The following is a 115,343-nucleotide window of genomic DNA, read 5'->3' on the forward strand; positions in this document are numbered from 1 at the left end:
CGAGCCCACCGCCGAATCAAAAAGACCAGCCTCAAATGAGGCTGGTCTCATGACTGTCAAACTGTGGGACAGCAGTGGCATTTCTGCCGGCTTTTTCTTTGGTGTTACCCGGAAATTATTCCTTCGACGCTGCAACCCCCATCTCTTCCAGCAGATTGTCGGCGTGGTCGACTTTCTCCATCACCCACAGCATGTATTCCACATCCACGTGAATTGCGCGGGTGTTGTCATTGAAGTCCCAGTCGGCATTGATGCTGTCGTAGGTGCCATCGAATACCAGGCCGATCAATTCGCCCTTGCCGTTCATGGTGGCAGAACCGGAGTTGCCGCCGGTGATGTCCACGGTGCTGAGGAAGTTCACCGGTACTGAGTCCAGCTCTTCGTCGTAGAAACGGCCGTAGTCTTTGTTCTTGATCGCATCCAGTTCCGCTTGCGGTGCGTCGAACGGATCTTCTCCGGTGTACTTGGCTTCGATACCACGCAGGGTGGTGAAGGGTACAAAGCCGTCTTTACCGTCGTTGCCATCGGCTGGGCCTTTGATGGTACCGGAGGGCGGGGTGTAGCCTTTAACCAGACCGTAAGTCAGGCGCAGGGAGCTGTTCGCATCCGGGTACACCGGCTTGCCCTGTTCGTTGTAGTAGGCGATCAGGAGATCCATGTATTGCGGGCGCAGCTGCGCAAAGCGTCCGGCCATGGCTTTGTCACGCTGTTCGATCGCGTCGCGATCTTCATAGGTAGCTACCGCCAGCTGGATGAACGGATCGTCGCTGTTGCGGAATTCTTCCGGTGATTTTTCCATCCACTGCAGCCGGGTCTCGGTATCGGTGAGACCGGTCTTTGTGTACATCCCGGCCAGCTTTTCCTGCAGGGCATTGCCACTCAGCTTGCCGTCAAAGAAAGCGTCGAAGCTTTCAATATGCTGGTTCTGTGGCAGGGCGTTGTAACGCTCCAGGAAGTAAGTCCATACCGCCTGATCCACCGAAGGGTAGAAGCTGCGCTCAATGCGCTTCATGCTCTCGGTAAAGCGGGTCATATCGCGTTCCTGATAGCCGGGCTCGCGATCCATATTGGGCTTCTGCTTCTCCAGGCTGAGGCGATACAGGCGCTGCGCCGCACTCAGCATGGCAGAGCGGTTCATAAAGCCGAGCAGCAGGTCGCGCTCCTGGGTGGACTGCTGATCTGCGATCAGGTTTTGCAGGTCTTTGATTACGGAAGCAAACTGCTTTTTGGAATCCGGGTTGGCCTCGATCCACTCCTGCAGGTCTTTCTCCAGCTTTTGCTTGCGCTTGAGCAGGTCGCTGCGGTTGTAGCCCTCCATCATGCCGGTGAAGTTCTTGGAGTAGTTGTTCAGGCCGGCAACCTGGCTGGCGTATTTCAGCGCGGCGTCCTTGTTGTCTTTGGTCGCGGTACCGATCACGTCAGACCACTCGGCCAGCACTTTCTGCATGGTGGGGTAGTACCAGCTGAAATTGTTGTTCACTTCAACGGCTGTGCGGTAGCGATTGGTACGGCCGGGGTAGCCGGCAACCATTACGAAGTCACCCTCTTTGGGCCCTTCGGTGGCGACTGTCAGGTGGTGCTTCGGCTTGTAGGGCTTGTTGTCCTTGGAAAAGTCCGCAGGTTTGCCATCAGGCCCCACATAGGCGCGCAGGAAGGAGTAGTCGCCGGTGTGGCGCGGCCACATCCAGTTGTCAATGTCGCCACCAAATTTGCCGATGGACGAAGCGGGTGCGTGTACCAGGCGCACGTCGCGGATGGCCAGCTGCTTGATCAGGTAATAGCTGGCGCCGCCGTAATAGCTGTAGACCTCACAGCGGTGGCCGGAATCGGCTTCACACTCGGCGACCAGGGCTTTCTCGGCATCTTCGATGGCCTTGAAGCGAGCGGCACCGTCCATGTCGTCGCTGAGCTGGCCCTTGATCTTGTCGGTGACTTCCTGCATGTCCACGGTAACGTAGATGCGCGAGCCCGGCGCCGCGGGCAACTCTTCTTCCATGGTTTTGGCAAGGAAGCCGTTGGCCAGGAGATCGTTGTCTTCCGTGGAGTTGTAAGAGATGGAGCCGTAGGCGCAGTGATGGTTGGTGGCGACCAGGCCCTGCGGGGAGACGAAGGAGGCGGAACAGCCGCCGAGGCTGACGACCGCATTCATCGGGAACTGGGTCAGATCAGTCATGGTCTCCGGATCCAGTTCCAGCCCCAGGCTTTTCAGCTTGTCACCCAGTTCCGGCAACTGGCGGGGCATCCACATGCCTTCGGTGGACACGGTTTGTTCACTGGCCTGTACTGGCTCGGAAGGCGCTGCTTTCGCCTCTGCAGCAGTGCTATCGTTGGCGGGCTTGCCACATGCCGCGAGGGCCGCCACAGCCAGCGACAACCCCAGGGCTCGAAATCTGATTTTGCTATTCACAGCAATTCCTTAGGTCATTTCATTCGGTCACCACAGTGACCTGTTATTGTTTAATTAACGCACAGTGCGGGTGCGTAGGTGGGGCCATATTCTCACAGATCGCGCCAGGCGAAAAATGCGGCCCGGTAGAGGGGAGTGATCCACGGATTCGGGTTAAGGCAGTGTAGAATGCGCGTTTTTAGTTAGCTGTCGGTTTCGGGGGATTGATTTGGAAAAGCAGGATTTACTGGATATCGCCCGCACACCGATGCCATTCGGAAAATATGCCGGCAGGGCACTGATAGATCTGCCAGAAGAATACTTGCTCTGGTTTGCGAAAAAGGGGTTCCCCCAGGGGCGGCTGGGCCACCTGATGGCGATGACGCTGGAAATCAAGATTGAGGGTCTGGAAGGACTGATCAAGCCGTTAAAGCGGGACTGACCATCGTTCGAATAATTTTATCGACGAAGTGAACGGGGGGACTCCGTGGGGAGTCCACCCCCGTTTTGGTTCGCTCGGAGTCATCCGCAAGCGACAGTGCTAGCGGTAGACGCGGCGACCGTAGCGATCGTAGTAGTAGCGTCTTTTTTTCTCGCGGTCATACAGCCAGCCACTGGCGCCACCGATGGCAGCACCCACGGCCGCGCCGCCCACCTTACCGCCGGTTACCAGTGCGCCGGTTACCGCACCGATGCCGATACCGGTTCCTACCCGGCGATCAGTGTCGCTCATGTTGGCACAGCCTGCACCAGCAAGCGTGAGCGCCAGCGCGGAAGCCACGCCTGCACGTTTGAGAACTTGGAACTGCATAACTCACTCCAGCCATTACATCTACATGGAACATTCCTCGGGCAGTGTATGGTGCCGAAAAGGCAGCTCCCATTTTTGGTTGCACGTTCAGGTACTTTTTTGGCACCGGGTATTAAAAAAATGCCTGCTGTCGGCGCAGGATAGGGGGGAGGCGCTGAAGTGTGAGAAAAAAGTAACACCAGAACGAGCGTGAGTGAGAAAAAAGTGTGAGAAGCAGAGGTTGGGAAATATTTGTGGGACACTAGAATAGTAACTGTCCCGGGAAGACTCCCCCATCGCGAGACGAGGTGGAGTGCCAACAAAAAGCGGTCCGTAACGGAGACTGAACATGACCGAAAATAGGCCCACAGCGGGTGACCACTGATCTGAGATTGATTGATTTCAGCGAGTGAAAGATCGGGACGTTTCAGTCAGCTTGATTGGGTAAATGGGGCAGGCGGTCGCTCAAGTCGGCCGCCTTTGCTTTATATGCCACTCTAAATTTTGCGCCATTTGTTTTCGTGTTTTGGCGCGAAATTTTTCATAATTTGTCACATCTGTTTCGTGATGGGTGACCGAATTTGAGCCGACTCTGTTCTTCCTGCCCGATCAGATTAGCCGGGATTAAATCCGCCAAGAGAAGACCGGCTTAACCTGAAATCTGTTTTCCCTTCTAGAGATGTTGATGCGCGCGCCAAAAAAACACGCGGCTGTGTGATTAACCTCTCAGGTATGTCTAACCGATATAGTCAGACACACGGTAAGCAGGTTAATGTGAAAAGGTAATGACAGCGGTGTCATGGTTTTATTAAAAATGACAGCGGTGTCATTGCCAATCGGAGAATTCCGGTTTTTTGTGAGGTACCAGATGTACCGGCATAAGAAGTTGAGTGCCGTTCAATCGGGGGCGAAGGAGCCCGCCGAGGTTTGGCGGATAACCAAGAATAACGACCCCAATTGATAAACCTGATCGATAAAAGATAATGAACAAGGTGACAATCAATGAAAGGGCTTACACCCAGCCACTGGCGTCCTGCGCTTCTCGCGCTTGGCCTTGCCAGTACCTCCGCAATCGCTGCGCCTGGCGCTCCGACCATCGACTGGATGGAAACCAGCTTCGGCATCGTCGAAGTTGACGACGCGGCTACTGCCTACGAAAACCTGATTACGGTCAACGACTATGCCCAGGTTCCGGTTTCCTGGTCCAAGTGGTCCGGTGACGCTGCCACCACAGCGCAATACCTTTTGAATGGTGAAGTTGTTCTCGAGCAGAGCATCAACGGCGGCGCAACCCAAACCGGCTCGGCCACCCTGCAGGTGAGCCAGGGCGGCCAGTACGCACTGCAGGTTTCCCTGTGTAACGCGGATGGCTGTGCAACTTCTGCAGCCGTGGATATCGTGGTGGCCGACACTGACGGCAGTCACCTGGATCCGATTACCCTGACCGCCGGGGAAAACAACAAACCTTACACCAACACTTCCGGTTCTGTTGTTGGTACTTATTTTGTGGAGTGGGGCGTATACGGCCGTAAATTCTCCGTAGACATGATCCCGGCCTACAACCTGACCCACATCATCTACGGTTTTGTGCCGATCTGTGGCGGTGACGGCATCAACGACAGCCTGAAGGAAATCGAAGGCAGCTTTGCCGCGCTGCAGCGTTCCTGCGCCGGCCGTGAAGACTTCAAGGTTACCCTGCACGACCCATTTGCGGCACTGCAGAAATCCCAGGCGGGCCAGACCTTTTCCGATCCCTATAAAGGCAACTTCGGCCAGCTGATGGCACTGAAACAAGCCTATCCGGATCTGAAAATCCTGCCCTCCATCGGTGGCTGGACGCTGTCTGACCCCTTCTACTTCTTCTCCGACGCCGCCAAGCGCAAGACCTTTGTGGACTCGGTGGAAGAGTTTGTCCGCACCTGGAAGTTTTTTGACGGTGTAGATATCGATTGGGAATATCCGGGTGGCCAGGGTGCGAACCCGAACCTGGGGGATCCGGCGGTAGATGGCGAAACCTATCGTTTGCTGATGCGCGACCTGCGCGCAATGCTTGACAAACTCGAGCTGGAAACCGGGCGTAAATACGAGCTGACTTCAGCGATCGGTGCTGGTTACGACAAGATCGAAGATGTGGACTACCAGGCTGTACAGCAGTACATGGATTACTTCTTCGTAATGACGTACGACTTCTACGGCGGTTGGAGCACCGATGTCCTCGGTCACCAGACTGCGCTGTATGCGCCGAGCTGGCGCCCCGATACCGACTACACCACCCACAATGGTATTCAGGATCTGCTGAGCCGCGGTGTTGACCCGGGCAAACTGGTTGTCGGTGCTGCCATGTATGGCCGCGGCTGGACCGGTGTTAACGGCTGGACCGGAAACGACCACATGACTGGCACCGCGACCGATAAAGTTGCCGGTACCTGGGAAGCGGGCGTAGTGGATTACCGCGATATCGTTGGCCGTATCGCCACCGGTGAGTGGGAAGAGTACTACGACGAAACCGCTGAAGCGCCTTATATCTTCAAGCCGAGCACCGGTGATCTGATCACCTACGACAATGCGCGCTCGATCATGGCCAAAGGTGCCTACACCCGCAACTACAACCTGGCAGGTCTGTTCTCCTGGGAAATCGACGCGGATAACGGCGATATCCTGAATGCCATGCACGAGAGCCTCGGCCATGGTGACGGCCTGGAAAACCGTAGACCGGTTGCCCGCGCGGGCGCTGACCAGACTGTTGCTGCCGGTGCCTCCGTTTCCCTGAACGGCAGCACCTCCAGCGACCTGGACGGCGATGCGCTGACCTACAGCTGGGCGCAAACTGCTGGTACTTCGGTAACCCTGCAGGGTGACAACAGTGCGGTTGCGACTTTCTCCGCACCGGGTGTTGCTGCCGACGAAGTCCTGACCTTTGCCCTGACTGTCAGCGACGGCGCACTGAGCAGCACCGACGAGGTCAGCATCACGGTACAGGCCGCGCAAGCCAACCAGGCTCCGAACGCCGATGCCGGCGCAGACCAGATGGTGATTACTCCTGCGGTAGTCAGCCTGAACGGTTCTGCTTCCAACGATCCGGAAGGCAGCGACCTGACTTACAGCTGGGCGCAGGTATCCGGTACCCCGGTAACCCTGAGCGATGCCACGGTAGTGAGCCCAAGCTTCTCTGCTGCAGTAGTCAGCGTTGAAGAAGAGCTGGTCTTCGAGCTGACCGTCAACGATGGCGATCTGTCTGATACCGATCTGGTCAGCATCTTCCTGCTGCCGGAAGGCAATGTGGCTCCAGAAGTTTCCGTACCGGCCACTGTGACCGTTGCTGAAGGCCAGAGCACTTCCATCACCGCAGTAGGCACCGATGCCAATGGCGATGCGCTGACGTACAGCTGGACTGGTATGGCCACTGGCAGCGAAGCGACCATCACCGTCACCGCGCCGCAAGTGGAAGCGGATACAACCTTCGACCTCACCGTAACCGTTAATGACGGCCTGGCAAGCACTAGTGCCACCGTTCAGGTCACTGTGACCAACACCGTTGTAGACGACGGCTGTAGTGCGACCGATCCGAATGCCGGTACTTACCCAGCCTGGCAGTCCGGCACTACCTACCTGGGTGGTGACAAGGTGAGCTACGACGGACTGGTGTGGGAAGCCAAGTACTGGACCCAGCAGACCCCGGGCTACGATGCGGCCGACTGGAAACTCGCCAGCGCCGTGGAGACACCCTGGAATGCCAGCACGGCCTATAGCGGCGGTGCCGAGGTTAACCACAACGGCAAGCGTTACAGCGCCAAGTGGTGGAACCAGGGCCAGGAGCCGGGTGTAGCCGATGTTTGGGAAGAAATCGGTGATGCTACCTGTAACTGATCACAGGTAACCGAAACAGGGGGCGCTACGGCGCCCCCTTTTATTGGCAAGCAAGGAAAATAAACATGAAAAGACTGATTCTGGGCGCAATCGCCCTCGGGCTTTTCTCAGCCAAGGCTGCGGCTGTAGATTGCAGCGCTTATCCGGTCTGGGAAAGCAGTGCCATTTATGTTGGTGGAAACCCTGCGCAGTACGAGGGCAACGCCTATCGCGCCAACTACTGGACGCAGAACAATAATCCGGCGACGAATTCGGGTACCTGGGCGCATTGGAAATACGAAGGCGCTTGTGATGGCAGCTCCTCGTCCAGCTCTTCTGGTTCGTCTTCAGGTTCTACTTCGAGCTCCTCGGGATCTTCTTCGGGTACCTCAAGCTCTTCCGGTTCATCTTCCGGTTCAACATCCTCCGGTTCATCTTCAGGATCTTCTGGCGGTTCCACCAGCTCTGGTGGTGGCAGCTGCAGCTCGGTGCAGTATGTCGCCGGCAACGCCTACAGTGCCGGTGACCTGGTGCAGAATGTCGATCAGGAATTTATCTGCAATATTGCCGGCTGGTGTTCCTCAGATGCCGCCTGGGCTTACGAGCCGGGCGTTGGCATGCACTGGGAAGACGCCTGGAGTAAGGTGAGTGACTGCGGCAGCAGCTCATCGAGCAGCTCTTCCAGTGGTGGCAGCACCAGCTCTGGCTCAGGGTCTTCCAGCTCCTCGGGTGGCAGCACTTCGGGCGGCAGTTCCTCAGGCGGAAATAGCGGTCTGCTGCCGAAACATGCGCTGGTCGGTTACTGGCACAACTTCGACAACGGTTCCGGCCTGTATCGCATCAGTGAAGTCTCCGATGTATGGGATGTGATCGTGGTGGCGTTTGTGGACGATGCGGGTAACGGCAATATCGCCTTTAACCTGGATCCCGGTCTCAACAAGCAGCAGTTTATCGATGACATCGCAGCCAAGCGGGCTGCCGGCAAGATCGTCATTGCCTCCTACGGTGGTGAGAAAGGTACCGTTACCCTGAACACCGACGAGAACGTGGCCAACTTTGTCAGCAGTACGGCGGCGATGATCGATGAGTACGGGTTCGATGGTATCGATATTGACCTTGAGTCAGGAGCGGGCGTGATGCACGGTGCCCCTGTCATTCAGAATATGGTCAAGGCGGTCAAACAGCTCAAGCAGCTTTACCCCAACATGTACCTGTCGATGGCTCCGGAGCATCCCTATGTGCAGGGCGGCTATGTGTCTTACACCGGTATCTGGGGCGCCTATCTGCCAATGATTGACCAGCTGCGCAATGAGCTGGATCTGCTGCATGTGCAGCTGTACAACAACGGCGGCCTGTCTACCCCCTATCGGGGAACCGCTTATGCCGCGGGCTCTGTAGACATGATGGTATCGTCCGCGCTGATGCTGATCGAAGGTTTCCCGCTTGGTTATGGCAATGCAGGCTTCTTTGAGGGGCTGCGCCCGGATCAGATCGGCCTTGCGCTGCCTTCCGGACCGAAAGCGGCCGGCAGTGGTTTTGCCACAACCGCTGATATCAATCGTGCGCTGGACTGCCTGACCCAGCTGCAGAACTGCGGCACCCTGACGCCGAGCCAGGCTTATCCCACCTTCAATGGCGTGATGACCTGGTCCATCAACTGGGATATGAACGACGGAGGCATCTTCTCCGGCCCAGTGGGCAGCCACGTACACAACCTGCCCTGACGGCGAATCATCGCCCGCTACAGAGGCGCCTTTTGGCGCCTCTGTTTTTTTATGGGGAGTTAAAGCATACGGTCAGAGCGCAAAACGAATAACAACTCCGCCCATGGTTTGACCCAGTTCAAAATCCGTACGCGGGCTGTCTACATGTTCATTGTGGCAACTGACACAGGCGGGTGACACCGCGACGTCAGGATAAATGGCGGTGAAATATTCAGTACCCGCAAGCGTCTCAGTGCCGTAAAAATTTTTGCCCGGGTTTTCCACAATGAATTCCAGACCCTGACGCTCCAGGTCAGTGCGGGGTTTATTCTGTTTGTTGATCGCCCATTGGGAGAGTAGGGCATAGTTGAACCCAGCTCCCTGTTCTGCAACGCGTTCCGCCCCCATCCGTAACATCTGGGCTGGCAACGGGAGGGCTTTACTGTCTTTCCAGTGCTCGTCCGCCTTGATCACGGCCTCCTCATTCTGCAGGCGGTTGACCACGTTCGTGGTATAGGCCGCACGATCCGCTTCGATCACCGCGAAGATGGCATCTGCCATTCGCTGAGGTGCGACGCCGGCTTGCTCACCGCAGGCTGTGAGTGCTGCGGTTGCAGACAAAATAAAGGCACATTTACGCATGGGTTCCCCTCCTGTTGGGACTATTCACTGGTTTTTATTCGGGCAATTCTTTCTCGGATCATCTGGAATGTCGTATGGCCTTTTTGCACACCGGCGTTGAAGTTATTCAGGTGCTGTTCTTTGTCTGCCAGTGCAGCCATAGCAAACTCAATGCCGTGGCAGCTCAGGCACACGGGCAGCATTTTTTCTACCGGGCGCAAATTGTGATTCTGGTTGTGGTTGACGATGGTTTCGCCGTTGCTGACTTCACGCGGCAGGTGGCAAGTGGCACAGCTGACTCCAACGTCTGACGTTTCCTGCCAGGCCTGGTAATGCGCTGACGTGAAGTAGTTACGGCTGTGCTCGTCATCATGGCAGCTGATACAGGCTTCCACTGCCGCATAACGGACATCGGTGCTGTGTGCGCCATGGCAACTGACGCAGTTAAGCTCCCCGCCTGCGCTTTCTTTCATGGCAGTTTTCGCTTCCAGCGGTGAAATAGCGCCGCTTTCATGTCGGAACTGCTCTGGCAGTCGGCTGGAAAACCTGAAGCCGTGCTTGCCCTCGGTGAACCGGTCACGCTGGTTCGCGTGGCAGTCACCGCACAGGGTGACAATTTCAGAACTGGAGAAATTTATCTGGTTGCCGGTGTGGCAGTCACTGCAGTTGGTGTCTGTTTGCGCGTGAGCACTGGCAGCCCAGTCCTGCTGCAATTCAATCAGAGCCTCAGGTGCAATGGCGGTAACCGCGAGATCTGCGTCCTCCATCTTGAGGGGGCTGCGCTCCGGATGTGCTGCTTGCCAGTGGCTGACTAGGGTACGCACCGGTAATTGACTATCCGTTAGCATGTCCGGGACGTTCAGCCTCCCGGCTAGAAAGTCTTCGTAGAGAAAGCGATTGTCGTGGTAGTTGTGGCAACCCGCACTTGCGCAGGAATCAAATGCAAACTCCGAGTGGTTTGGACGGTTATCTGCAATGTCACTGTGGCAGTGAATACAGAAATCACCCGCCTGGGTAACGCCCATTGCATGGGTGATTTCCGGCTTGTGCTCCGTATGGCAGGCCACGCAATAGCGGGCATCGAGGCGCTCTAGAAGACCGGCATTGCGCGGATCGAGAAATTTACTCCGTGGGTGGCTATCGTCCGCTTCAGTCAGTTCGTCACCGTGACAGCTGACGCATGCCTGCTGTATCCCTTCCTGACCGGAAAAGCCTTCTCCGTGACAGGTGGTACATGCCAGCTCCACCTGGTGATGTCCGTGGGTGACCTCTCCGCTGAGGAAAAAGGTCTTGTCAGATGCTTCCAGGTTATAGGTGATCAGTGCCGCGGCAACAACCGTCACTAAAAGCCCGTAATGCCAGAACCTGAATTTATAGTTTTTCATTTAAAAGTAATACACAGCGAAAACGTGATAGAAAATCAAGACGGGCAGCGCCCACAGGAGGGCATAGTGAACACGCGACCACCACTTGCGGTGTTCTCTCAGCTTTAGATCTGTCCAGTGGTGATTCCTGGCCATGAAAATGCCAACCATTGCGCCAGTACAGGTAGCGGCAAGAAAAACCAGCATCAATACCTGATTAAGGTTCTCACCCAGGCGGAACCCGGTGTGTACGATTAAAATCACGAGTGCGAGACAACCAATAACGCTGTGTACATAACGCCAGTGATCCAGGTGCCCGAGATCACGTTTGTTTAAACGCTTGCGCAGGCTCAGGCTGGCTGTCATAAGGCATAGGCCTAGCAGGGTGTAACCGCTGACCTGTTTCCAGAAGTTGTCATACCAGAGGCTGTGGAGAACCCATGCCTTCTGGACGCTATCAGCCAGACTGGGCGCCGGTAGCACCGTGGTGGCTGTAATCAGGACGAGCGCAACAATGGATACCCAAAAGATTTCCCGTGCATGACGCATGACGAGATTGGGGGCGGGCACATCCAGTAATTCGGCGATAATGGGTCGACAACTGCCGCAGACCGAGCCAGCACCAGTTGCTGTCTCAAGGTCCGGCAACGTACGCTTTCCCCCGGCAATCGCTTGGCAGATTTCGCTTTTGTTTACACCATTACACTGGCAGACCAGGTAGCTATCTGGCTGCTGCTTTATGCCCCGGAAATTCTGATCCTGCCAGAGACTCCCCTCTCGCTGAAATTTTTCAAGTGCATCAACGGAAAAAGTCGCCCGCTCGGCGATGGCGCTTTGTAGGGAACGTTTTTCGTCCCATGCGCCGACTATAGTTGCGCCGGCCAAACTGTTGCCGCGCATGTAGAGCTCACGACAGACGCCCTCAAATTGGTTCTCATACCGGTAAACCGTCATTTGTGTATAGGCATCTGGCGCGGTTTGTCCGAGGAGTGCGCAGGGGATATCCGCCATTTTAAGCTCGATGTCTGTGCTGCTTCCCTGATAAACCGGCGTAGTCGTCTGGGTGGGGGTGGGGGAAGAGGCGCAGATATGGCGGCTACAGATTTCTGCCTGGTCAAAACCGGGCTTAACCAGCTGATAGATCTGCTGCTGGTATTCCGCGCACTCGCCGACAGCATAGATGTCTGGATCGCTGGTTTCCATGTGTGGGGAAACCTGGATGCCTTGTCCGGTCTTGAGGCCGCTTTCCTGTGCCAGAGTGATTTCCGGTGTAATCCCGGTACACAGCACGACCATATCGACCTGCAGGCGTTCGCCACTGGAGAGCTCTGCGGTGTCCACGGTGTCTCGGCCAAACAGCGCGGCAAGTTTTACATCGGTTTTTATTTCCACCTGCATGGCCAGCAAAGCCGCTTTCAGGCAGTTTTCAGCCGCGTGGCTGAGCTTACCGCCCAACAGGCGATTGCGCGCCAGCAGTGTTACCCGGTTACCCTGGGTCTTTAGCGCTGCTGCGGCCTCGAGGCCCAATGCACCGGCGCCAACCACCAAAATCCTACTGCTGCTGGTGCGCAGTGTGAGAAGGCGCTGGGTATCGTGAAGGTTGCGAAAGGGAATGACGTTGGCGAGCGTGGCCCCGGGGATTTCCGGGATAAATGGGCGGGAACCTGTAGCGAGAATCAATTTTGTGTAGGGTTGGGGGGCTCCGGTATCGTCATAAATGACTTTTCGCTGTCGGTCGATAAGGCACACCCGCCGGCTGTGGAACTCGGCAAGCCGGGAGGTCGACTCAGGCCAGACCGGGTTACCAAGCTCCTTCAGCGATACGTGATTGGCCAGATATTCGGGTAGCCTCACCCTGTTATATGGTGCCTCTCCTTCCTCGCCTATTAATACAACCTGCGCATCGGTGCTGTATTCAAGGAGCCGCTGGGCACAGCGCACACCAACTGGCCCCGCGCCAACGATCACATACGTCGGGTACCCGCCTTCGCGAACGGTCTGTTGATCCAGAGGCTGCTGCGAAAGTGCTTTCAATGCTTCTGTCACAAAAGCACCCCTGGGAAATTCTGAGGTTCGGTATTCCGATGATTCCCTTGAGTCATTACCAGTTCCAACGTGTTATTTTTTAGAATTATTCTTTGCCGATTGAATGACTTAATAATGGGTTGTAGTTATGTAAGCATCGAGACAGAAAAATTGTTCAACTAAGGATGGTAAAGGGTATAGAGTTCGCGCTCCTCAAGCGAAACCCGGCGGGTCAATGCCTCTCCAATCTTTTCGTAATCCTGTTTGAAGTCCATCAACATTTCTCCGGTAAAAACTTCCCGGGAATAGCGCTTACAAAACTGTACTACAGCGTTGGCAATGTCATTCATGTCGGTACGGAAATCTTTCACAATCTGTAATGTGTGCGAGTCCCCGGCCATGGACTGCTCCAGATACACATAAAAGCTCACGTTTTCTTTGATCAAATGGGCCTGGAAAGTGGACTTGAATGTCTTCAGAAGCGCAGCAACTTTTCGAAAATCCTGCTTTTCATAACCCTCGGACCAGACCCTGCGATAAATTTGCACAAGCTCGTGGTGATCGCCTTTCAGCGTCATGATCAGTGACGGGTCGTAGTTAATGGTACGGCCTGGTTGGCCACCATTGGCTGCCCGATTGGTTTGGTCTTCCCGGAGGGCTTTGTCACGGGACTTGCCAGAAAAAATGCGAAACATAGTGAGAGCCTTAAATGGAAGCCTATTTAATGTTGTTGTAGAGGCTTCTCTAGCAGGTTAATCGGACTGGGAATTTTGCCGCGCAATGGCGTGAATTGAACCGTCTTTTTAGGAAAAAATTCTCACATATTTCTCTTAGTGAGAATTTTGTCACAGTTCGCGGGCGGTGGGGTTTGTGTGGGGGATAAGGAATTGTGTACGAACGTGTCAACTCCAGTGCGCGTATGTCGTGCGCGCACTTATGCCACGACTTCAATTGGTACTGTTCAATAAAATCGAGTGACGTTTTACTGACGCGATAGTGAAATTCTGGACTTTCTTACGCGCGCTTTTAGACCGAGGGCTGCGCGCGCTGTGATTGCAAATACAAAATCCGCAGTCGGGAGTTACTCTTCAGTGATGGTAGTGGCTGCTCGGTGTAGATCGTCGGTCATCTGAGCCTTCATCATGGCTAACTTCAGGCTGTTCAGTGATACATCGAAATCCCGCAAGTTGCCGGTAAAAGATGCTTTAGGGCCGAAAAGTTCGGGCCAGGAATCGCCTCTTACACCGATCCAGCTCCCGCCAGTTTGCTTTGCCAGTAAGCGAAATACATTGGTCACGTGGGCTGGAGAAAAGATTTCCAGCAAGCGGTAAGGTTTATGGCCCAGAGCTGGGTTCCGGAAAATAAGCGGTGCGAGGGCTGCTCCGTGCACAGCTACTATATCTTCGGCTCCACAGAGATGCTGTACCTGATCCTGCAGGGTGAGTTCTTCGGCAAATATGCGGGTATAACCGCGCTCGCGCAGGGTTGCCCAGACTTCCCCTTCGTTTTTCAATTTGCGTGTGTCTTTCCTGGAAATGTAAAGACGCGTTGGCGTGTCGAGCTTACCTTGGATACTAGAGCGCAATGATTCTGGAAGGTTTCGGGCGACGACTTGTGATCGAATACCACGTAATGCTATCCAGGGTGTAACCTCATACTGTGCCACCAATCCTCGTACAGCCCGATCGGTCAAGAGCGTCTGGAATCCGAATAGCTGGAAAAGTTCGACGAGCTTTCCTGAAATGGACTCAGGTAGGACTACGGTAATGGGCTTGCAGAGTTCCGCGAGCTGCTCGCGCACCAATAGTGCGAGGGGAAGGTGATTGGTAATCGAGTGGGCCCAGTTTTCCGGACTGCGGCGCCGCAAGTCCAATGCAATCGTATCCTGATCCACTTCAATCGGGTGTCTTCCTCCGCGTAGCCATTGCTTCAGCTGTACAAGTCGTGAAGCTTTTTCAGTTGTCGTGACGGTGGGCTGCGATGTCAATCGAAGGTGGAGTTCCCCGGGCGAAGATGAGATTGCGGGCAGGTAAATTTCTTCGATGATGGGCTGCGCCCGATCTGCGGTGAAGGTTGGAGCACCGATAAGCCAGCCGCGGCCAGCGCCTTCTGCAGCCAGTTGGAGAGTGGTGTTGATCATATCCATATGTATTCCTGGCGATCCGCTTGCTCAGGTGAACCCCATCAATGATCTGGAGCCATGGTAATGTGAAAATTAATAGTAAAAGAGTCGGGGGGCCAAAGCCAGCGTGTCGAGCTGCCGCCCAAATGCAAAGAGCCCGGCAAATGCCGGGCTCTTATGGGTAGTCCTACACAGGCGTCGTTTATCAGCGCTCTGCCAGGGAAACGTAATCGCGTGCGGTGTAGCCGGTGTACAGCTGGCGCGGACGACCGATCTTGTACGGATTGGAGATCATCTCGTTCCAGTGCGCAATCCAGCCAGCCGTACGGCCGGTGGCAAAAATCACGGTGAACATGTCGGTGGGGATGCCGATGGCCTTCATGATGATACCGGAGTAGAAGTCGACGTTCGGGTACAACTTCTTCTCGACGAAGTATTCGTCTTCCAGCGCGATCTTTTCCAGCTTTTTGGCGATCTTCAGCAGCGGATCGTTCTCCGCGCCCATGGCACCCAGAACCTCGTCACAGATACCCTGCATTACACGGGAGCGCGGGTCGAAGTTCTTGTACACGCGGTGGCCGAAGCCCATCAGGCGGAACGGATCGTTCTTGTCCTTGGCCTTGGCGACGTACTCGTCGATGCGGCTCTCGTCTCCGATCTCTTCCAGCATGGTCAGAACCGCTTCGTTGGCACCGCCGTGCGCCGGTCCCCACAGGGTGGCGATACCGGAGGAGATGCACGCGAAGGGGTTGGCACCGGAGGAGCCTGCCAGGCGCACGGTCGAGGTAGAGGCGTTCTGCTCGTGGTCGGCGTGCAGCAGGAAGATCACGTCCATGGCCTTGGCCACTACCGGGTCGATCTTGCTCGGCTCACAGGGGTTGCCGAACATCATGTGCAGGAAGTTCTCGGAGTAGCTGAGGCTGTTGTCCGGGTACATGAACGGCTGGCCCTTGCTGTGCTTGTAGCACATTGCCGCCAGGGTAGGCATTTTGGCAATCAGGCGGTCAGCAGAAATCTTGCGGTGCTCGGGATCGGTGATGTCGAGAGAGTCGTGGTAGAAGGAGGCGAGGGCGCCAACAACGCCACACATCATGGCCATCGGGTGGGCGTCGTAGCGGAAGCCCTTGAAGAAGTTGACCAAGGATTCGTGAACCATGGTGTGGTTCATGATGCCGTTAACGTATTCCTTCTTCTGTTCTGCATTCGGCAGTTCGCCGTTCATCAGCAGGTAGCAGGTCTCCAGATAGTCGGACTTCTCTGCCAGCTGTTCGATGGGGTAGCCGCGGTGCAGAAGCACGCCTTTGGCGCCATCGATGTAGGTGATCTTGGATTCACAGGATGCGGTGGACATAAAGCCCGGGTCGTAGGTGAACAGCCCTTGGCTTGCCAGGCTGGTGACGTCAACAACGTCGGGACCCGCAGTTCCGGTGTGCACCGGCAGTTCAATAGCGCTGTCGATACCATCGACCGTGAGTTGAGCTTTCTTGTCGGACATTGTGGACTCCTAAAAACTATTCTTTTGCCAGCTTCTTATTTCCACACAATGCACTGAATAACAGTCCAGTGCTGCAGCGTGCCAGGGGCTCGCTCCGCGCTCTCCTGTGGTCACTTAAATGATTACAGGCAGTGTCCTGGCACGCATGAAAAATCGGGAAAGTCCCGGTTTATGCGGGCTTGGAGGGCCATCTTTGGCTGCATCCTGACGCGGATATGGGGCTAGCGGGCTTTTAAGCGCGGCCAAACTTAAGTGCCGCGCCTCAAATTGTCAAACCAAATCGGGGCTTCGCGGGCCTTTCATATCCGCAGGATCTTCGGTCACTGGGGCGGGTGGCAGGGATTTTGCCTGCTTACTTGCGGATATCCACAATGGAAATTCGGTGGCACTTTGGTTGCGGGTTCATACCTAGGTCGGGTATGTGGCGCAGCATGCAACTGCTACAAAGCTGCCGCGAACGTCCGGTGTTTCGTTGTTTTTTGAGATTTGAATGCCTATAATCCGCGCGGCTTGCGCCTTGGTAAGGCCACTTTGTACAAGGTCTCTACAGGTTGTGTACTTAGTAAACAGCAAGCTCGCCCAATCTCGAGAAAATCTACGGGCGCCCCGTCTTTCAGGGCAACAAGGTGTTTTTCCTGTGAACAAAAACAGACCTGTCAATTTAGACATTTCTACTATCAAGCTCCCCGCTGCTGGACTGGTTTCCATTCTGCATCGTATTTCCGGTGTGGTGTTGTTTGCCGTCGTTGCACTGCTGTTGTGCATGCTCGACGCCAGTCTGGAATCTGAGCAGGGTTTCCAAGAAATAGCAGACACTTTCAATAGTGTCCCGGCCAAGCTCATTTTGTGGGCGTCTCTGGCTGCGCTTATTTACCACCTGATTGCCGGTGTACGTCACCTGCTGATGGATATGGGTATTGGTGAAAGCCTCGAAGGTGGTCGCCGCAGCGCGGTTGCGGTGCTGGTGCTTTCAGTCATTCTCATCCTGCTGGCGGGGGTTCTGGTATGGTAAAGGCAGTAACAGGATTTGGTCGCAGCGGCCTCTACGACTGGTTCATCCAGCGCGTGACCGCCGTAGTACTGGTGGCCTATACCCTCTTTATTGTGGGTTTCATTTTTTTCTCCAAAGATTTCAGCTACGCCAGCTGGTCTGCTCTGTTCGAGCAGCGCTGGGTGCGCGTATTCAGCCTGGTGGCTCTGATCTCGACGATCGCACACGCCTGGATCGGTCTCTGGTCCGTGATTACCGACTACCTCACCAACCGCATGATGGGTGGCAAAGCTACCGTCCTGCGTATTCTGGTAGAGGTGCTGTTGGGCTCCGTAGCCGTGTTCTACGCGGTGTGGGGCATTGAAATTCTGTGGGGTGTGTAAGAAATGTCGAATATGCGAACTATTACCTTTGACGGTATCGTAATTGGCGGCGGCGGTGCGGGTATGCGCGCCGCGCTGCAGATGGCCCAGTCCGGTTTCAAGACTGCGGTAATCACCAAGGTATTCCCGACGCGCTCGCACACCGTATCCGCCCAGGGCGGTATCACCTGTGCGATCGCCAGTGCTGACCCCAATGATGATTGGCGTTGGCACATGTATGACACCGTAAAAGGCTCCGACTATATCGGTGACCAGGACGCCATCGAGTACATGTGCTCTGTGGGTCCGGAGGCGGTGTTCGAGCTCGAACATATGGGTCTGCCTTTCTCCCGTACTGAGGAAGGCCGTATCTACCAGCGCCCGTTCGGTGGCCAGTCCAAGGACTTCGGTCGCGGCGGCCAGGCGGCCCGTACCTGTGCGGCGGCTGACCGTACCGGTCACGCGCTGCTGCACACCCTTTACCAGAACAACGTCAAGCACAACACCGTATTCCTGAACGAATGGTTCGCGGTTGACCTGGTGAAGAACCAGGACGGTGCGGTTGTAGGTGTGATCGCCCTCAATATTGAAGATGGCGAAGTCGTATTCGTGAAGTCCAAGGCCACCGTATTCGCCACTGGCGGCGCGGGCCGGATCTTCGCCTCTACCACCAACGCGCACATCAACACCGGTGACGGTGTGGGCATGGCCCTGCGTGCCGGCTTCCCGGTGCAGGACATCGAGATGTGGCAGTTCCACCCCACCGGTATCGCCGGTGCCGGTGTACTGGTAACTGAAGGTTGCCGCGGCGAAGGCGGCTACCTGATCAACAAAGACGGCGAGCGCTTCATGGAGCGTTATGCGCCGAACGCCAAAGACCTGGCCTCCCGCGACGTAGTGGCCCGCTCCATGGTACTGGAAATCCTCGACGGCCGCGGTGCCGGCCCGAATGGTGACCATGTATTCCTGAAGCTGGATCACCTGGGCGAGGAAGTGCTGCACAGCCGCCTGCCGGGCATCTGTGAGCTGGCCAAGACCTTTGCCCACGTGGATCCGGTGAACGCACCGATCCCGGTAGTGCCGACCTGTCACTATATGATGGGTGGTATCCCGACCAACGTTCACGGCCAGGCCCTGACCCAGGACGCTTCCGGTAACGACCAGATCATCGACGGCTTCTACGCCTGTGGTGAAGTGGCTTGTGTATCCGTACACGGCGCCAACCGCCTCGGTGGTAACTCGCTGCTGGATCTCGTGGTCTTCGGTCGCGCCTCTGGCCTGTTCATCGAGAAGGCCCTGCGCGAAGGCATCGAAAACCGCGAAGCTTCCGAATCCGATATCGAAGCTGCAATGGCGCGCCTGAACCGCCTCGAAACCACCAACGATGGTGAATCGGCGGCCAGCCTGCGCACCGAACTGCAGAACGTGATGCAGAACCACTTCGGTGTATTCCGTCGCGGCGACTACATGGCTGAAGGCGTCAAGAAGCTGGAAAGCCTGCGCGAGCGCATCGCAAATGTGCGTCTGGATGACAAATCCCGTGCGTTCAATACCGCGCGCATCGAAGCGCTGGAACTGCAAAACCTGCTGGAAGTGGCGGAAGCCACCGCGATCGCTGCCGAAGTGCGCACCGAGAGCCGCGGCGCCCACGCCCGCGAAGACTTCCAGGAGCGCGACGACGAGAACTGGCTGTGCCACTCCATGTTTTACCCGGGCGAGAAGCGCGTCGGCAAGCGCGCAGTGAACTTTGCGCCGAAGACCGTCGACACCTTCGAGCCGAAAGCGCGTACTTACTAATTCGGGAGCGGAAGCAATATGTTGAAAGTGAGCGTTTACCGTTACAACCCGGACACTGATTCTGCACCGTACATGCAGGATTACGAGCTGGACACCCAGGGCAAAGACCTGATGGTGCTGGACGTACTTGAGCTGCTCAAGGCTCAGGATCCGACTCTGGCGTTCCGTCGCTCCTGTCGTGAAGGTGTGTGTGGTTCCGACGGCATGAACATCTCCGGCAAGAACGGCCTGGCGTGTATCAAGCCGATCTCCGAAGCGGCGCCGAAAGGCAAGCTGGTACTGCGCCCGCTGCCGGGCCTGCCGGTTATCCGCGACCTGGTTGTGGATATGGAGCAGTTCTACACCCAGTACAAGAAAATCGAACCGTTCCTGCAGAACAGCTCGCCAGCTCCGGCGATCGAGCGTCTGCAGTCTCCGGAAGAGCGTGAAAAGCTGGACGGCCTGTACGAGTGTATTCTCTGCGCCTGCTGCTCCACTGCTTGCCCGTCCTTCTGGTGGAACCCGGACAAGTTCATCGGTCCGGCCGGTCTCCTGCAGGCTTACCGCTTCCTGGCGGACAGCCGCGATACCGCTACCGATGAGCGACTCAGCAAACTGGATGATCCCTTCAGCGTATTCCGTTGTCACGGTATCCAGAACTGTGTGAACGTTTGCCCCAAAGGTCTTAACCCGACCCGGGCCATCGGCCACATTCGCAACATGCTGATCACCCGCGCGGTATAGGTTGCTGGTTTAGCAGCCATAAATAATCACAATTAGGCCGACACTGATACAGCTGTCAGGCTTATACGAAAGAGGGGAGGTGTCTTTTTGGCGCCTCCCCTTTTGTGAGTGAAAAGACAGGAAAGAGCGGCGCAGCAGGGGAGGCGCCGACAATCGAGGTAGGCATTAATGCACGAAAGTACAATGGAGGAGCTCTGGCGCACTTCGCACATTTCTGGTGGTAACGCCGGTTACGTGGAAGAGCTGTACGAGACCTATCTGCACGATCCCAATGGCGTCTCGGAAGAGTGGCGCAATTACTTCGACAGCTTGCCCCGCGTAAACGGCGGCGATGTGTCACATGCGGCCATTCGTCAGCATTTTGAGCTGATGGCCAAGAATCGTACCCGCCCGTTGTCCGCCCCCGGCGCCGGCTCTGTCAATATTGAGCACGAGCGCAAGCAGATCAAGGTTCTGCAACTGATCAGCTCCTACCGCCACCGTGGCCACAAGAAAGCCAAGCTCGACCCGCTTGGTTTGATGGCGCGCGAGCAGGTACCGGATCTGCAGTTGAATTACCACGGCCTGACCGAAGGCGATTTCGACACCACCTTCCAGACTGGCGACCTGTTCTTCGGCAATGGCGAAGCCACCCTGCGTGAAATTGTCGAAGGCCTGGAAAAAACCTACTGCGGCAACCTCGGCGCCGAGATCATGCACCTGTCCAACCTGGACGAGCAGCAGTGGTTCCAGCAGCGCCTCGAGCGCAGCCAGTCCAAGCCGAATTACGGTAACGATATCCGCATCGAGATCCTGCAGCGCCTGTCTGCTGCGGAAGGCCTCGAGCGCCACCTGGACTCCAAGTACCCGGGTACCAAGCGTTTCGGCGTGGAAGGCGGTGAGAGCCTGATTCCGCTGATGGACGCACTGATCCGTCGCTCCGGTACCTACTCGGTGAAAGAAATCGTGATCGGCATGGCCCACCGTGGCCGCCTGAACACGCTGGTGAACATCCTGGGTAAAAACCCTGCGGATCTGTTCGAAGAATTCGAGGGCAAGAAAACCCTGGATACTTCTGGTGACGTTAAGTACCACCAGGGCTTCTCTTCCAACGTGATGACGCCCGGTGGCGAAGTGCACCTGGCGCTGGCGTTTAACCCGTCCCACCTGGAAATCTGCGCGCCAGTGGTGGTCGGCTCCGTGCGCGCGCGCCAGGATCGCCGCAACGACAGCACCGGCGAGAAGGTAATGCCAATCAATATCCACGGCGACGCGGCGTTTGCCGGTCAGGGTGTGGTGCAGGAAACCCTGCAGATGTCCCAGACCCGTGGCTACTACACTGGTGGCTCCATCCATATCGTGCTGAACAACCAGGTGGGCTTTACCACCAGCAAGCGCGAGGACGCCCGTTCCACTGAGTACTGTACCGACGTCGCGAAGATGATCGATGCCCCGGTGCTGCACGTGAACGGCGACGACCCGGAAGCCGTGGTTCTGGCCGGCCTGCTGGCAGTGGATTACCGCTACGAGTTCAAGAAAGACATCGTCATCGACCTGGTGTGTTACCGCCGTCGCGGTCACAACGAGACCGACGATCCGTCCGGCACCCAGCCACTGATGTACCAGGCCATTCGCAAGCAGAAGACCACCCGTACCCTGTACGCGGAAAAGCTGATTGCGGAAGGTGTGGTTGATAAAGCCGAGGCCGACAAGCTGGCGAACGACTACCGCGACAAGCTGGATCGCGGCGAAGACGTGGCCACCGGCCTGGTTAAAGAGCCGGATTCCTCCATGTTTGTGGATTGGCGCCCGTACCTGAACCACGAGTGGACCGCGGAAGGTGACACCAGCTTCGAAATGACCAAGCTGAAAGATGTTGCCAACCGTATGACCACGGTTCCCGACGGCATCGTCCTGCAGCGTCAGGTCGCCAAGATTTACGAAGACCGACGCAAAATGGCCGGTGGCGGCCTGCCCCTGAACTGGGGCATGGCGGAAACCCTGGCGTACGGCACCCTGCTGGAGCAGGGCTACATGGTGCGCTTCACCGGTGAGGACGTGGGTCGCGGTACCTTCTCGCACCGCCACGCCGTACTGCACAGCCAGAAAGACGGTCAAACCTACGTACCGCTGCAGCACATGTACGAGGGCCAGCCGCGTTTCGATATGTACGACTCGCTGCTGTCTGAAGAAGCCGTACTGGCCTTTGAATACGGTTACGCGACCACCACCCCGAAATCCCTGGTGGTGTGGGAAGCCCAGTTCGGCGACTTCGCCAACGGCGCCCAGGTTGTGATCGACCAGTTCATCACCTCCGGTGAGCACAAGTGGGGCCGTATGTGTGGCCTGGTCATGCTGTTGCCGCACGGCTATGAAGGTCAGGGCCCGGAGCACTCCTCTGCGCGCCTCGAGCGCTTCATGCAGCTGTGTGCGGAACACAATATCCAGGTGTGTAACGCCACCACCCCGGCACAGATCTTCCACCTGCTGCGTCGCCAGGCGATCCGCCCGATGCGCCGCCCGCTGGTGATCATGAGCCCGAAGTGGATCCTGCGTCACAAGCTCGCGACCTCCAGCCTGGACGAGCTGGCCACGGGCCAGTTCCAGAACGTGATTCAGGATGACGGCGTGGATCCTGCCAAGGTGAAGCGACTCATCATCTGCTCCGGCAAGGTCTACTACCATCTGCTGGAAGCGCGCATGGAGCGCGAACAGGACGATGTGGCGTTTGTACGTCTTGAGCAGCTTTACCCCTTCCCGGACGACGAGTTCCTGGCTGCGGTTTCCGCATTCAAGAACATCAAGAGCGTCGCCTGGTGCCAGGAAGAGCCGATGAACCAGGGTGCGTGGTACTCCAGCCAGCATCACCTGCGCCGTCTGCTGAACGAGGCACACCCGAAACTGGAGCTGGAATATGTTGGCCGCGCGGCCTCCGCTGCACCGGCAGCGGGTTACATGTCCACGCACCTGGAAGAACAGAATACGTTCATCAATGAGGCGCTGACTGTCAAATAAGGCAGCAGTACAACGAAGAGCAATCTCAGGAAACAGGAACAATGACCATCGAGATTAAAGCGCCAACTTTCCCGGAATCCGTTCAGGATGGCACCGTTGCCACCTGGCACAAGCAACCGGGCGAAGCCGTGTCCCGCGATGAACTGATCGTGGATATTGAAACTGACAAAGTTGTGCTGGAAGTCGTTGCACCGGCAGACGGCGCCATCAGTGAAATTATCAAGGGCGAGGGCGACACCGTTCTCTCCAATGAAGTGATCGCTATTTTTGAAGAGGGTGCGGGCGCTAGCGCTGGTGCTTCTTCTGAAGCGGCTCCGGCTCCGGCCGAAGAAGCTGCGGCTCCGGCCGCTGGCGGCGAGAAAATCGCCATGCCTTCCGCCAAGAAAATGGCGGCAGAAAAGGGCGTTGACCTGGCGGGCGTTGAAGGCTCTGGCAAGGGCGGTCGCGTACTGAAAGAAGACGTGATGAAAGCCGGTTCTGCGCCGGCTGGAGTGGCCGCTCCGGCTGCTGCCGCACAGGTTGAAGTAGCCGCCGGTGAGCGCGTTGAAAAACGTGTGCCGATGACCCGTATGCGCAAGCGCATCGCGGAGCGCCTGCTGGACGCTTCCCAGTCCACTGCCATGCTCACTACCTTCAACGAAGTGAACATGAAGCCGATCATGGATCTGCGCGCAAACTACAAAGACCTGTTCGAGAAGACCCACAACGGCACCCGCCTGGGCTTCATGGGCTTCTTCGTAAAAGCGGCGACCGAAGCGCTGAAGCGTTACACCGCGGTGAATGCGTCCATCGATGGCAACGACATCGTGTACCACGGTTACCAGGATATCGGTGTGGCGGTTTCCTCCCCGAAAGGCCTGGTAGTGCCGGTACTGCGTAACGCCGAACACATGGGCCTGGCGGATATCGAAAACAACATCCGCGATATGGGTCTGCGTGCCCGCGACGGCAAGCTGACCATTGAGGAGATGACCGGTGGTACCTTCACCATCACCAACGGTGGTGTATTCGGTTCCCTGCTGTCTACCCCGATCCTGAACCCGCCGCAGACTGCAATCCTGGGTATGCACAAGATCCAGGAGCGCCCGATGGCGGTTAACGGCAAGGTTGAGATCCTGCCGATGATGTACCTGGCTCTGTCTTACGATCACCGCCTGATCGACGGTAAAGAAGCCGTTGGTTTCCTGGTTGCGATCAAGGAAATGATCGAAGACCCGGCGCGCATCCTGCTGGAAGTCTAATAATTCAGGGGCCCCCGGGGCCCCTCTCGCACACTGAATTCACCAAATTTGGAACAGACCATGTCCGAAAAATTTGACGTAATCGTTATCGGCTCAGGCCCCGGTGGTTATGTAGCCGCAATCCGCGCAGCGCAGCTGGGTCTGAAGACTGCCTGTGTTGAAAAATGGGTGAACAAAGAAGGCAAGACCGTCAACGGCGGTACCTGTCTGAACGTCGGTTGTATCCCTTCCAAGGCGCTGCTGGACAGCTCCTGGAAATACCACGAAGCAAAAGACGCTCTTGAAGTTCACGGCATCGAAACCGGCAAGGTTAAGATCGACGTCAAGAAAATGATCGAGCGCAAAGAAGGCGTTGTTAAGCAGATGTCTGGCGGTATCGCCGGTCTGTTTATGGCCAACAAAGTGACCTCCATCCAGGGCACTGGCAAACTGCTGGCCGGCAAGAAAGTGGAAGTGACCGATAAAGACGGCAACACCACCGTATATGAAGCCGACAACGTGATCCTGGCTTCCGGCTCTCTTCCGGTGAACATCCCGCCGGCACCGGTAGACAACAAGATCATCGTCGATTCCACCGGTGCGCTGGAATTCACCGAAGTGCCCAAGCGCCTCGGCGTGATCGGTGCTGGTGTTATCGGCCTCGAACTGGGTTCTGTATGGGGCCGCCTGGGTGCCGATGTTGTGGTACTGGAGGCACTGGACAACTTCCTGTCGATCATGGATCAGCAGATCGCCAAGGAATCCCAGAAGATTTTCAAAAAGCAGGGCCTTGATATCCGCCTGTCCTGTCGCGTAACCGGCACTGAAGTCAAAGGCAAGGAAGTTGTTGTTACCTACCAGGACAAGGAAGGTAAAGAGCAGCAAGAGACTTTTGACAAACTCATCGTGTGCGTTGGCCGTCGTCCGTTTACCGAAGGCCTGCTGTCTGAAGACGCCGGCGTTAAGCTGGACGAGCGCGGCTTCATCTACGTCAATGACCTGTGCATGACTTCTGCACCGGGCGTTTGGGCGGTAGGCGACGTGGTACGCGGCCCGATGCTGGCACACAAGGCCTCTGAAGAAGGTGTTGTGGTTGCAGAGCGCATCGCCGGCCAGAAGCCGATGATGAACTACGACGTGATCCCGAACGTGATCTACACCCACCCGGAAATCGCCGCGGTAGGTCGTACCGAAGAGCAGGTGAAAGCCGATGGCGAACCCTACAACGTAGGTGTGTTCCCGTTTTTGGCCTCCGGCCGTGCGGTAGCTGCGAACGAGACCGGCGGTATGGTGAAGATCATCGCCCACGCAGAAACCGACCGCGTACTCGGCGCCCACATTGTTGGCCCGTCTGCAGCCGATCTGGTGCAGCAGGTAGCGATCGCCATGGAATTCGGTTCCAGCGCGGAAGACATCGGTATGACCGTATTCGGTCACCCGACCCTGTCTGAAACCGTGAAGGAAGCGGCACTGGCAGTAAACGGCCACGCGATTCACATCGCCAACCGTAAAAAGCGCAAGTAAGCGACCCATTGTGTCGGGGCGGCAAACAACTGCCGCCCCGGTTTCATTTCAGGAACCAGGTTTTGTAATGAAGCATTATCGGGTTTCTGTCTAAAGGTGCAGAGCAATCTGCAATTGGTAAACACATTTCAAATGTGAATTGGTATTGACTATGAACTTGCATGAGTATCAGGGCAAACAACTGTTTGCAGCATACGGATTGCCGGTTTCCAAAGGCATCGCAGCGGAAACCCCGGCAGCAGCAGCAGCGGCAGCAGACGAAATCGGCGGAGACAAGTGGGTTGTTAAGGCCCAGGTACACGCCGGTGGCCGCGGTAAAGCGGGCGGCGTAAAGCTGGTGGACTCCAAGGCCGAGATTGAAGAATTTGCCAAGAAGTGGCTGGGTAACAACCTGGTAACTTATCAGACAGACGAAAAAGGTCAGCCGGTTTCCCGTATTCTGGTAGAGAGCTGCACCGACATCGACCAGGAACTGTACCTGGGCGCGGTTCTTGACCGTGCTACCCGTCGTATCGTTTTCATGGCCTCCACCGAAGGCGGCGTTGAGATCGAAAAGGTAGCGGAAGAGACTCCGGAAAAAATCCTGAAAGCCATCATCGATCCGCTGGTAGGCGCTCAGCCTTACCAGGCGCGTGAACTGGCATTCAAACTGGGCCTCGAAGGCGACCAGATCAAGCAGTTCACCAAGATCTTCCTGGGCCTGGCCAAGATGTTCAAAGAGAAAGATCTGGCCCTGCTGGAAATCAACCCGCTGGTAATCACCCCAGAGAAGAACCTGCACTGCCTGGACGCCAAGATCGTGATCGACAGCAACGCGCTGTACCGTCACCCGGACCTGCGTGAAATGCACGACCCGTCTCAGGAAGACGCCCGTGAAGCACACGCTGCCAAGTGGGACCTCAATTATGTAGCTCTCGATGGCAACATCGGCTGCATGGTGAACGGTGCCGGCCTGGCCATGGGTACCATGGACATCGTGAACCTGCACGGCGGCAAGCCGGCCAACTTCCTGGACGTTGGCGGCGGCGCAACCAAAGAGCGCGTGATCGAAGCGTTCAAGATCATCCTGTCTGACGAAAACGTGAAGGCAGTACTGATCAATATCTTCGGCGGTATCGTGCGCTGCGACATGATCGCAGAAGGCGTTATCGGCGCGGTTAAAGAAGTAGGCGTAAAAGTACCGGTAGTTGTTCGCCTCGAAGGTAACAACGCTGACCTGGGTGCCAAAGTACTGAGCGAAAGCGGCCTGAACATCATCGCAGCTACCAGCCTGACCGATGCTGCTCAGCAGGTAGTAAAAGCCGCGGAGGGTAAATAATCATGTCCGTACTGATTAACAAAGACACCAAAGTAATCTGCCAGGGCTTCACCGGCTCCCAGGGTACTTTCCACTCCGAGCAAGCGATTGCTTACGGCACCAAAATGGTTGGTGGTGTAACTCCGGGTAAAGGTGGCCAGACCCACCTGGGCCTGCCGGTATTCGACACCGTGAAAGAAGCGGTTGAAGCGACCGGTGCAGAAGCGTCCGTAATTTACGTTCCGGCGCCTTTCTGTAAGGATTCCATCCTGGAAGCTGCAAACGGCGGCATCAAGCTGATCGTGTGCATCACCGAAGGCATTCCTACCATGGACATGCTGGACGCCAAGGTTAAGTGCGACGAGCTGGGTGTACGCCTGATCGGCCCGAACTGCCCGGGCGTGATCACTCCCGGTGAGTGCAAAATCGGCATCATGCCGGGTCACATCCACATGCCGGGTAAAGTGGGCATCGTTTCCCGCTCTGGCACCCTGACCTATGAAGCGGTTAAGCAGACTACCGACTACGGCTTCGGCCAGTCTACCTGCGTGGGCATCGGTGGCGACCCCATCCCGGGCTCCAACTTCATCGACATCCTGGAAATGTTCCAGAATGACCCGCAGACCGAAGCGATCGTAATGATCGGTGAGATCGGCGGTTCCGCTGAAGAAGAAGCGGCTGCTTACATCAAAGCAAACGTCACCAAGCCGGTGGTTTCCTACATCGCTGGTGTAACCGCTCCTCCCGGCAAGCGCATGGGCCACGCTGGTGCAATCATCTCTGGCGGTAAAGGCACTGCAGACGAGAAGTTTGCTGCGCTGGAAGACGCAGGTGTGAAGACCGTTCGCTCCCTGGCGGAAATCGGTAACGCACTGAAGGAAGTAACCGGCTGGTAAGCCGTCGGTTATTTGCCTATCAAAAGAGCGGGTCTCGTAAGGGGCCCGCTTTTTTTTTGCCTTGGGCAGCTGCATTATCTATCTTCAGGCAGCAAAAAATCCAATGAGTAGAAGGGGAGAGCCGCTTTGAGTACCGATGGAACCCAGTTCGAATATTCCTGTTTTAACGTGTCGATTAGCGACCATATTGCCCATGTGCAGCTTTCGCGCCCTGAGCAGATGAACACAATGAACAAGGCATTCTGGAAAGAATTGCCGAGCCTGATCGACAAAATCGACAGTCAATCACTCGCTCGGGTCATCGTGATTTCCTCCACTGGCAAGCATTTTTCCGCAGGTATGGATCTCTCTGTATTTTCCGATCCCAATGCGGTTCCGATGAGAGGGGATCCTGCCCGTATGGCGGAGAACCTGCGCCGTGTTGTGATGCAGCTGCAGGACAGCGTGAGTTCGCTGGAGAAAGCCAGAATCCCTGTGCTAGTGGCGATCCACGGAGGCTGTGTTGGCGGTGCCCTGGATATGGTGTGTGCGGCGGATTGCCGCTATGCAACACAGGATGCGTTTTTCACCATCAAGGAGACGGAGCTGGGTATGACGGCGGACGTCGGTACCCTGCAGCGCTTCCCCAAACTGGTTTCGCAGGGCATGGTGCGTGAACTCGCTTACACTGGGCGTAAATTCACCGCCAGTGAGGCTGAGGCCATGGGGCTTGTCAACAAGGTGTTTCCAGACCAGGAAGCACTCATCGCCGGCGTGATGGAGATTGCCGCACGGATTTCAGGAAACTCACCACTGGCAGTGGTCGGCTGTAAGGAAATGCTGAATTACAGTCGGGATCACTCGGTGCAGGATAGCCTGAGCTATATGGCCACGTGGCAGTCCGGCATGTTTCGCCAGGAAGATATGATGAAATCATTTGTCGCCAAATCACAGAAAACCCAGCCCGAGTTCGATGAGGTTTGGCCTGTGTCCCCATTGTTTGAACTGTAAAAGCGGCTTACATCAAGGAAAATGCCATCAGGAGTTGGTTTGCGACATCGCTGGCGTAGCCGCGCCTCCCGGCAAGCACATGGCCTACGCCGGTGCAATCATCTCTGGTGTAGGCAGGGCAGACTAGAAGTCTTCCGCGCGGGAAGACGCTGGCGCTGAAATCGTCCTTCTCGTGGTAAAAATCGGCAATACGTAAAAACGTAACCGGCTGTTGAGCAGCGTTTGCTTCTGAGAATTTAAAAGCTGCCTTCACGCAGCTTTTTTTATTCCTGAATATACCGCTTTCGAAACTGATCTAGATCGGAACTTGATCAAACCGTATATGCTTTGTTCGCTAACGCACGTCACTAGCCTGATTCAGAAGCCTATGGCTCGTGTGCACGGAATGGGATAGGCTAAATAACTGATATATATAGATTTGGTCTGTTAACAAAGAGCCAGCCAATAGCTGAAAACAAAAGCCACAGGCTTCCTTTACTCGAGGCTCGAATGACGTTTGAATCGGTAGGTTATTGGTTTTTAAAAGCTTTCTTGGTTGAGTAGGTTTTTTCGCCAATAAACCAAAGCCAGATGAGCACAAGCTCATGGCGTATGAATAAAGCTGTTATGGTGCCGGTCGGTAAAAATATTATTCGTATCGCTGAAAGTTTTGCACACAGTTTTGGCATCCAGCATTTGGCTTTTTGCCACGGCACATCCAAGTAGTTTCGTTCCTATAGCGTTCGCTTGGGTTCAGTAAAAAATGACAATTCCGCTGCAGTATCGCGGAGTGCCAATAAGATAAAAACAGGTCGGGGAAAGTTCGGTATTCTTTCCTCGTTTTATTCGGGCAGTGGCCAGCCAAGTCGTGGCTGGCAGCGTGCCGGTAAGCGGGTCCGCAGCGCGGCCAGCCATAACCAGGCGCTGCAGGGGACGGCTTACTTTGTGCACCTTTTGCGCAGGTCGCTTCGCTCCCATTTTTGCGCAAAATGCGCCCAAAGCAAGCCGCCCCTGAGCGCGGCGTTATGTGGATTTGCTACCGTGATCTATAAAAAATTTAATAACGAGATATCTATAAAACTCACTGAAGGACACTTGATAGTTCTTTGGGATCTGCTTTCCAGTAAGCTTTCTGGAAAACCTTTGAATGTAGAGTTTTCTAAAGTAGAAAAGAGGGTTATATGGGCTCTAGCGGATCTGTGTGAGGTCGAACTAGAGCGTCTGGGCTGGAGTGAGTATCCCGAAGAGTGGGAAGCTACCGTTAGGAAAGCAAGAATGTACTGTCAGGATTTGCCTGCAGATTTTCTAAGTTAATTTGTTAGCAGCACACATAACAAGGCCGGGCAGCTTGCTCCAGGCCTGCGGCCCTCCGCGGGACAGCTTACCTTGTGCACATTTTGCGCAGGTCGCTGCGCCCGTATTTTTGCGCAAAATGTGCACAAGGTAAGCTGCCCCTGCCGGCGGCGTTAGGCGGCATGGAAAGCAAATTGCGTGATTGAACTTCTGACGGAAAATTTCGAAATCGATCCCCATGGGCTGAAAATTCAGAAGTGGTGGCAAGCGCTGATAAATATTCAGGCGACCTTCGTGCTCAAAGTGAATGGTGAGAAAATCCTCGAAGAACCTAGCTGGTGTGTCGTTGAAATGGCACAAGCATTGAAAATGTGGGAGTTGCAGTCAAATTGGCGAACCGATTTCAGCTACGAATCGATGGATGAGGATGAGCCGGAACTACTGTGGTTTCGAAGAACATCCGATGAAACGTGGCATGTTGGCTCTGCGTGGCAAATTTCACCAGCAAATTCTCAAGTTTCTACAGAACAACTGCGGAATGCTGTTGATCAGTATTGCGGTCAAGTTGAAAGGTCTGTTGCGCGATAATTAGGGGTGAACCTCCGTAAGTTCAGTGAGTTTTCCGCCTAACAAGCGGCTGTTATCGCTCCTTCGGGGCTGGGGCCGCGTTAGGGTAAGGTCGAGATCCGCAAGCTTTAAATAAGTTGAATAATTTAGTTATTTCAATGAATGGGTTTATTCTCAAAAAATTGGCGTTTCTGGTCAGTGGGTGTAAGTGTCTTACTTGTACCAGTTCTTTTTTTGGCGTCATTGGTGTCTGATGAAACACCAGACCAATTCATGTATATGATGCCGACGGTGTCACTAGTCGCAGAATTTCAGGGAGTTTTGGTCGCAGGGTTTGTGTTGCTCCTATTAAAAATCTGGCCTCCCAGGTAAGTCGTCTGCACACCCTGATAATCACAGGAAATGAAGCTCCGGACCTTCGGGTCTCAGCGGGATATTGCACCTTATGCGCGTTTTGTGCGGGTCGCTGTGCACTAATTTTCGCGCAATACACGCACAAGGTTAAAGGTTCCTGCTGTGGGTGTTAACTGCCATGGACGATACCAGTGAAGTTTGAAATATCGAGTAGTCTTAATCTTAACTCTGATGACGTTAATGCGCTTCTTACTATGAGTGGAGTGAATGCTGAGCTAAGTCCTCTCGTTCGTATGACGGCTCCTGTCGCCTGGTCGAGCAAACCGATTTTCGAATGGCCTGAAGGGCAGGCACTGTTTGCAAGCTGGATACTTCTGTTCGGCATTTTCCCGGTAGATAGACATAAGTTCTTTTTTAAAAAGGTCGATCGTCAGTGTGGCTTTATCGAAGAGTCCAGTTCTTTGACTAACAGGTTTTGGCGACACCATCGGAATCTCGACAGAAGCGGTACATCGTGCCGGATTACAGATACTGTCGAATTCCATTGCAGGTTGCCTTTTTTGACATGTGTTCTCACTCCTGTTTATCGGTTCATCTTCAAACACCGGCACAAAGTTCTTAGGTCAAGATACGGTGATAGCAACCGTTAACAAGCCAAAATGCTTTAACCATGAATAAGGCTAAGTTTCAGAATTTTTAGTCGTGGTGTTGGCGTGGTCGCTTTTGGTCAGCGTATTACTCCCACTAATGGATAGATGCCAGAAACTGCGAACTCTATAACAGATTAAGAAAATAAAAATATGGAAATTTTTCAATTGATGGCCGACTACAATCAGTGGATGAATGAAAAAGTATACTCATCGGCTCTAAAATTGAATGATAACGAACTCATTCAGGATAGAGGTGCATATTTCGGTTCGGTTTTAGGAACACTTAATCATATTTTGGTCGGGGATATCATTTGGCTGAAGCGTTTCTCCGGTCATGCAAAGACATTTTCATCTCTGGAGTATCTTCGAGGACGTGACTTACCTGGTTCGCTAGCAGAAACAATTCATCAGGATCTCGCAAGTTTGAGGAGTGAGAGAAGCATGGTTGATGAGATAATAATCAATTTCACCCGGGAGCTAACTGAGCAAGATTCGGCTTCTTTACTTACGTATTCGAATATGAGAGGAGAGTATTCCACTAAGAATCTTGGCTTTCTGGTGCAGCACTTATTTAACCATCAAACACACCACAGAGGCCAAATAAGTACATTGCTGAGTCAGTTTGGCCTGGATATTGGGGTTACTGATTTGCTTATGTGTATTCCGAGTGCGCCCCGGTTATAACATTGCGAGGTATTTCGTTCCGGCTCTTTACGTCTTCACAGGCCATCTTACTTTTGCACTTTATGTTTATGCCGTTTCGCTCATATTTTCCTGGAAAAATCCTACTGGTCAGGCTTGCGAGGCTTTGCTCAGATATTGGGTGGGCAGTGTGCTTCGTCCGGTGTGCTAGCCCACTCCTGGCCCTTGTTTGAATAGCCTGATCCAAACTCGCTGCTCGTCGGTCGAATACCTACTGAAGATTAGCATGACCTCACTGCCGCTCTTGACGGATACAGTCGGGACAGAATTTCCAAAGTTACTTTAGGCGTGCGCTTGGCTGTCCCATACCTGCATGATCACATACGGCACAGCCGTGTCTGTCTCATACGTCAACCAGGCTGCAATGGCATGGCATTGTCATGCAGTGCCTAGGTGCGAAGGCCGCCAAAGCCCGGAGAGGGGGTGGGCGAGGCGATCATAGATCACACTCCTCCATTGGGTGTTTTTTAACGTAAAAACTCGTGAGGAATCTCCCTGCTAAAAGATAAGAGGTGAGAATTATCGAGGCTTATCTGGTTTCGTTGATTATTTGCATGCAGCCGGTTTTTTTTGTCACTCTATATTGGGGCTTTCGGTTTTGTATCTGAATGGCTTGTGTGCGCTTTGTCTTTTATTGCGCCACGTTTTTTGCGACTTAATATCGATTTTCTTCAAGCTCGGGTCGTGGGGGTTTGGCTCTATTTGGCTAGTGCGTTTTTTCAATTTATTTTGTCAGATGTGGCAATCACCTTGGTTTTTATAGCGTGCCTGTTTCTATAAAATGGTTTTTATGCCACTTTTATCTTTTATTTCGAATGGGTTGCTTTCAAAGGGTCATTTTTAGTGGCAAATTTAAGTGGTTTTATGCGGGCGGGTTTTTGAGGCCTTCTTGGCTGTATATCCTTGCTTGTCCTTTGATGCTTATTTCGGATCCTCGTTTTCTAAATTGGACGAGCGTTTGCTTAGTTTTATCGGGAAAGCTTGTTTGAGCTCCGTTTTAATCTGTCCCGTGGAAACATGGAGGTTTTTATGGCGGCTTTATTGTTGATGGGGAAGGTTGTAGGTTCGGTTTTATTGTCGCTTGTGTTGATAGTTGGTTCAATTAAGGCCAATCGGAATTGGCACGTTCCTGCGAATCGCCCAATGGTCGAGTTTGCTACTGGGTTTGTCCTTTTTTTTATTGGCGTTGCAGGAATTTTTTATATCTGGAATTGAGGCGCTGTTATCGCACAGATGTTTTACGTGTGTTGATTTTATATCCGGACTTCTTTGTCAGGCTTGGGAGCGGCATTTCGGTTGAAACTCTTTCGAATCACTGCTCTTTAATATTAAGTGAGCTTCCGGTTCTCTTTAGTGGGGAAGTAATTTTTGCAGGTATTTCGAGTAGAATTAATTCACCGGGTTCCTTTTCTATCCTTTCTTTAAATTTTATTGTCGCTGCCAAATGTACTTATTGCCCTCATTTTGGCAGAAGTATCTTTATTCAGATTCTCTCTTATCGTATGAGGTTCTGTTCTTTAGGGTGGTTCCGAAGTCGAATACGAACGGAACCAAGTGGCTTGGCATATCGATATTACTTATCGGTAGTTAATGCGCTGTGGGGTTCAACGGCAACGCACTCATTCTGTTATCGGATATTGCCGCCTAGACGGGACACTTGGCGGCACCCTGCCTGGTAACCCCCTCGTGGGACAGGCACGTTCCGCCATTGGGCCGCTGTTACTGCTTACGTAGCCAATTACTGAAGCTATCGACCAACAGTACCATCAATAGCATGGCAATCAGCACGGTTGCAGCCTGGGCCTGCTGAAACAGGCTAAGGTGGACGTACAGCATTTGCCCCAGCCCTCCAGCACCGACAAAGCCAAGCACGGAAGACATACGGATGTTGTTTTCCCAGCGGTACAGGGTGTACGCGGTGAGCTGTGGCCACAGCAGTGGGAGTGTTCCGTAGCAGAAGGCACTGACGCGACTGCCGCCCGAGATTCGTATCCCTTGGGCAGGTTCGCTCGGGGCATTTTCCAGGGCTTCGGCGAAGAGTCGCCCGAGTACACCGGTGGTGTGCAGGGCGAGCGCGAGGGTACCGGCATTGGGACCGAGGCCTGCAGCCAGTACCATCAGCGCGGCCCATACCAGCTCGGGGACTGCGCGCAGCATATTCAATAATCCGCTTGCCAGGTATTTTGCACCGCGGCCAAATCCTCCGGCTGCCGGCAGTGCGATGAACAAGCCTGTGACCGCGGCGAGCAGGGTGCCGGCAATGGACATGGCCAGTGTTTCCAGTGCACCCCGCCCGACGGTGATCAGGTGTGTGGATGAGACATCGGGGGGAAAGAATTCAAGCAGGTAAGCACCCATATGGTGCAGGGTGCCGGCTTCCATCAGCCCGCCAAAACCCAGAGCCAAATAGCGGAAGGCGGTTGCGGTAATGAGCAGTATCGCGATCACTGGTAAAACAATGCCTGTGATCGCGGGGCGCTTTAGTCTGTCTTTTTCATTGTCTTTTTCATTGGTAATACTCATCCCAAACGCTCCCGCAGCCACCGGCTGATGGTATCCGCTGCCAGCACCAGCAGCAGGAACACCAGCAAAATGGTGACCACCTCGCTGCCCGCAAACATGCGCAGGGAGAGCTCCAGTTGCTGTCCCAGGCCGCCGGCACCGACAAACCCCATGACCACGGAGGCACGCAGTGCACACTCCCACCGGTAAATGGTGTAGGAAACCAGTTCCTGTGCTGCATTCGGCAACATGCCGTAGGTGAACGCGCTCAGTCGCGATGCGCCGGCGCCCAGCAGCGCCTGGGCAGGGCGACCGTCGACGGATTCGAATATTTCGGTGTAGACCTTGCCGAGCATGCCGCTGTAACAGATCGCGATAGCCAGTACGCCGGCCGTTGGCCCCAGACCCACGCCGCGCACAAACAACAGTGCCCAGACGATTTCCGGCACGCTACGCAGTACGATCAGCAGTGTGCGAACCGGCCAGCGCAGGCTGCGCCCGACAAAGGATGGTTTGCCATTTCGTTCGCTCGCGGATCGTGACAGTGCGCGGGTGGCCACCAGTGAGGTAATCGCCGCAAGCGGTAGCGCCAGTGTGATCCCCGCGATGGCAATGGCGATGGTTTCCAGTGTGGCGCCAGCCACAAGCTGCAGGAAGTAAGCGGAATGGGCCGGGGGCCAGGCGTCACTGAACAGGGAAGACATGGCGCGGGTGCTGTCGCTGTCGAACAGCACTCCTGGATCGAGTTCGCTGAAATGCAGTCCGGGCCAAACCAGCAACAGCACCAGCAGGGTCAGCAGCAGGCGGCCGGTTGCGGCTGGGTCCCGACGCGGAATCGGTATAGGCTTGCTGGTGGTTGTAGTGCTGATGTATTCCACTTTGTCAGCACCGGGGGATCTGAATCGCGTGGTGGCGATCGGCTGCGGCTGCTGTGCTTGGATGCAGTTGGCTGTTGGCATAGAGCTGCTGCAACTCTTCACTGGATAGGGCACTCGCGGCTTTATCAAACATCACCTCACCGTCACGCAGACCGATTACCCTGGGAAAGTAGCGCAGTGCCATCTCCAGATTGTGCAGGCTTACGATCAGGGTGGAGTTCCGTTCCTGCGAAAACCCGCTCAGCAGTGCGAGGGTATGTTCTGCGAGCACGGGATCCATGGCGGACACCGGCTCGTCGGCCAGTAACAGTTCCGGTGCCTGGTACAAGGCGCGGGCGATGGCGGCCCGTTGCAGCTGTCCGCCGGACAGCGCTTCGCAGCGGGCAAAGATTTTTTCGGTGAGATCCAGCTGTTCCAGGGTGTGCGCAACGCCCGGAATATCCAGCGGATAGACAAGGTTGAGCAGGCATTTCCACTGCGGCCACTGTCCTGTGCGACCGGCGCTGACCGCAGTCACCACCCGCTGGCGCGGTGGCAGTGGTGGCGACTGCTGGATCAGACCGATACGCGCGCGCAAGCGTTTACGGGCGCCTGCACTCAATGTCCAGGGGTTGCTGTGGAGAACATCGAGTTTACCGGCACTGGGCTGCTGCGCAGTGGCGAGCAGGCGCAGCAGTGTGGATTTACCGGCGCCAGAGGGGCCGATAACCGCGACCCGCTCGCCACGCGCAATACTGAGCTGGATGTTTTTGAGGCCGCCAGCTCGCTCATCCTTGACTGGATCGAGCTTGCTGTCGGCCGGATAGCGCACCCACAACCCGTGCAGGTTTACGCTCACTTCAGCAGGCCTACAGCGCGGGCGGCATCCTCAATGGACTGATAATTTTCCGGCGCAGTTTCGATAAAGCGATCGGCAGCCTGCAAGTCGAGGATGGCTTTGTGCTCGGGGTTGGATGGATCCAGGTTGAGGAAGGCCGCTTTGATTTTTGCTGCAAGTGCGGGATCTAAACCCCCGCGCACCGTCCAGTTGTAGTCGTAGTAGGGTGGCGTGGTGACGAGTACGCGCACCTTGTCCGTATCCACTTTGCCGCTGGCGACGAGCTTGTCCCACACTGCGGCATTCAGAACGCCCGCATCGGCCTTGCCTGCCTGTACCCAGGCCGCAGTAGCATCGTGGGCACCGGAGTAGGCGACACGACTAAAAAAGTTCTCGGGCTTGATCCCTTCCTTGTCCATAAAGTATCGGGGCATCAGGCTGCCGGACGTGGAGGAGATGGAGCCGAAAACAAAGCTTTTGCCCCTGAGATCCTGCAGGGAGGTGACCGCGGGATCGGCGGTGATGAATTTACTGGTGAACTGGCGATCCTTTTCCCGCTGCACCAGCGGAATGGCGTTGCCGGTTTTCAGGCGCGCCTGCACGAAGGTGAAGCCGCCCAGCCAGGCCAGGTCGACCTTGTCGGCCGCGAGGCCCTCCACCACGGCGGCGTAATCAGTGACGGGGAAAAACTGCACCTTCATCCCGAGCTGCTGTTCCAGATAGCTGCCCAGCGGCTGGAATTTGCGCAGCAGTTCGGTGGGTGCCTCGTCCGGAATGGCGGATACGCGCAGGACTTTTTGTTGATTGCCGTTTTGTTCTTCCGCCGCCGCAAATGTGCCGAGCAACAGGGTGAGGGGCAGCAGGCACAGGGCGGCCAGTGCCTTGGCGTTTTTGAACATGCGAGTTCTCCAGTTCAATAGTGGAAAAAACGTGAATGGATTGTTAAAGGTGTTCGGTGTGTTCTTTTGCGGTGGCGCGGTTCTTATCCCGAAACTACTTGTGCACGCAGATACTCCACCACTTCCCGCTGGTTGCCGCGGAAAATGATGCGCCCGGCTTTCTGTTCGAGCTGGTAATCGTACATGGGGTCATAGTAGTCGTTCAGCAGTTTCCTGATCCAGTCGCGGTGGCGATCCACATCACCATCGGCCAGTTGCCGTTGCAGGGCCTCCTGCATGATGTTGTCGAGCTCGCCATAGCGTTCGCCCCCCAGGCGTTTCACGATATTGGCAAGGTTCTGCCGCAGGGCCTTGGCGAACATCTGTGGGCCCTGTTCGGCACCATGCTGCTCGACATATTCCGCACAGAGATCCACTACATAGTCTTTCAAAATGCGTTCCACCCGGCCTTCAACGGAGTCATCCAGCCACACCAGCGGGTAACCACGCATGCCCTGATGGAGTGACAGTGGCACCGAGCAGCGGCCGATCAGGCGACTTTCATCTTCCAGTACGAAGTGTTGCTGCCCGGCGGCGCGGCGCTTCAGGAGGTCGATGGCGAGCGCATTTTCAAACGCGATCTGGGAGGGCTGGGGCGTCGCGCGCTTGCCGAAGCTGGAACCGCGATGATTGGCGTGGCCCTCGAGGTCGACTGCGTTGGCCAGCTGTGCCAGCACCTCGGTTTTACCCGTTCCGGTCATGCCGCCGACCAGCGTAAACGCGCAGTCGCGCACGGCACTTTCAATCTCCTCAATCAGGAAGGTGCGCATGGCCTTGTAACCGCCCTGTATCCGTGGGTAGGGAACCCCGGCCTCACGCAGCCACTGCTGGCTGATCTGCGAACGCAGGCCGCCGCGGAAACAGAACAGGTAGCCGTCGGGATGTGCGCGGGCAAATTCTGCCCAGGCTTCCACTCGCGCCAGTTTGGTCTCGCCGCTCACCAGCGTGTGGCCGAGCTCGATAGCCGCCTGCTGGCCCCGCTGCTTGTAGCAGGTACCCACTTTCTGACGCTCTATATCCGTCATCAGGGGCAGGTTTACCGCGGTGGGAAAAGAACCCTTGCTGAATTCCACCGGGGCTCGGGTGTCAATCAACGGCAGGTCGTGCAGGAAAATTTCGCGATAGTCCGCGCTGTCGGGGCGGCTGGGTGCGTGCTTGCTCATGCGACGATTACCGCAGCATCTTCAGCGGGATCTCTCGCTGCGAGTGTGCCGATGGGGGAGAGCGCCAGGTCGAAGGCAGCCGCCGCGGCGAGGAATTCGTCTTCCCCGTCTGCGGCCACGGCGACCAGCAGGCCGCCACTGGTTTGCGGGTCGGCCAGCAGCAGGCGCTGATTTTCATCCGCCAGTTTTACCCGGTGACCGTAACTTTCGAAGTTGCGCCCAGTGCCGCCGGGGATGCAGCCCTGCTCAAGGTAATACTCGATTCCGGCAATACGGGGCACCGCATCGAAGTCGAGTTTGGCGGTGAGCCCGCTGCCATCGGCCATCTCCACCAGGTGGCCCAGCAGGCCAAAGCCAGTGACGTCGGTCATGGCCTGCACCGCCGGAAGCTGTGCAAAGCGGCTGCCGGGGCGGTTGAGTGTGCACATAAGATCGCGCGCTACACCCTGGTCTTGCGTGCGCAACTTGCCCTGTTTTTCCGCCGTGGTCAGTACGCCGATACCCAGCGGCTTGGTGAGGTACAGCCGGCTGCCAGCGAGGGCAGTGTCGTTGCGCTTCAGCCGGCTTTTTTCCACCACGCCGGTTACCGCGAGGCCGAAAATGGGCTCCGGTGCATCGATGGAGTGCCCCCCGGCCAGGGGAATACCTGCAGCGGCACATACCGCGCGCCCGCCGCGGATCACTTCCCGCGCCACTTCCGGTGGCAGGAGGTTGACGGGCCAGCCGAGGATTGCGATGGCCATCAATGGGTCTGCGCCCATGGCGTAGATGTCGCTGATGGCATTGGTGGCGGCAATGCGCCCGAAATCGAACGGATCGTCGACGATGGGCATGAAAAAGTCGGTTGTGGAGACAACGCCCCGGGTGTCGTCGAGGGCGTATACGGCAGCGTCGTCGCGCGATGCATTGCCTACCCACAGGTTCGGGTCGCTGATCTGGGAGCCGCTGTCCGCGAGGATCTGATCCAGCACGGCGGGGGAAATCTTGCAGCCGCAACCGGCACCATGGCTGTACTGGGTGAGACGGATGGGTTCAGGGAATTCGTTCATTGCGGCTCCGGGGAATGACTCTGGCGCAATTTTACCGGCAGACGTCGGCAGATTTCATCCGAATCCCGCAATGCTTTTGCTAAGTGCGCGGTTTACCGCGCTGATATGCCAGTTGCTTTGCCTGGTATTCTGCGCGAAGCGCGCGGGGCGTAGCGCCGAACCAGTCCCGGCAGGCCCGGTTCAGGGCGGACTGCTCGGAATAGCCGAGCAGTCCTGCGATTTGGCTGAGTTTCAGCTGAGGTTCGGCCAGATAGCGCTGTGCGAGCTTCTGCCTTTCTTCGCTGAGCAGCCGTTCAAACGTGGTGCTCTCCTGAGCCAGTCTTCGTTGCAGGGTGCGTTTGTGCATCGACAGGTTTGCTGCGATGGCATCGCTGCTGCACTGGCCGGTGGGCAGCAGGCCTCTGATCAGCCGGGTGACATCTTCCGATATCGACTGGGCGTTGGGCGCTTTTTGCGCATTCAGGTAGTGCTCGGCCAGGCGCCAGGTCTGGTGGTCAACACTGGTCAACGGGATCGAAAGTACTGCGGCCGGCAGGTAAAAGCCATTCCAGCTCTGGTTAAAGTGCACCGGGCAGTTGAACACTTCCCGGTAGACCTGCTCATTGCAGGCCCGGCTGTGCTCGAAGGACACACTGAGGGGATGGAAGTCCTCGCCGCATAGCAGTTTCATTACCTGCATGGCATTGGCCAGGCCCAGCTCGTAGGCCTGAATACCGGTGGCCATCGCGTCTTCATTAATGCGGTATTCCAGTTGGATCACCTGTTGCTGGCCGTCTCCTTCAAATCTGGGAGTCAGCGTGAGTGCTGAGCAGTGGAGGGGCAAGTAGCGGGCAATACTGTCGATGGCTGTGCCCACAGTGGCAGAACTGCGCGCGATGACGGATATGGGGCCGAGAATATCCATGCCCTGGTATTCGGCGAGTTTCAGGCCGAATTCCGGGTAGTCCAGCGCCGCGACAGTGTCCTCGAGCAGCGCAATCATATCCTTGAAGACCAGAAAGGACTGGTCATCCCGTTGCTCTGCGGGGGCGATGCGGTGCCTCGACAGCAGGGGCAGCGGGTCACCGCCGCGGATGCGGACAAGTTCATCATAGCCCCAGAGATTGGTCGCTCGGATAAGACTGCTCATAGGGATCGGGAATGGTTATTCGGGTGGCTCCGGAGCTCCGGGATAGACAGTGAGTTTGTCGCAATCGGTCAAAAATATGTCGTGATTTGTCAATAATGTCAAACCCGGATGGTTGAGTATCAGGCTTGCAAGGTCATCAATAGACATAAAAAAGAGACCACTATGACAGCGATACACAATGAGATCATCATCATTGGTGCCGGGCTCTCCGGCATCGGTACGGCCTGCCACATTGCGGCGGAGTACCCGGGCAAGAGCATAGCCATCCTTGAGCGCAGGGAAAAAATGGGCGGAACCTGGGATCTGTTCCGCTACCCCGGGATTCGCTCGGACTCGGATATGGCGAGCTTCGGGTTCAATTTCAAACCCTGGTATTCCGACAAGGTGCTGGCCAAAGGCAGGGAGATCCGCGAGTACGTCGCGGAAACTGCGCGGGAGTTCGGGCTGGAAGACAAGGTGCGCTACGGCATGAAAATCGTCAGTGCCGACTGGTCCGATGCAAAACAGCTGTGGACCTTGACCGCACTGCACGAGGCCTCCGGCGAAACCAGAACCTTTACCTGTAGTTTTCTTGTGAACTGCGCGGGCTATTACAACTTCGACCAGGGCTACCGCCCGCGTTTCGAGGGTGAGGAAGCCTTCCAGGGGCAGATTGTCCACCCGCAACACTGGCCGGAAAACTTCGATTACACCGGCAAGAAAGTGGTGGTGATTGGCAGCGGTGCCACAGCCATCACCGTGGTACCGGCCATGGCGGAAAAGGCAGCCAAGGTCACCATGCTGCAGCGCTCGCCCAGTTACATCATGGCGGTGCCGGACACCGACAAGCTGTCCATCTTCATGAACAAGTTCCTGCCCAAGCGCTGGGTGTTCAAAATGGCGCGGTTGCGCAATGTGCTGTTACAGCGCGGCCTGTTCCTCGCCTGCCAGCGCTGGCCCAACGCCATGCGCAAACTGCTGTTGTCCCAGGTGCGCAAGCGGGTGGGGCCGGACTTCGACATGCGTCACTTCTCCCCGAACTACAAGCCCTGGGAGCAGCGCCTGTGTGCGGCGCCGGACGGGGACTTCTTTGATGTGCTGCGCTCGGGCAAGGCCGACATCGCCACCGATCATATCGACCACTTCTGTGAAAATGGCATAGTGCTGAAGTCCGGTGAGAAGCTGGAGGCGGATATCATCGTGACCGCCACAGGCCTGGATGTGCAGCTGATGGGGGATCTGCAGATCAAGCTGAATGGCGAAGCCGTCGACCTGCCCGGGAAAATGACCTACAAGGGCATTCTGATCCAGGACATTCCCAATTACCTGTGGATTTTTGGCTACACCAATGCACCCTGGACACTGAAAAGCGATATCGGTGGCCGCTATCTCTGCCGCCTGCTGGCGCATATGCAGAAAGGCGGATTCACCGCAGTGCGACCGGTGGACAGCGAAAACCATGCGACCGGAACCGGTATGCTGGACGGTTTCGCACCGGGTTATATCAGCCGCGCCAAAGACCGTATGCCGCGGCAGGGACGCGATGGCCCGTGGAAGGTGACCATGCACTACGGCAAGGACAAAAAAATGCTGACCCAGGATCCGGTAGACGATGGGATACTGCAGTTTGAAACCGCAGTGGCGACAGCTGCTGTGTCGAAACCGGAGCTGGAGGCCATCGCGTAATACCTGCGGTGCCATATTCGAGGAGAGACTGTGAATACAGGGAACAAGCCAAAGCCACCGGTGTTGCTGGTTCATGGTATGTGGGCGACGTCCGCCATGTTGGCGGAGCTGAAGACGGCTTTTGAAGAGCAGGGCTATGACGTCGAGGCCCTGACATTACCTTTCCATCAGGAAAAGTCCACCTACGGTAAGGCCGAAAAGGCGCGCCTGGCCCGCGCCAGTTTGCAGGACTATGTGGACTTCATCATCTCCAGGGTCAAGTCGGCGGCAGCTCCGCCGATCCTGGTGGGGCATTCCATGGGCGGGCTGCTGGCGCAGCTGGTAGCCGCCAGGGTGCCATGCGCAAAGCTCGTGCTGCTGTCGTCGGCGGCTCCCGGTGGTATCAATGGCTGGAGCTGGTCCATGATTCGCACCCTGGGACGGAATCTGTTTCTGTTTCCCCTGTGGCGCAGGGTTACGGAGCTGCGCGCGGGCAATATCCGTTACGGGATAGCCAACACGCAAAGCGCCGCGATACAGGAGCAGATACTGGCACTGGCCACCTATGAGTCGGGCATGGCCACCTTCCAGATCGGTATTGGCGGTATGCTGCCCGGTGGATTCTCCCGGGTTGATGCGCAGGCCGTGCGCTGCCCGGTTCTGGTCATTGGGGGTAATAAAGACCGGATAACGCCCTTCAGGATTCAGCGTCGCATCGCGGCAATGTATGGTGCACAAGCGCAGCTGGTGCAAATACCGGGTGCCTGCCACTGGGTTGTGGGTGGTACGAATTTCCCGGCGGTTTGCGCGGAACTGTTCGGCTGGCTGGATGGCACCGGGGCCTAGCTCTGGTGCAGTGTCGGGGCCTCAGGGACTCCTTCCTCTCACTAATGTCGATCGCTCACTGTCTTGTCATCGTGGCGAGGCAGCGGCGCCTTTCTTGCTGATGTGTCCTGTTATCAGCGCGGCATGCGTATTTCTTGGTCGGTAAATAGTCGGCAAAATCCCAGTGCACCATCTTGCAAATAAGAATGTTTATCAATAACATTCGCCGCGAATAACAACCGGCGCGACCGTGCCAGTTCAATAATCACCGGTGCTAAATGGAAGGCCCTGCTATGTCCAGCCTGTGCGCAACCCAAACTACTTCTCTACCCATGAACGGCCTGTGTGCGGCGATCAAGATCGCATGCTTTGGTGTCGCCAGCCTGATGGCGGGCATGACCTGGGCCCAGGATTCGGAGCAGGTAGCCGCGAAACCCGAGGCGATGGAACAAGTGGAGGTCACCGGTGACGGTTCCCAGGTAGTGCTGCCGGAAGCCTACGCTGGCGGTCAGGTGGCCCGCGGTGGCCGCGCCGGGATCCTCGGCAACCTGGATATGATGGATACGCCGTTTTCCAGTACCAACTACACCAGCGACCTGATGCTGAACCAGCAGGTAGTGAGTGTGGCGGATGTGCTGCAGAACGACCCCACCGTGCGTGTGGCCAAGGGCTTCGGCAACTTTCAGGAGCTGTACATGATTCGCGGCTTCCCGGTGTATTCCGATGACATGACCTACAACGGTGTGTACGGCATCCTGCCGCGCCAGTTTGTGGCCAGCCAGTTACTGGAGCGCGTGGAAGTGTTCCGTGGTGCCAGCGCTTTCCTGAACGGCGCGGCACCCGGCGGCAGTGGCCTTGGTGGTGGCGTGAACCTGGTGCCCAAGCGCGCCCCGGAACAGGCCCTGAACCGTGTGACCGCCGGCATTGAAGGTAATGGCAATGTATACGGTGCACTGGATCTGGCGCGTCGTTTTGGCGATGACAACCGTTCCGGCATCCGCGTGAACCTGGTGGAGCGCGCGGGTGAGACCGCCATCGACGACCAGGAACGCGACCTGAGTGTGTTCTCCATCGGCTACGACTACAGCGGAGAGCGCCTGCGCCTGTCTGCGGATCTGGGTTACCAGAATCACCACATCGACGCACCGCGTCCTTCCGTCACCCCTTACGGTGAAATCCCGGAGGCACCGGATGCTGACAGCAACTTCGCGCAGCCGTGGACCTACACCGATGAAGAGCAAGTGTTCGGCGTGGTGCGCGGCGAGTACGACCTGACGGAAAACATGACGGCGTGGGTAGCAGCTGGCGCGCGAGACGGCAGTGAAGCCAATGTGCTGGCCAACCCGTCGGCCTTTGCGAATGGCGTCACCTCGGCCTACCGCTTCGACAACACCCGCGAAGACAGGATTTTGTCTGCGGAAACCGGCCTCCGCAGCAGTTTTGAGACGGGCTCGGTTGGCCATACGCTGACGGTTTCTGCCGCGACTTTTTCGCTGGAGTCTGCCAACGCCTATGCCTTCTCAAACTTCTTTGACGGCATTGTCAGTGATCTGTATCGCCCGACGATCGCGGACAAGCCCGTGGCGAATTTCTTTGTAGGAGGCTCGCTGTCTGATCCGAATATCACTGAAAAAAGTGATATTTCCAGCGTGGCCATCTCTGACATGCTGTCTCTGCTCGACGACCGCCTGCTGGTGACCCTGGGGGTGCGCCAGCAGGATATCCACAGCCGCGCGTATGACTATAACTCCGGCGAGCGGGCCACCAGTTACAACAAGAGCGCACTGACTCCGGTTACCGCGGTGGTGTTCAGGCCCAGCGAGCAGATCTCTGTCTACGCCAATTACATTGAAGGCCTGATGCCCGGTGAAATCGCTCCGGAGACCAGCGGCGGCGTGCTGGTATCGAACCGCGGTGAGGTGCTGGAGCCCTACAAGAGCGAGCAGCTGGAAGCGGGCGTGAAGTACGACGGCGAAATTATCGGCGGCAGCCTGAGCGCGTTCAGTACCAGCAAGCCCAGCAGCTTTGTGGAAAACGGTGTGTTTGATACTTATGGCGAACAGCGCAATCGCGGCCTGGAGCTGACCGTGTTCGGGCAGCCGCTGGACAGCGTTCGTCTGATCGGCGGCGCAACCCTGCTGGATGCGGAAGCGACCAGCACCGCCGGTGACTTGTACGAAGGTAACGAAGCCGTGGGCGCGCCGCGCCTGCAGTTCAACCTGAACGCCGAATGGGATCTGGCCGCTGAGCCGGGCCTCACCCTGGAAGCCCGCGGTGTGCATACCGGCGCCCAGTACGCGGACGCCGCCAACACCGTCGAGGTGGACAGCTGGAACCGCGTTGACCTGGGCGCGCGCTACCTGACGGCTGCGGCAGGCAAAGACCTGACGCTGAAGGCGCGGGTGCAGAATGTGGCTGACAGCAATGACTGGGTTTCCGTGGGCGGCTACCCCGGTGCCAACTACCTGGTGCTCGGCCAGCCGCGTACTTTCCTGCTGTCTGCGTCACTCGAGTTCTGATTCATGGAATTCTTACTCGCGTCCCTGCTGACCAGTGCCGGTGTATTGTGCCTTTATGGAAGCTGGCGTAACTGGTCGCCTCTGAGGCCGTGGGGCACACCGGCGGGCTGGGGTTTGTTATTGGCTTCCGGCTTTGCCTGGGCGCTGAGTGCAGCCAGTATCGAGCTGGGTGTCTGTTATGCGCTGCTGGCACTGACGGCAGTGGCCTGGCTTTTTGTTGGCATCAACCGGGAACGGCGTCCCGAGCGGGCCCAGACCGTTGCAGCGGCAACAGTGGCGCTGCCGCGTTTGCCCGCTGTGGCGAAACAACTGCTGCTGCTGGTGGCGGTAGTACCGCTGGCCGGTGCCGCCGCCATGTACGCCAGCACTGCGCTGGCGGCATTCCTGCCCTGGCAGCAGGGCAATGCCTTGGTATTTGCCATGCTGCTGGCACCGGTATTGTGGGGGTGCGCCGCCTACTGGCAGTGCGCAGACTCCCGCCCGCTGCGTCCTGCAGTCACGATGCTTGTCCTGCTGGCAGTCAGTGCCGGCGCCCTGAAGCTGCTCTAATACCGGTTAACCATGAAATTCAGTCTCTCTCCCGCCCTGGTCAAAAACTCCCTCGCCAGCCACTCCTGGATCGGCCTGCTGGTGGGCTTCCTGATGTACCTCATCTGCGTATCCGGCAGCCTTGTGGTTTTCTCCGGCTACATGAAACGCTGGGAGCAGCCGGCGGTACCGGAGTTCCACACGCTGGCGCCGGAGGCGGCGGCGCGCGCTTACGGCGACCTGCTGGCGGAGAAGCCTGATATTTCCGGCGACATATTGCTGATGCTGCCGCGGGAGAACCTGCCACGCGCGTCGGTGGTGTCTGCCGGCGGGGTTTATTTCCTGAATGAAGATGGCAGCCGCGGCGGCAGCATTGCCACGCCGTGGAGCAACTCCATGGTGGGCCTGCACGACGCGCTGCATATCCCCGGTGAGTGGGGCCTGATTCTGGTTGGCGTCATTGGCGCGATGCTGTGTGGGCTGATGGTTTCCGGTTTTCTCGCCCATCCGCGGATCTTTCGCGATGCGTTCAATTTCCGCCAGGGCGGCTCACGCCATCTGGAACAGGCCGATATCCACAACCGCCTGAGCGTCTGGGGCGCGCCGTTCCATCTGATGATCGCGGTGACCGGGGCCTGGTTTGGCATTGCGATGCTGATGTACACCCTGTTCGGCAATACGTTCTTCGATGGCGACCGCGAGGCGGCCATCGCGGCCATTCACGGCACCTCGCCGAAACTTGAGCAGCAGGTTGAAGTGGCTGATGTCGGCCGCGCAATTTCTGCAATGACCGAGTTAGCCCCGGGGGCGCGCCCGATTTTTATCAATGTGGAAGCCGCCAACTCCCCGCAGCAGTACATTCTGCTCGGCGCCCATCACCCGGAGGCGCTGATTTACGTCGAGCAGTACCGCTTTGACCAGGCTGGCAATTTTATTGGCAAGGTGGGCTATAGCGACGGCGAGCCCGGCAAACAGGTGATCTTCTCGCTGTTCCGCCTGCATTTCGGCCATTTCGGCGGATTGCTGGTAATGGTGCTGTACGTGATTTTCGGTATCGCGCTCGCCGCGGTATCGGTGACCGGCATCAATATCTGGCTGGTAAAGCGCCGCAAGCGCGATTTCATCAATAACATCTGGGTCGGCCTGGTATGGGGTACTCCGGCGGCCGTCGCGCTGTCTGCACTGGCTGCGGTTACGCTGCACAGTGGTGCACCGGGTTACTTCTGGTTGCCGCTGCTGGCTGCCGCGCTGCTCGGACAGTGGCTGGATAACGAGACCCGCACCAAGGCGTGGCTGCAGTGGGCCACAGCAGCGTTGTCTGGAATGCTGGTGCTGATTCACGTTGCCCTGTTCAGGGAGCATGCGCTTTCCGGCGCGTCGCTGGTGATCAATCTTGCGCTGTTGTTGCTGGCCATACTGTTTTTCGCCCTCGGCGCACGCACGGCTGCCAGCGGCAGGGAAGTGCAGTCCGACCTGCAGCCGGTGCGCCTGACTTAACGCGCTTGCGGTTGCCGCGCCAATCCTTTTGAATGGTCTTCATCCTGTCTGGACGCTACTGAAGACCATTCAATGTCTGATCGCTTTTTCTCTTCACGATGCACACACAAGCTCGGTGGTTTATTGCTGAGCCTGCTGGCTTTCCTGCTCTTCAATCCTGCCGCCTTTGCACAGCCAACGGCCACCGGTGATCACGTCGTGGTGCGCTGGTTGGCGCCGGAAACTTTTGGCCGTGGGCCGGAGACCATCGGTTTTTATTTCGAGGTGGATCCCGGTTGGCATGTCTACTGGCGCAATGCGGGGGATTCTGGCGCGGCGCCGCGGTTTGAATTTTTTGGCGCCAGCGGCGATGTGGGCGAAATACAGTGGCCGTTTCCCAAGCGCCTGCCGATCGAACACCTGACCAATCTGGGATACGAGGGCAATGTCGCCTACCTGTTTACGGTGACGCCGCAGGCGTCGCGTATGGAGCTGGTGGTCAATCTCGAGTGGCTGGTGTGCAAGGTCGATTGTATTCCCGGTTACGGAAACATGACGCTGTCGCGGCCGGTGGCGGATACTGCCCGCTGGCAGCCCGGGGATCTGGCGATAAGGGATCAGTTTGCCGCCCGTGTGCCGCAGTCGGCTACTGCCGCCAACCCACCCTGGCGTGTGGTTTCTGCAACTGCGGGGCCGCAGGAAGAGACCCTGCAACTGGTGCTGGCCCCGGCGAATGCGACCGAGGATATCGCCGCGCCAGACGTGTTTCCCCTGGATGGCGCGCTGCTGACAGCGGCGGCACCAGGGGTTGAAAAATCGGCGAGTGATATTCGCTATACCTTCCAGCGGGTGCCGGGCGCGGCGTTGCCGTCGACCACCGGATTCGTGATCAGTGACGGTGAGCGCGCCTGGCAACTGGACGATTTGCCGCTTGCAGCGGAAGCCTCCGGTGCGACTCCCGCCCCGGTCGATGGCGGCCAGCCCCTGTGGTTACTGCTGCTGGCCGCTGTTGCCGGCGGTGCCATTCTCAATTTGATGCCCTGTGTTTTTCCCGTGCTGTCGATCAAACTGCTGGGACTCGTTGGCCCGGGAGAAACGACGTCTGATCGCCTGAGGGAAGGGCTGCGGTATGCGGCCGGTGTGCTGGTGACGTTTGCCGCGCTCGGTGCGTTGCTGCTGGTGCTGCGCGCCGGAGGCGCGGCGATTGGCTGGGGCTTCCAGTTGCAGTCGGCACCGGTGGTTCTGGGGCTGATCCTGCTGTTCTGGGTGATGGCGCTTTCTTTCAGTGGTGTCTATGAATTCGGGCACCACCTGATGAACCTCGCGGGGCAGCGCCAGGGCGGCGCCTTCGCCACCGGGGTGCTGGCGGTGTTCGTCGCGGCGCCGTGCACCGGCCCGTTTATGGGCGCGGCCCTGGGCGCGGCGACCCTGCTGCCGGCGTACGCTGCCATGGCCATCTTTATCGGTCTGGGCGTCGGCCTGGCGCTGCCCTTTGTCTTGCTGTGTGTATTCCCGGGGCTGCTGAACCGTTTGCCCGCGCCGGGGCAGTGGATGGAAACCCTGCGCCAGCTGCTGGCGTTTCCGCTGTACGCCACCGTGATCTGGCTGTTGTGGGTGCTGGGGCGTCTGGTCGGCGAAAGCGGCTGGTTGATCGGTACCCTGATGATGCTGGCCGTGGTGTTTGCGCTCTGGCTCGGGCGGCATCATTTCCGCGCAAGCACATGGCTGGCCTGGGCGCTGATGCTGGTGGCCGTGATTGCCAGCTTCGCTGCGGCACACCGGCTGCAGCAGGATGCGCCTGCCGAGGCGAAGGCAGTGGCGCAGGCGGAAGGCTGGCAGCCCTACGACCGCAATGCCATCGGTCAGGCGCTGGCGCGCGGGCAGGGCGTCTTTATTGATTACACCGCAGCCTGGTGCATTACCTGCCAGGTGAACAAGAAGCTGGTGCTGGAGTCGGATGTGGTGGAGGCTCTGTTTCGCCAGCATAACGTGTATCTGGTGCGGGCCGATTGGACCAACCAGAACCCGGAAATCACCCGGGCACTGGCGGAACTTGGGCGCAATTCGGTACCGGTTTACGCGTGGTACCCGCCCGGGTCGCGAACCCCGGAGTTACTGCCGCAGATACTGAGGGCGGACATGATCGAAGCGCTGTTCACCGGGGATCCGGGGGACAGCCCCTAACTTCAACCAAAGAGGAAGCAATCGTGATAACACGGAATATCAGTGGTAAACGTTCGATTCGCAGATGGTTTGGCAGTGTGGTTCTGTTTGCGCTGCCGGCCGTGGCTCTGGCGGTGGCTACGCCGGGAGAAAAGGCGCCGGATTTCAGTGAGATCGACGCGGCGGGAGAAACCCGCGCGCTGAAAGACTATGAGGGCCAGTGGCTGGTTCTGGAGTGGTTCAACAAGGATTGCCCGTACGTGCGCAAGCATTACGGTAGCGGCAATATGCAGGCGCTTCAGCAAAAATACGCGGGCCAGAACATCAACTGGTTGACGGTGATTTCTTCCGCCAAGGGCAAGCAGGGGTACCTGGAACCTGCGCAGGCGCTGGCGGTGGCGGAGAGCCACAACCTGCAAGCCAGCGCGCCTTTCCTGCTGGACAGCGATGGCAGCATGGGACGTGCCTATGGTGCCAAGACCACGCCGCATATGTTTGTCATCAATCCGCAGGGCGTGGTGGTTTACGCGGGGGCGATCGACGATAACGACTCGGCCAATCCCGCGGTTATTCCGCAATCTAAAAACTATGTTGTTGCCGCGCTGGACGCGTCTCTCGCCGGTCAGGTGATTTCGGTGAGCTCTTCGCGCGCCTATGGCTGCAGCGTGAAGTACTGAATACAGCAACAGCCCTGGTTCTGTGCCGCCCGGTCAGTGGGCGGGGTAGACCAGGGGTGTTTGCGGGCGTACAAATATTTCCTGCCCCACCTTTACCTCGCCGCTGAACGAGGCTTCCAGCAGTTCGCCGGAGGCGAGCTGCAGCCGGTAGAGACTGTGGTCTCCGAGAAAATACTTTTCCAGCACGCGCGCAGCGCCTGCGCCGACGGCGTCGCTCTGGCGGATCAGGTCTGAATGGCGCACAAAAATGGCTACGGGCTGGCCCGCAAGCCAGCGGCCTTCGGGGAGGGGGATGTCGCCCAGCGCGCAATGCGCGAAGCCGCCTTCGCTGACGTTTCCTTCAAGCAGGTTGCCGCGCTCAATGACCTTGGCTACGGCGAGTGTCGCCGGCTGGTGATAAATCGCCTGGGGCGAATCCCACTGCTGCAGCGCGCCCCCGGCCAGTACCCCGAGCTTGTCACCGACCACGAAGGCTTCTTCGCGGTCGTGGGTTACGACGATTGCCGCCAGATTTTCCTTCTGCAAAATGCGTCGCACTTCCGCAGCCAGGCTGCGGCGCAGTTCCGTGTCCAGGTTGGAAAATGGCTCGTCCATCAGCAGCAGTTTGGGCCGCGGCGCCAGCGCGCGGGCCAGCGCCACACGTTGCTGCTGACCGCCGGAAAGCTGGTGGGGATATTGCTGGCCGTATTGCGCCATGCGGATCAGCTGCAGCAATTCGGTTACGCGGGCATTTCGTTGTTCTTTGCTGAAGGCTTTGAGGCCAAAGGCAATGTTTTCGGCAACGGTGAGGTGTGGAAACAGCGCGTAATCCTGAAACACCACGCCGACCTGGCGCTTCTCCGGCGGCACAGTGCTGCCGGGCTGCGACAGTGTCCGGCCTTCGAGTTCAATCGCGCCATTGGCAATTGGCTGAAAGCCGGCGATGGCATGCAGCAGTGTGGTCTTGCCGCAACCGCTGGGGCCGAGCAGGCAGGCGATTTCGCCGGGCGCGAGCGAAAAACTGACCTTCTGCAAAATGCGCTGGTTGCCGTAACGGCACTCTACTTCCGCTACCTGTAGCAGCGGTGCAGTTTGCGGTTGTGTGTCTCTGTTCATTGCTGCGGGCCACCGAGAACTTCGACCATGGTCGAGGTGAGTTGGCTAAGGTCTTCCCTGCTGATGACATAGGGCGGCATGGTGTACACCAGTTTGCCAAACGGGCGTAGCCACACGCCGCGCTCGATCAGGCTTGTCTGGAGGGATTTATTGTCCACCGGGTTTTTCATTTCCACGACCCCGATGGCGCCGAGCACGCGTACATCGGCGACGCCATCGGCGTGTTTCAGTGGTGCCAGCTCGTCGCGCAGCTGTGTTTCGATGCGATCCACCTGTTGCTGCCAGTCACGCTGGAGCAGCAGTTCGATACTGGCGTTGGCCACGGCGCAGGCGAGGGGGTTACCCATGAAGGTGGGGCCGTGCATGAACACGCCGGCTTCGCCGTTGCAGATGCCATTGGCGACCCTGTCGGTACACAGGGTGGCGGCGAGGGTCATGGTGCCGCCGGTAAGTGCTTTGCCGAGGGTGAGGATGTCGGGGGATATCCCGGCGTGTTCACAGGCAAACATTTTACCGGAGCGGCCGAAGCCGGTGGCAATTTCGTCGGCGATCAGCAGCAGGTCGTATTGGTCGCAGAGTTCGCGCACCTTGCGCAGGTAGTCCGGGGAATAAAAGCGCATGCCGCCGGCGCCCTGCACGATGGGTTCGAGAATAACGGCGGCGAGTTGCTGGTGGTTGCTTTCGATAAGCTGCGCGAGTTCGGCGATGTCTTCGCTGGCGCAGGGTTGGTCGAAAGCTGGCTGCGGTGCCGGAGCAAACAGGTGCTGGGTCAGCTGGCTGGCGAACAGGTGGTGCATGCCGGTGACGGGGTCACAGGTGGCCATGGCACCGAAGGTGTCGCCGTGATAGCCGTTGCGCAGGGCAAGCAGTTTGCTTTTCTCGGGCTTGCCCTGGGAGTGCCAGTATTGCAGGGCCATTTTGATGGCGACTTCGACGGAGACTGAACCTGAGTCCGCGAGGAATACTTTGCGCAGCGGTTCCGGTGTCAGGGCGACGAGTTTCTTGCACAGTTCGATGGCGGGTTCATGGGTGAGTCCACCGAACATGACGTGGCTCATTTTTTCCATCTGGCTCTGCATGGCCGCGTTCAGTTCGGGAACGTTGTAGCCGTGCAGGGTGCTCCACCAGGAACTCATGCCGTCGATCAGTCCGCGGCCGTCTTCCAGATAAATCCGCACGCCCTCGGCGCGGGCAATTGGGTAGACGGGGGGCGGGTTGATCAGTGAAGAGTAGGGATGCCAGATATGGTTTTTGTCGAAAGCGAGATCCATCATGATTCTGTGGGAATTCTTCTTAAGCGGGTGGGGTGGCGGTAAAGCACCGTGTATCTGTTTTCGGAACCGGGCTAGGCGCCCCCCTGTGGATACATCCCTGTAAGCTGCGTCGGCGACGTCCCTGTCGCCGACGCTTCCGAAAACAGATACCCGGCACTTCACCTTTGCTTCGGAGCGTTTTGCTTCGTAAGCAATTAATTTTTCGTCATTTCTGCTCACAGCCCGTGGAGGGCTTGATCCAGTATCGGAATCCAGCAGTGCGGGGTGCCGGTCAGGCCAGCTCCCGCAACACTTTCAGCGGCGGCTGGCTAACTGCACTTCTGCACGCCAGTGTACCTGCGGTGCCGACGAGCAAGGCTCCGGCCAGCGGCCCGAGCAGCCACAACCCGGGATGCAGGTTGAACGGCAGATCAAACACCCGTTGCGACAGCACCGCCAGCGATGCCTCGGTACCTGCGGCGGCCAGCAAGCCGGCGGCGACGCCGATCAGGCCGAACTCGATCATCAGGCTGCGTACCAGCAGCTGCCGGCGGCCGCCCAGTGTGCGGATTACGGCGGCTTCTTGCAAACGCTCGGCGATACTGGCGCGTACGCCGGCGATCAGCACGAGAATGCCCGCCACAAGCATCAGGCCGAGGACGGACTCGATCGCGATGGCGACCTGGCTGATGGTCTCGCGGATGTTGGCGATGATTTTATCCAGTTCGATGATGCTGAGGCTGGGGAAGTTTTTCACCAGTTCATTGACGAACAGCTTGTCTTCCGGCGGCAGGTAGAAACTCTGAATGTAGGTTGCCGGGAAGTCGTCCAGCTTGCCGGGGGCAAACAGCATGAAGAAATTCGGACGCATGCTGTTCCAGTCCAGCGTGCGGAAGCTGGTGACAGGCGCTTCAGTTTCGAGGCCGCCGATGGAAAAACGCAGGACGTCACCCATTTCGAGGCCGAGGCGGGCGGCGACTTCGACTTCTACGGACACGCCCTCGCGATTGCTGTCATTCCACCATTGGCCGGCGACGACTTTGTTGTCGGCGGGCAGGGTGTCGGTCCAGCTGAGGTTGAGTTCGCGGCGGATGGCGCCGTCGCTCTGCTCGCGCTCGGTAACCTTGGTGCCGTTAACGGCGATCAGGCGGCCGCGCACCATGGGATAGAACTCGGTGCCCCCGAGTTGTTTATCGGCGAGTGCGCGTTTGACGTCGTCGAGTTCATACGGGGCAATATTGAAGAGGAAGTGGTTGGGCGCGTCCTCCGGCAGCTGCATTTTCCACTCATCGATCAAGGCAGTGCGGGCGTAGAACATGGCGAGCATGGCCAGCAGGCCGGTGCCGAATGCGGCAATCAGCAGGGTGTTGAAGCTGGCGCGGCGCTGCAGGCTGCCCAGAGCAATGCGCCAGCTGCCGCCGAGGGCGGCGAGTCTGCCGCGCACCAGCAGGCGATTGACCAGCGCGCTGCCGGCCACCAGCAGGCCGAGGCCGGCGAGCAGGGCGATGGTGATGGCGAGGCTGCCGGAGAGCCACCAGATCAGCAGCAGCATGCACAGCGGCCCGGGAATCAGCCCGAACCACTCCCGCTTGTCCGGGTTGCTCCAGTCCTGGCGCAGGGTCTGCATGGGATCGGTCTGGGCGAGGCGGACCAGCGGCGCCAGGGCGAAGCCCACCACGCAGGCTAGGCCGGTGGCCATACCGACCCACAGGGGCTGCCAGCTGCTGGGTGGTGGGGTTACCGGGAAGAACCCCTGCAGCAGGTTTACCGCCTGTGCCTGAACCAGGGAACCGATGGTGAGACCGATTGCGGTGGCGATCAGGGTGAGGGCGGCCATCTGGCCGAGGTAAATCGTGAGGATTTTGCGCTTGCCGGCGCCGAGGCTTTTCATCACCGCGACGTAATTGGCATGGCGCAGGCCGTAACGACGCGCGGCCAGGCCGACGGCGACACTGGCGAGCAGTACTGCGAGGCTGGCGGCGAGGTACAGGAAGCGCTCGGCGCGATCCAGCGCCTGCGCCACCCGCGGCTGCCCTTCCTGCAGGTCGATGACATGTTCATGCAGGGTGAGCTGGGGTTTGAGCCACTTGAAATAGCGATTCAGGGCGGCGTCGTCGCCGGCGAACAGGTAGCGATAGGTGACGCGGCTGCCGGGCTGGAGGATGTTGGTGGCCGCGAGGTCGTCGGTGTGCATCATCACGCGCGCGCCCATGGAAAACAGGTTGGCGCCGCGATCGGGCTCATGATCGATGATCCCTTCAATGCGGAAACTGCGGTCACCCAGTTGCAGGTCGTCGCCGATATCGAGCTGCATCAGCGGCAGCAGGCGGGCCTCGAGCCACACGTTACCGGGTTCGGGCCCCTGGCGTGTTTCTACTGACGGCGACCCGGCGGCAGGCCGCATTTCCAGGTGACCGACCAGCGGGTAGCCGTCACTTACGGCCTTCACCGAGGCGAACTGGAAAGCATCCCCGGCGGATAGCATGGAGGCGAAGGTGACGGTTCTGGCTTGTTCCAGCCCGAGTTCATCGGCTTTGGCGAGCCAGTCTTCCGCTACTTCCTTGCTGCTTTGCAGCACGCGCTCGGCCGCGAGGAAGCTCTGTGACTGGATATGCATGGCGCGGGTGAGGCGGTCGCTGAAGTGGGCGATGGCGGTGACGCAGCTGACCGCGAGAATCAACGCGGTCGCGATCAGGGCCAGTTCGCCGCCGCGCCAGTCGCGGCTGAGCAGTTTGAGTGGCAGCATCAGGCGGATACCTCCGAGAGGTTGCCCGGCAGCTCGTGGGAGGTGATTTCGCCGGCGGCCATGCGCAGGTGGGCGCCGCAGCGTTCCGCCAGGCGCTGTTCGTGAGTCACCAGAACCAGCGTGGTGCCGGTTTCGGCGTTGAGGTTGAATAGCAGGTCGATGACCTTTTCGCCATTGTGGGCGTCCAGGCTGCCGGTGGGTTCGTCGGCGAACAGAATGCCGCTGCTGGTTGTCGAACCGGTATTGGCGATGCTGCAGAATGCGCGGGCGAGGGCGACGCGCTGTTGTTCCCCGCCGGAGAGCTGGCGCGGGTAGTGCTGCAGGCGGTGGCCGAGGCCGACCCGTTCCAGGAAATCTTCGGCGCGCTTGCCGGCGTTGCGCTCGCCGCGCAGTTCGCTGGGCAGCATGACGTTTTCCCGTGCGGTGAGGCCGGGCAGCAGCTGGAAGGTCTGGAAGACGAAGCCCACGCAGCGGGCGCGCAGTGCGGCGCGCTGTTCTTCGTCCATTGCGGTGATTTCTTCGCCTGCAAGCCAGATTCTGCCCTCGGAGGGGCGATCGAGGCCGGCGAGCAGGCCCAGCAGGGTGGATTTACCGGAGCCTGAGGCGCCGGTGATGGCGAGGCTCTGGCCGTGGGACAGTTGCAGGGAGATGTCGCTGAGCAGTGTTAGTGGGCCTTCACTGGTGGCAACTCGATGGTGAAGGTTTTCAGCTTTTAGCATTATCGACATGGCAAGTCCCTGTAATTCCTGCAAAATGCGATTCAAGTTAGATGTGGAGAGTATGACATGGCGGCAGATTTTTTCCGGTATCCGGCGGACGCTTTTGTCTCGCGCTGTTTGCGATTCGTCGCGCTGGTCGCACTGGTCATGGTTGTTTACGTTGGTCAGGCAAATGCGGATGAATCCAGGACGCTGGTGGTGCTGGGTGACAGTATCAGTGCGGCCTACGGTATCGATGAGCGCGAAGGGTGGGTGCAGCTGTTGCGCGACCGCTTGGCGGAGCAGGATCTGGATATTGCGGTGGTGAACGCGAGTATCAGTGGGGAGACGTCGGCCGGTGGCCTGGCGCGTTTGCCGCGCTTGCTGAGTGAGCACAGCCCGGATTGGGTGGTGGTGGAGCTGGGGGGCAACGACGGCTTGCGCGGATACCCGCCTCAGGCGCTGCAGGGCAATCTGATGCGGATGGTGCAGCTGGCGCGGGAGGCGGGTGCTGAGGTGTTGCTGCTGGGGATGCAGATGCCGCCGAATTACGGCAAGGCTTACACCCAGGCCTTTGCGGCGGTGTACCCGAAGGTGGCGGAAAAGGAGCAGGTGCCACTGGTGCCGTTCTTTCTGGAGCCGGTGGCGCTGGCGGAGGGAACCATGCAGTCAGATGGTATCCATCCAACGGCCAAGGCCCAGCCGGCGCTGCTGGATCACGTGTGGCCTTGCCTGGAGACCATATTGAAAGCCAATGGGGATATCCGGTCCGATAGCCTGTGCACTTCATGATCGAAAAGCGTACAATCGCGCCCTGATTTTTTGGCGCCCCAGTAATTTGATATTGGGGAGCCTGTGGCGTCAGCGCCTTCGCATCATAGTTTTACTTCCTATCCAGCAGCGGGTGTCCGTTGTTTGTGAGTTTGAGATTTACCAATGTCTGATCTGGAAAACCGCCGCGACCGGCTGGAATTCAACAAGCTGCAAAAGCGCCTGCGCCGCAATGTGGGCAAGGCGATCGCCGACTTCAACATGATTGAAGAGGGCGACAAGGTGATGGTGTGCCTGTCCGGTGGTAAGGATTCCTACGCGATGCTGGAAATCCTGATGAACCTGCAAAAGACCGCGCCGGTGAACTTTGAGCTGGTGGCGGTCAATATGGACCAGAAGCAGCCCGGCTTTCCCGAACATGTGCTGCCGGAATACCTGCAGTCTGTAGGGGTGCCGTACCACATCGTGAATAAAGACACCTACAGTGTGGTGAAAGAGGTGGTACCGGAAGGCAAGACGACCTGTGGGCTCTGTTCGCGCCTGCGCCGCGGTACCCTGTACGGCTTTGCGGAGGAGATCGGTGCGACTAAGGTGGCGCTGGGGCACCATAAAGACGATATCGTCGAGACGCTGTTCCTGAATATGTTTTACGGCGGCCGCCTGAAAGCGATGCCGCCGAAGCTGCGTGCGGATGACGGGCGCAATATTGTGATCCGCCCGCTGGCCTACTGCCGCGAGTCAGACCTGATTGCCTTTGCGGAGCACAAGCAGTTCCCGATTATTCCGTGCAACCTGTGCGGCAGCCAGGAAAACCTGCAGCGCCAGGCGATCAAGGGCATGCTGAACGAATGGGAGCGCAAGTTCCCGGGCCGCAGCGACAATATTTTTGCGGCGCTCACGCGGGTGTCCCCGTCGCAGTTGGCGGATCGGGATCTGTACGATTTCGAGAGCCTGGAGCTGGATCGCTCTGAACCGGCGCCGGCAGCGGACGCGCGCTCTATCGAGCAGTCTGTGGATTCCTGGATTCCCGAAGATGCCCGCGAGGAGGATCTTCCGGAGCAGGCGGCACAGCCTTTGTATATCGAGGCGCGAAACCTGTAATCGGGTTGTTTTCCGGATTATTCCCTTGCACTGCCGTGGCACTTGCCGCGGCAGTGTCGTTTTGGGGCTGGCATTTTTCCGCAGGTTTGATCAGCCGGCAGTAGCTGTCGACAAAATCCCGCAGACTGGCACTGGGGCCGTGGTGGAAGTATTTCTTCCACAGTTTGGCCATCCTCGGTAGGTCTTCCCGTTCAATGTTTTCCACGCCGGCCGAGCGGTAGATCAGCCACGCGATGGCGGTGGCGTAGCGCAGGTTGGTGGCGAGTTCGGCGTGGGGGTGCTGCAGGAAGTCGCGCTGGCTGGCGAGACCGCGTACCTTAGACGCCAGCGCCGGGAAGTTGATCAGGTATTCATCCCAGATCTGGCGGTGTGTGTTGGGTTGTATCTGGAAGATGCCCATACCGTGCCGCCGGCCGAGCTTGAGGTGAAATCCGAGTTCGGATTCCTGAGCCGCGGTGCCGAGGAGCAGGGCTTCCATACCCGGTGACCAGGCGCGTAATTGCTTCAGCGTGGGACGAACTACCAGTAACCGCAGTTCGTCTAGACAAATACCCATAGTGTTGTCGATTCTTCCCTACAGCCGGCATGTGCTACCGGGGGTGATGAGGCGCATGAAAATTCCATTTTCTGCGTCCTGTTACACCCAATGTGTAGTTTGCGGATTGAGCAAACGCCAGCGAATAGGTAGATTTGCGCGCAATTAAGACCAATAACAGTCGGCAGAGCCTAAAATTCCGCCTTAAAAGGCTATCTCTGCCAAACCAGACGGGGATCTCTACATGTCCGGACAATGGCTTGTCGCCTTAACCTTTATCGCCTATCTGGCGTTCATTTTGGCCATTGGTGTGTACGCCTATCAGCGTACCATGAATGCCAGTGACTACTTCCTCGGTGGGCGCTCGCTGCCGCCGGCGGTAGCCGCGTTGAGTGCGGGCGCGTCAGACATGAGCGGTTGGCTGCTGTTGGGGCTGCCAGGTGCGGCCTATGCCACGGGGCTGTCTTCGGCGTGGATAGCCATTGGCCTGTTCAGTGGGATTTTGCTGAGCTGGATCACAATGGCCCGCCGCCTGCGGATTTATTCCTATGCGCTGGACGATGCACTCACGGTGCCTGCCTACCTGCACCGGCGCTTCAATCTCGCCCATCCCTACTTGCGCACGATATGCGCCGTTTTCATTTTGCTGTTTTTCCTGTTTTACGTGGCCTCCGGCCTCATTGCCGGCGGCAAGCTGTTTGAAACGGTATTCGGGTGGGACTACCAATGGGCGGTATTCATCGGCGCGGCGGCGGTGATTTCCTACACCCTGTTTGGTGGTTTCCTTGCGGTTTCCTGGACTGATGTATTTCAGGGGCTGCTGATGAGCCTGGCGCTGGTGATTGTGCCGGTGATGGTTATTTCCGATGAGGGCGGGCTGGGTAATGCCTGGTCCACCATGCAGCAACAGCACCCGGAGCTTATGCACTGGATGACCGATAACACCGGGGCAACACTGACCGCGGCCGCCATTCTGAGCTCGCTGGCCTGGGGGCTGGGTTACTTTGGCCAGCCGCATATCCTCGCGCGTTTCAAAGCACTGCGGCATCCCGATGATATGCCGGCTGCGGCTACTGTCGCGGCGGTCTGGTCCCTGGCTGGTTTTCTCGGCGCTCTGGCGGTAGGCCTGTTCGGGCACCTGGAGCTGTCACAGACCCTGCCGGATGGCGAGCGTATTTTCATGGCTCTGGTCGAAGCGCTGTTCCATCCATTGGTCGCAGGTATCCTGCTGGCTGCGATTCTTTCGGCCATCATGAGTACTGCGGATTCACAGTTGCTGGTTTCTTCCGCCGCGCTTGCCGAAGATATTTACCATGTGTGGTTCGGCCGCAAGGTTTCGTCAGAGCGCCTGGTGGTGGTGGGGCGCTGGGCTGTGATCGGGCTGTCCCTGATTGCGGTGGGCGTGGCGATGGATCCGGATTCCAAGGTGCTGGATGTGGTGGCTTACGCGTGGGCTGGTCTGGGTGCGGCTTTTGGCCCGGCGATCCTGATCAGTCTGTACTGGTCGCGGATGACTGGCGCGGGAGCCATTGCCGGTGTGCTGGTGGGCGGGCTTACAGTGTTGATCTGGAAGCAGCTCTCCGGCGGTATCTTTGATGTCTATGAGCTGCTGCCAGGCTTCTTACTCTCCGCAACTGCTATTGTTTTAGTTAGTGCTGTGACGTATTGCCCCGATGAAGTTTCAACGCGCCACCGTCAATTGCTGGGGCAGTAGCGCTCTAAAATCACAGTGTTTGGCGTGAATATTCACGTCTGACCGGTGGTGCCGTGGTTGGAGTATCTAGAGTGATCGAAGTACACCTCGGTGATATCACTCGGTTACATGTCGATGTAATCGTCAATGCAGCCAACCAGCGGCTTTTGGGCGGAGGTGGTGTTGATGGCGCTATCCATCGTGCCGCAGGCCCTGAACTGCTGGAAGCCTGTCGCCAGATTGGCGGCTGCCCGGTGGGCGATGTGCGCTCAACCCCTGGCTTCAGGTTACCGGTTAAACGGATTTATCACACGGTCGGTCCGGTGTGGCGTGGCGGCAACCTCGGCGAGCCGGAGTTACTTGCCAGCTGCTACCGCCAGTGCCTCGCGCTGGCGCGCCGGGAGAATATTCACAGCATCGCATTCCCCGCAATCAGTTGCGGAATCTATGACTATCCCCACGAGCAGGCCGTGGAGATCGCCGTGGAGCAGGTGCAGCAGCACCTGGATCGCGATGGTGGACCTCGCCATATAATTTTCTGTTGTATTGACGACGATATGGCCGAGCTGTATCGGTTGCAGCTGGATGCCTGCGTGCGCAGGTAATTTTTTGCCAGGAATTGCTTGCCAGTTGGTACGCACAAGATGTCCCGTCGCTTCGCGAAGAGGCGTCGGGGCATTTTTTATGAGCGCTAATTAGCACTGCCGTAACAGTCACGCCCATGCACTGAAAATAGTTCGCAAAAAATACCCAATAAATGGATTTCATCACAGCCGTTGGCTTTGCCGTGCTGTGCACTTCTTTTAGAATTTCGCCCCTAAGGATTCGCGCGGGAAATGGAGCCTGCGTACTGAAAGGGAAAATTCATGCAGATTCTAGTTGAGAACCAGCGGGGGGACCGCTATCGGGTTAGCGAAGGTTGGGCTACTGCCCCAACCACGTTTCATAACGACGCAGCTGCGGGTCTTCTCGCTTCTTTTTCCCCTTCCACGCTCGATCAGATTTATGATCGGTTTCTCTCTTCGCAGCCTTTTACTGCCGACGCCGCCCATAAACAGGATCACCTGATTGCCGCGGCCACGTCTGATGCTCCGGCCCACTTCAGCGAAGCCCATCGCGCAGTATATGTGGCTGTCCGTCAGCACCGCCTGTTGCTCGAAGTCGCACCACTGCAGGAAGGCGAGCTGGATGCGCAGTTGTCCAAGCTGCGCAACGGTATCCGCATGGGGCTGCAGAAAGTCATCGCGGAGGAACGTGCAGAAGCGGCTCGGATTCAGGCGGTACATGAAAAGCGCAACGAGTTTGAAAAAGCCGGTGCTCACGTGGTGCATGGAGCCCGGGCATTGGGTAAGGCCGCGTGGGATCTTGCGTTGTGGACCAAAGATGTTGCCGATGTGGTGGCGCTGGTCAGCCCGGTTCGCCAGCAGACGCAACTGTTGAGCGCAACCTACGATTACTACATTCACGATAAAAGTTTCGACGATTCCGCGAGGGAGTATCTCAGCAACGTTAAAAAAGAACTGGCGGAAGCGCTGGGATTTGATCCCAGCACCATCACCTCAGGCCAGCTGGAGCAGGCGTTTGATATTGCGCACCTGGTCTATGACGATCCGACACTGCGCAACGATATCAGCCGTTTCGGCAAAGACTACGTCAAAGCCCAGCACAGCCTTGAAATTGCCGAGTTTGTCGGTGGGGGCCTGTTCGAAATCATTCTTACCATCGTGCTTGCGGCGGTAACCGGAGGCGTTGGCGCAGTTGCCGCGATGGCAAAAAATGCCCGGCTGCTGAACCTGTTCAAGGGCATCGGCGATCAGATGCTGGAATTCGCCCGCTACCAGCGTCGTCGCATGGCACTGGCCAAAACCCGCGGGGCAAAATCCGGTGGTGCGTCGCTTTCTGACCTCAAGTCTACCGAGGCGACGGTGTCAACAGCCGCCGCTGCCGACGCCACCAGCGGTGGTGCGAAGTCGTCCGGAAAATCTGCAGCCACCAAGCAGCCGGACGGCAAAGAGTCACAGCAACCGGCCGCTGACCCCAACGAACCCGATAACAACAGTACCGATACGGGCCGCAACCACAACGGCGACAGCTCGCAGTGCAACGCCAAAGCCTGTGAGGGCGGTGAGCCAATCAACCTGAAGACCGGTGAAGAGCGCCTGACACTGGTCGATGCAGTGCTGGATGGCCCGCTGCCACTGACCATGGCGCGCACCTACCGCAGCAGTAACCACAATGACTTCGGTCTCGGGTACGGCTGGACTCATACTTTCGGCGAGCGGCTTGAATACCGCGGTGCCGGAAACCCGCTGCATTTTCACGACAGCGAAGGCCGGGTCATTGTGCTGCCGCACCCGGGCGGGAGCGGGCGCAGCCACAACGTAGTGGAAAAGCTGAGCCTCAAGCGCGTCGATGACAAGCACTGGGTCATCACCCCCTACGGCGCACCGGCCGGCTTGCAGAAACACTTCAAGGGGCTGAACCCCGGCGACAACCGCTTGGCTCTGGCGGAAATCCGCGACGGTTACAACAATTTTTACCGTTTCCACTACGTCGAGAAGCAACTGATCTGCGTGGAGAGCAGCCTCGGCGAAGCGCTGCATATCTCTCCGGTCAATGGCCGCATCGGCGAGCTTAAAAAAGAAACCCGCGATGGCCGTATTCAGTCCATCGCCAGCTACGAATACAGTGCTGAAGGCGACCTGATACGCGCAACCGACGCAGACGGCTTGAGCGAATCGTATGCGTATCAGGGCCACGTGATCCGCAAGCGTACCCTGAAGACGGGTTACAACTTCCACTTCGAGTGGGATGCCGAGGGGCCCGGCGCGCGCTGTATGCGCCAGTGGGGCGACGACATCAATGGCCAGCCTACTTACAATTACCGCTTTGTGTGGGATGACGATGGCAAGGGCGTTAATGTCATCGACACCCGCGGGGGCGAGGAACGCTACCGCTTCAACGAGCGTGCACTGCCGATCTACCATCGCGACCAGGAAGGGGGCGAGACCCTTTACCAATATAATGCGCTCGGTCAGCTCACCGTTGTGCAATTGCCGGCTGAAGCGGGCCAACAGCGGGAAGAGCACTACGAATACGACGACTATGGGCGCCTGGTCGCCAAGACCGACGCCACCGGCGGTGTACACCGCATCGAGTACAACGCGGAAGGGCTGCCGGCGAAGATCACTGACGCCAGCGGTCGTGTTTGGAAACGAGAGTACAACACCAGCGGTCAGATCACTGCGTCTACCAATCCACTTGGCCACAGTACCAAGTACACCTACAACCCGATTGGCCTCGTCGGCAGTGTCACCGACCCACTGGGCAACACCACCCGCTACCTGTGGAACCCCCAGGGCAAACTGGCCGCGGTACACGACCCCATGGGGCGCTCGCAGCACTACCGCTACGATATTGCCCAGCGCCTGACCGAAGTCCAACACGCACCTGAACTCAGCACCCGCTACGAATACGACCGCCAGGATCGTATCAGTGCAGTAATTGCCCCGGATGGCGGGCGCACGGAATACCGCTACAACGCACAGGGGCTGGTAGCGGAAATCATCGATGCCGAAGGCCGCAGCACCCGCTACGACTACGACGGCCTGAGCCAGGTCACCGCGCGTACCAACCCCGATGGCAGCCGTCTGCAATACCAGTACGACGGTGAGCGCAACCTGGTTGGCCTGGTCAACGAAAAGGGCGAGCAGTACCAGCTCAAGTACGACCTGAAAGAGCGCCTGATCGAGGAGGTGGGCTTCGACGGCCGCGTTACCCGTTATGCCTATAACGCCGCTGGCCATCTCATCGGCAGCCGCGCAGTCACCGATATCGAGTCAGGCAAAGGCATCGACACCCTGTTTGAGCGCGATGCCTTCGGCAGGCTGCTGCAGGAAACCACCCCGGACGGCGTAACCAGCTTCCGTTACAACCGCATGGGCCAGATGACCGAAGCGGAAAACGCTCACCGTAAACTGCGCTGGGAATACGATGCCTGTGGCCGGGTAATTGGCGACTGGCAGGATAACGCCGAGATCCGCCACCGCTACGACGCCGCCGGCAACCGTATCGCCAGCGTACTCCCCGACGGAGAGGAATTGCGCATCGGCTACAACGCCGCCGGCCAGTTCGAAAGCCTGCACCGCCGCCCGGCAGGTGCAGAGGCGGAACAGTTGCTGGCGCAGATCAGCCGCGACGAACTGGGCCGCGAAACCCATCGCCAGCACGGCAATGGCCTCGCCACCGAAAGCCAGTACGACCCCCAGGGCCGCCTGCATAAACTGCGCCTGGGCAAAGGCGAAGGGCCAGTAGAAAACCCCGTCCTTGAACGCACCTATGGCTACAATCGCAGCGGCCAGATAACCCACATCGGCGACAGCCTGCGAGGCGACCGCCAATTCCACTACGATGCCCTCGACCGCCTGACCCAGGTGGATGGCCCCAACCCCGAGCACTTCGTCCACGACCCTGCGCACAACATCCTCGCCGCGGCTGGTAGCTCGGAAGAGGCGAAACAAGAAGCCGGTGCGACCCAGGTCAGCGGTAACCGCCTGAAGTTCCGCGGCGACACCCACTACGAATACGATGTCCAGGGCAACCGCATTGCCGCGCTGCGGGGCAAGAGTCAGAAGCTTCAGACCCGCTACCGCTACAACAGTAAGCACCAGCTGATTGCCGTTGCCCACTACCGAGTAGACGACAAGGGCGAAGCGCAGTTACAGAACGAAACCTGTTATCAGTACGATGCACTCGGTCGCCGCATCAGCAAAAAGGGGTTCGAACAGACAACCGATTTCCTATGGAATGGTGACGTTCTTCTGCAGGAAAAGGTTCGAGATACCGAAACCTCGCAGGATCTGACATCACGCTCCTACTACTTCGAACCCGCCACGTTCAAGCCCATCGCCTTGTGCGAAGGTGGCGAGGTTTACAGTTACCACCTTGATCACCTCGGTACGCCAGATGCGCTGACAAATGAAGAAGGTGAGGTGGTGTGGAGCGTTAGCTACAAGTCTTATGGCTGTGTGGCTATTGCTCATAGGGGCGAGATTGTCCAGCCGATTCGCTTTCAGGGACAGTATTTTGATGATGAGAGTGGGTTACATTACAACCGGTTTAGGTATTACGATCCTTGGCTAAGCGTCTTCACCTCACAGGATCCAATTAGACTCGTTGGTGGGTATAACTTATATGGCTTTGTTCCAAATCCGTTGCATTGGATAGATCCTTACGGCTTGTCATCTAAAGATTGTGATCTAAATGGGGGCGGTAAAAGGATTGTTTTTGCAGGGCATGGAAGTGTGAATGAAAGAAAAATGGTGAAGGTGCCAGAAGGAACTTCCGTAACAATATATAGTTCGCCAGGGGCGACAATTACAGATGATTTAGGCGTTGCGATTGAAAATGGAATACCTCTTGAGCATGGTGCCTTTTCAAAAGTTTATGGTCCTGGTGAAGAGATGCCAGAGTTAACTTTGTTTCCCAATTGTGGAAAGCTAAATCTGCAGCCGACGTCCAGAACTGTGAATGTTGATACAACTATTGATAAACTTCTGCGCCCGAATATGGGAGAGTGTCACTGGGCTGCATGTACTTATGATCCAAACCATAAAAACTCTAACCTCATTTATCACACGGACGGCGTGTATAAAGAAGAATCAGACGGTTTTTACAAGCAGGTCGGAGAAGGGTGGGAGAAGCTAGAGGAATGAATAAAATTTTTCAAAGTGGTGGAATATTTGTACACCCTAGTAATCATAAGAAAATAGCCAGTTTTGATGCGGGATTACTATTTTCCGAAGTCGAGCTGGTTTCAAAAGAAGGCTTTGTAGATAATCTTTGGTTCCTTTACCAAAAAGGGCGGAGTGTAAATGTCCGTCGTCACTTGGCTTATTTGGAATTGGCTGGGGGGAAGATGGAGCTATGCGAGCTATTTTTTTCGAAGAACGGAGTTGAAACAAAAGAACAGCTAACGGATTGCGAAATACTGGCTGAAAATGATTCTGGAGTCACATTTTATGCACACTCCAGTATCATTTATGCAGTTCAAAAGTACGGTTACAAACCGCCGGATCAGTTTATTGATGCCGTTAAGGATGAAGTTATTAGGTTACGAAACGCTAACCGGTGAAGCTTAATGAGCGGTATGTTAACCGCTTCGAATGTTTAAAAAGTACTCTAAGGCCAGTTTGTTGTCAGAGAAATTAGAATCTTGTTTTTGTGACTGATCGGTTCTTGATGATTCTTGGAGTACGATCTCCGGATAGCCATAACCCAATAACAACCAAGGCGAGAATCCAATATGCGCACAGCAGATCAATGGTTCACCGAGTACGGTGAGAGCCACCAGAATTCCACCAACAAGGCCATTCACTGGGTGGCGGTTCCCCTGATCTACGCGACAGTCGTGGGCCTGTTCTGGTCTATTCCCCAGCCCGAGTGGATGGCCCAGATTGCATGGTTGAACTGGGCGGTGGTGGCGCTGGTGCCGACGATGTTGTTTTACCTGCTGATGTCTGTGCCGCTGGCGCTGGGTATGGCTGCGCTCTCTGCCATATGCCTGTGGGCCTGTAGTGCGCTTCAGGCGGCCGGGCAGAGTGTGCTCTGGTGGTCGGTTGGGGTGTTTGTGGTGATGTGGGTGTTCCAGTTTGTGGGGCACCATATTGAGGGCAAGAAGCCGTCGTTTTTCAAAGACCTGCAGTTCCTGCTGGTGGGCCCGGCCTGGGTGATCGGGTTTCTGTACCGCAAGCTGGGTATCAAGTACTAGACCCGGTTTGTCAGCGTTATCGTCATCCCGGCGCCAGTGCCTCGACAGTTGGCGGCGGCATGAGGATAACGTTTTTGGTTCGTCCCGGTAAAAGCCCCTTCAGCGGCTGTCGCTTGCCACTCGCTTATTCTGCGGCCTTGTCATGGCCGTGCTCTTGCTGGGCTCTCTGCTCCAGCTTGGCAGCTTCTCCAGTTTCCCCCTTGTGCACCTTCTCCCGCAGCCCCTGGACCACTTTGAAGAAGATGGGCACCAGTAGCGTGCCTGCGATACACGCCATGATGGTACCGCCCATGACAGCGGTGCCGAGAGAGATCCGGCTGGCGGCGCCGGCACCCGATGCGATCACCAGTGGGATGGAGCCAACGACGAAGGAGAGAGTCGTCATGATTACCGGGCGGAAGCGCAGTTTTGCTGCCGTCACTGTCGAGTCGTGCAGCGACAGCCTTTCTACCTCGCGTTGGGTTTTCCCGAACTCCACGATCAGGATCGCGGTTTTCGCGGCCAGGGCGACCAGCAGCACCAGGCCAATCTGGCCATACAGGCTGAGGGGTTCCCCGGCAATGATCAGTGCGGCAATGGCACCGACGATGGCGATTGGCACAGAGAGGATGATCGCGAATGGCGTCATGAAGGATTCATACAGTGCCGCGAGGAACAGGAAGGTAAAGATCAGCGACAGCACCAGGGCGATGGTGGATGCATTGCCGGCTTTGCGCTCTTCGTAGCTGGAATCGGACCAGTCGTACTTGAAGCCGTCGGGAAGGGTCTCGATGGCGACCCGCTCGAGTGCGTCCATGGCGTCGCCCGAGCTGAAACCTCCGGCCACATTCGGACCGCCGCTGATTTTGGCCGCGTCATAGGTGTTGTAGCGTTTGAGCGTCACGGCACCGAGGATTGGCTCGGTGCTCAGGATGGCGGGAAGCGGAATCGGCTCACCTTTGTTGTTAGTGATATAGATTTTCTCCAGATCTTTTTCCTGCTGGCGGAACCTGGATTCGGCCTGCACCATGACCTTGAAGGTCTTGTTATACAGGTTGAAGTCATTGACATAAATGGCGCCGAGCTGGGTTTGCAGTGTCAGGAAAATATCACTGATTTTTACCCCCAGAGTCTTGGCTTTTACCCGATCGATATCCAGCCGGATCTGGGGGGAGCCGGCCTTGAATATCGAGAAGGCCCGGGCAATTTCCGGCTGTTCAGTGGCGGCGGCAGAGAAGTCCTGCACGACTTTGAACAGCTCCTGTGCGCCCACACCCTGGGTATCCTCGAGCATGAACGAGAAACCGGACATGGCGCCGAGTCCGGGAATGGCGGGCGCACCAAAGACGAGTACCTGTGCCTCGGGCAGCTGGGCGAATTGCGCCTGGTATTTTTGTTGCAGCGCCTGCTGCGACACCTCAGGGGACTTACGTTCGTCCCAGGACTTGAGTTTGGCGATGACCATGCCCGCGTTCGACTGCAGCATCACATTGAGCAGGCTGAAGCCATTCACCGACAGGACTTTGTCCACGGCTGGATCCTGCATCAGTGCCTCGTTGATCTGGTCGATGACCTCCGCGGTGCGCTCCAGCGCGGCCGCTTCGGGCAGCTGAACGTCGACCATGAAGTATCCCTTGTCTTCATCCGGGATGAAGCTCCGGGGCACAGACTGAAACAGCAGGAACAGGCAGACGAACAGGCCGGCAATGATAGCGAGGCTGATCAATATATGCCGGGCGAGCCAGTCCACGATTTTCAGGTAGCCGTTGGAAACTTTATCAAACCCCCAGTTGAATCCGCGGATAACCGGGTTGGGCTTGCTGTGGCCTTCCTTCAAAATGGTCGAGCACAGTGCCGGGCTGAGTGTCAGCGCATTGATCATGGAGATCAATACGGAAACGGTAATGGTGGTGCCGAACTGGCCGAACATTCGCCCGGTCATACCTGGCAGCAGCATGGTTGGCCCGAATACGGCCACCAGCACCATGGACGTTGCGACAATCGGGCCGGAAACCTCTTTCATGGCCTTGGCGGTAGCCGCGCGCTTGTCCAGACCCTCTTCGTGCATGATGCGTTCTACGTCTTCGACGACGATGATGGCATCGTCAACCACCACCCCGATGGCGAGAATCAGGCCGAACAGGGTCACGGTGTTGATCGTCATCCCCATCGCATTCAGAACCGCGAGGGTGCCGATGATGGATACGGGCACTGCCAGGGTGGGTACAAGGGCTGCGCGCACATTACCCAGAAACAGATAAGTCACGATGATGACGAGGATGATCGTCATGATCAGGGTGAACACTGTCTCTTCCAGGGATACGGCAATGAACTCCGTGGTGTCGTGGCCGATGACCGCTTCAACCCCTTCGGGGAAGTACTGCGACAGCTCCTCTACCTTGGCTTTGACATTCTCCGCTACTTCCAGCGCGTTGGCGTCGGACAGCTTGTAAATCGCCAGCAGCACACCGGGGCCATTGTTGTATTCGCCATACCCTTTGTATATCTGCGCGCCGAGTTCCACCCGCGCGATATCCCTGACGCGCACGACCCCGCCTTTTTCATCGGCGCGCAGCACGATATCGCCGAACTCCTCCTCAGAGTTCAGGCGGCCTTTGGTCGTGAGTACATACTGGAACTGGGTGGACTCCGGCGAGGGCGGTGAGCCGAGCTGGCCTACGGCTGCCTGGATATTCTGTTCCCGAATTGCGCCGAGTACTTCCGGCACGGAAATTTCCAGATTCGCCATCTTCACCGGGTCGAGCCAGATCCGCATGCCGTAATCCAGCGGGCCGATGATTTTTGCCTCGCCCACACCCGGTACGCGGGCAAGTTCGTTGAGCAGGTTCAGCGAGGCAAAGTTGGACAGGAATACACCGTCGAACCGGTTGTCCGGGGAAAACAGGTTGACCACCATCAGCATGTCGGAGGAGCGCTTGCGTACCTTGATGCCGCGCTTCAGCACTTCCGGGGGGAGGGACGGTTCTGCCAGCGCCACCCGGTTCTGCACGTCCACCTGCGCCATGTCGTCGTCGGTGTCCATGTCGAACGTCATGAACAGTGTATAGGTGCCATCGCTGCCGGAGTTGGAGGTCATGTAAACCATGCCCTCGGCACCGTTTACCTGCTCTTCAATGGGAATCGCGACGGCATTCTTCACCGTCTCGGCATCCGCACCGGGGTAAACGGCAACCACTGAAATTTTCGGCGCCGCGATATCCGGGTACTGATCCACTGGCATCACGATCGCCGAGAGTAAACCCAGAAAGGTGATCAGGATCGCGATCACGAAGGCGAAGCGCGGGCGTCGGATAAACAGATGGGTATTCTCGCTCACTGCTCAGTTTCCCACGCTACTTGCCGGTTTCATAAGGGGTGTAGACGTCACCGGGCTGGTTCTGCTGCCTCACTTCCATGGTTGACCTCTGGTATTCCCGGAAGGCTTCCTGCTCTTTGCGCAGTTGCTCGCGCAGGGAGCGGGGCGGTGGGCGCAGATTTGGTGGTGTCGGGTCTTCGAATTGCTTGATTTCGACTGGGGTGACTTCCACGGCGTCGCCGGGGCTCACTTTCTGCAGGCCCTCAACGAGTACCCGGTCGCCCACTTTGAGCCCTTCGCGCACAGCCCAGTTAGGCCCTATACGCATGCCGACTTCGATATTGGCCCGTTTGACCTTGCTGTCCTGGTCGAGCAGGTAAACGTAGTGTCCTTGCTGATCCTGAGAAACCGCCTTTTGCGGGATCACAATGCGTTTTACTTCTTCCAGGAGCTTGCCGTGCAGGGTGACATTTTCTTCGGGAAGGAGCAGGCCGTCAGAATTGGGGAACAGGACACGCGCAGCGACAGTGCCTCTAGTGGCGGCTGCAGTGGCATCCCAGGAGAAGAATTCTCCCTTGTACGGATACACGGTACCGCCCGGGAGTACGATGTAGAGCTCCATGTTGGGCATGGCGCGCCCTTGCTGCTTCAGTTTATCCAGCGCGCTGTAAAACTCGTTGTAGGCCTTCTGGCCGATGTGCGCGAGTACATACACCGGGTCTACCTTGATGAGCTGGGTAATCGGCACCGAGTTGGGCAGAATGAAAAAGTCGCCCACAGCGTAGTTGGGATGCCCCACACGCCCGGAAAATGGTGCGACGATTGAGGTATGAGAAAGATCCTGTCTCGCCTGCTGCAGTGTGGTCTGTGCAGTGTTGAGCTGCGCTTCTGCCGCCTGCATGGCGGATTTTGCGGTGTCGAAGTCTTTCGCTGAAATATATCCTTGAGGACGCAGGTTTCGCGCGCGATTGAAATTGGCCTTTGCCTGTTCGTAATTGGACATCGCTTCGGCGACGCTGGCTTGGGCCGTCGCTACTTTAGTCTCAAAGGGGTAGGGATCCAGCCTTACGAGTTCTTCGCCCTGCTTGAAATACTTTCCCGGCTCGATGTTTTGATAGAGGATTCTCGACGCGACCAGGGGGAAAATCTGTGCGGTCTCCACGGCTTCCACCACCGCGGGCACTTCAAAGCTCGGCCTGAAGCTCACGTACTTGGCTTCGACGACCTCCACTTTTTTGGGCGGTGGAGTTGGTTTCGCGGCTTCTTTTTCTCCGCAGCCGACGGCTACCAGACATGCTGAGAAAAAAAGATTCCGCCAACGGAGTGGGTTACGTAGAGATTGGTACATCATTTCCCGCAACTTGAGTTAATAAACCTACCTCCATTAATCCTAGAGGGCGGGGCGACAAGTGGTGAGAAGTTGGTCAATAGTTGGCGCGATTCTGTTTTTTACGTGCTTTGACCGCTTCTGTTATGCAGTTTGGCCCGGCGTTAGCGTGAGGAGAGGCGTGGAGGCCCCTGGCTGAGGAGGGGCTCTTAAGCGGACTGTGCCGCCGTGCACCTCACTGTGGTGAATGAGGTGGTTCGGTTGGAAAGAGGCAATCCTGGGAGGTCGTTTTAGCGATTGTAGTGCACCGGCACTTCCAGGGTTTCCTTCACCTGTTCCATCACCACGTAGCTGGTGCACTCCTGAACTTCCGGAAGGGTGAGCAGGGTTTCGCCATAAAATTTCCGATAGGCGCTCATGTCTGCTACCCGCGCTTTGATCAGGTAATCGAAATTGCCCGAGACCAGGTAACACTCCTGAACCTCCGGCAGCGCGGATACAGCGTTGCGGAACGCTTCGAAGGCATCCTGGGCTGAGCGGTTGAGACTGATCTGAACAAACACTACCAGTGCGGCGTCGAGAAACTCCGGGTTGATCAGTGCCGTATATCCCTGGATCACGCCATCGGACTCCATTCTTTTCACCCGCTCCACACAGGGTGTAGGCGTGAGGCCTACCTGGCGGGCCAGCTCCGCATAGCTGGTGCGTCCGTTCTTCTGCAGTACCCGCAGGATATTGCGATCGATAGTGCTCAATTCATTGGCGCGGCGTTTCATGGCGCTCTCCTGGCGTCAAAGGGTTTTCAGGCCCATTAGTGGGTGAAAATACGGGACTTACTGGTCGCGATTGCTGCTTGATCTGGCTGTGGTGCCAGAACCAGTTTCGTATGGTTGAAAAATGTGCAAGGGCATGCTCTAGCCAGTGGATTCCACTAATCCTAACCAAAAATGTACAGAAAACAACTTCCAGAGCAGCCCTATACTAGCCGAAAGCCAAGAAAAACGGGGCGCAGTTGTTTGCGTTCACGGAGCCTTTAGGAGAAGTCGTTATGTTGATCGGTGTACCAAAAGAGATTAAAAACCACGAGTACCGCATCGGTCTGACTCCAGCGAGCGTTCGCGAGCTGGTCGGGCATGGCCACGAGGTGATCGTGCAGAAGGATGGCGGTTCCGCCATCGGTTTTACTGACGAAATGTATGAGCAGGCTGGTGCCAAGATCATTGCCAGCGCGGAAGAGATCTTCGCGACCGCTGAAATGATCGTCAAGGTAAAAGAGCCCCAGCCGCACGAGTGCGAAATGCTGCGCCCGGGCCAGCTGCTTTACACCTACCTGCACCTGGCGCCCGATCCCAAGCAGACCGAGCTGCTGGTGAAATCCGGTGCAACCTGCATTGCTTACGAAACCGTAACCGACCGTTTCGGCGGCCTGCCGCTGCTGGCGCCGATGTCTGAGGTTGCTGGCCGTATGTCCGTACAGTGCGGCGCGCATCACCTGGAAAAAGCCCAGGGCGGCCTGGGTGTACTGCTGGGCGGTGTTCCCGGTGTAGCCCCGGCAAAAGTGCTGATTATCGGCGGTGGCGTGGTTGGTACCAACGCAGCCAAAATGGCGCTGGGTATGGGTGCTGACGTGACCATTCTGGATCGCTCCCTGCCGCGTCTGCGTCAGCTGGACGATATCTTCGGCGGCGCTGTGCGCACCGAATACTCCACTAACGATGCGATTGAGCAGCATGCACTCGAAGCTGATCTGGTTATCGGTGCAGTTCTGATTCCGGGTGCGGCAGCACCGAAGCTGCTGACTCGCGATCACATCAGCCGCATGAAGAAAGGCGCGGTGGTTGTGGACGTGGCGATCGACCAGGGCGGTTGTTTCGAAACTTCCAAGGCGACTACCCACCAGGAGCCGACCTACGTGGTCGACGGCGTGGTGCACTACTGTGTAGCCAACATGCCGGGCGGTGTCGCTCGTACCTCTACCATGGCGCTGAACAACGCAACCCTGCCGTTTGCGGTTGCACTGGCCAACAAGGGCGCGAAGCAGGCACTGCTGGATGATGCCAACCTGCTGGAAGGCCTGAACGTTCACGCCGGTATGGTGACGTACAAAGCCGTCGCTGATGTTCTGGGTTACGAGTACGTAGATCCCAAACTGGCTCTGCAGAAGTCTGCGGTGGAATCCGGGGTTGCGGCTTGATCTAACGCCCTATGAAAAATTTTGAACCTGTTCTCTTCTTGGGGCTGTGAGGCCCCGCTCTGTGAGACCTGGCAGTGTCCGACTGCCCTTCGTAGCCGCGCTTTTTAGCGCGGCTTTTTTATTGCCTAAAAGTCCTGTCGGACAGCGAGCGTCGGTAGGGGAGTTGTGTTGCGAGTTCGGCTGGGAGAGCGGGGCTCCCGCCGGGGTCAGCGGGCGGGAAACAGCCGGCTGAGCAGCACGGGCAGCGCTGTTTCGACTCTCAGGATACGCGGCCCCAGGTGGACGGCGCTGAAACCCTGCTCCTGGAGCTTATCCACTTCATACGGTATGAATCCGCCTTCGGGGCCGACCGCCAGCGTTACCGGGGTATGGATATCCACGGGGCAGGGCGCATCAGTGACCGGGTGGGCGACCAGCTTGAGTGAGTCGGCCGCTATGGCTGGCAGCTCGTCTTCCACGAAAGGCTTGAAGCGCTTGCGCAGTTCGATCTGCGGCATGATGGTGTCTACGGCCTGCTCCAGACCGAGAATGCATTGTTCGCGCAGCTTGTCTTCCGTCAGCCACGGACTCTGCCAGTAGGATTTTTCCACGCGGTAGGCGTTGACCAGATAGAGCTTTTTTACCCCGAGAGCGGTCGCGTGCTGGATGGTGCGTTTCAGCATTTTGGGGCGTGGCAGGGCCAGAACCATTGTCAGTGGCAGTGCCGGTGGTGGTGCCTGGTGCAGCGCTACATCGAGCTCGACCCGTTCTGCATCCGCTTGGCGCACCGTAGCATGTCCGATCTCTCCGTTGACCAGGCCCACTTTCAATTGTTCGCCGGCCTGTGCCCGGTGTACTTCAGTGATGTGCTGGTGGCGCCGGCCAAAAAGCACGGCGCGCCCCGGTGCGACAAAGTCGCTACTCTCGAGAAGAATGAGGTTCAAGACCTGGTCCCCACAGCGGTCAATTTTCAGTGGATCTGGAGGTGCGGTAATGGGCCGCCGACGGCAGTGTTCGTATCAGTTAGGCCCGGGCAGTGGCTACTGCGCCCTTGCCGATGCCCTCGTAAGCCCGCACTGTGATTTCCGCGCCCGGGTTGCTGCCAGCCAATGTGGCGGCAATGTACTGGGCCAGCTGCTCAACGGTGGTATCACACTCGAGGATCTCGCAGCGATTGGCGGGGATACTCAGTGTAAAAGCTCCCTGGCGGGCGCTGTAGGCGAAGTGCAGCTGGTCACCCTGTGCTTGCTGGAGGTCTTCGCGGGTGCCGAGATAGATATCGGCCCAGCGCGCCGCCCATTCCGCTTCCAGTTCGCTGGAGCGCTTTCCGTCGACATCGATACGGATCTGTGAGCGATGGCCGTGGGCAATACGCTGGCAGTTGCCATCGTGCTTTTTAAGGCCGTGGCTGTAGTGGTAATACGGTGTGTCGATGACTTCGGTGGAAAATGTCAGGCTGAGCTTGTCCACGCTGGTAGGGAATACCCCGGCCAGTTGTTGTACGCACCAGCCAGCCACGGACTCTGCGGTGATCTCCCCGGCTTCAACCAGCGCGAAGGCCTGTGCCGGGCCACTCACGGTCACGGTGTCGCCGGAGTCCAGCTGCCATGTAATATCCACGGTGTCGCCATCTCGTGACAGCGAGAGGTGGGGGGATCCGGTGGGAACAAGCAGGCGGTGATCGAGCTCTGTGTCCAGCCAGTTTCGCAGGGTCTTTTTGACGATGCCAAAATCCACCACCATGCCTTGGTGATCCAGTGCGCCGTCGAGCGCGGCGTTGGCCAGCCAGGTTTCGCCGACAATACCGCGACAGTGGTCGAGGTAGCTGAAATCCACGTTGGTAAGGCTGTCGACAAACAGGTGCATAGAAATTCCGACTGCGAGAATGGAAGGGGCGGCCCGGTTTCGGGCGCGGCACAGTATAGCTTTTTGGCGGTGGAAATTGTCGCCCGGAGGCGGTGATTTTTCATTCGCCAGAGAAGTTTCCCAAAAGGGGGTGGCAAGCGGCGCGTCGAATCTCTATAATCGCGCCCTCTTCGAGTGCAGGGGCTTACATCAAGCCGCCACTAACAAACTCGATGCGCTATGGTGGCCCTTCCGGTCTCCTCGCAATGATCAGCTGTAAACCCCGCCAGGCCCGGAAGGGAGCAACGGTAGCAGTGACATCATGTGCCGGGGGTGTGCTGGTTGGGCCGCCTCCATTTTTATCTCCCCGATTTTTCTTCTTCCACCCGATTCTCGTGTTGCCTGGTGTATTGCGGCGAGCGTACGAACTCTGCGTCTGAAATTTCAAGCAAGACATTTCTCCAAACTATGGTTCATTTGGGGAATTTTGTGCCTATGTGGCAATTGGGGCCGCTATGGCATCCCGGTCACGGTAGTGGGTGTGCTATAAAACGGCGACAGGTTCAGATACCGAGGCGCCTGCTTGCGCTCCGGGTCGAACCAACTAATAACGCAAAAAAAACAGGGGATGCTGATGAAAAAGCTAGCGCTGGTCATTGCCGCAACAATGGCTGTTTCTGCGTGTGACAACCGGGAAACGGAGCAGGGGGCAATACAGCAACCGGGGGCACCGTCTTCCGCGGCTCAGGTGTCCTATGGCGCCGATGATACCTCTGCGGGAACCGTGGCCCGAGCCGGTGTAGCCAGTACCAGCATCACGCCCGAGGGCGCGAAGGCATTCCTTGACGACGCGCAAGCCCGCCTGGAAAAGATGGCGGAAGAAGTCAGCCATGCGAGTTGGCTGGCATCAACCTATATCAACGTTGACTCCCAATATACCGAAGCTCTCGCAGTGGAGCGTTATACCTCACTGGCAGTAGAGCTGGCTCAGGAAGCGGCGCAATTCGACAGTCTGGAGCTCGACCCGGAAACCCGGCGCATGCTCACCATGCTTAAACAGGGCCTGGTTTTCCCTGCACCCAAAGATCCCAAGCTGACGGCCGAGCTGGCACAGATCGGTTCCAAAATGCAGGGCATGTACGGTGCCGGAAAGTATTGCATGGGCGAGGGCGACAAGGAGAAATGCTACACCCTGACCGAGATGGGCCAGTTGATGGCCAAGAGCCGTGATCCCAAATTGCTGAAAGATCTCTGGGTGGGTTGGCGCAAAGTTTCTCCGCCGATGAAACCGCTTTACGAGCGTCAGGTGGAAATCGGCAATGCCGGCGCGCAGGAGTTGGGTTATGACAACCTCAGCGTTATGTGGCGCTCCAAGTACGATATGCCCGCGGATGCTTTCGCGTCCGATATGGATGCGCAGTGGAACAAGGTAAAGCCGCTGTATGAAGCGCTGCATTGCCATGTGCGCGCCAAGCTGAACGAGCACTACGGGGATGACGTTGTACCTGCACAGGGCAAGATCCCCGCGCACCTGTTGGGCAACATGTGGGCCCAGGAGTGGGGCAACATTTACGACATCGTCAAAGATGATGATATGCAGGCGCCCTACGATCTCACCGAGCTGGTGGTGAAATCAGGCATGAGTGAGAAGGACATGGTCAAGGTGGGTGAGAAGTTTTTCACCTCCCTGGGTTTCAAGCCTCTGCCGGAAACCTTCTGGGAACGCTCCCAGTTTACGCAGCCACGCGATCGCGACGTGGTATGCCATGCGAGTGCCTGGAACCTCGATGGCCAGGACGATATCCGTATCAAGATGTGTATCAATAAAACAGGTGAAGACCTGATTACGATTCACCACGAATTGGGGCACAACTTCTATCAGCGGATTTATAACCAGCAGCCGTTCCTGTACAAAGAAGGCGCGAACGACGGATTCCACGAGGCGGTAGGCGATACGGTAGCGCTGTCCATTACGCCGAAATATCTGAAGCAAATCGGTTTGATGGACGAGATTCCCGGCGAAGATAAAGACCTTGGTTACCTGATGCAGCAGGCGCTTGACAAGATTGCATTCCTGCCGTTTGGTCTGTTGGTCGACAAGTGGCGCTGGCAGGTGTTCAACGGTGAAGTGCAACCGGGTGACTACAACAAGGCCTGGTGGAAATTGCGTGAAGAATATCAGGGCATCCAGGCTCCTGTTCAGCGCAGTGAAGCGAACTTCGACCCGGGTGCCAAGTATCATATTCCCGGCAATACCCCGTATGCGCGGTATTTCCTTGCACGCATCCAGCAGTTCCAGTTCCACCGTGCACTGTGTGAAGCGGCGGGTGAAACCGGGCCGCTGCACCGTTGCTCCATTTTCAAAAATGACGCCGCTGGCAAGAAGTTGCGCAACATGCTTGCCATGGGCGCCAGCAAGCCCTGGCCCGATGCGATGGAAGCTCTCACCGGCCAGCGTGAACTGGATGCTGCTGCGATCGTAGATTATTTCCAGCCGCTTATGGCTTATCTGCAGGAGCAGAATAAAGATCGCCAGTGCGGTTGGTGATCCTCTCGACAATAAAAAAAGCCCGGTATAGCCGGGCTTTTTTTATGGGAAGCGTTTGAAAAAATAAAAGCTGTCGGCTGCGGTCACCATAACTTGTGAGTCCCCGCGACGGAGGTCGTCGGCACTATAGTGTCCGTGCTTGAGTGTCTGTACTTGCGGAAGCCCGCACCCTCGAAAAAAGTCGCGGGCATGAACCCCTATAAAAAAGGGCCGGACATTTCTGCCCGACCCCAATGGCAAGTCGTTATCTGACCGTGCCCAATCAGAAGCTGTAGTTCAGGGATACACCGGCCAGCCAGGCTTCGAGGTTGGTGGTGCCACCATTGAAGTAGGTGCCCAGGGTAAAGTCACTGGATACCGGCAGTGCCTGGAACTCCTGGATGGTTTCATCGTCACCCCAGAGGTAAGCGAGGCCGCCGTCGATGCTCAACTGGTTGTTGATTTCATAGGTGCCGCCGAAAGTAACCCACTGGCGGTCGGCGTCCGGAATGGACAGGGTGCGCCAGGTAACGTCAAAGCCCGTAGCCAGGGTTTCTTCGTCGTAGAGTCCGTTGCGCGCAGCACCCTCATCGTAGGCATAGCCGACGCGCCAGGTCACTTCATCGCAGGGGTAGTATTCCAGGCCCAGGCTGTAACGCCAGCCGGAGCTGAAGTTTTCTTCCTTGATCTGGAATGGGTTGTAGCTAGAGATCCGATTGTCACCGACGCGCTGATTCGGGAAGAACGCTTCCAGGCGCTCGAAATCATCCCAGTCGGTCCACATGGCACCGAAGGCGATTCCCCAGTTGTCGTCGAAACGGTGATAAACACCCAGTTCCAGGGTGTCCGGGAGATCCAGCGTCAAGTTCGCGCGCTCGCCATCGAAGGTGCCGATGATCTGGCCCGCGTTGTTAAAGGCGGGGAGCAGGTCCGAGTTTACGTCGGCATCAATCTTTGGATCCAGTTCAGACTGGTAGGAAATACCGATATGGGTGCGCTCGTTAATACGCCACAGTGCACCGATGCTCCAGCCGTAGTCCCAGTCGTCCCCGTCTGCATCGAGAATCTTCAGATCGGAAAAATCCGGGTTGATGATGAAATCAGACGGCACTTTTGATTTCAGTGTGGCATCGGCATACAGGAAGTTTGCGGATATGCCGATGCTGAAGGTATTGTTGAAATCAAACGCCACGGACGGTGCGATGTTTACTGAAATCAGTTCAGTCTTGTCGGCGATATGAGTGACGGGCCAGCTGGCTCTGAAGTCTGTTTCCAGGCCATAGTCTGTATTCATCGCGAGGCCGAAAGACCAGCAGTCATTAAAAGGTACAGCCAGGTACGCGTTGGGTACCCAGGCGCTGCTGGCGTAATCGTTGGCTTCTGCGTAAAGCGGCTCGGCAAGCGGGAAGGGGCCGTTGGCCGTCAGCGCGTAGTATTCAGTAAAACCGGCGGCATCAATTTCCGGGTTCACGTAAGTCACGCCGCCCGAAATGGTGATGGTGTCAAACAGGGCCGACCCTGCCGGGTTGCGAGCCAGAATCGCCGCGTTGTCGCCGATCGCATTTTCAGCTGCAAAAGCACGGCCGAGACCAGAGGTGCTTGATTCCTGAAGTGCAAAGCCTGCAGCCAATGCGCCGTTGGATATGGAGCCGATCGCGGCGGCCAGTGCGGCTCTGCGCAGAATTTTGGTAGTCATGAGATCCCACTCTATTGCTAAAAAAAATGCCAACGCGTTTGCAACTTTACTTCGGCACTGGCAGTGAAGCATTTCCAGAATAGACTTTGCTTCAAGCAAACATATTCCTAGTAGGTTGAGTCTAGCAGTGCGAATTTTGTGCGCTGGGGAGAAACGGCGACTTTATAGAGGCTGCAAGCAGAAAAATCTACGTTTTGGCGTGATTTTTTTAGAGAGTGTGAAAAATATTTATTGCGATTTTTTCAGGCTGACGGCTTTTCCATCGATGGATAATTTTGTCAGGGTGATTTGATAGCTTTTGCCATTATCTTCCTGCTGCTGAAGTTTTACGAGAGCGTAATTCCACTGTGGTGCAAACCAGATGTTGGTGACGCGTTCTGAATCCTGAGCGCGCACTCGCTGGACTTTGATCGTTTCGACTGATCCCATCGGGGTGTCGATTTTTTCCGTACCGGTTACACGAAATTCGTAGTGCCGAATTTTCTTGCCATCGGCGACGTCATATTTCAGTTCTTTTTTTCCCGCGGCTACGTCCAGTGCCAATTGCAGCTGGTAGCTGATCTTGTCCTGGATGTCTTTCGGCGCGCTCTCGATGGTGTGGTCTTTATCGTAGACATTGATGACTCTGCGCTGCGTGCTTTCAAAGCTGAGGGCAGTGTGACGGTCTTTGCCGAGACCGGTTTTCTTGTAGTCGTAATGCAGAGGCACGAGCCGGCCTGCCTGTTGTGCAAAGCGGGAGTACTCCTCGATCTTGGCGAACATTGAGTTCGCGGAGAAGTCCAGCCGCCAGCTCTCGGGTGTGCCGGTCAACTTGCGCTCGGCCGTAACACCGAAGCCGGAGAATTCAGCCTTGTAGGTGGCAGTGAAGGGTTGCAGGACGGCAGCATGAGTGGGGCTGGTCTGCGAGGTATCTGGGGTTGCGTTGGAGACTGCCGGGGATTCCGGCGCAGTGGTCGTTGCGGATGTTGGCGCTGAGTTGGCCGCAGATTGGAACAACAGTACGGCTGAAAATGCTGCGATGACAATGCGGAGCAAGAGTGCACCTCCGGTCTTATGTTTGAATTCCATTCACACAGACCGGAAGTGTAGCCGGCCTGTCTATTCTGCTACCGGGTCTTCGGCGCCGTGGTAACGGTGGCCATTGCGGGGCAGTAGCTCACCATTCAGTTCAGTGCGGTCGCCAACCATCCGCAAGCGGCCCTGGGCAAACCAGCGGGCTGCGAGCGGGTAGATTTTATGTTCCTGCACCTGAACCCTTTGCGCAAGCGTCTCCGCGGTGTCGTCCGCGAGTACCGGCACGCTGGCCTGGATGATCGCCGGGCCGCCGTCCAGTTCTTCGGTGACGAAGTGCACGGTAACCCCGTGTTCACTGTCCCCGGCGTCGAGCGCACGCTGGTGGGTGTGCAGACCCTGGTACTTCGGCAACAAAGACGGGTGAATGTTCAACAGCCGGCCGCTGTAATGGCGCACAAAGCCCGGAGTAAGGATGCGCATGAAGCCGGCGAGGATGACGAGGTCGGGCTGGTAGGCATCGATGCTCTCGATCAGGGCCTGGTCAAAGCTCTCGCGATCCCCGTAATCCCGGTGGCTCAATACCTGGGTTTCCACCCCGGCTTTGCGCGCGCGGGTAAGGCCGAAAGCGTCGGCTTTGTTGCTGATCACCGCCTCAATGCTGTACTCGCTGCTGATTCCGGCAGCGTCATCCAGCAGGGCCTGAAGGTTTGAACCACTGCCTGAAATCAGTACCACAACACGACAGGGGCCGGCGAGCGGCCCTTTATTCAACTCGTTCATGCTCGGATTACAGGCCCTTCAGAACAACGGCTTCTGAGCTGTCGCCCGCGGTCTCGATACTGCCGATCACGAAGGCTTCTTCGCCGAGACCTTTGAGGGTTTCGATGGCCCGTTCGGCATCGGCACCGGGAACACAGATGACCATGCCCACGCCGCAGTTAAAGGTGCGGTACATCTCGCGCCCTTCAATGTTGCCGGCCTCCTGCAGCCAACGGAATACCGGAGGCAGCTGCCAGCTCTTGGTATCGATGACCGCGCTCGCGTTCTCTGGCAGTACGCGGGGCAGGTTTTCCAGCAGGCCGCCGCCGGTAATATGGCTGAGGGCGTTTACCTGGACGGATTTCATCAGCTCCAGCAGGGACTTGACGTAGATACGGGTCGGCGCCATCAGCGACTCGGCCAGGGTCTTTCCTTCCAGGTCTTTCTGCAGGTCTGCGCCACTGATCTCCAGAACCTTGCGGATCAGGGAGTAGCCATTGGAGTGGGGGCCGGAAGCGGCCAGGCCGATCAGCGCGTCGCCTGCCTGGACTTTGGAGCCGTCGATGATTTCGGATTTCTCCACCACGCCGACACAGAAGCCAGCCAGATCGTAGTCGTCGCCTTCGTACATGCCGGGCATTTCAGCGGTCTCGCCGCCAACCAGTGCACAGCCTGCCAGTTCACAGCCTTTGCCGATGCCGGAGACCACGTCAGCCGCGATATCGACATTCAGCTTGCCAGTGGCGTAGTAGTCGAGGAAGAACAGGGGTTCAGCGCCGGCCACTACCAGATCGTTGACGCACATGGCGACCAGATCGATACCAATGGTATCGTGGATACCCAGATCCATGGCCAGGCGAAGCTTGGTGCCGACGCCATCAGTGCCGGAAACCAGTACTGGCTCTTTGTAGCCGCTGGGCAGCTGGCAGAGGGCGCCGAAGCCGCCCAGACCGCCCATCACCTCTGGGCGCTGGGTGCGCTTGGCGACATGTTTGATACGCTCCACCAGAGCGTTACCCGCGTCGATGTCGACACCGGCATCTTTATAGCTGAGGGAAGGGGAGTTGGGCTTGGAGTCGCTCATTGATCAACCTTGCAGGGGCCTGAATTGAAGGGCGCGTATTCTAGTGGAAAATTCGTTAAATGTGCGAACTGAAGACTGGGCGAATCAGCCGACACTGATACAATAGCTCGAAATTGCACACTTGCGGGTGCCGACGAGCTGGGTCAAAGTGTGACTAAACAGTGGCCCGGGCGCGATTTTATGGTCAAATGCCGGCCACTGAACTCCCGAAGATAAGAGAAGTTAGGGGAAGAATTCTAATGTCAACGCCGCTGAGCCCACGTTTGGCATGCTGTGTCATGGCGCTGTTGCTGGTATTTGCCGCTGCCTTGCCAGCGCAGGCACGGGTTGTGCCAGACCTGTATGAAGTGATTGAAGCCGTTCCGAGCCGCGGGGCTACGGACCGGGCCAGCGCGAGCAGTCGCGGGCTGGAGCGCGTTTTCGTGCGCGTGACCGGGGACCAGGAAATCGGGAGCAACCCGAAACTGGCCCCAGTGCTGAACGATGCGCAGAAGTATCTGCAGGTCTATCGCTATGACAGCGACAACAACCAGCTGTTTCTCCATCTCTCCTACGACCCGCAGGCGGTCAATGATCTCGTCCACGAGCTGCAGCTGCCCCTGTGGCCGAACAACCGTCCCGGTACCCTGGTATGGATGGCGGTAGATACCCTGGACGGCGGGCGTGACACCCTGCGCCAGGAGGACTATCCGGAGCTGTTCGGCCTGCTCGATGGCCTGGCGCTGGAACGTGGCCTGCCGCTGGATTTCCCGGTGATGGATCTCAATGACCAGCGCAATATGCCGCTGGGCAACCTGTGGGCGCAGGATGAGGCTGCTGCCGAGCGCGCCAGTGTGCGCTATCGCCCGGATGCTACGCTGATGGGGCGGCTTCTGCAGACCTCGGGCCAGCGCTGGCAGGCCAATTGGCTGTTGATGCACAGTGGCCGCAGCTATGCGTTTGATGCCAGTGGCAGCACCATGGAAGAAGTGGCGCTCCGCGGGATCAATGAGGCAGCCAATCTGTTGGCGGATCGCTACGCGGTGCGCACCGGTGAAACCGGTGTTGCCAGCGCCGTGATCGTTGAAATTGCCGGTATCCGCAGCTTTGCAGAGTACTCCAGCGCCACCAGCTACCTTCAGGGGCTGGCCCAGGTCAGCGCCGCAGAAGTGCTGGCCGTGCGCGGCGACCGTGTGACGCTGTCACTGAATACGAGCACCCAGCTTGAAAGCTTGCGGGATGTACTGGCCCTGAACCGCAATTTGCAACTGCAACGGGATGACGGGCTGGTCGACCTGTCTGGTTACCGCGCACCATTGGGCAGTGCCCAGAACCCACTTCGCTACAACTGGCAGTAATCACAAGTGGTTGGTAGTAAACAAACAGGCGGCGTACCACAGCAGCTGTCGTTGGGCGTATCGCTGCGGGATGACGCTACGTTCGCGAATTTTTACCAGGTGCCGGGTGATGCCAATCGCCAGGTGGTTACCCTGTTGAAGTCGTTTGCCAGTGGCGAGAACCCCGAACAGGTTGTGTACCTGTGGGGTGAGTCTGGCAGCGGCGTTACGCACCTGCTCCAGGCCGTATGCCAGGTGGCCGAGGCCAGTGGCCGCAGCTTCCAGTACCTGCCGCTGGGGGAGCTCAATGTCGCCGAGCCGGATGTGATTCTGGAAGGCCTGGACCTGCTGGATCTGGTGTGCGTTGACGACCTGCAGCTGGTGGAAGGCCGGCGCGATTGGCAGACCGCACTGTTCCATCTCTACAACCGCCTCAAGGACACGGGCCGCCAGTTGCTGCTGGGCGCGCGCAAGTCGCCCCGTGGGCTGGATCTGGAGCTGGCGGATCTGGCCTCACGCCTGAATTGGGCGCTGGTATTCCAGCTGCACGCACTCAGTGATGCGGACAAACTGGCGGCGCTGCGCCAGCGCAGTCGCCTGCGGGGCTTTGACCTGCCGGAAGACGTGGCCCAATACATCATTCACCGGGCTCCCCGGGACACTCGCGCACTTTTTGCCATGCTGGAGCAGCTGGATCGGGCTTCACTGCAGGCCCAGCGCAAAATCACCATTCCCTTCGTCAAGCAGGTGTTGAACATCTGATTCCAGCGTTGTCCGGATAACTTGGCATTTCCTTCTACACTGGTTAGTGACCCGGTGGCTTTTGCCGCCTGGAGGCGATCGATGTACGGAGGAGAGAATATGATCCGAGTCCGCCAATGTATCCGGATGGCCGCTGCCCTGACGCTGTCAGGGTTTACCCTGTGCGCCAGTGCAGAAACGGTTGTCAGTATCCTCAAACTGGATGGCAAGGGCGTCGCCGGCATGCTGGGGACGGTCACCATCACCGAATCACCCTACGGCCTTGTGTTTACCCCGCGTCTCAAAGGCCTTCCCTCTGGCCTGCACGGCTTCCACCTGCACGAAAACGGTAGCTGTGAGCCGGCGATGAAGGACGGCAAGCTGGTACCCGGTCTGGCGGCTGGTGGTCACTACGACCCGAAGAATACCGGGCGTCACGATATGCCCTGGGGCACCGGCCACCTGGGCGATTTGCCGGTTCTCATTGTTGATAGTGACGGTAATGCCATTGAGCCGGTTCTGGCGCCCAGGCTGAAAATGAAAGACCTCAAGGGGCGTGCCCTGATCATTCACGCTGGCGGTGACAATCACTCCGATCAGCCCAAGCCCCTCGGTGGCGGAGGGGCCCGCATTGCCTGCGGTGTGATTCAGTAGCCGCGATCCGCGTAGTTGCTGTCGCCGCAGCGGGAGTCCACCGGATTCCCGTCGACTGGGACAAAGTTCGGGTCAAAGCAGCGGGGCAGTGGCCACACCGGCTTGCGCACCCGCAGCCCCTGATCCGGCGTACACGGGGTGGGGTCCCCGGGCAGGCACCAGTTGCTGGGCTCTACCTGTGGGATCTCATTCTGCCGGTGGCGGTATTCCGAGACCGCGTTGTATACCAGTCTCCGCGCCCGGTTCAGGCTGCCCAGTGGCTGCCACTCGCCGACCCCGTGCCAGGGATTCATGGACAGGTTTTCACAGAACGCCTGCTGGGCGTCGCCGGTGACCGTTTGCGGTGGGATGCGAATGCGGGCAATGGCCTGGAATGGCGATTCGGATTCCGGCCAGATTACCGTGGCGTCGTCCAGGGGCATTGCCGACACGTCAGTTTGCGGTTGAACCAGAAAATCAAAGCAGGCCGCGCCTTCGCTCAAGGTGTCAGCCATCTGGCGCGTCAGGAAGTCATCCGTGTCCTGGCTGACGGTGGCGGAATAGCTGGAGCCGGGGCAGGGCCGGGCGGAAAATTTCAGCGGTGTTTCCCCCAGCCTGTATGGCAGCATGGAAAAGTATTGTTCGGCGAGTGGTGTCTGGATGCGCGAGGAGATCGTCTCGCGGGCCCGGATCATCTCGGTCAGGTGCAGGCGTGGCGGCCATAGGCTGATGAACCAGCCGGTTCTGTCCAGCTTTGCCAGGTGCTGCATGTTATCCGCATAGTCATGGATGTTGCGGTTAAAAAACGCTGGCGTGTTGGTCATTATGAAGTCCTGGGTGCCCGCGTGGCCCAGCTCCTCGGCGATTGGATCTCCTTCCACGCCCATGACTTTTACCGCCATACCCCGCGCATCGGGTTTACCGTCCGGGCGAACCAGCATGTCGCCATTGGAAAATCGAATCCAGGCCTGGTATTCCCGCTCCGGCTCGGAGAACAGGCTGTGCTGAAACTGCTCCGGAATATCGCTGTTAATTGAAAACAGCGCGCGCACACAGCCGGTCGCTTTTGCATGCGCATCCCGCCTATAGGGCAGGCCGTTTTGGGTTTGTGCAATGCGGGATATCTCCCTTGCGGAGCCTATCGCCGACTGGATCGCGGCGGCTTCTTCCGCAGATATTTCCATTCCCAGGGTATCCAGCTTTTGCGATGGCATCCCGCCTGCGCTGGCCTGTCCCTGGTGGGTATGGCAGAAAAGGGCCAGTGACAGGCACGCGAGTTTGAACGAAGGGAATTTCACTGCGCGCGCTCCCCATCTTTCATGGCCATCAGGGAAGGGTTGTCCAGTGCCTCGCGATAGCGCTCGCAGGCCTGCTCGCCAATGGCGCTTGCCGGCGGCGGTGCATAGCGGCTCCAGTCTTGTGGGTCGCCATTGAGTGCCGCTGAAAAGTCGGGGTTGCCCAGCACCTTGATGTATTCGATCAGCGCCATGCGCTCCTTTTCCGACAGGCGGTTGCCAATACGGCCGGGTTGATTGGCATCCGTGAACAGGTGGCCGCTGTTGTCGTTGCCGGGCTGGGCCGTGTCGAACTCGAAATTACCCTCCCGCATATCCGTGACATAACCGAGTCTTTCCGGGTTGTATTCGCGATTCCCCAGGCCAAAACGCACCGGGCGCGACTCAAGCGGTGAGAGCAGGTCGTAAATGGTGGGGACCGAACCATTGTGCAGGAAGGGTGGCGTCGCCCAGACGCCGTGCAGCGGGCGTGCCTTATACGCGGGTTTGTTGGCGATGCGGAATGGCACATTGAGGCCGTCGTAGTCGGCAATGCCGTTGCCATCGCTGGAAATGCCCTGTTGTTCATACAGGGCGGGCACCAGCTTGTTGATCAGCAGTTGCAGGCCATTGCCGGCGTTGACCGGTCCTGATCCGGCGGGGAGCAGCGGGCCGGCGTCGTACTTGAGTGCATTAAAATTTGTTGCGGCTTTGGGATCCGTGCCGATGACGTCGATATCGATCCAGGGCACGGCCCAGATTTCACTGCGCCAATCTTCCCGCACCGGGCGATTCTCTTCGTTATAGGAAACCTGCCCGGACATATCCCATTGCCAGTTGACGTCTATCTGGTGATCCGGGTTGGCCTCCGGGCTATCAGCCAGCGCCCACTGGTAGGGCTTCGAGGTGTGGGGGCCGTGGCAGTGGGCGCACTGGTCTGCGAACAGCGCTTTGCCGGCTCTCGCTTTGTCCAGGTCGATGCGGCCGAGCACATCCTCCGGCCATTTTGGTGGCCTGAGTTTGCGCAGGGTGGTTTCGATACACTGCATGCCCTGGATGTCGATCGTGGACTTGCCGAATTCCCCCGCTGGCAGCAGCTGGCCATTGTCATCGACCAGTTTCACCGGTGCCATCACGCCCAGGCTTTCTCCCACATTGCGCGCCATGGCCTGGTTGGTGAAGCCGGTGTATTGCACCCAGTCAAAGCGCCAGATATCCCAGAGAAAGGGATAGCTCACGGGCGCATCTGCGTCTGCATAATTCTTTTCAATGCCGAGGTTATAGCCGAAGACGACATTGCCTATACGGCCGACGGCATCGGTGCGGCCGCGCCCTTCCGTGGTGGGGAAGTGATCGCCGTTGCCCGGTCCAGCGGCGAATTCGAAGAAGCGCTTGCGGAATGCACTGAAATCTTCCCTGAGCTGTTTCCGCGCCTCCTTGTCCTCACCGGCGACTTCATCGGCGAAACGATCCCACTTGGCGGGGTTGACCAGCGTCATGATCGCCGTTGCGCCCAGGGAGTGCACAAATTCCCCTACGGCACTGGTGGGCATCCCGTGTATCGCCTGTCCGCCATCAATCCGCAGGGCAGTACCCTGATAGTGGAGCTCGCCGGTGTGGCAGAGTGCGCAGCCGAGATCAAGACGGTAGGCATTGGCTTCCGGATTCCAGTGCTGGCTCATGCCCACAGGGTGAACACCTTCGCTGGGCTCCGCTTCTTCGCTATCGACAATAAATCCCCAGCCGCGCAGGTTTTTCTTGCTCGCGAGTTTTTCATTGGCAAAGGGGAGTTCCAGTGCTGGCAGCCAGTCGTAGTGCAGGCCCTGTAGTTCTGTGCCTTGTGGTGTGTTGTAAAACAGTGCGCGATCCGTGTCGCTCCAGCCCTGATCGAGATAGCGGGTTTCGGTAATTTCTTCGCTGGTGAGCACCGGCTTGAAGAAGTGATGGGCTATCGAGCAGCCAGTCAGGGTGAGTGCCGGCAGGAGCGGGATGAATAAAAGCCGGAAAAATTTTTTCTTTGCAGGAATATTTCGGGGCGTGGGATTTAGGCTGCGTGCAAGTTCCATTTGGGAGGCTTCGACCTGACTATTATTAATAAAATGGCATACACGGCCTGAATATTTGGGTCAATCCGTGCGGGTGGTCGCCTGATTGTAAAATGGTGTTGCCAATAAACAAAAGCCGGGAGCACTTTCGTGCTCCCGGCTTTTGTTGGCTCAATTTTTGGAGCGGTTTCAGTTGCCGGACTTGGTAGCTTCCACCCACTGGTTTACCAGCTCTTCCAGAACATCCAGCGGTACTGCGCCGTTCGCCAGTACAACGTCGTGGAATTCGCGGATGTCGAACTTGTCCCCCAGTGCCTGCCTGGCGTTCTCGCGCAGTTCGACGATCTTCATCATGCCGATCTTGTAGGCCGTCGCCTGTCCCGGCATGACGATATAGCGCTCGATGGCCTTGACCACGTCACCCTGCGGGTTCGGGCTGTTTTCTGCCAGCCAGTCGATGGCTTCTTCCCGGGTCCACTTCTTACTGTGCATGCCGGTGTCGACCACCAGGCGGCAGGCCCGCCACAGCTCCATCGCGAGGCGGCCGAAATCGGAGTAGGGATCCTGGTAGAAGCCGATTTCCTTCGGCACCAGCTCGGAGTAGAGGCCCCAGCCTTCGGTGTAGGCGGTGTAGCCTCCGAACTTGCGGAACATGGGTACATTTTCCAGTTCCTGCATGATGGACAGTTGCATGTGGTGCCCCGGGATGCCCTCATGGTAAGCGAGCGCTTCCATCTGGTAGGTGGGCATGCTGCTCATTTTGTACAGGTTGGCGTAGTAGATGCCCGGGCGTGAACCGTCCGGCGCCGGGCGCTGGTAGAACGCTTTACCGGCAGATTTCTCGCGGAAAGGCTCTACTGCTTTCACCACCAGATCCGCTTTGGGCTTGGTGATAAACAGTTCGTCAAGGCGGCCTTTCATGGTATCGATCATGGCCGTCGCTTCTTTCAGGTAGCGCTGCTTGCCTTCTTCCGTTTCCGGGTAGTAGAACTGGTCGTCGGTGCGCATGAACTCAAAGAATTCCTGCAGGCTGCCTTCGAACTTCACCTGTTTCATGATTTCACGCATCTCGTCATGAATGCGCTTCACTTCATCCAGGCCCTTCTGGTGAATCTCATCGGCCGTCATGTCGGTGGTGGTGTAGACGTTCAGGCGGTGCTGGTAGAACTCATCACCATCAGGAAGTTTCCACGCGCCGTCATCGGTGGTGGCCTGCTGCTCCAGTTCACCCAAGTAGGTATTCAGGTTTTCATAGGCCGGTTTTACGCTTTCAAGCAGTGCGGTTTTGGCTTGTTCAACCAGGGCTGCTTTTTCTTCGTCGCTGACGTTGAGTTTGTCTACCTTGCCCTTGAAGTCTGCGAACAGGGTGCTGTCTTCTCCGCCGTCAAACGGAGCGCCGGTAATCAGGTTTTTACCGTCGCTGATTACGTACGGGAATACGAATTTCGGCACAATCACACCGGCTTCCGCGCGTTCCTTGAGGTTCGCGATCAGCTGTTCGAAGTGCGCCGGCAGGCCATTCAGGCGAGAGATGTAGGCCTCTGCGTCGGATGCGTCGTCAATGCGGTGCTGGTTGATCAGCAGCGATGCCACGCCGGTGTGCGTGGCGTACATCTGATTTACCGGGTAGGTGTGCAGGCGCCACTTGTAGTCTTCCAGATCCTGTTCCTGGTTGCGGATGGCGAGGTTGAGGGACAGGCGGGTGGCATCGTCCAGCTTGGCCGGGTCGATCTTTTTCAGTTCTTCCAGCTGACGCTTGTTGATCTCATAGGTTTCTTTGGCAAACGCCGGCGAAAGATCATCCCACTTGCCGTAATCGTCTTTCATGCCGAGAAACGTCTTGAATTCGGGGCTGCGCGCCAGGTGTTCCTGAAACTGCTTCTCGAACAGCGCGTTGGCCTCAGCGATGGCTGCGCTGTCGGCGCCGCTTGCGCTGTCATTGGCGGCAGTGGATGCCGCTACGCCGGTTTCGGTCGCAGACTGGGATGCTTTTTCATCAACAGTGTTTTGCTTCTGGCCGCATCCTGCCATGGTCAGCGCGCTTATGGCGGCAGCCAGCAGGGTCACTTTCAATTTCATGTTGGTTTCTCTTTGCTGAATGAAAGGTGGTTATTAGAAGTTGTCTGAAAAATAAGAGGGAACGTTGTAACCAGTTCGGCGCCGGGATGCAAATATCAGGGCGAGTAATACTGTTCAGTAAACTGAACTTGCTGCGAAGGTGCCGATACCGGGTATAGCTTTGTGAGACCGTCTGCGGCCAGGACGGCCGCAGACGAGCCCCCATGGATGGGTTTAGGGGGCGGCGCCTAGCCCGTGTCTCACAAAGCTATACCCGGTATCGGTACCGCCTCGGAGCTCGTTCCATGCCGCCATTCTTCAGGCAAAAAAATAGCGGGCCATTGGCCCGCTATTTTCATGGCTACCGGTTGGTAACTCAGGCGAAGTTCTGGTTCACGAAGTCCCAGTTCACCAGTGCCCAGAACGCTTCCAGGTACTTCGGACGCGCGTTGCGGTAGTCGATGTAGTAGGCGTGTTCCCATACGTCGCAGGTCATCAGCGGAGTGACGCTGTCGTCGGTCAGCGGGGTTTCCGCGTTGGAGGTGTTGACGATGGCTACAGAACCGTCGGCTTTCTTCACCAGCCAGGTCCAGCCGGAACCGAAGTTGTTCACAGCGCTGTTGCTGAACTCTTCCTTGAACTTGTCGAAGGAACCGAAAGCAGCGTTGATGGCGTCAGCCACAGCGCCGGTTGCAGCGCCACCGCCGTTCGGGCTCAGGCAGTGCCAGTAGAAGGTGTGGTTCCAGATCTGGGCAGCGTTGTTGAATACGCCACCAGAGGAAGTCTTGATTACTTCTTCCAGAGTCTTGTCCGCGTCTGCAGTACCTTCCAGCAGGCCGTTCAGCTTGTCTACGTAAGTCTTGTGGTGCTTGCCGTAGTGGTATTCCAGGGTTTCCTGGGAAATGTGCGGCTGCAGGGCATCCATAGCGTAGGGAAGCTCGGGGAGAACATGTGCCATGTAATATTCCTTCCTTTTGTTGGACCCGCATCCGACCGGAACCGCGGACACAGGTCAGTTATTGGTGAAGCGCATTCTACACGCGCTCGTGGTCATTATTAAGCAGTTGGACAGGCCAAAAGGTTTCAGGCGTAAATGAGTCGTGGATTTTTCGGCCTTTGATGGGGTCGAAGTCTAATCTCATACTGAGACCGCTTACTTTTTCGTCAATTTTTGGTATAACTTGTCGCTGTTTTTTACCAGAATCCACCTGATGGACTGTTTGTGGCCTTTTGGTCACAGACTGAAAAGTCAATACGCAGGCATTAACGCAGGAAAAATATCATGCAACGCAGAGAGCCCACTCTGGATGGCAGCAGCCCTTCACTGGACCCTCAGATCGCCAATGGTCCCATTGGTGGTAAGCGCTATCGCACCGACGCCCCCTCTCCGTCGCCGGCTCAGGCCAGCGAACCGGAACCCGTGAGTCGCGGTGGTGGTTCGTCATTTCTGGCGATTGTGGCGCTGTTACTGGGTCTGGCCGGTTTGGCTGCAGCTGGGTTCCTCTACCAGCAGTGGCAGGAAACCCGCGCTCAACTGGTCGACGCGGAGGCCCGTATCGTTCAGTTGGAAAAACGCTTTGAGATGTCCGGAGAGGAGTCTGCGGCCTCTGTGGAGGTACTGAACGCGAAAGTGAAGGAAAACGCCGCCGAGATCCGCAAGCTGTGGGGCGTGTCTTACGACACCAACCGCAAAGCCATTTCCGCCAACGAGGCGACCGCGGCATCCAACAAGAAAGAACTCGCGGCACTGTCCAAGAAAGTGGGCGGCCTGGATGCCAGCCTGAAGAAGGTTGCGGCACTTGAAAGCGAACTGGCCAAGCTGAAAGAGTCCACTGTGAGCGCATCGCGCGATACCAAAGACACAGTGGCCAAGCTGGAGCGCCAGCTGTCTTCGGTACGCGCTGATCTGACTGCGCGAGTTGGTTCCAACGAGGAAGCAATCCAGTCAATCGATACTTATCGCCGCTCGGTGAACAAGGATCTGGTACAGCTGCGCGATGCGATCCGCAGCTTGCAGAGCAGCTCCAGCACCGCGTCCGCACCGTAAACACCCAGCGCCGCGCCTGATTCGGCGCGGGTCTGCCGGTCTTTGCACGCGCAAAAGGCGCGCCCATCCAAGTGATGGGCGCGCCTTTTTTGTTATTGTGCAACCGGCTGCCGCGTCTTCAGGTCTGGAACAGCACTAAATCTTTGTCAGTTCCGAATTTGACTAGTCGGGGGTGCTGCTGCGGCCTAAACTGGCCGCTCATTTCCAGCCCCGGTTACCATTTGTGCAACTCGATCCCGCGATCTGCAATCGTGCCAGGCTAACGCGTGACAGGCGTTTTGACGGTCGGTTTTATACGGCGGTGAAAACCACCGGCATTTTCTGCCGCCCCATATGCCCGGCGCGGGCACCACTGGAGCGCAACGTGGAGTACTTTGCCACTGCGGCGGAAGCCGCGGCGGCCGGGTACCGTCCCTGCCTGCGCTGCCGCCCGGATGCGGCACCGGGCAGTCCGGCCTGGGGCCTGGTTTCAACCACGGTGCAGCGGGCACTTCTCCTTATGCGCCGCGAACGCGAGCTGCAATCCCTGGAGCGACTTGCGGAGCGGCTAGGTATCAGCAGCCGCTACCTGCGCAAGCTGTTTGCGGAGCATTTCGGCATCAGTCCCCTGCAGGTGTGGCAGACGGAGCGCGCGCTGTTTGCGTTCAGCTTGCTGCGGGATACCAGGCTGCCCGTTGCGGAGATCGCGTTCGCAGCCGGCTTTAACAGCCTGCGGCGCTTCAATGGCGTATTCAAAGATATTTACCGGCGCACACCCTCAGAGGTTCGGCGCGAGAAGGGCGCAGAGAGGCGAGAGAACAACCCCGGTATCCGCCTGTATCTCAGTTACCGGCCGCCCCTGGACTGGCAGGGGATGCTCGCGTTTTTTGCCGCCCGCGCACTGCCCGGTGTGGAGCAGGTGACGATGGATTACCAGGATCCGCAGCGCAGTACCTACCAGCGCAGCTTCAGCGTCGAAGGGCAGCGGGGCCTGTTGCTGGTGCGCAACGATGCCGCCAATAGCCGCCTCGAGGTGCGCGTGATCGCTGACGGCAGCGGCGCGGTGCTGTTTCGGGTACGCGAGCAGGTAAGGCAATTGTTTGACCTGGACGCTGATACCGAGGCTATTGCGGTACACCTGGCGCGTGACCCGTTGCTGGCGCAAGTGCTGGCAGGAATACAGGGGATCCGGCTGCCGGGGGCCTGGGATCCTTTTGAATATGCGTTGCGTGCCATTCTCGGGCAGCAGATTTCCGTCGCCGCCGCGACCACGATTGCCGGGCGACTGGTCGCCCGTTATGGCGAGTCGTTCACCGGGCCGGACGGCGAGGCGCTGTACCTGTTCCCGACCGCTGAGCAATTGGCCGAAGCGGACTTTTCCGACCTCGGCGTCACCCGCACCAGGGCACAGACGCTGCGCAACTTTGTGCGCGCGACGCTGGACGGGCAGCTCGATTTCAGCGAGCCGGATCTGGACGCCTGGTGCCGGCAAATGACCAGATTGCCGGGGATCGGCGACTGGACCGCGCACTACACCGCCATGCGCGGGCTGTCCATGCCGGACGCGTTCCCGGCTTCAGATCTCGGCATCCTGATCGCGCTCGGGGAGGGCGGCCGCAAGGCCACGCCCAGGCAGGCGCTGGCTAGGGCGGAGGCGTGGCGGCCCTGGCGAGCGTACGGGGCACTCCTGCTCTGGCAATCACTCAAACTCAGAGACAAGTCATGATCAGTTATTGGATATACCCCAGTGTGTTTGGCGAGCTGGGTATTGCTGCCAGTGAGCGCGGTGTGGTGGCGATCGACCTGCAGGCGGGCAAGCGGCCGCTGCCGGTGAAACCGGAGTGGCAAGCGGTGTCCTCGGCGCTGACCGATGAAGCGGCGGAGCAGCTGCGGGATTACTTCGAGGGCCGGCGCCGTACCTTTGACCTGCCTCTGGACGCGGCCGGGACGCCGTTTCAGCAGGGCGTATGGCGTGCCCTGTGCGCCATTCCCTATGGGGAAACCCGCAGCTACCGGGAACTTGCCGAGGCGATTGGCAATCCCAAAGCGGTGCGGGCCGTGGCGCGGGCCAATGGCGCCAACCCGCTGTCCATCGTGGTGCCCTGCCACCGGGTGATCGGTGCCGACGGCACGCTGACCGGCTATGCCGGGGGGCTGGAAATGAAAGCCCGTTTGCTGGCACTGGAAGGGGCGCTGGTCGGCTGAAATGTCCCGTGGGTCATTGCCTTGCCGGGGTGGTATTCGGCGGCCTTGGACTGGATAATGGCCGGCTCGATTGATGAGCCTGAATGGGGGCCAGATGCTGTACAGACTGGGCGATAAACAGCCACAACTGGAAGGCGAGGGCCATTATGTTGCGCCCGGAGCCCGAGTGATCGGCGACGTAGTGCTGAAACCGCACAGTTCTGTGTGGTTCAACGCGGTCATCCGCGGGGACAATGAGCAGATCACGATCGGCGAGCGGGCCAATATCCAGGATGGGTCTGTGCTGCACACGGATCCGGGTATTCCACTGGTGGTGGGTATCGGCGTGACCGTGGGCCACAAGGTGACTCTGCACGGTTGCCGGATTGGTGACTATTCCCTGGTGGGGATGAATGCCGTGGTGTTAAACGGGGCGAAAATCGGCAAGTGCTGCATCATCGGCGCCAATGCGCTGGTGACCGAGAACGCCGAGATTCCCGATTACTCGCTGGTGCTGGGCAGTCCCGGCAAGGTGGTGAAGACGCTGGATGAGTCCACGTTTGAGCTGCTTAAGGCGAGCAGTGAAATTTATGTTGCTAATGGCAAGCGGTTTTCGGAAGAGCTGGTGCCTGTTGAGGTGTGAGCGATGGCGGAAAGCGATTGGAGCCGGGTGAAGGACAAAGAGCCTGAACCCGCATTTGAGTTCCCGGTGAAATCCCCGTGTGTGTCGGTTTGCGCGTTGAATCGCGAGGACATATGCGAGGGCTGTTTCCGTTCCGGTACTGAGATCAGTCAGTGGGGGCGGATGAGCAATACCGAGAAAAGGCAGGTTTTGCAGAAGTGCCATGAGCGGGCGGTGCAGATGCGCCGTGTTTGGTGGTCTGATTAGCTGCGATACGATACCTGTGGTGAATTTGGGCCCGGGTTTGTTCGGGCCTCGTGGCGGTGGAGCACCGGGTGCGGGTTTTCAGGGCCACTGTAAACCCATACCTGGGCGTTGCGGCGGCGACGTCCTGTCGCCGACGCTCCTGAAAGCCCGCACCCGGTTCTCCGCCTTTGCGGCGAGTTTTTTCTCCGTTAGAAATTTTGAGTCGCTAGTGCCGGTTGTATCGGGCGCTTACGAAGTATTTAGAATCTAAGAATTGCACGTAGTGGCGAGGTGGTGAACCTTTCCGGGACCTTCGCCGACAGGGATGTCGGCGCAGAGCTACAAGGATGTATTCATCGCGTGTCCCGGAAAGGTTTACCGCCTCGCCGCGTTCCCGGATCAGTGCTCCCAAAATACCTCCGGGGCAAGAAAAGAAATATTGAGCATGACCCTACCCTTCGTACATTTAAGAATCCACTCCGAATATTCCCTGATCGATGGTCTGGTGCGTATCAAGCCGTTGATTGGTCGCGTTGCCGAGCTGGAGATGCCCGCGGCGGCGATCACCGACCAGACCAACTTCTACGCGCAGGTGAAGTTTTACCGCGCCTGCCTCGGTGCCGGGATCAAGCCCATCACCGGTGCGGACTTCTGGCTGCGCGAGGGCGGCGATGAGCAGCCCACGTTGCTGACCCTGTACGCGCTGAATACCACGGGTTACCGGAATATCACCGAACTGATTTCCCGTGCGTGGATGGAAGGCCAGTATCACGGCCATGCGTTCATCCAGCGCGAGTGGCTGAAGGACTACGCAGACGGCGTATTGATGCTGTCCGGGGCCAAATACGGTGATGTCGGGCGCGCCCTGATTGCCAATCGCACCGCCCAGGCGGAGTCACTGGCGCAGGAGTGGGCGAGTATTTTCCCCAACCGGTACTACCTCGAACTCCAGCGCACCGGGCGCCCGGGTGATGAAGAGTACCTGCACGCGGCAGTTGGCCTTGCGGGCCGCCTGAATCTGCCGGTGGTGGCGACCAACGACGTGCGCTTCCTCGAGGACAGCGAATTCGAAGCCCACGAAGTGCGGGTGTGCATCCGCGAGGGCCGCGCACTCGACGATCCGCGCCGCGAGCGTCGCTATTCCCGTGAGCAGTACCTGCGTACGCCGGAAGAAATGCACGAGCTGTTCAAGGATATTCCCGAGGCACTGGAAAACACGGTGGAGATTGCCCGCCGCTGTTCCGCGCCGATCCAGCTGGGCAAGTACTTCCTGCCCCAGTTCCCGATCCCGGAAGGCATGACCGAAAACGAGTTCTTCGAAAAAATCTCTTTCGACGGACTTTATGAGCGACTTGAGACCATTCTCGACAAGTCGGCCCCGGATTACGAAGCGCGCAAGAAAGAATACGAAGACCGCCTGCGCTTCGAACTGGATATCGTGATCCAGATGGGATTCCCGGGTTACTTCCTGATCGTTATGGACTTCATCCAGTGGGCCAAGGATCACAACATCCCGGTAGGGCCGGGGCGGGGTTCCGGTGCCGGCTCGCTGATTGCCTACTCGCAGAAAATTACCGACCTGGATCCGCTCCAGTACGACCTGCTGTTCGAGCGATTCCTGAACCCGGAACGGGTTTCCATGCCCGACTTCGACGTCGACTTCTGCATGGAAAAGCGCGATCGCGTGATCAACTACGTGGCCGACAACTATGGCCGCAACGCGGTGAGCCAGATCATCACCTTCGGTACCATGGCCGCAAAGGCGGTGGTGCGCGACGTGGCGCGTGTGCAGGGCAAGTCTTACGGTCTCGCCGACAAGCTGTCCAAGATGATCCCGCCCGATGTGGGCATGACCCTGCAGAAAGCCTACGACCAGGAAGATGTACTGCGGGAGTTCCTGGAAAACGACGAAGAAGCCCAGGAAATCTGGGAAATGGCGCTGCAGCTCGAGGGTGTGGCGCGGAACGTCGGCAAGCACGCCGGTGGTGTGGTGATCGCCCCCACCAAACTCACCGACTTTGCGCCGCTCTACTGTGACGAGACCGGCGCCGGCCTGGTAACCCAGTTCGACAAGAACGACGTGGAAGACGCCGGCCTGGTGAAGTTCGACTTCCTCGGCCTGCGTACCCTGACCATCATCGACTGGGCCAAGGTGATGGTGGACGAACAGCGCGCGCGCGAGGGCAAAGAGCCGCTCGTGATCGAAGCGCTGCCGCTGGACGATGAAGAAACCTTCAAACTGATCAAGCGCGCCGAAACCACCGCGGTATTCCAGCTGGAATCCCGTGGTATGAAGGATCTGATCAAGCGCCTGCAGCCGGACAACCTCGAAGACATGATCGCCCTTGTGGCCCTGTTCCGTCCGGGACCGCTGCAGTCGGGCATGGTGGACGACTTCATCAACCGGAAACACGGCCGCGCGCAGGTGGCCTACCCGGACGCGAAGTACCAGCACGAAAAACTGAAACCGATTCTCGAGCCCACCTACGGCGTAATTGTTTACCAGGAACAGGTAATGCAGATCGCCCAGGAACTCGCCGGCTACACCCTCGGTGGCGCGGACATGCTGCGCCGGGCCATGGGTAAGAAAAAGCCGGAGGAGATGGCGAAACAGCGCAGTACCTTCGAGGAGGGCGCCAAGTCCCAGGGTGTGGATCCGGATCTGGCGATGAAGATCTTCGACCTCGTGGAGAAGTTCGCCGGCTACGGCTTCAACAAATCCCACTCGGCTGCCTACGCGCTGGTGTCCTACCAGACCGCCTGGCTCAAGGCCCACTACCCGGCGCAGTTTATGGCTGCGACCATGTCCTCGGATATGGACAAGACCGACAAGGTGGTGACGTTCATCGAAGAGTGCCGGGCGATGAAGCTGGACCTGGTGCCGCCAGATGTAAACCTGGGTAGCTACCAGTTCTCCGTTCCTGTCTCCGACAGTGGCGAAAACCGCATCATCTACGGGCTCGGCGCGATCAAGGGCCTCGGTGAGGGGCCGATCGACAACATCATCGCCGAGCGGGAAAAGGGTGGCCCGTTTACGGACCTGTTTGATTTCTGCTCCCGTATCGACCCGCGCAAGGTGAACAAGCGCGCCCTGGAAGCACTGGTGCGCTCCGGTGCATTGGACAGCATCGGCCCCGGTGCCGATGATGCCGATGGCCTCAACTATTCCCGTGCCGTCATGTTCAACGCACTCGATGAGGCGGTAAAGGCCGCCGAGCAACAGAGCAAAAATGACAACGCGGGGATGATGGATCTGTTTGGCGAGGTCGTGCGCTCGGCTTCCGACGGCGACGTGTACGAAGACTTCCGTCGCGCGCGCCCGTGGAGCATTCGCGAGCGTCTGGAAGGAGAGAAAAACACCCTTGGCCTGTACCTGACCGGCCACCCGATCGATGAGTATGAGGAAGAACTCAAGCACCTGGTCAAGGCGCGGATCGCCGACCTGAAGCCCGGCCGTGAAAACCAGAAAGTGGCCGGCCTGGTGGTGGGTATGCGGGTAATGAAGACCAAGCGCGGCGACTCCATGGCGATAGTGACCCTGGATGACCGCAGTGCCCGAATCGAAGCCGCCGTGTTCAGTGAAGCCTTCGGGGAGCACCGGGAAAAGCTGGTGAAAGACTCACTGCTGGTACTGGAAGGCTCCATCTCCCACGACGATTACAGCGGCGGCCTGAAGATGAGTGTCAACAGCGTGTCCACGCTGGATGACCTGCGCAGCGGCAGCGTAATCGGTGTAACCCTGAAGCTGGCGAGCGCGGAAGCGCTGCCGAACATGGGGCAGCGGCTCAGTGCCTGCCTGCGTCCATATGTCGGCGGCAGCTGCCCGGTGACGGTGGAAGTGGAGCGCAGCGATGCGCGCGGACTTTTCCGCTTGGCGGATGAATGGAAAGTGGAGCCAAGCGACCAGCTGATTCAGTCATTGCGGGAGATCATCGGTCGGGAGCGGGTGCGACTCGACTACACTCAGCGTCAATGACCGGAGGCCGGTTGCGCCATATTCAACCGGCGGCACTTCGCCAGTGCGCCATGGCAAATTGGTCATCCGGGAGTGTGGTTCGTGCGGTGTGCACTCGACTGAGTGGTTCTATCCCGGTAAGCTAGCCGCCATTTTTAAGTAAAGGGCTGTTTTGCGACTAATCGACGATGTTTGGTCGCATTTTCCGTCACTTAAGTTGGCCCTCAAGAGTTTCAAGGCACGAAATAATGAACTTCAGTTTTCTCGAGTTTGAGCAGCCAATTGCAGAGCTGGAAGGCAAGATCAAAGAGTTGCAGCATGTGGGCGACGACAACGAGCTCAACATTGCCGAAGAGATCAGTCGCCTGCGCGACAAGAGCGAAAAGCTCACCGAATCTATTTATTCCGACCTGTCGCCCTGGCAGGTTGTGCAGGTGGCTCGCCACCCGCAGCGTCCCTACGCCAAAGACTATATCGAGCGCATCTTCACCGACTGGGATGAATTGCATGGCGACCGCCATTTCGGCGACGACAAGGCGATCATCGCCGGTATCGCACGCCTCGAGGGCCGCCCGGTGGCGGTGATCGGGGAAGAAAAGGGCCGCAGCGTAAACGAGAAGGTAAAGCGCAACTTCGGCATGCCGAAGCCGGAAGGTTACCGCAAGGCTCTGCGCGTGATGGAAATGGCCGAACGCTTCAAGATGCCGGTACTGACCCTGATCGACACCCCCGGGGCCTATCCTGGCATCGACAGTGAGGAGCGCGGTATTTCCGAGGCGATCGCCAAGAACCTGGCGGTGATGTCCCGCCTGCGCACCCCGATCATCTGTACCGTTATCGGTGAAGGTTCTTCTGGCGGTGCGCTGGCGATTGGTGTTGGCGACCAGCTCAACATGCTGCAGTACTCCACTTATTTTGTGATCTCGCCGGAAGGCTGCGCGAACATCATCTGGAAGACTGTGGAGAAGGCGCCGCTGGCGGCTGAGGCCATGGGGGTGACCTCCGGTGTTCTGGAAGAGCTGGGTATTGTCGACGAGACCATTGCCGAGCCGCTGGGCGGTGCCCACCGCGATCCGGATCTGATGGCCGCCCGCCTGCGCGATCGCCTGTCAGCGCAGCTCGACAAGCTAACGGCCGTGCCGCTGGATGAGCTTCTGGAAAAGCGTTACCAGCGCCTGATGAGCTACGGCAACATCACCGGCTGATCCGCTTTCCCCGCGGCTTTACTCACAACGGCAACTTCGGTTGCCGTTGTTGTTTTCCCTGTGTGCTTTTGAACTTACTGCTGCGATCAAAGCCGCAGGATTTCCCGATAACGCGCCACGCGCACGTTGAATGGCGTATTGTCCTGTAAATAGAGTCTCAGGCAATCGGCCGCGTCCGGCTCCCCGTGCACCAGCTGGATACTGGTGCCGTCTTTCAGGTCAGACTGGCGCAACCAGTCCCCCAGTTCCACGTAATCGGCATGGGCCGACAGTCCTTCCAGAATTTCTACCTGTGCCTTGCAGGGAACATATTCCCCATGGATTTTCACGTTCTGGCTGCCGGCCAGCATGCGTGCGCCGCGTGTGCCGCCGGCCTGATATCCGGCAAAAAGAATCGTGGTGTGATGATCCGGCAGTAGCCTTTTCATATGGTGCAGAATACGGCCGCCGGTAGCCATACCGCTGCCGGCGATGATGATGTGGGGGTACTGAATATTTTCCAGCGCTTTCGACTGGTCGACACTGCGTGTGTACTGGATACCACGGCACATGAACGTGCAGTGCTCGCTGCTCAGGCGGTGTTGCTTCGGGTAGCGGGCGTAGATTTCGGAAGCATCGATGGCCATAGGGCTGTCGAGAAAAATCGGCAGTTTCGGAATTTTCTCTTCGCGCATAAGGCCGAGGAGCAAATACTGCAGCGTCTGCGCCCGCCCCACGGCAAAACTCGGGATCAGCAGCACGCCACCCCGACTGGCGGTGGTATTCACGATTTCCGCCAGGCGGGTTCTGTGGTCTATCTGCGGATGCCGGCGATCGCCGTAAGTGGATTCAAGCAGTAGCAGATCCAGCTCTGGCAGCGGGCTTGGCGGGTGCATGATGATGTCATCCGGGCGGCCCACATCCCCGGAAAAGCCCACCCGCTTGCCGTCCGCATTCACAATTGCACTGCCAGCACCGAGAATATGCCCCGCCGGCTGCAGGTGGATAGTCGCGGAGCCGATTTTAAACGGCTGGCCAAACTCAACGGTCTCGAACAGGCTCAGGCACTGCTCTGCGGTATCGCCGGTATAGAGAGGTTGAGGATGCGCGTGCTTGCCGAGTTGGTGACGCTGGTAAAAGTGCGCGTCTTCTTCCTGAATGTGGCCCGCGTCTGGAAGCAGGATCGAGCACAGGTCGGCGGTGGCAGGGTGGCAGATCACCGGCCCGCGATAGCCCAGCTGGTAAAGCCTGGGAATATAACCCGAGTGATCCAGGTGAGCGTGGGTCAGCACTATGCCTTTGAGGCGGCGATAGTCGAACAGGGGTGTTTCCCAGTTGCGTTCGCGCAGCCATTTATAGCCCTGGTAGAGTCCGCAGTCGACGAGAAACTCGGTGTTGCCGTTGTCGATGCTGACGAGATATTTCGAACCGGTAACTGTACCGGTGCCACCGAGAAAAGTGATGTTCATGCTTGCTGATCTCCCTGTTGCGGCACTTGCGCGGCTACCGCGAACAGATCCCGGTTCTGGTGGAAATATTCTCGGGCATAAACCAGTTCACCGGGTGTTTCCGCATACAGCGTGGCGAGAGGCTGCCCGTGCTGGATCGCATCGCCTGCTTTTACATGTAGCCGCAGCCCTGCTACCGGTGATGATGGGGCCCCTGCGACTTTTGCCAGGCGCGCCAGTCTGCGGTTGTCCATAGCCTGTAAAATGCCTGTGCGGTGGCTGCGCAGCTCTATGTGGTGGTTGGCCAGCGGCACTTCGCGCAATCCACCCTGTGCCTCGCAGATCCTCTGAAACTGCTCCCAGGCCTGCCTGGAGTTCAAGATGCCCCGCGCCTGCAGCAGTGACTGGGTCTGGTCAGTGCCATTGGCCATCGACAGCAACTGGCTGGCCAGGAACAGTGAGCGCTCACGCAGATCGTCGGGCGCGCCGGGGGCATTGCGCAGTACGCTCAGAACATCCCGGGCTTCTTCGGCCGGGCCTATGCCTGCGCCGATCGCCTGGGAGCCGTCTGTGATCACGCAGCGAACCTTGATGCCGAGGCCGTCGGCCACGCTTTCAAACAGGGCCTGCAATCGCTGCGCCTGGCCAGTGTCGCGGAGCTTGGCCGTCGGGCCCACGGGCATGTCGATAAGGATGTGCGTAGAGCCAGCGGCGAGTTTTTTCGACAGTACGGAAGCCACCAGCTGTCCTTCGCTGTCCAGATCCAGCGCGCGTTCGATACGGATAAGCAGGTCATCGGTTGGGCTGAGCCCCACCTCGCCACCGGCGGCGAGGCAGGCGCCGGTACGGGTTATGACTGTTCGCAACTGATCCAGTGGCAGATCGACATTGGTCAGCACTTCCATGGTATCGGCGGTGCCCGCGGGGGAGGTGATGGCGCGGGACGAGGTCTTGGGTATGATCAATCCGGCCGCGCTGACGATGGACACGACGATGGGAGTCGTGCGATTCCCCGGCAGGCCACCGATGCAGTGTTTATCAAAAACCCGGGGGTATTCCGGCCACTGCAGGCAGTTACCGTTGTTTACCATGGCGGCAGTCAGCGCAATGGTTTCTGCGCTGTTCAGCCGGCCGCCGGCACAGGCGGTCAGGAAGCCGGCGATTTCGATATCAGAATACAGCCGCTTGCCAATATCGCTGACGATACTGGTCATTTCCTTGGCATCGAGTGTATGGCCGTAGATTTTCTTGCGCAGGGCGCTGAGGGACTGCACCAGCGGAGCGTGGTGCACGGACACCGGCCGCTGATCCTCCAGGGCGAGGTATTCCCAGGCGCTTTCGGAAAAGCCGATCCTGCCGGGCGGCAGTATGGCCTCCGCGACGGTGTTCAGTGTGGCGATAAGCACCCGCTCCCCGGCCGAAACCTGAAGCCGCGCATTGGCGGTATAGCCCTCTGCGCGGCAGATAGCGCAGTCCTTGCGCATATAAACCAGTGGCTCCTCGTGGGTGTCGATGCCCATTCGGTATGCCTTTAGCGAGAGTGCCTGGGTCATGCCATGTTGCCGTGAGTGCTTGTTGGCTTATTGTTCAGTCTTGCACTCATGTTAGACCGCCTCCGACTTCTGTGAATTGCTCTGGATCAATCCGTTTGCGGCGATGGCGTTAAGGCTTCGGGTGCCGGTCTTGGCGATCTCTCCACTCAAGGGTAATGTAGGCGCCAGACGGCGCCCTGCATGTCCTTAAATAACCGGTCTGGGGCCCGTGACTACTGGGTTCGACACTGTCCTGCAGCTAGACTGGCGCCACCGTAAAAGAACCCTTCGGTTCGATACCAATCCAATACAAAGACGAGAATAAGAGGTCTGCCTTGGCGGAACTGGGTGATATTTCCAGCCTGACGCTGGGGCTGCTGTTACTGGTCTGTGTGATCAGTGCTTTCATATCGGCAGTGACAGGTGGGGCGGGCGGCATCCTGATGTTTGCTGCACTCAATGTCGCCATTCCGCTGCGCCTGCTGGTACCGATTCACGGCGCCGTGCAGCTGCTCAACAACCTCGCCCGCGTGGTGTATGTGCGTGAGCATATCCGCTGGGACATGTGTATCCCGTTCTTTGTCGGTTGCACACTCGGCTCGGCCGCAATGACGCTGGGATTGTCGAATCTCGACTGGCAGCAATTGCCCCTGGTGTTACTCGCGGTGCTGATTTTCTACACCGTGTTCAAACCAAAGCGACTGCCGGAAATCCGCCTGAAGCCACATGGCTTTTTCTGGGTCGGTATTGCCACCGGAACCCTGGGTATTCTTGCCGGGGCAGTGGATCCACTGCTCGGGGCATTTTTCGTCCGCAAGGACCTGACCCCGAAAGAGATCGTCGCCAATAAATCCGTCATGCAGGCCTGGTGCCATGCGCTCAAGGTTCCTGCGTTCATCTACCTCGGGTTTGCGTTTTCCGATCACCTGGGACTGATACTGCTGCTGACCGTGGCCGCGGTGATCGGTACCCGTATCGGTGTGACACTGTTACACCGCATTGACAGTGAAATGTTTTTCAAATTAATGCGCATCGCGCTGCTGGTGGCCGGTGCACGTATCGTCTACCAGCTGATTGCACAATAAAGAACTTAAAGCAGGTATTCCCATGGCCGATTATCAGATCATTAACCCCTACAGCGGCGAACTGATCGAAGCCTACGACTTCCACACCCGTGACCAGGTGGAAAGCACCATTGCGCAACTCGTAGAGGGCCGCAAAGTCCAGCTCGCCACCCCCGCCTTCGAGCGCTCGAATATTCTGCTGAAGCTGGCGCAGCTGATGCTGGAGCGCAAGGAAGACCTGGCGCGCCTGATCACCGAAGAGACCGGCAAAACCATCAGTGACAGCCGGGTGGAAATTGATCGCGCCTACAACACCGCCATGGCCAGTGCCATGGAAGCGCGCGCGATCAATGGCGAAGCACTCGACTCCGACGCCTTCCCGCCGATGCGGGAAAAAATCGGGGTGGTGCTGTGGAAGCCGCTCGGTACCGTACTGTGTATCACCCCGTTCAACTTCCCGATCAACATCGCGCTGCACAAAATCGGCCCCGCGTTTGCCGCAGGCAACACCATCCTGTTCAAGCCGGGTCCGCAGAACAAGCGCTCAGCGGAGCTGCTGGTGGAACTGTGTTACGCCGCAGGCATGGATCGGTCTGTACTGCAGATGCTGATCCCCGATATCGACGGCACTAGCTATGCGGTCTCCCACCCGCAGATCCAGGCGATCAACTTTACCGGCGGCACCGCCGCGGCCAACGCCATCGCCGCCAACGCGGGTTATAAGAAAGTGCTGTTCGAACTGGGCGGTAACGACCCGCTGATCGTCATGCCCGATGCCGACCTGGACGCAGCAGTGTCTGCCACCATCAACCAGCGCTTCGCCACCGCCGGCCAGCGCTGCACCGCAGCCAAGCGCCTGTTTGTGCACAGTGAAGTGTTTGACGCCTTTGCAGAAAAACTCGTCGCCGCAACGGAAAAACTCAAGGTCGGCAACCCCGCAGAAGACGACACCTTCGTCGGCCCGCTGATTCACAAGGCCGCTGCCGACGAAGTGGAAGGCCGCATCGAAGCCGCTGTAAATGCCGGCGCACGGGTGCTGTTTGGCCACCGCCGCGAGGGCAATATCCTGTGGCCGACCATCCTCGAATCCGTATCGGATGACGCCGCACTGGTCGCGGAAGAAACCTTCGGCCCGGTGGTTCCGCTGCGTAAATTTGATGACGAAGGGGAGCTCGTTGCGCTGATCAACAACTCGCCATTCGGCCTGCAGGCCGGCGTATTTACCCAGAACCTGGCACTGGCAAAACGCCTGTACAACCAGCTCGACGTCGGCCTGCTCGCCGTCAACGACGGCCCTGGCTTCCGCGCTGAGCACTTCCCGTTTGGCGGGGTGAAAGAAAGTGGCGTGGGTAAGGAAGGCGTGCGTTATGCCATCCGTGAAATGAGTTACCAGAAAACGTTGGTGATTTGAGTTCGATTGAAACACGTCAATCGATGAGAAGTGACTGACGTCGGGTGTTGGTTCGCCAGACCTTCCGCGAGAGGGACCTCGCGGAAGAGCCCCCATGGATGGGTTATGGGGGGGCGCCTAGCTCGTGTCTGGCGAACCAACACCCGGCGGCAGGCCCGCTGCAAGATCACGTATAGAGCCGCGTGCACACACACAATCTTGGCGATCCAAGTTAATATCCCCTATACTCCGCCCCAACTTGTCGGAGTGCCTTTGGGCTGAGATCGCTGTTGCGAGATCCGTTGAACCTGATCGGGGTAACCCCCGCGTAGGGAACAAGATCTGAATTCGCTACTATTTTCGTGCGCCATTTTTTAGCTTTTGCGCGTGAAAACTGCTCACCTCACCTGCATCCCCGGCAATCCATCCATGGATAAAAATGCAAGGGGTCAGCATGTCTCAGGTCGCCGAACCAACAAATAACACCAGTAAACCGAGCCGAGCTTCGCAACGTGAGCGCGCGAAAGCATTTCTCGACAACCTTACCGCGCAGCAATTTCCCAACTCCCGCAAAGTCTACCTGGAAGGCGAAACCGCCGGGCTCAAAGTCGGCGTACGTGAAATCTGCCTTGGCCAAAGTCTCGTTGGTGGCGACGAGCAAAACCCTGTATTCGAGCCCAATGAACCACTGCAGGTCTACGACACCGCAGGCCCATACTCCGACCCCGACTACAAACCCAACGTGCGCGACGGCCTGCCAAAACTGCGCCAGGCATGGATTGAATCGCGCAGTGACACTGAAATCCTCGAGACCCGCCAGGCCGCCTACAGCCAGAAACGCATGGCCGATCAGGGACTCGATCACATCCGCTTTGAAAACCTGCCTGCACCGCGCAAAGCCAAAGCCGGCAAAAACGTCACCCAGATGCACTACGCCCGTCAGGGCATCATCACCCCCGAAATGGAATTTATCGCCATCCGCGAAAACATGGGCCGTGCAAAACTGACGGCGCAACTGACCGACACTGATTACCAGAAAGCCCGCGAAGGCATCCATATTCCGCAGGAAATTACCCCGGAGTTTGTGCGCCGTGAAGTGGCCGAAGGCCGCGCAATCATTCCCGCGAACATCAACCACACCGAACTGGAACCGATGATCATCGGGCGCAACTTCCTGTGCAAAGTGAACGCCAACATCGGCAACTCCGCGGTGACCTCCTCGATCGAAGAAGAAGTGGAAAAGCTCGTCTGGTCCATCAAATGGGGCGGCGACACCGTTATGGATCTCTCCACCGGCCAGAACATCCACGAGACCCGCGAATGGATCCTGCGCAATAGCCCTGTACCCATCGGTACCGTACCCATTTACCAGGCGTTGGAAAAAGTCGACGGCATTGCCGAAAACCTCACCTGGGAAGTCTTCCGCGATACATTGATCGAACAGGCTGAGCAGGGCGTCGACTACTTCACTATCCATGCCGGCGTACTGCTGCGCTACGTGCCCCTGACCGCCAAACGTGTCACCGGCATCGTTTCCCGCGGCGGCTCCATCATGGCCAAATGGTGCCTCGCTCATCACAAGGAAAATTTCCTCTACACCCACTTCGAGGAAATCTGTGAAATCATGAAAGCCTACGACGTCAGCTTCTCACTGGGCGACGGCCTGCGTCCGGGCTGCATCGCCGACGCCAACGACGAAGCCCAGTTCGGCGAACTGCGCACCCTCGGCGAACTCACCGAAATCGCCTGGAAGCACGATGTCCAGTGCATGATCGAAGGCCCGGGCCACGTTGCCATCCATAAAATCAAAGAAAACATGGATGAGCAGCTGAAGCACTGTCACGGCGCGCCTTTCTATACCCTTGGCCCGCTGACCACCGACATCGCCCCCGGCTACGACCACATTACCTCCGGTATCGGTGCTGCCATGATCGGCAGCATGGGCTGCGCCATGCTGTGCTATGTAACCCCCAAAGAACATTTGGGCCTGCCGAACAAGGAAGACGTCAAAGAAGGCCTTATGGCCTACAAAATCGCCGCCCATGCCGCGGATCTCGCCAAGGGGCATCCCCGCGCGCAAATGCGTGATGACGCACTCTCCAAGGCGCGTTTCGAATTCCGCTGGGAAGACCAGTTCAACCTCGGCCTCGACCCCGAGCGCGCACGCCAGTACCACGATGAAACCCTGCCGAAAGAGTCTGGCAAGGTCGCTCACTTCTGTTCCATGTGCGGCCCGAAGTTCTGCTCCATGAAAATTACCCAGGATGTCAGGGAATATGCGGCAAAGCAGGAGGCGGAGAAGGGGATGGAAGAGATGTCGATCAAGTTCAAGGAGCTGGGCAGCGATATTTATCACAAAGCATAAATTCGCACCTGATCGAAACTACTGGAGCTAGATGGGAAGGTAGTGATACGGGGAAGCCTTCGCCAGACCTTCTAAAACAGGGATGTTTTAGAAGAGCCCCCAGGGATGGGTTTACGGCGTGTCTGGCGAAGGCTTCCCCGTAGCGCTACCGCTCGAAACTTGCCGATCACAAACCTCGGAACAGAAAATTGGTACGACCCGAACTAAATATCGCGATCGCAGGTGGGGGGCTAATGGGCCGGCTCCTCGCCTGGCGCTTGTCTGGAAAAGGGCATGCGATCACCCTGTTTGAAAGCGGGAGTTTTGACATGCCTCTGGGCGCCTGCCACGCGGCTGCAGGCATGATTGCCCCGCTTTCGGAACTGGTTCATTGCCCGTTGCCTGTTTACGAACTCGGTCTACAGAGCTTGCGGATCTGGCCGCAGTGGGTGAAAGAACTGCAACTACAGGGCGGAAGCCCGGTGGATTACCGGCAGTCCGGCAGCATCCTTGTCGCCCACCCGCAAGATCGAACGGAACTGCTGCAATTTCAGCAGGAGCTCATCGCCAGACTTGGCAGCGACAGCCAACGGCATTTTCAATTGCTGGAGGGATCCGAGTTGGAAAACCTGGAGCCCAACCTTGAACGTTTCGATCAGGGCCTGTATCTCGCCAGCGAAGCAGACATCGACAACCGCAAACTATTGCCCGCACTGTTGATCGAAATCAAACGGCACAAGGCGCAGTTGCGCGAGCATACACCCGTCGAGTGCCTGCCCGGAGAGATCCTGCATGGCGGCGGATCTGAGCGGTTCGATTACGTAATTGATGCCCGTGGTCTGGGAGCTAGGGACGCGGTAAAAGGCCTGCGCGGCGTGCGCGGTGAAGTCATGGTCGTGGAAACCCCGGAAATCCACTTCCAGCGGCCGATAAGGCTACTGCATCCGCGTTATCAACTGTATGCCGTTCCTCGTGCCCACAACCAGATTGTTATTGGCGCCACGGAAATTGAAAGCGATGACCTCTCACCGATTTCCCTGCGCTCCAGCATGGAGCTCTCGTCAGCGCTCTATTCAGTGCACCCGGCTTTTGCCGAAGCGCGGGTTATCGAAACCCGGGTCAACTGCCGGCCCGCCACCATGGACAACCTGCCTGTGCTTAAAAAGGAACCGGGGCTTATTCGGGTGAACGGACTCTACCGGCACGGTTATCTGCTTGCACCAGCCCTGGTACAGCAGATCGAAACCCAACTTTATCAACAGACTTTACAGGTGACCTGATGGAAATACTGGTCAATGGCGAGCGAGTAACACTGGAAAATGGCAGCGCTACCGTAGCCGGCTTACTGCAGGCTTTGGGATATATCGGCGAAACCTTTGCGGTCGCTTTAAATGGCGAATTTGTCGCCCGAACGCTGTATGGAGACACCTCATTGAGCGAAGGCGACAACCTGGATATCGTCGCCCCGGTTGTGGGGGGGTGAGCATGGATCAGCTCAATCTGTACGGAAAGCGCTTTGACAGCCGCCTCTTGGTAGGCACTGCACTTTATCCATCCCCGGCCATTATGCGCGAATCCGTCGCCGCCTCCGGGGCGCAAATCATTACCCTCTCTCTGCGCCGACAGAGCCCGGAACAGCAGCAGGGGAAAATGCTCTGGGCCTACATTCAGGAGTCCGGCTGTCAGTTGTTGCCAAATACTGCCGGCTGTAAAACGCCGAAAGAAGTGGTCGCCCTGGCGGAAATGTCACGGGAAATATTCGCTACCGACTGGCTCAAGCTCGAAGTGATCGGTGACGATTACAACCTGCAACCGGATCCCTTTGGACTGGTCGAATCCGCCCGTGAACTGGTCAGGCGCGGGTTCAAGGTATTGCCATACTGCACCGATGATCTGGTGGTTTGCCAGAAATTGCTGGATGCAGGGTGCGAAGTGTTGATGCCCTGGGGAGCGCCGATCGGTACCGGCCGGGGACTGATGAACAAGTACAACCTGCGCACGCTGCGCGAACGGCTGCCCGGGGTGCCGCTGATCATCGATGCGGGTATCGGTGCGCCGTCGCAGGCGGCGCAAGCGATGGAAATGGGTTTCGATGCCGTCCTGTTGAACACCGCCATCGCCAAAGCGCGGAACCCGGTGCTGATGGCAGACGCCTTCCGGCTCGCGGTTGAGTCCGGCCGTGCAGCGCACAATGCTGGGCTGATGTTGCAGCGGCAGACCGCGAGCCCCAGCACGCCCACGCTGGACATGCCGTTCTGGCAGCAAACTGCGCTGGCAGATGCGGGAGAATAACAATGACAACGGAAAATTCGTCGCGTCCGATCATATGGATTATCGCCGGCAGTGATTCCGGGGGCGGTGCGGGTATCCAGGCGGATCTCCTCACAGCGCACGATCTCGGTGTGCATGGCTGTTGTGCCATCACTGCCAATACGGCGCAGAACAGTCTTGGGGTGCCCGCCATCAACGCCGTGCCGGACGGTGTATTGCAATCGCAGCTGGACGCGCTGTTCGCCGACCTTAAGCCCGCTGCGATAAAAATAGGCCTGCTTGCCAATAGCGACCAGGTAAAACTGGTAGCCAACTTCCTGCGCGCAATGAAACGCAATGGTTTGCATCTTCCAGTGGTCTACGACCCGGTTGCCATCGCAACCAGTGGCGCCAGGCTGACGGAAGACAGCACCGGTGCCTTGGTGCTCGAAGAGCTTCTGCCGCTGTGCGACCTGATAACACCGAATACCCACGAGCTGGCCTGGCTGGCGGGCTGTGCTGAATCCGGGCTGGAAAGCGCCGCGGACATTCTCCAGGCGGCGCGCAAGGTACGGGGAGAGCATGCGACCGCGCTGCTGGTTACTGGTGGGCATTTTGAGATCGAACCGGGTACGACCGCGGATCTGCTCTGCAGCGGCGCGGTGGGGAGTGAGGACTGGTTTATCGGCGACCGCATCGCAACTGACAATACCCACGGTACTGGCTGTAGCCTGTCGTCAGCCGTTGCCGCGCTTCTGGCAAAAGGATACCCGCTGAAAGATGCGTGTATGGTAGCGAATGCCTATGTGCGCCGCGGCCTGCGCCTCGCCGATGGCGAACAGATCGGGGCAGGTGCCGGCCCTGTGGGCCACTGCGGCTGGCCGACAGAATTGCAGGATTTCCCCCGGGTGTTGCTGAAAGCGAGCGACCGGGCAAAACGGTACGGTGTTTTTGATGGAACTGCGGCGAAACGGTTTGCGGCTGAATTTGCCCACCCGGACAGCCGGCAACTCGGTCTCTATCCGGTGGTGGATAGCGTAGAGTGGCTGGAAAAACTGGCTCAGTCTGGCGTGCGGACGCTGCAGCTGCGGATCAAGAGCGCGGATGGCGGGGTGCGCGAGCAGATCCGGCGGGCAATCGACGTCGGCCGGCAATACGACCTGCGCCTGTTTATCAATGACCACTGGCTGTGGGCCATCGAATACGGGGCTTATGGTGTGCATCTCGGGCAGGAGGATCTGCAGGCGGCAGACCTTAACGCTATCCAGCAGGCGGGCTTGAAGCTCGGTATCAGTACCCACGGCTTTTACGAATTGCTGTACGCTTACGAGTATCGGCCCAGCTACCTGGCGCTTGGTGCAATATACGCGACCAACACCAAAGACATGAGTGGTCAGTTACAGGGGCTGGAAAAACTCAAGCGTATGGTCGGCCTGTTGCCCGATTATCCGCTGGTGGCGATTGGTGGTATTGACCTGGAGCGGGCACCTGGGGTGGCGGCGACGGGGGTCGGCAGTATTGCCGTGGTGAGTGCGGTAACGCAGGCTGCGGATTATCATCGGGCCGTCGCGCAGTTTAGAACAATCTTGAAGGACTGAAATCTCGGGGTTTTCCATCGTGTTAAGCCGCAAACAACTACAGCGCTACAGTCGCCAGATCATGTTATCGCCTGTCGGGGAGGCGGGGCAGGAAAAGCTGGCCAGGGCCAAAGTGATGGTTGTAGGCCTCGGTGGTCTTGGTAGCCCTGCAGCCCTGTATCTGGCCGCTGCCGGTGTCGGCGAGCTAAACCTTGTCGATGGCGATAGAGTGGAAATTTCCAATTTACAGCGGCAGATTCTGTATAAAACCAACCATCGGGAAAAAGACAAGGCACTGGTAGCAGCGCAACAGCTAACCGCCGCCAATCCGGAAATCGTTGTGCATGCGCACTGCCGCATGGCGAATGAGGAATGGCTGGCCGCGCAGTTGGCCGAGGGGGCGCTTGACCTGGTGCTGGATTGTACCGATAACCTCGCCATTCGCCATATCATCAACCGGGTTTGCTTCGAGTCGTCAACACCGGTTGTGATGGCTTCGGTACGGGGTTTTTCCGGGCAGTTGGTCAGTTTCGATTTCAGATCCGCATCGAGTCCATGTTATGCGTGCCTGTTTCCCGCCCCCGCGGATACGGACCTGCCCGAAGCGGAAAACTGCTCAACAGTCGGGGTTATCGGCCCGGCACTCGGCATCGTTGGCAGTATGCAGGCGCTGGAGGCATTGAAGTTTCTCCTGAACCTGCCCGTATCCAGTCTGAACCGGCTGCAACTGTTTGAAGCCGCCAGTCTCGAGTGGCGCTCCCTCACACTCTCTGTAAACAGTGCTTGCCCTGTGTGCGCCAAGGCTTTACAAAAGGCAGAGTGATTTTTCCGTCAGGGTCACGCCTTAATGGGCCTTCTCATAACAACCACAAGGGGATAGCTGTGTCTGGTTACTCGCGCATTTCACGTGTTCATAAAATATCGATCATCACTGTTTTTGGGTTGCTCATCGCCGCTTGCTCCAGCAAGGAGCCTGCGCAGGTTGCCGAGCAGTCCCAGGTGAGCGGAGCGCACGATACCGCGGCGGTGGAGGTTCAGACCGAGCCGACCACAGAAATTGATACCGTGCATATTGCTCCTGAGTTACTGGACACCTATCGCCAAACCTGTGGCAGCTGCCACGACCGCGGCGTGGTTGGTGCTCCGAAAACCGGGGACGTGGTAGCCTGGGGTCCGCGTATGGAACAGGGTATGGATACACTCGTTACCCACGTGCGCAATGGCTTCAAGGCCATGCCGCCGGCGGGGTTGTGTTATAGCTGTACGGATGAGGATTTCCAGGCGTTGATTCTGTATATGGCCACAGCCCAGCCTGAGCAGGGGTAGCGCAGCCCCGGCCTTTGAATCCCATGCGTGGGATTCGGGGTGTCAATGATGTTGTCCTGCAATCGCTATTGCGAGTATCTATAGGGCCGATACCCGTAATCAATTTTAAACGCCTGGTGTCGACCCTAATATATTGCCCAACGGCGTTATTGGCTGGTGGCGATGCACTGCGATCGCTGCCATTTATGGCGCCGGTGGTTGATAAGCACGCCAATTGACGCATGTCACGCGTATGCAGTGGTTCGTCAGTGACTGTTGCGCAATACTGTTGGATCGTGTGGTTTCAGCTGATAAACGGAATTGAAAACGACCAAGAGAGGTTGATAATGAGCAACATCGATATTGGTATCGGCGCCAAAGATCGCGAGGAAATTGCGCAGGGCCTGAAACGCCTGTTGGCAGATTCTTATACCCTCTACCTGCAAACGCACAATTTCCACTGGAATGTCACTGGACGCCTGTTTCGCGAGCTCCATCTGATGTTCGAAGAGCACTACACGGAATTGGCCACGGCTGTGGATGATATCGCCGAACGCATCCGTACCCTGGATGTGGTTGCCCCGGGCACATACAAAGCGTTCGCTGAATTGAGTTCCATCAAGGAAACCGAGGAAGTGCCGGCGGCTGAGGAAATGGTGCGCATTTTGACCCAGGGGCACGAACAGGTGATTAAAACCTGCCGTGACGTACTCAAGGCGGCGCAGGAAGGTGACGACGAGTCCACCATTGCGCTGGTGTCTGATCGCAT

At 57.8% G+C, this 115,343-nt stretch carries 89 protein-coding genes, 1 other RNA gene and 1 riboswitch (1 of these 91 running past the window's edge); of the genes, 54 read left to right on the forward strand and 36 right to left on the reverse strand.

Annotation, left to right across the window (positions count from 1 at the left end; all coding sequences use genetic code 11):
- Positions 1-115: 115 nt before the first annotated feature.
- Positions 116-2,407: a S46 family peptidase gene (locus ACNKU7_RS12405; RefSeq protein ID WP_418297305.1), complete on the reverse strand. Its 2,292-nt coding sequence runs from the start codon at positions 2,405-2,407 to the stop codon at positions 116-118.
- 208 nt (positions 2,408-2,615) lie between these two features.
- On the opposite strand from ACNKU7_RS12405, the gene ACNKU7_RS12410 reads away from it, so the two are divergent.
- On the forward strand, positions 2,616-2,828 hold the full coding sequence (locus ACNKU7_RS12410; protein ID WP_418297306.1) for a DUF3820 family protein: 213 nt from the start codon (positions 2,616-2,618) through the stop codon (positions 2,826-2,828).
- Between the two features lie 99 nt (positions 2,829-2,927).
- Here ACNKU7_RS12410 and ACNKU7_RS12415 read toward each other — a convergent pair whose 3' ends face one another.
- Positions 2,928-3,197, reverse strand: a complete 270-nt coding sequence (locus tag ACNKU7_RS12415; protein WP_418297307.1) for a hypothetical protein — start codon at positions 3,195-3,197, stop codon at positions 2,928-2,930.
- Positions 3,198-4,178: 981 nt separating this feature from the next.
- Here ACNKU7_RS12415 and ACNKU7_RS12420 point away from each other — a divergent pair.
- Together ACNKU7_RS12420 and ACNKU7_RS12425 are read left to right on the forward strand one after the other, a co-directional pair.
- Positions 4,179-7,043 (forward strand): glycosyl hydrolase family 18 protein, encoded by a 2,865-nt coding sequence (locus ACNKU7_RS12420; protein WP_418297308.1) that lies wholly within the window; start codon positions 4,179-4,181, stop codon positions 7,041-7,043.
- A gap of 65 nt (positions 7,044-7,108) precedes the next feature.
- Positions 7,109-8,746, forward strand: coding sequence for a glycosyl hydrolase family 18 protein (locus ACNKU7_RS12425; protein ID WP_418297309.1), 1,638 nt, complete (start codon positions 7,109-7,111; stop codon positions 8,744-8,746).
- 72 nt (positions 8,747-8,818) lie between these two features.
- On the opposite strand, the gene ACNKU7_RS12430 is transcribed toward ACNKU7_RS12425, so the two are convergent.
- The 6 genes from ACNKU7_RS12430 to gltA form a co-directional block, all read right to left on the reverse strand.
- Positions 8,819-9,367, reverse strand: a complete 549-nt coding sequence (locus tag ACNKU7_RS12430) for a Tll0287-like domain-containing protein (RefSeq protein WP_418297310.1) — start codon at positions 9,365-9,367, stop codon at positions 8,819-8,821.
- Positions 9,368-9,387: 20 nt separating this feature from the next.
- Positions 9,388-10,731, reverse strand: coding sequence for a cytochrome c3 family protein (locus ACNKU7_RS12435; RefSeq protein WP_418297311.1), 1,344 nt, complete (start codon positions 10,729-10,731; stop codon positions 9,388-9,390).
- Positions 10,732-12,756: an FAD-dependent oxidoreductase gene (locus ACNKU7_RS12440; protein WP_418297312.1), complete on the reverse strand. Its 2,025-nt coding sequence runs from the start codon at positions 12,754-12,756 to the stop codon at positions 10,732-10,734.
- A 158-nt stretch (positions 12,757-12,914) separates the two neighbouring features.
- A complete protein-coding gene (locus tag ACNKU7_RS12445) occupies positions 12,915-13,430 on the reverse strand; it encodes a hemerythrin domain-containing protein (RefSeq protein ID WP_418297313.1) in 516 nt (171 codons plus the stop codon).
- A 386-nt stretch (positions 13,431-13,816) separates the two neighbouring features.
- Entirely contained in the window at positions 13,817-14,881 is a 1,065-nt protein-coding gene (locus ACNKU7_RS12450; RefSeq protein ID WP_418297314.1) for a glycosyltransferase family 61 protein, read from the reverse strand.
- Between the two features lie 181 nt (positions 14,882-15,062).
- Entirely contained in the window at positions 15,063-16,352 is a 1,290-nt protein-coding gene (gene gltA / locus ACNKU7_RS12455) for a citrate synthase (protein WP_418297315.1), read from the reverse strand.
- Between the two features lie 637 nt (positions 16,353-16,989).
- Here gltA and sdhC point away from each other — a divergent pair.
- The 10 genes from sdhC to ACNKU7_RS12505 all read left to right on the forward strand — a co-directional run bounded on the left by sdhC (position 16,990) and on the right by ACNKU7_RS12505 (position 29,146).
- On the forward strand, positions 16,990-17,364 hold the full coding sequence (sdhC, locus tag ACNKU7_RS12460; RefSeq protein ID WP_418297316.1) for a succinate dehydrogenase, cytochrome b556 subunit: 375 nt from the start codon (positions 16,990-16,992) through the stop codon (positions 17,362-17,364).
- Positions 17,358-17,726 (forward strand): succinate dehydrogenase, hydrophobic membrane anchor protein, encoded by a 369-nt coding sequence (gene sdhD / locus ACNKU7_RS12465; RefSeq protein WP_418297317.1) that lies wholly within the window; start codon positions 17,358-17,360, stop codon positions 17,724-17,726. The genes sdhC and sdhD overlap by 7 nt, the downstream gene beginning before the upstream one ends.
- A 3-nt stretch (positions 17,727-17,729) precedes the next feature.
- The gene (gene sdhA, locus ACNKU7_RS12470; protein WP_418297318.1) at positions 17,730-19,502 is read left to right on the forward strand and encodes a succinate dehydrogenase flavoprotein subunit; all 1,773 of its coding nucleotides are present in this window, start codon (positions 17,730-17,732) and stop codon (positions 19,500-19,502) included.
- An 18-nt stretch (positions 19,503-19,520) separates the two neighbouring features.
- Positions 19,521-20,225, forward strand: a complete 705-nt coding sequence (locus ACNKU7_RS12475) for a succinate dehydrogenase iron-sulfur subunit (protein ID WP_418297319.1) — start codon at positions 19,521-19,523, stop codon at positions 20,223-20,225.
- Positions 20,226-20,393: 168 nt separating this feature from the next.
- Positions 20,394-23,219, forward strand: coding sequence for a 2-oxoglutarate dehydrogenase E1 component (locus ACNKU7_RS12480; RefSeq protein ID WP_418297320.1), 2,826 nt, complete (start codon positions 20,394-20,396; stop codon positions 23,217-23,219).
- A gap of 41 nt (positions 23,220-23,260) precedes the next feature.
- Positions 23,261-24,460, forward strand: a complete 1,200-nt coding sequence (gene odhB / locus ACNKU7_RS12485) for a 2-oxoglutarate dehydrogenase complex dihydrolipoyllysine-residue succinyltransferase (protein WP_418297321.1) — start codon at positions 23,261-23,263, stop codon at positions 24,458-24,460.
- A gap of 60 nt (positions 24,461-24,520) precedes the next feature.
- Complete coding sequence (gene lpdA, locus ACNKU7_RS12490; RefSeq protein ID WP_418297322.1) at positions 24,521-25,963, forward strand: dihydrolipoyl dehydrogenase; 1,443 nt, start codon at positions 24,521-24,523, stop codon at positions 25,961-25,963.
- A 151-nt stretch (positions 25,964-26,114) separates the two neighbouring features.
- A complete protein-coding gene (sucC, locus tag ACNKU7_RS12495) occupies positions 26,115-27,281 on the forward strand; it encodes an ADP-forming succinate--CoA ligase subunit beta (protein WP_418297323.1) in 1,167 nt (388 codons plus the stop codon).
- A 2-nt stretch (positions 27,282-27,283) separates the two neighbouring features.
- Entirely contained in the window at positions 27,284-28,156 is an 873-nt protein-coding gene (sucD, locus tag ACNKU7_RS12500; RefSeq protein WP_418297324.1) for a succinate--CoA ligase subunit alpha, read from the forward strand.
- 126 nt (positions 28,157-28,282) lie between these two features.
- A complete protein-coding gene (locus tag ACNKU7_RS12505) occupies positions 28,283-29,146 on the forward strand; it encodes a crotonase/enoyl-CoA hydratase family protein (protein ID WP_418297325.1) in 864 nt (287 codons plus the stop codon).
- Between the two features lie 7 nt (positions 29,147-29,153).
- On the opposite strand, the gene ACNKU7_RS12510 is transcribed toward ACNKU7_RS12505, so the two are convergent.
- The gene (locus ACNKU7_RS12510; RefSeq protein ID WP_418297326.1) at positions 29,154-29,399 is read right to left on the reverse strand and encodes a hypothetical protein; all 246 of its coding nucleotides are present in this window, start codon (positions 29,397-29,399) and stop codon (positions 29,154-29,156) included.
- Positions 29,400-29,872: 473 nt separating this feature from the next.
- On the opposite strand from ACNKU7_RS12510, the gene ACNKU7_RS12515 reads away from it, so the two are divergent.
- The 4 genes from ACNKU7_RS12515 (at position 29,873) to ACNKU7_RS12530 (ending at position 33,906) form a co-directional block, all read left to right on the forward strand.
- Positions 29,873-30,439 (forward strand): hypothetical protein, encoded by a 567-nt coding sequence (locus ACNKU7_RS12515; protein ID WP_418297327.1) that lies wholly within the window; start codon positions 29,873-29,875, stop codon positions 30,437-30,439.
- Between the two features lie 177 nt (positions 30,440-30,616).
- Positions 30,617-31,006: a DUF7878 domain-containing protein gene (locus tag ACNKU7_RS12520; protein WP_418297328.1), complete on the forward strand. Its 390-nt coding sequence runs from the start codon at positions 30,617-30,619 to the stop codon at positions 31,004-31,006.
- A 1,133-nt stretch (positions 31,007-32,139) separates the two neighbouring features.
- A complete protein-coding gene (locus ACNKU7_RS12525) occupies positions 32,140-32,673 on the forward strand; it encodes a DinB family protein (RefSeq protein ID WP_418297329.1) in 534 nt (177 codons plus the stop codon).
- A gap of 1,047 nt (positions 32,674-33,720) precedes the next feature.
- Entirely contained in the window at positions 33,721-33,906 is a 186-nt protein-coding gene (locus ACNKU7_RS12530; RefSeq protein WP_418297330.1) for a hypothetical protein, read from the forward strand.
- A gap of 504 nt (positions 33,907-34,410) precedes the next feature.
- Here ACNKU7_RS12530 and phnE read toward each other — a convergent pair.
- From phnE to ACNKU7_RS12565, 7 genes are all read right to left on the reverse strand, one after another.
- Positions 34,411-35,214 carry a phosphonate ABC transporter, permease protein PhnE gene (gene phnE / locus ACNKU7_RS12535; protein ID WP_418297331.1) on the reverse strand — a complete coding sequence of 268 codons (804 nt, stop codon included), beginning with the start codon at positions 35,212-35,214 and terminating at the stop codon, positions 34,411-34,413.
- On the reverse strand, positions 35,211-36,071 hold the full coding sequence (locus tag ACNKU7_RS12540; RefSeq protein ID WP_418297332.1) for a PhnE/PtxC family ABC transporter permease: 861 nt from the start codon (positions 36,069-36,071) through the stop codon (positions 35,211-35,213). The genes phnE and ACNKU7_RS12540 overlap by 4 nt, the downstream gene beginning before the upstream one ends.
- Before the next feature lie 4 nt (positions 36,072-36,075).
- A complete protein-coding gene (locus tag ACNKU7_RS12545) occupies positions 36,076-36,909 on the reverse strand; it encodes a phosphonate ABC transporter ATP-binding protein (protein ID WP_418297333.1) in 834 nt (277 codons plus the stop codon).
- Positions 36,906-37,787, reverse strand: a complete 882-nt coding sequence (locus ACNKU7_RS12550; RefSeq protein WP_418297334.1) for a putative selenate ABC transporter substrate-binding protein — start codon at positions 37,785-37,787, stop codon at positions 36,906-36,908. Before ACNKU7_RS12550 ends, ACNKU7_RS12545 begins: the two co-directional genes overlap by 4 nt.
- Positions 37,788-37,870: 83 nt before the next feature.
- On the reverse strand, positions 37,871-38,989 hold the full coding sequence (gene mnmH / locus ACNKU7_RS12555) for a tRNA 2-selenouridine(34) synthase MnmH (protein ID WP_418297335.1): 1,119 nt from the start codon (positions 38,987-38,989) through the stop codon (positions 37,871-37,873).
- Positions 38,986-40,038: a selenide, water dikinase SelD gene (gene selD / locus ACNKU7_RS12560; protein WP_418297336.1), complete on the reverse strand. Its 1,053-nt coding sequence runs from the start codon at positions 40,036-40,038 to the stop codon at positions 38,986-38,988. The genes mnmH and selD overlap by 4 nt, the downstream gene beginning before the upstream one ends.
- A gap of 79 nt (positions 40,039-40,117) precedes the next feature.
- Positions 40,118-41,167, reverse strand: a complete 1,050-nt coding sequence (locus ACNKU7_RS12565; protein WP_418297337.1) for an AraC family transcriptional regulator — start codon at positions 41,165-41,167, stop codon at positions 40,118-40,120.
- A gap of 162 nt (positions 41,168-41,329) precedes the next feature.
- Between ACNKU7_RS12565 and ACNKU7_RS12570 the strand changes: the two genes are divergently transcribed.
- The 7 genes from ACNKU7_RS12570 (at position 41,330) to ACNKU7_RS12600 (ending at position 50,999) form a co-directional block, all read left to right on the forward strand.
- Positions 41,330-42,832 carry a flavin-containing monooxygenase gene (locus ACNKU7_RS12570; RefSeq protein WP_418297338.1) on the forward strand — a complete coding sequence of 501 codons (1,503 nt, stop codon included), beginning with the start codon at positions 41,330-41,332 and terminating at the stop codon, positions 42,830-42,832.
- A 30-nt stretch (positions 42,833-42,862) separates the two neighbouring features.
- Positions 42,863-43,657: an alpha/beta hydrolase gene (locus ACNKU7_RS12575; protein WP_418297339.1), complete on the forward strand. Its 795-nt coding sequence runs from the start codon at positions 42,863-42,865 to the stop codon at positions 43,655-43,657.
- A 272-nt stretch (positions 43,658-43,929) separates the two neighbouring features.
- Positions 43,930-46,155, forward strand: coding sequence for a TonB-dependent receptor (locus tag ACNKU7_RS12580; protein WP_418297340.1), 2,226 nt, complete (start codon positions 43,930-43,932; stop codon positions 46,153-46,155).
- Between the two features lie 3 nt (positions 46,156-46,158).
- Positions 46,159-46,704 carry a hypothetical protein gene (locus tag ACNKU7_RS12585; protein ID WP_418297341.1) on the forward strand — a complete coding sequence of 182 codons (546 nt, stop codon included), beginning with the start codon at positions 46,159-46,161 and terminating at the stop codon, positions 46,702-46,704.
- Positions 46,705-46,716: 12 nt separating this feature from the next.
- On the forward strand, positions 46,717-48,180 hold the full coding sequence (locus ACNKU7_RS12590) for a PepSY-associated TM helix domain-containing protein (protein WP_418297342.1): 1,464 nt from the start codon (positions 46,717-46,719) through the stop codon (positions 48,178-48,180).
- A 72-nt stretch (positions 48,181-48,252) separates the two neighbouring features.
- Positions 48,253-50,343, forward strand: a complete 2,091-nt coding sequence (locus tag ACNKU7_RS12595) for a protein-disulfide reductase DsbD family protein (protein ID WP_418297343.1) — start codon at positions 48,253-48,255, stop codon at positions 50,341-50,343.
- Between the two features lie 23 nt (positions 50,344-50,366).
- The gene (locus tag ACNKU7_RS12600) at positions 50,367-50,999 is read left to right on the forward strand and encodes a thioredoxin family protein (protein WP_418297344.1); all 633 of its coding nucleotides are present in this window, start codon (positions 50,367-50,369) and stop codon (positions 50,997-50,999) included.
- Positions 51,000-51,032: 33 nt separating this feature from the next.
- Here ACNKU7_RS12600 and ACNKU7_RS12605 read toward each other — a convergent pair whose 3' ends face one another.
- The 4 genes from ACNKU7_RS12605 to ACNKU7_RS12620 all read right to left on the reverse strand — a co-directional run bounded on the left by ACNKU7_RS12605 (position 51,033) and on the right by ACNKU7_RS12620 (position 56,821).
- Complete coding sequence (locus ACNKU7_RS12605; RefSeq protein ID WP_418297345.1) at positions 51,033-52,094, reverse strand: ABC transporter ATP-binding protein; 1,062 nt, start codon at positions 52,092-52,094, stop codon at positions 51,033-51,035.
- Entirely contained in the window at positions 52,091-53,368 is a 1,278-nt protein-coding gene (gene bioA, locus ACNKU7_RS12610; RefSeq protein WP_418297346.1) for an adenosylmethionine--8-amino-7-oxononanoate transaminase, read from the reverse strand. Before bioA ends, ACNKU7_RS12605 begins: the two co-directional genes overlap by 4 nt.
- Positions 53,369-53,639: 271 nt before the next feature.
- Positions 53,640-56,093, reverse strand: a complete 2,454-nt coding sequence (locus tag ACNKU7_RS12615; protein WP_418297347.1) for an ABC transporter permease — start codon at positions 56,091-56,093, stop codon at positions 53,640-53,642.
- Positions 56,093-56,821 (reverse strand): ABC transporter ATP-binding protein, encoded by a 729-nt coding sequence (locus tag ACNKU7_RS12620; protein WP_418297348.1) that lies wholly within the window; start codon positions 56,819-56,821, stop codon positions 56,093-56,095. Before ACNKU7_RS12620 ends, ACNKU7_RS12615 begins: the two co-directional genes overlap by 1 nt.
- 57 nt (positions 56,822-56,878) lie before the next feature.
- On the opposite strand from ACNKU7_RS12620, the gene ACNKU7_RS12625 reads away from it, so the two are divergent.
- Positions 56,879-57,583: an arylesterase gene (locus ACNKU7_RS12625; protein WP_418297349.1), complete on the forward strand. Its 705-nt coding sequence runs from the start codon at positions 56,879-56,881 to the stop codon at positions 57,581-57,583.
- A 144-nt stretch (positions 57,584-57,727) separates the two neighbouring features.
- On the forward strand, positions 57,728-58,663 hold the full coding sequence (gene ttcA, locus ACNKU7_RS12630; RefSeq protein WP_418297350.1) for a tRNA 2-thiocytidine(32) synthetase TtcA: 936 nt from the start codon (positions 57,728-57,730) through the stop codon (positions 58,661-58,663).
- Here ttcA and ACNKU7_RS12635 read toward each other — a convergent pair.
- On the reverse strand, positions 58,560-59,219 hold the full coding sequence (locus tag ACNKU7_RS12635; RefSeq protein ID WP_418297351.1) for a hypothetical protein: 660 nt from the start codon (positions 59,217-59,219) through the stop codon (positions 58,560-58,562). The two genes, ttcA and ACNKU7_RS12635, sit on opposite strands and share 104 nt — an antisense overlap.
- A 223-nt stretch (positions 59,220-59,442) precedes the next feature.
- Between ACNKU7_RS12635 and putP the strand changes: the two genes are divergently transcribed.
- The 5 genes from putP to ACNKU7_RS12660 all read left to right on the forward strand — a co-directional run bounded on the left by putP (position 59,443) and on the right by ACNKU7_RS12660 (position 67,660).
- A complete protein-coding gene (gene putP / locus ACNKU7_RS12640) occupies positions 59,443-60,912 on the forward strand; it encodes a sodium/proline symporter PutP (RefSeq protein ID WP_418297352.1) in 1,470 nt (489 codons plus the stop codon).
- 71 nt (positions 60,913-60,983) lie between these two features.
- Positions 60,984-61,496: an O-acetyl-ADP-ribose deacetylase gene (locus tag ACNKU7_RS12645; RefSeq protein ID WP_418297353.1), complete on the forward strand. Its 513-nt coding sequence runs from the start codon at positions 60,984-60,986 to the stop codon at positions 61,494-61,496.
- Positions 61,497-61,757: 261 nt separating this feature from the next.
- Positions 61,758-66,605, forward strand: coding sequence for an RHS repeat-associated core domain-containing protein (locus tag ACNKU7_RS12650; protein WP_418297354.1), 4,848 nt, complete (start codon positions 61,758-61,760; stop codon positions 66,603-66,605).
- On the forward strand, positions 66,602-67,024 hold the full coding sequence (locus tag ACNKU7_RS12655) for a DUF7919 family protein (protein ID WP_418297355.1): 423 nt from the start codon (positions 66,602-66,604) through the stop codon (positions 67,022-67,024). Before ACNKU7_RS12650 ends, ACNKU7_RS12655 begins: the two co-directional genes overlap by 4 nt.
- A gap of 171 nt (positions 67,025-67,195) precedes the next feature.
- Positions 67,196-67,660 (forward strand): Mpo1 family 2-hydroxy fatty acid dioxygenase, encoded by a 465-nt coding sequence (locus ACNKU7_RS12660; RefSeq protein WP_418297356.1) that lies wholly within the window; start codon positions 67,196-67,198, stop codon positions 67,658-67,660.
- A gap of 124 nt (positions 67,661-67,784) precedes the next feature.
- Here ACNKU7_RS12660 and ACNKU7_RS12665 read toward each other — a convergent pair whose 3' ends face one another.
- The 3 genes from ACNKU7_RS12665 to ACNKU7_RS12675 all read right to left on the reverse strand — a co-directional run bounded on the left by ACNKU7_RS12665 (position 67,785) and on the right by ACNKU7_RS12675 (position 73,058).
- On the reverse strand, positions 67,785-70,976 hold the full coding sequence (locus tag ACNKU7_RS12665; protein WP_418297357.1) for an efflux RND transporter permease subunit: 3,192 nt from the start codon (positions 70,974-70,976) through the stop codon (positions 67,785-67,787).
- A gap of 16 nt (positions 70,977-70,992) precedes the next feature.
- Positions 70,993-72,186, reverse strand: coding sequence for an efflux RND transporter periplasmic adaptor subunit (locus tag ACNKU7_RS12670; protein ID WP_418297358.1), 1,194 nt, complete (start codon positions 72,184-72,186; stop codon positions 70,993-70,995).
- Between the two features lie 386 nt (positions 72,187-72,572).
- Entirely contained in the window at positions 72,573-73,058 is a 486-nt protein-coding gene (locus tag ACNKU7_RS12675; protein WP_105103798.1) for an Lrp/AsnC ligand binding domain-containing protein, read from the reverse strand.
- 272 nt (positions 73,059-73,330) lie between these two features.
- On the opposite strand from ACNKU7_RS12675, the gene ald reads away from it, so the two are divergent.
- Positions 73,331-74,476 carry an alanine dehydrogenase gene (gene ald, locus ACNKU7_RS12680; protein WP_418297359.1) on the forward strand — a complete coding sequence of 382 codons (1,146 nt, stop codon included), beginning with the start codon at positions 73,331-73,333 and terminating at the stop codon, positions 74,474-74,476.
- Between the two features lie 206 nt (positions 74,477-74,682).
- Here the strand turns inward: ald and ACNKU7_RS12685 are convergent, their stop codons facing one another.
- Positions 74,683-75,399, reverse strand: coding sequence for a 16S rRNA (uracil(1498)-N(3))-methyltransferase (locus tag ACNKU7_RS12685; RefSeq protein ID WP_418297360.1), 717 nt, complete (start codon positions 75,397-75,399; stop codon positions 74,683-74,685).
- 79 nt (positions 75,400-75,478) lie between these two features.
- Positions 75,479-76,321, reverse strand: a complete 843-nt coding sequence (locus tag ACNKU7_RS12690; protein ID WP_418297361.1) for a 6-pyruvoyl trahydropterin synthase family protein — start codon at positions 76,319-76,321, stop codon at positions 75,479-75,481.
- Positions 76,322-76,550: 229 nt separating this feature from the next.
- On the opposite strand from ACNKU7_RS12690, the gene ffs reads away from it, so the two are divergent.
- Both ffs and ACNKU7_RS12700 read left to right on the forward strand, forming a co-directional pair.
- An RNA gene (gene ffs / locus ACNKU7_RS12695) (signal recognition particle sRNA small type) lies at positions 76,551-76,647 on the forward strand.
- A 287-nt stretch (positions 76,648-76,934) separates the two neighbouring features.
- A complete protein-coding gene (locus tag ACNKU7_RS12700; RefSeq protein ID WP_418297362.1) occupies positions 76,935-78,848 on the forward strand; it encodes a M2 family metallopeptidase in 1,914 nt (637 codons plus the stop codon).
- A gap of 262 nt (positions 78,849-79,110) precedes the next feature.
- On the opposite strand, the gene ACNKU7_RS12705 is transcribed toward ACNKU7_RS12700, so the two are convergent.
- The 4 genes from ACNKU7_RS12705 to purM all read right to left on the reverse strand — a co-directional run bounded on the left by ACNKU7_RS12705 (position 79,111) and on the right by purM (position 83,380).
- Positions 79,111-80,523 carry an OmpP1/FadL family transporter gene (locus tag ACNKU7_RS12705; RefSeq protein ID WP_418297363.1) on the reverse strand — a complete coding sequence of 471 codons (1,413 nt, stop codon included), beginning with the start codon at positions 80,521-80,523 and terminating at the stop codon, positions 79,111-79,113.
- A gap of 228 nt (positions 80,524-80,751) precedes the next feature.
- Positions 80,752-81,591, reverse strand: coding sequence for a DUF3108 domain-containing protein (locus ACNKU7_RS12710; protein WP_418297364.1), 840 nt, complete (start codon positions 81,589-81,591; stop codon positions 80,752-80,754).
- A gap of 30 nt (positions 81,592-81,621) precedes the next feature.
- The gene (gene purN, locus ACNKU7_RS12715; protein ID WP_418297365.1) at positions 81,622-82,317 is read right to left on the reverse strand and encodes a phosphoribosylglycinamide formyltransferase; all 696 of its coding nucleotides are present in this window, start codon (positions 82,315-82,317) and stop codon (positions 81,622-81,624) included.
- Positions 82,318-82,324: 7 nt separating this feature from the next.
- Complete coding sequence (purM, locus tag ACNKU7_RS12720) at positions 82,325-83,380, reverse strand: phosphoribosylformylglycinamidine cyclo-ligase (RefSeq protein ID WP_418297366.1); 1,056 nt, start codon at positions 83,378-83,380, stop codon at positions 82,325-82,327.
- Between the two features lie 239 nt (positions 83,381-83,619).
- Between purM and ACNKU7_RS12725 the strand changes: the two genes are divergently transcribed.
- The 3 genes from ACNKU7_RS12725 to sodC all read left to right on the forward strand — a co-directional run bounded on the left by ACNKU7_RS12725 (position 83,620) and on the right by sodC (position 86,091).
- Positions 83,620-84,717, forward strand: coding sequence for a DUF2066 domain-containing protein (locus tag ACNKU7_RS12725; RefSeq protein ID WP_418297367.1), 1,098 nt, complete (start codon positions 83,620-83,622; stop codon positions 84,715-84,717).
- A gap of 6 nt (positions 84,718-84,723) precedes the next feature.
- Positions 84,724-85,458: a DnaA regulatory inactivator Hda gene (gene hda, locus ACNKU7_RS12730; RefSeq protein WP_418297368.1), complete on the forward strand. Its 735-nt coding sequence runs from the start codon at positions 84,724-84,726 to the stop codon at positions 85,456-85,458.
- A gap of 99 nt (positions 85,459-85,557) precedes the next feature.
- On the forward strand, positions 85,558-86,091 hold the full coding sequence (gene sodC, locus ACNKU7_RS12735; protein ID WP_418297369.1) for a superoxide dismutase [Cu-Zn] SodC: 534 nt from the start codon (positions 85,558-85,560) through the stop codon (positions 86,089-86,091).
- Here the strand turns inward: sodC and ACNKU7_RS12740 are convergent.
- From ACNKU7_RS12740 to ACNKU7_RS12755, 4 genes are all read right to left on the reverse strand, one after another.
- Positions 86,085-87,368: a catalase family protein gene (locus tag ACNKU7_RS12740; protein WP_418297370.1), complete on the reverse strand. Its 1,284-nt coding sequence runs from the start codon at positions 87,366-87,368 to the stop codon at positions 86,085-86,087. The two genes, sodC and ACNKU7_RS12740, sit on opposite strands and share 7 nt — an antisense overlap.
- Positions 87,365-89,410, reverse strand: coding sequence for a di-heme-cytochrome C peroxidase (locus ACNKU7_RS12745; RefSeq protein WP_418297371.1), 2,046 nt, complete (start codon positions 89,408-89,410; stop codon positions 87,365-87,367). Before ACNKU7_RS12745 ends, ACNKU7_RS12740 begins: the two co-directional genes overlap by 4 nt.
- Positions 89,411-89,578: 168 nt before the next feature.
- Entirely contained in the window at positions 89,579-91,468 is a 1,890-nt protein-coding gene (locus ACNKU7_RS12750) for a DUF885 domain-containing protein (RefSeq protein WP_418297372.1), read from the reverse strand.
- 355 nt (positions 91,469-91,823) lie between these two features.
- Positions 91,824-92,405 (reverse strand): superoxide dismutase, encoded by a 582-nt coding sequence (locus ACNKU7_RS12755; RefSeq protein ID WP_418297373.1) that lies wholly within the window; start codon positions 92,403-92,405, stop codon positions 91,824-91,826.
- Positions 92,406-92,729: 324 nt separating this feature from the next.
- On the opposite strand from ACNKU7_RS12755, the gene ACNKU7_RS12760 reads away from it, so the two are divergent.
- From ACNKU7_RS12760 to ACNKU7_RS12790, 7 genes are all read left to right on the forward strand, one after another.
- Positions 92,730-93,494 (forward strand): hypothetical protein, encoded by a 765-nt coding sequence (locus ACNKU7_RS12760; RefSeq protein WP_418297374.1) that lies wholly within the window; start codon positions 92,730-92,732, stop codon positions 93,492-93,494.
- A gap of 223 nt (positions 93,495-93,717) precedes the next feature.
- Complete coding sequence (locus tag ACNKU7_RS12765; RefSeq protein WP_418297375.1) at positions 93,718-95,199, forward strand: AlkA N-terminal domain-containing protein; 1,482 nt, start codon at positions 93,718-93,720, stop codon at positions 95,197-95,199.
- Positions 95,196-95,678 carry a methylated-DNA--[protein]-cysteine S-methyltransferase gene (locus ACNKU7_RS12770; protein WP_418297376.1) on the forward strand — a complete coding sequence of 161 codons (483 nt, stop codon included), beginning with the start codon at positions 95,196-95,198 and terminating at the stop codon, positions 95,676-95,678. Before ACNKU7_RS12765 ends, ACNKU7_RS12770 begins: the two co-directional genes overlap by 4 nt.
- 94 nt (positions 95,679-95,772) lie before the next feature.
- Positions 95,773-96,300 (forward strand): gamma carbonic anhydrase family protein, encoded by a 528-nt coding sequence (locus ACNKU7_RS12775; RefSeq protein ID WP_418297377.1) that lies wholly within the window; start codon positions 95,773-95,775, stop codon positions 96,298-96,300.
- A 3-nt stretch (positions 96,301-96,303) separates the two neighbouring features.
- Positions 96,304-96,546, forward strand: coding sequence for a DUF1289 domain-containing protein (locus ACNKU7_RS12780; RefSeq protein WP_418297378.1), 243 nt, complete (start codon positions 96,304-96,306; stop codon positions 96,544-96,546).
- Positions 96,547-96,970: 424 nt separating this feature from the next.
- Positions 96,971-100,501 (forward strand): DNA polymerase III subunit alpha, encoded by a 3,531-nt coding sequence (gene dnaE / locus ACNKU7_RS12785; protein WP_418297379.1) that lies wholly within the window; start codon positions 96,971-96,973, stop codon positions 100,499-100,501.
- Positions 100,502-100,728: 227 nt separating this feature from the next.
- Complete coding sequence (locus ACNKU7_RS12790) at positions 100,729-101,685, forward strand: acetyl-CoA carboxylase carboxyltransferase subunit alpha (RefSeq protein WP_418297380.1); 957 nt, start codon at positions 100,729-100,731, stop codon at positions 101,683-101,685.
- Positions 101,686-101,771: 86 nt separating this feature from the next.
- On the opposite strand, the gene ACNKU7_RS12795 is transcribed toward ACNKU7_RS12790, so the two are convergent.
- A complete protein-coding gene (locus ACNKU7_RS12795) occupies positions 101,772-103,133 on the reverse strand; it encodes an MBL fold metallo-hydrolase RNA specificity domain-containing protein (RefSeq protein ID WP_418297381.1) in 1,362 nt (453 codons plus the stop codon).
- On the reverse strand, positions 103,130-104,665 hold the full coding sequence (locus ACNKU7_RS12800) for a thymidine phosphorylase family protein (protein ID WP_418297382.1): 1,536 nt from the start codon (positions 104,663-104,665) through the stop codon (positions 103,130-103,132). The genes ACNKU7_RS12795 and ACNKU7_RS12800 overlap by 4 nt, the downstream gene beginning before the upstream one ends.
- Positions 104,666-104,979: 314 nt before the next feature.
- Between ACNKU7_RS12800 and ACNKU7_RS12805 the strand changes: the two genes are divergently transcribed.
- The 10 genes from ACNKU7_RS12805 to ACNKU7_RS12850 form a co-directional block, all read left to right on the forward strand.
- Entirely contained in the window at positions 104,980-105,729 is a 750-nt protein-coding gene (locus ACNKU7_RS12805) for a sulfite exporter TauE/SafE family protein (protein WP_418297383.1), read from the forward strand.
- A gap of 22 nt (positions 105,730-105,751) precedes the next feature.
- Positions 105,752-107,119 carry a sulfoacetaldehyde dehydrogenase SafD gene (gene safD, locus ACNKU7_RS12810; RefSeq protein ID WP_418297384.1) on the forward strand — a complete coding sequence of 456 codons (1,368 nt, stop codon included), beginning with the start codon at positions 105,752-105,754 and terminating at the stop codon, positions 107,117-107,119.
- Positions 107,120-107,351: 232 nt separating this feature from the next.
- Positions 107,352-107,450, forward strand: a riboswitch (TPP riboswitch).
- A gap of 102 nt (positions 107,451-107,552) precedes the next feature.
- Positions 107,553-109,463, forward strand: coding sequence for a phosphomethylpyrimidine synthase ThiC (gene thiC, locus ACNKU7_RS12815; RefSeq protein WP_418297385.1), 1,911 nt, complete (start codon positions 107,553-107,555; stop codon positions 109,461-109,463).
- A gap of 188 nt (positions 109,464-109,651) precedes the next feature.
- Positions 109,652-110,722, forward strand: coding sequence for a glycine oxidase ThiO (gene thiO, locus ACNKU7_RS12820; RefSeq protein WP_418297386.1), 1,071 nt, complete (start codon positions 109,652-109,654; stop codon positions 110,720-110,722).
- Positions 110,722-110,925 (forward strand): sulfur carrier protein ThiS, encoded by a 204-nt coding sequence (thiS, locus tag ACNKU7_RS12825; protein ID WP_418297387.1) that lies wholly within the window; start codon positions 110,722-110,724, stop codon positions 110,923-110,925. The genes thiO and thiS overlap by 1 nt, the downstream gene beginning before the upstream one ends.
- Positions 110,926-110,927: 2 nt before the next feature.
- Positions 110,928-111,734 carry a thiazole synthase gene (locus ACNKU7_RS12830; protein WP_418297388.1) on the forward strand — a complete coding sequence of 269 codons (807 nt, stop codon included), beginning with the start codon at positions 110,928-110,930 and terminating at the stop codon, positions 111,732-111,734.
- 2 nt (positions 111,735-111,736) lie between these two features.
- Positions 111,737-113,290, forward strand: a complete 1,554-nt coding sequence (gene thiE, locus ACNKU7_RS12835) for a thiamine phosphate synthase (RefSeq protein ID WP_418297389.1) — start codon at positions 111,737-111,739, stop codon at positions 113,288-113,290.
- A gap of 19 nt (positions 113,291-113,309) precedes the next feature.
- Positions 113,310-114,092: a HesA/MoeB/ThiF family protein gene (locus ACNKU7_RS12840; RefSeq protein ID WP_418297390.1), complete on the forward strand. Its 783-nt coding sequence runs from the start codon at positions 113,310-113,312 to the stop codon at positions 114,090-114,092.
- A 119-nt stretch (positions 114,093-114,211) separates the two neighbouring features.
- A complete protein-coding gene (locus tag ACNKU7_RS12845; protein ID WP_418297391.1) occupies positions 114,212-114,595 on the forward strand; it encodes a c-type cytochrome in 384 nt (127 codons plus the stop codon).
- A 326-nt stretch (positions 114,596-114,921) separates the two neighbouring features.
- On the forward strand, positions 114,922-115,343 hold the 5' portion of the coding sequence (locus tag ACNKU7_RS12850) for a Dps family protein (protein ID WP_418297392.1). Its footprint extends 49 nt past the window's final position; 422 of the gene's 471 nt are visible here — the first part of the coding sequence; it begins with the start codon at positions 114,922-114,924; the stop codon falls past the right edge of the window.

The organism is Microbulbifer weihaiensis, from assembly GCF_048323715.1.
Classification (GTDB): domain Bacteria; phylum Pseudomonadota; class Gammaproteobacteria; order Pseudomonadales; family Cellvibrionaceae; genus Microbulbifer.

What these genes read in the sequence shown, in the direction of transcription:
- ACNKU7_RS12415 (WP_418297307.1), bottom strand. Translation starts at nt 3,197, where the DNA reads ATGCAGTTCCAAGTTCTCAAACGTGCAGGCGTGGCTTCCGCGCTGGCG.
- ACNKU7_RS12420 (WP_418297308.1), top strand. Translation starts at nt 4,179, where the DNA reads ATGAAAGGGCTTACACCCAGCCACTGGCGTCCTGCGCTTCTCGCGCTT.
- ACNKU7_RS12425 (WP_418297309.1), top strand. Translation starts at nt 7,109, where the DNA reads ATGAAAAGACTGATTCTGGGCGCAATCGCCCTCGGGCTTTTCTCAGCC.
- ACNKU7_RS12430 (WP_418297310.1), bottom strand. Translation starts at nt 9,367, where the DNA reads ATGCGTAAATGTGCCTTTATTTTGTCTGCAACCGCAGCACTCACAGCC.
- ACNKU7_RS12435 (WP_418297311.1), bottom strand. Translation starts at nt 10,731, where the DNA reads ATGAAAAACTATAAATTCAGGTTCTGGCATTACGGGCTTTTAGTGACG.
- ACNKU7_RS12445 (WP_418297313.1), bottom strand. Translation starts at nt 13,430, where the DNA reads ATGTTTCGCATTTTTTCTGGCAAGTCCCGTGACAAAGCCCTCCGGGAA.
- ACNKU7_RS12450 (WP_418297314.1), bottom strand. Translation starts at nt 14,881, where the DNA reads ATGGATATGATCAACACCACTCTCCAACTGGCTGCAGAAGGCGCTGGC.
- gltA (WP_418297315.1), bottom strand. Translation starts at nt 16,352, where the DNA reads ATGTCCGACAAGAAAGCTCAACTCACGGTCGATGGTATCGACAGCGCT.
- sdhD (WP_418297317.1), top strand. Translation starts at nt 17,358, where the DNA reads ATGGTAAAGGCAGTAACAGGATTTGGTCGCAGCGGCCTCTACGACTGG.
- sdhA (WP_418297318.1), top strand. Translation starts at nt 17,730, where the DNA reads ATGTCGAATATGCGAACTATTACCTTTGACGGTATCGTAATTGGCGGC.
- ACNKU7_RS12475 (WP_418297319.1), top strand. Translation starts at nt 19,521, where the DNA reads ATGTTGAAAGTGAGCGTTTACCGTTACAACCCGGACACTGATTCTGCA.
- ACNKU7_RS12480 (WP_418297320.1), top strand. Translation starts at nt 20,394, where the DNA reads ATGCACGAAAGTACAATGGAGGAGCTCTGGCGCACTTCGCACATTTCT.
- odhB (WP_418297321.1), top strand. Translation starts at nt 23,261, where the DNA reads ATGACCATCGAGATTAAAGCGCCAACTTTCCCGGAATCCGTTCAGGAT.
- lpdA (WP_418297322.1), top strand. Translation starts at nt 24,521, where the DNA reads ATGTCCGAAAAATTTGACGTAATCGTTATCGGCTCAGGCCCCGGTGGT.
- sucC (WP_418297323.1), top strand. Translation starts at nt 26,115, where the DNA reads ATGAACTTGCATGAGTATCAGGGCAAACAACTGTTTGCAGCATACGGA.
- sucD (WP_418297324.1), top strand. Translation starts at nt 27,284, where the DNA reads ATGTCCGTACTGATTAACAAAGACACCAAAGTAATCTGCCAGGGCTTC.
- ACNKU7_RS12525 (WP_418297329.1), top strand. Translation starts at nt 32,140, where the DNA reads ATGGAAATTTTTCAATTGATGGCCGACTACAATCAGTGGATGAATGAA.
- ACNKU7_RS12530 (WP_418297330.1), top strand. Translation starts at nt 33,721, where the DNA reads ATGGCGGCTTTATTGTTGATGGGGAAGGTTGTAGGTTCGGTTTTATTG.
- phnE (WP_418297331.1), bottom strand. Translation starts at nt 35,214, where the DNA reads ATGAGTATTACCAATGAAAAAGACAATGAAAAAGACAGACTAAAGCGC.
- ACNKU7_RS12550 (WP_418297334.1), bottom strand. Translation starts at nt 37,787, where the DNA reads ATGTTCAAAAACGCCAAGGCACTGGCCGCCCTGTGCCTGCTGCCCCTC.
- mnmH (WP_418297335.1), bottom strand. Translation starts at nt 38,989, where the DNA reads ATGAGCAAGCACGCACCCAGCCGCCCCGACAGCGCGGACTATCGCGAA.
- selD (WP_418297336.1), bottom strand. Translation starts at nt 40,038, where the DNA reads ATGAACGAATTCCCTGAACCCATCCGTCTCACCCAGTACAGCCATGGT.
- ACNKU7_RS12565 (WP_418297337.1), bottom strand. Translation starts at nt 41,167, where the DNA reads ATGAGCAGTCTTATCCGAGCGACCAATCTCTGGGGCTATGATGAACTT.
- ACNKU7_RS12570 (WP_418297338.1), top strand. Translation starts at nt 41,330, where the DNA reads ATGACAGCGATACACAATGAGATCATCATCATTGGTGCCGGGCTCTCC.
- ACNKU7_RS12580 (WP_418297340.1), top strand. Translation starts at nt 43,930, where the DNA reads ATGTCCAGCCTGTGCGCAACCCAAACTACTTCTCTACCCATGAACGGC.
- ACNKU7_RS12585 (WP_418297341.1), top strand. Translation starts at nt 46,159, where the DNA reads ATGGAATTCTTACTCGCGTCCCTGCTGACCAGTGCCGGTGTATTGTGC.
- ACNKU7_RS12590 (WP_418297342.1), top strand. Translation starts at nt 46,717, where the DNA reads ATGAAATTCAGTCTCTCTCCCGCCCTGGTCAAAAACTCCCTCGCCAGC.
- ACNKU7_RS12595 (WP_418297343.1), top strand. Translation starts at nt 48,253, where the DNA reads ATGTCTGATCGCTTTTTCTCTTCACGATGCACACACAAGCTCGGTGGT.
- ACNKU7_RS12605 (WP_418297345.1), bottom strand. Translation starts at nt 52,094, where the DNA reads ATGAACAGAGACACACAACCGCAAACTGCACCGCTGCTACAGGTAGCG.
- bioA (WP_418297346.1), bottom strand. Translation starts at nt 53,368, where the DNA reads ATGATGGATCTCGCTTTCGACAAAAACCATATCTGGCATCCCTACTCT.
- ACNKU7_RS12615 (WP_418297347.1), bottom strand. Translation starts at nt 56,093, where the DNA reads ATGCTGCCACTCAAACTGCTCAGCCGCGACTGGCGCGGCGGCGAACTG.
- ACNKU7_RS12620 (WP_418297348.1), bottom strand. Translation starts at nt 56,821, where the DNA reads ATGTCGATAATGCTAAAAGCTGAAAACCTTCACCATCGAGTTGCCACC.
- ACNKU7_RS12625 (WP_418297349.1), top strand. Translation starts at nt 56,879, where the DNA reads ATGGCGGCAGATTTTTTCCGGTATCCGGCGGACGCTTTTGTCTCGCGC.
- ttcA (WP_418297350.1), top strand. Translation starts at nt 57,728, where the DNA reads ATGTCTGATCTGGAAAACCGCCGCGACCGGCTGGAATTCAACAAGCTG.
- ACNKU7_RS12635 (WP_418297351.1), bottom strand. Translation starts at nt 59,219, where the DNA reads ATGGGTATTTGTCTAGACGAACTGCGGTTACTGGTAGTTCGTCCCACG.
- putP (WP_418297352.1), top strand. Translation starts at nt 59,443, where the DNA reads ATGTCCGGACAATGGCTTGTCGCCTTAACCTTTATCGCCTATCTGGCG.
- ACNKU7_RS12650 (WP_418297354.1), top strand. Translation starts at nt 61,758, where the DNA reads ATGCAGATTCTAGTTGAGAACCAGCGGGGGGACCGCTATCGGGTTAGC.
- ACNKU7_RS12655 (WP_418297355.1), top strand. Translation starts at nt 66,602, where the DNA reads ATGAATAAAATTTTTCAAAGTGGTGGAATATTTGTACACCCTAGTAAT.
- ACNKU7_RS12660 (WP_418297356.1), top strand. Translation starts at nt 67,196, where the DNA reads ATGCGCACAGCAGATCAATGGTTCACCGAGTACGGTGAGAGCCACCAG.
- ACNKU7_RS12675 (WP_105103798.1), bottom strand. Translation starts at nt 73,058, where the DNA reads ATGAAACGCCGCGCCAATGAATTGAGCACTATCGATCGCAATATCCTG.
- ald (WP_418297359.1), top strand. Translation starts at nt 73,331, where the DNA reads ATGTTGATCGGTGTACCAAAAGAGATTAAAAACCACGAGTACCGCATC.
- ACNKU7_RS12690 (WP_418297361.1), bottom strand. Translation starts at nt 76,321, where the DNA reads ATGCACCTGTTTGTCGACAGCCTTACCAACGTGGATTTCAGCTACCTC.
- ACNKU7_RS12700 (WP_418297362.1), top strand. Translation starts at nt 76,935, where the DNA reads ATGAAAAAGCTAGCGCTGGTCATTGCCGCAACAATGGCTGTTTCTGCG.
- ACNKU7_RS12705 (WP_418297363.1), bottom strand. Translation starts at nt 80,523, where the DNA reads ATGACTACCAAAATTCTGCGCAGAGCCGCACTGGCCGCCGCGATCGGC.
- ACNKU7_RS12710 (WP_418297364.1), bottom strand. Translation starts at nt 81,591, where the DNA reads ATGGAATTCAAACATAAGACCGGAGGTGCACTCTTGCTCCGCATTGTC.
- purN (WP_418297365.1), bottom strand. Translation starts at nt 82,317, where the DNA reads ATGAACGAGTTGAATAAAGGGCCGCTCGCCGGCCCCTGTCGTGTTGTG.
- purM (WP_418297366.1), bottom strand. Translation starts at nt 83,380, where the DNA reads ATGAGCGACTCCAAGCCCAACTCCCCTTCCCTCAGCTATAAAGATGCC.
- ACNKU7_RS12725 (WP_418297367.1), top strand. Translation starts at nt 83,620, where the DNA reads ATGTCAACGCCGCTGAGCCCACGTTTGGCATGCTGTGTCATGGCGCTG.
- sodC (WP_418297369.1), top strand. Translation starts at nt 85,558, where the DNA reads ATGATCCGAGTCCGCCAATGTATCCGGATGGCCGCTGCCCTGACGCTG.
- ACNKU7_RS12745 (WP_418297371.1), bottom strand. Translation starts at nt 89,410, where the DNA reads ATGGAACTTGCACGCAGCCTAAATCCCACGCCCCGAAATATTCCTGCA.
- ACNKU7_RS12750 (WP_418297372.1), bottom strand. Translation starts at nt 91,468, where the DNA reads ATGAAATTGAAAGTGACCCTGCTGGCTGCCGCCATAAGCGCGCTGACC.
- ACNKU7_RS12755 (WP_418297373.1), bottom strand. Translation starts at nt 92,405, where the DNA reads ATGGCACATGTTCTCCCCGAGCTTCCCTACGCTATGGATGCCCTGCAG.
- ACNKU7_RS12760 (WP_418297374.1), top strand. Translation starts at nt 92,730, where the DNA reads ATGCAACGCAGAGAGCCCACTCTGGATGGCAGCAGCCCTTCACTGGAC.
- ACNKU7_RS12770 (WP_418297376.1), top strand. Translation starts at nt 95,196, where the DNA reads ATGATCAGTTATTGGATATACCCCAGTGTGTTTGGCGAGCTGGGTATT.
- ACNKU7_RS12775 (WP_418297377.1), top strand. Translation starts at nt 95,773, where the DNA reads ATGCTGTACAGACTGGGCGATAAACAGCCACAACTGGAAGGCGAGGGC.
- ACNKU7_RS12780 (WP_418297378.1), top strand. Translation starts at nt 96,304, where the DNA reads ATGGCGGAAAGCGATTGGAGCCGGGTGAAGGACAAAGAGCCTGAACCC.
- dnaE (WP_418297379.1), top strand. Translation starts at nt 96,971, where the DNA reads ATGACCCTACCCTTCGTACATTTAAGAATCCACTCCGAATATTCCCTG.
- ACNKU7_RS12790 (WP_418297380.1), top strand. Translation starts at nt 100,729, where the DNA reads ATGAACTTCAGTTTTCTCGAGTTTGAGCAGCCAATTGCAGAGCTGGAA.
- ACNKU7_RS12795 (WP_418297381.1), bottom strand. Translation starts at nt 103,133, where the DNA reads ATGAACATCACTTTTCTCGGTGGCACCGGTACAGTTACCGGTTCGAAA.
- ACNKU7_RS12800 (WP_418297382.1), bottom strand. Translation starts at nt 104,665, where the DNA reads ATGACCCAGGCACTCTCGCTAAAGGCATACCGAATGGGCATCGACACC.
- safD (WP_418297384.1), top strand. Translation starts at nt 105,752, where the DNA reads ATGGCCGATTATCAGATCATTAACCCCTACAGCGGCGAACTGATCGAA.
- thiC (WP_418297385.1), top strand. Translation starts at nt 107,553, where the DNA reads ATGTCTCAGGTCGCCGAACCAACAAATAACACCAGTAAACCGAGCCGA.
- thiS (WP_418297387.1), top strand. Translation starts at nt 110,722, where the DNA reads ATGGAAATACTGGTCAATGGCGAGCGAGTAACACTGGAAAATGGCAGC.
- ACNKU7_RS12830 (WP_418297388.1), top strand. Translation starts at nt 110,928, where the DNA reads ATGGATCAGCTCAATCTGTACGGAAAGCGCTTTGACAGCCGCCTCTTG.
- thiE (WP_418297389.1), top strand. Translation starts at nt 111,737, where the DNA reads ATGACAACGGAAAATTCGTCGCGTCCGATCATATGGATTATCGCCGGC.